We start from the raw sequence: 115343 nt of genomic DNA, 5'->3' as shown, positions 1-115343 counted from the left end.
GTAGCTAAAAGCGGTAAGGTATTAAGACAAGCTTTAACACCTCTATTAGCAGATGTCAAAGACGGTAGATTAGTCAGTCGATTAACAAAAACACTATCTTTAGTTAAAAATGCAGATACAACATCCACCAGAGGAAACAGAAATGTTGGTATAGGCATAGCAACTCCTGAAGGGCAAAATGCAATAAAAGCATTCGACTTCAATCAAAATGCACAACTAGATAGCATTCTGTTAACCGACTTAACACTTGACACTGCTACAGGTGGCGTTTTAATTAGTAACCTAAACCCGTTACAACAAATCAATGCACCGTCTGGAGCCACACATGTAAGTTTTACTGCTGCAGTACTAAACCTTGATTTCCAAACAGGAGAAAAAGAATTAGTTATGAGTACCGAGATTAACAATCCATTAAATAGCACAATAGTAGATATTAATCCAATACCTGCAAGTGTACCAACAGGCACAGGACAAACCTATTTCTTATTAAAACTAGCCTTTTATCAAGAAATCAATAGTATGCAATATGCCTTAAACAATGGAGCTTACAACGTCATGCAAATCTTAGAGATTCAGTAGTACAACAACTACACAGACAAAAAAGAGGAAGCAATACTTCCTCTTTTTTTTATTTCAACATTTTAAACCACTTGTCATTGCGAGGACGCAGAACGAAGCAATCTCATAATCCAACAATCCAACAATCCCTTTGTCATTTCGAAGAAGGCACGACTGAGAAATCTCATACGAGTAATGAGTAATGAGTAATGAGTAATGAGTAATGAGTAAAAAATATCAAATAATCCAACAATCTAACAATCGAGCAATCTAACAATCTAACAATCTACAGACCATCACTTCGAGTGATTTACGAAGCATGAGTAAATCGTATCGAGAAGCATCTCCAAGTCATTTCGAAGAAGGCACGACTGAGAAACCAAACAAGCAACTCATCAACAAATCCACCAATAAACACAACATGTCATTGCGAGGACGCAGGACGAAGCAATCCAACAATCTACAAACCGTCACTTCGAGTGATTTACGAAGCAAAAGTAAATTGTATCGAGAAGCATCTCCAAGTCATTTCGAAGAAGGCACGACTGAGAAACCAAACAAGCAACTCATCAACTAACCAACAAATCAACACAAAACATCATTCAAAACAAAGCAAACAATCTAAAATTCGAAGCATCGAGTAATCGAGCAATCTAACAATCGAATAATCTAAAAATCTACTTTCTAAAAATCCTTTTCATTCTATCCAGCAAAGATGCTTTCTTAGGTCCATTATCATGATACCCATTACCATAAGCACCATAACCGTAACCATAGCCATATCCGTATCCATAACCATAACCGTATGTCCCTTTTTGATTAAAGTAATTGTATAAGAAACTAATATTCTTCACCTCTCCTTTTTGGTGTTTATCTTTAATCAGTTGTAACATATCTTTTTTAGTGTAATCCTGACGCACAACATATAAGGTAGCATCTGCATATTCTATAAGTTCTAGCGCATCTGCAACTAGACCAACAGGAGGCGTGTCTAGTATAATATAATCATACTTAGATTTAAGTTCTTCGATAAGCGCATCCATTTTTTCACCAATCAATAACTCCGAAGGATTAGGTGGTATCGGTCCAGAGGTAATAACATCCAAATCTTCCATCATAGTCTTTTGGGTAACTTCCTCTAAAGACATCTGACCAATCAAGTAATTAACCGCACCAATGTTATTATCAATGTCAAAATCTCCAAATATTTTAGGCTTACGCAAATCTAAACCTACCAACACAGTTTTCTTACCACTAAGAGCAAATACAGAAGCAATATTAATAGAACAAAAAGTTTTACCTTCTCCGCTAATAGAAGAAGTAAGCATCACTGTTTTTGTACCTTCTACATCGTGTTTTTTGTACATAAACTGTAAGCTAGAACGTACAGCTCTAAACGCTTCAGCTATAGCAGATTTTGGTTTATTAAGTACAGCTAAGTTATTTTCACTTTCATTTTTACCAACTACACCTAGTAAAGGGATTTTAGTTAAGTCTTTTAAATCGTTTGGACTATGTAACTTATGATCAAAAAACGTCACTAAAAAAGCAATGATTAGTATAGGGATTAAAGCACCTAAAACAGCAAAAACATATCGTATGTTTAAGTTTCTAGTCACTCTACCCTGACCCGTATCTTTAGCTGGTTCTAGCAAGTTAATATCAGATACATTAGAAGCTTTAACCAATTCGGCTTCACCACGTTTTGCTAAGTACAAATTATAAGTATTTTGACTTAACAAATACTCGCGCTCTATGGCTTGTAGTTGCTGCTGACTTTTTGGTAAAGTAGAAAACTCGCGCTCTACATTATAAATCTTGTTATTTATTGATTGAATTTGATACCTGATATTAGTTTTTGCTGAAGAAATACTTTCAAACATCACCTTTTTTAAGCCATCAATTTGACGGTTCAAATCATCAAAAATGGACACATTATCTCGTACAGAATATTCTAATTTAGATTTTTCTGATGAAATTTGTATCATTTGAGAAATTAACCCTTGTATATTCCCATCACTAATACCTTCAATAACTGGCGCAGGAAAACTAGTAAAATCATCACTAGTTTCTAAATAGTTTTTCAGCAAGTCGTAAGACATTAGCTGCTTTTCGTAACTTTCCTTTTGCGTCTCATAATTAGTAATTTTACTAGATAGTTCACCCGTTTCGTTTTCTAGATTATATAGCTTATTATCACGTTTAAACTCATTTAAAGAGTCTGCCTTTTTTGTTAAATCACCTTTAACCCTAGCCAACTGTTTATCAATAAAATTAATAGTATTAACCGCATACTGATTTTTCTTTTCTAGCTGATCACGATCTAATATGTATATAGAGGTGTTTAAATAGTCAACTATTTTAGCCTTATTTTTATTGGTTAACCTAATACTAAGCAAAGGTGAACGCTCTTCATTAACGACAACATAAGATCTTAAAAAGCCTGAGACTGTACTATTAAAATTAGTATATTTAATAAAATAGGTTTTACCTGCAGGTACACTAAAATCTTCACGTAATTCAATACTTCCCTTTAAAAAAGGTAAATTAATATACTCGCCTATTTGATAGCGTTTTTTTAATGTTGGTTGAGTTACTGGCAAACGTTTCACTTCTTTACTCACAAAATTCTGAGTTGCAATAGTTTCTACTTCACCAAAATCGTAAGATAAATCAAAAGAAGTAGCATCAACAAACTCTACCTTAATAGAATGTCCTAAAACCTGATATGCGCTATCTAATCCAACAAATTTAAAAGGAACACTGCCGTACATATCCGTTTTATAAAAACGACCCTGAGTCAAATAACTTAAATATAAATCTAAACTATCTACGACCTTTTCATGATGTTCTCTAGATTTTAAGTTAAGAAGTACTTCTTGTACTTTACCAGAAATACCACCATAATTAAAAATTAAACTTGTATTAGAAGTAAATAACGGATTTTTATCATCTTGCACCGTAATTTTAGCGTCTAATGTATAAGGAAATTCTTCTCTTATATTTTGTTGATATACAATATAGACTCCAACAATTAAAGCCAACAAAAACCACTTCCAATAACTTAAAGCTCTAAAAACAAAAGCTTTAAAATCAAACATTTGCACATCTTGCTCTTGGACTTGATTTTCCATATTATAAATTTCTTGCTAAAAAGTAAGTACTAACTAATACCGAAAAGATACTTGCTACCGTAGTTATGGTTTGTGTTGCGGTTTGACCTGCTCCTAAAGCCTTTCGTTTTAAAGGTTTAACCATAATAATATCATTAGGCTGTATATAATAAAACTCAGATTCCATTGCAGCTATATCGGTCAAATCTATATGATGTATTTTTTGTCCATCAGGATACTGCCTAACAATTAGTACATCTTTACGATCTCCTGTTTGTGCAATATCACCTGCATTAGCAACCGCCTCAAGTATATTAACGCGTTCTCTATATAATACTTGTGTCCCTTTATTACCAATTTCACCAAGCGTGGTATATCTTAAACCTGCTAGTTTTACGGTCACAAAGATTTGCGCTGTTTCTTTAAAATACTTCTCTAGCAACAAATCCTTCACCTTATCTTCAATTTCTTCTACAGTGTATCCTAACACGTTAATCTCTCCTAATATTGGAAATTCGATATTACCATGTAAATCCACAGTAAAACCATTAAAGTAAAGACCTTGTTCAGACTGCCCAATATTACCTCCAGCATTAGTATTAGTTGGATTAAAAATCTTTACCAATTCTTCATCTAAAGCTTTTACGTTAATACTTAAAATATCATCTATCTGCACGCGGTAAGGTTGTGCTAACGCTTTAATCTGCAAAGAATCATTAGCTATTGTCCCTTTGTTTTGTAAGTAAACAACGTCTTTATTTGTGATACAAGAAGAACTAAAAAGAACTAAAACAAGCAGTAAACAAGCAATAAGTGGCTTCATATAGAGGCATTTGATAAGTGACAAATATAGTTTTTCAACCTGAAAAATAAAACTTTTACCGAAGATTTCAACCGCTTAACTGTTTTACTAAAATTACAAATTAACAATTGTAAATTAATTATTGATAAACATCTCAAACAATCCAATAATCAAACTATTGTCACTTCAAGTCATAACGAAACATAAGTAAACCATATCAAGAAGTAACTCCAAGTCATTTCGATGGAGGCACGACTGAGAAATCTCATATGAGTAATGAGTAAAAATTCTCAAATAATCTAACAATCCAATAATCGAGCTATCGTCACTTCGAGTGAGGCCGAAGCATAAGGCATTGTATCGAGAAGCAACAAAAAACCAAATCCACAAACTTTCGCCTTTCAACTTAAAACTAATATTCCCATCTTTGCAAAAAAGAACACTTTGAATTACTTAACTGTAGAAAATATTTCTAAATCCTATGGAGAGCGTACATTGTTTAAAGACCTCTCTTTTAGTGTACATAAGGATCAAAAAATTGCATTTGTAGCAAAAAATGGTACCGGAAAAACCTCCATTCTTAACATCCTAGCTGGTTTTGATGCTCCAGATACTGGTCAAATTATCTACCGTAAAGACATTAAAGTAGCATTTTTACCCCAAGAACCTAATCTAGATCCTAATTTAACTATAGAGCAAACTATATTTAATGCAGATAACCCTATATTAGACATTATTGCTAATTACGAAAAAGCTTTACAAAATCCAGAAGACACAGAAGCTTACCAAACAGCGTTTGAGCAAATGGAAAGGCATCAAGCTTGGGATTTTGAAACTCAATACAAGCAAATTCTTTTCTTGTTAAAACTAGACAACTTAGACCAAAAAGTAAATAACTTATCTGGTGGACAAAAAAAACGTCTAAGCTTAGCAAACGCATTAATTAATAAACCGGATTTATTAATCCTAGACGAGCCTACCAACCATCTTGATTTAGAAATGATTGAGTGGCTAGAAGGCTTCTTTGCTAAAGAAAACATCACCTTGTTTATGGTAACGCACGACCGTTATTTTTTAGAACGTGTCTGCAACGAAATAATAGAATTAGATCACGGAGAGCTTTACACCTATAAAGGCAACTATTCTTATTACTTAGAGAAAAAAGAAGAACGTATTTTAAGAGAACAAACCGAAGTTAATAAAGCAAAACAACTCTATAAAAAAGAGCTAGGTTGGATGCGTAGACAACCCAAAGCACGTACCACCAAATCTAAATCTAGAATAGACGACTTTGCCGAAATAAAACACAAAGCACACCAACGCCGTAAAGATCATGTTGTAGAGTTAGAGATAAACATGGAGCGCTTAGGTAGTAAGATTGTAGAGTTAGTAAAACTTTCAAAATCTTTTAAAGACAAGATCATTTTAGACCAATTTAGCTACAACTTTCAAAAAGGTGAGCGTGTTGGAATTATTGGTAAAAACGGAACAGGTAAATCCACATTTTTAAACATCCTTACGCAAACCGCACAACCCGATAGCGGTAAGATTATTATTGGAGAAACAGTTAAATTTGGATACTACACTCAAGCAGGAATTGATCCAAAAGAAGGACAAAAAGTAATTGATGTTGTTAGAGAATTTGGTGATTATATTCCACTAAAAAAAGGACGTCAAATTAGTGCGCAACAATTATTAGAACGTTTCTTGTTTGACCGTAAAAAACAATATGATTTTGTCGAAAAACTTAGTGGTGGCGAGCGTAAACGCCTATACTTATGTACCGTTTTAATTCAAAACCCTAACTTTTTAATCTTAGACGAGCCGACTAACGATTTAGATATAGTCACACTTAATGTCTTAGAAGACTTTCTATTAGATTTTCCTGGTTGTTTAATTGTAGTCTCTCACGACCGCTATTTTATGGATAAAATTGTAGACCATCTGTTAGTCTTTAAAGGTAAAGGTGAAATTGAAGATTTCCCTGGTAATTATACAGATTACCGCATTTATGAAGACAGTAAACCACCAGAAATAGCTTCTGAAGACAAAAAGGAAAAGAAAACTTGGAAAAAAGACAGCAATAGTAATCTGTCTTATAATGAACAAAAAGAATATAAAAACTTAGAAAGCAAGATTAAATCTTTAGAGTTTGATAAAAAAGAATTAGAACAACAATTCTTAAATCCTGACTTAACACAAGACCAAATCACAGAACTCTCTAACAAAATGCAAACGATTATAGATAGTATAGAAGAAAAAGAATTACGTTGGCTAGAACTTGCAGAAAAAATGGAAAACCAGTAAAACTAGTTATTAATAACTGATCACTGGTGATTGATAACTGATGACTATAAAAAAATCCTTTAGTCATTTCGAGCACCGCGAGAAATCACATAAAAAGCATAAAACTAGATGTACTCAGACCAAGGAAGAGTTAGCAGTTAGTAAACATCTTATAATCCAAAAATCTAATAGTCCAGTAATCTAAAAAATCGTCACTTCGAGTGATGCCGAAGCATGAGGCATTGTATCGAGAAGCTAAAGAATAAACTACTATATTTATCACGTCCAAATTACTCCTAATGAAAAAACTAATCATAGCCTATATAAAATTCTTATTACGCTCTAAAAATCAACATGGTGTCCACTCTCCTTTTGTCTATGACTTAGTGACCAAATGTTTTTATGATAGCACCAAATACCCTGCCTATAAACAATTAAAAGACTACCGGAAAGCCTTACTTAAAAGCAATAAAACTATTGAGGTTACCGATTTAGGAGCAGGCTCTCAAGTAGATAAATCTAACACAAGAAAAGTATCAGATATTACTAAAAATGCCGGCACAACAGTTAAAAGAGCAAAACTATTTTTCAGATTATCTCGTTATTTTAAATTCAACCAAGTTTTAGAATTAGGTACATCTATGGGTATTGCTACACATGCCATAAGTTTAGGTAACCCAAAAACACAAATTACTACTATCGAAGGTTGTCCAAATATTTCAAAATTTACTAAAGACAATTTTAATAAATTAGGCTTAAATAACATTACTTCATTAACAGGAGATTTTAAAGAAGTTATTCCAACATTGACATCAAACACATATGATTTAATCTATTTTGACGGCAACCATCAAAAAGAAGCAACTATAGAGTATTTCAATATGTTATTACCTACAATTAATAACAATACCATTTTTATTTTTGATGACATTTATTGGTCAAAAGGAATGACAGAAGCTTGGGAAACCATAAAAAAACATCCGCAAGTTACAGTTACTATAGACACATTTTTTTGGGGATTTGTAAGCTTTAGAAAAGAACAAGCCAAAGAACACTTCACTATTAGAATTTAAGTCCTATGCTTTTAATTTTAATTATTAGGTTTTATTTAAATCTCTCTATATAAAGGAAACACTACAAGAAAAAAAGAGATTTTAAAAGAGCTCCTTCAACAAGACAAACAGAAAAGATTCGAAGTTAGAAGATTAATAACTTGATAATTATATACCAAAAGCAATTTCCTTGTCATTCCGAAATGAGGTACGATTGAGGAATCTCATAAATCTTATATAATCTAACAATCCAAAAATCTATAAATCGAAACATCAAGCAATCCAACAATCGAAAAACCGTCAGTTTGAGTGATGCCGAAGCATGAGGCTTTGCATCGAGAAGTATCCCTTAGTCATTTCGAGCACAGCGAGAAATCACACAAGAGTAATTAGTAATTAGTAGTTAGTAGTTAGTAGTTAGTAAAAATCTCATATAATCTAATACTCGAAAAATCTAATCTTCTAAAAATCGAGTAATCGAGCAATCTAACTATCAAAACATCTAATCTTCTAAAAAACTTTCACTTTAAACTTTAAACTCCTAAATTTGATACTATGAAAATATACACAAAAACAGGAGACAAAGGTACAACCGCTTTATTTGGTGGTACACGCGTACCTAAACATCATATACGTATTGATAGCTACGGAACTGTCGACGAATTAAACAGCTATATTGGTTTAATAAGAGACCAAGACATAGACCAAAAATACAAAGACACCTTGATAAACATACAAGACAAACTGTTTACCGTTGGTGCTATATTAGCAACAGATCCAGAAAAAGCCACTTTAAAAAATGGTAAAGAACGCTTAAACATCCCTAAAATAAATGAAGCTGACATCAATTTTTTAGAACAAGAGATGGATAGCATGGATGCGCAATTACCACAAATGACGCATTTTGTATTACCTGGCGGACACCAAACCGTGTCATTCTGTCACATTGCACGTACAGTTTGCAGACGTGCAGAACGTTTAGCATCAGCACTTAACGATTTAGAACCATTTCAACCAGAAACACTAACCTATTTAAACCGTCTATCTGACTACCTTTTTGTATTGGCACGAAAGTTGTCACAAGACTTACAAGCAGATGAGGTAAAGTGGATTCCTAAAAAAACAGAATAAATTAACCTTTAAAGCATTTATTAATACTGCAAAAGACCTAAAAGTCAAGTAGTTTAAATAAAAACAAACGTTCCTATTTATACTGAAAAAATAATTCACTTTTTTCTTGACTATTTGAACTAAAAATTTATTTTTGCAAAAAATTAAAACGATAAAAGAATGTATTGGACATTAGAATTAGCATCTTATTTAAGTGATGCACCTTGGCCAGCAACCAAAGACGAACTTATCGATTACGCAATCCGTACAGGTGCGCCTTTAGAAGTTGTTGAAAACTTACAATCTATTGAAGACGAAGGAGATTCTTACGATTCTATCGAAGAAATTTGGCCAGATTATCCAACTGACGAAGATTACCTCTGGAATGAGGACGAATACTAAAATAAATCAAGCATAAAAAAGTCTCAAAATAGAGGCTTTTTTTGTGCTTAAAATTTAGCTTTACACAGCTAAAAACGTATATTTAAGCCCTTTTTTAAAAAGGCATAGTTCTGTATGCCCTTATTAGCACAGAACTAACATACTAAAAACCAAAAGCTAATGAAATCTTTGGCTCAGCACACTGCTGCTTCATTTTGATTTCAAATTAACACATATTAAATTATGAATTTTTTAAATTCAATACTAAAAGTATTTGTTGGTGATAAGTCTAAACAAGACGTAAAAGCCATCATGCCAATAGTTGAAAAAATTAAATCTTTTGAAAGTGCTTTAGAAGCCTTATCGCATGATCAACTTAGAGCAAAAACTGCAGAGTTTAAAGCAAAAATTGCCGAAGCACGCAAACCATTCTATTCTCAAATCGAAGCATTAGAACAAGAAGCAGAAGCATCTGACGATATAGACAGAAGAGAAGATATTTATCAAGAAATTGATAAAATTAAAGACGATGCTTACGCCGCTACAGAAGATGTCCTTAACAACATCCTTCCAGAAGCTTTTGCTGTTGTTAAAGAAACAGCAAAACGTTTTAAAGATAATACTTCAATTACCGTTGAAGCTAACGAATTTGACCGTTTAATTTCTGGAGAACATAACTACGTTACTCTAGAAGGAGATAAAGCAACTTGGGCAAATTCTTGGGATGCTGCAGGTAAAGAAGTAACATGGGATATGGTACATTACGATGTACAGTTAATTGGTGGTGTTGCAATGCACCAAGGTAAAATTGCCGAAATGCAAACTGGTGAAGGTAAAACGCTTGTAGCAACCTTACCTGTATACCTTAACGCTATTGCTGGTAAAGGTGTACACTTAGTAACAGTAAACGACTACTTAGCTAAACGTGATAGCGCTTGGATGGCTCCTATTTTCCAATTCCATGGATTAAGTGTAGACTGTATAGATTATCACCAACCAAATAGCGACGCACGTCGTAAAGCTTATAACGCAGATATTACTTATGGTACCAATAACGAGTTTGGTTTTGATTACCTACGTGATAATATGGCGCATGCACCTGGCGATTTAGTACAACGTCCGCACCACTTCGCTATTGTAGATGAGGTAGATTCGGTTTTAATTGACGATGCACGTACACCATTAATCATTTCTGGTCCAGTACCAAAAGGTGACGAACACGAGTTTACTTTATTAAAACCAAAAGTAGAAGATATTGTTAGCGTACAACGTAAATATTTGACTACGGTTTTAGCCAATGCTAAAAAACTTATCGCTGACGGAGACACTAAAGAAGGTGGTTTTCAATTATTACGTGTGTACCGTGGTATGCCAAAAAATAAAGCGTTAATTAAGTTTTTAAGTGAAGAAGGTGTAAAACAATTACTTCAAAAAACAGAAAACTACTTCATGCAAGATAATAACCGTGAAATGCCAAGAGTAGACTCGGAATTATACTATGTTATTGAAGAAAAAAATAATCAGATAGAATTAACAGACAAAGGTGTAGATTATCTTTCAGGTAAAGACAATCCGGACTTTTTTGTCATGCCAGAAATTGGTGTAGAAATTGCCAAAATAGAAAATCAAAATCTATCTAGCGAAGAAGAAGCTAATCTAAAAGAAGACTTATTCCGTGACTTTGCTGTTAAATCAGAACGTATCCACACCTTAAACCAGTTGTTAAAAGCTTACGCATTGTTTGAAAAAGACATTCAATACGTAGTCATGGACAACAAAGTAATGATTGTAGACGAGCAAACAGGTCGTATTATGGATGGTCGTCGTTATTCAGACGGTTTACATCAAGCTATCGAAGCTAAAGAAAATGTAAAGATTGAAGATGCTACACAAACCTTTGCAACAATTACTTTACAAAACTACTTCCGTATGTACCGCAAACTAGCTGGTATGACAGGAACTGCGGTAACAGAAGCTGGAGAATTCTGGGAAATCTACGAATTAGATGTTGTTGAAATACCAACTAACAGACCTATTGCAAGAGATGACCGTGAAGATTTAGTGTATAAAACAAAACGTGAAAAATATAACGCTGTTATTGATGAGGTTACCAAGTTATCTCAAGCAGGTCGACCAGTACTTATCGGTACAACCAGTGTAGAGATTTCTGAGTTATTAGGTAAAATGTTATCGATAAGAAAAGTACCTCATAACGTACTTAACGCAAAACTTCATAAAAAAGAGGCAGATATTGTTGCCGAAGCTGGTAAACCAGGACAAGTAACCATTGCAACAAACATGGCTGGTCGTGGTACAGATATTAAATTAAGTGACGAAGTTAAAGCTGCAGGTGGATTAGCTATTATTGGTACAGAACGTCATGACTCGCGTCGTGTAGACCGACAGTTACGTGGTCGTGCAGGTAGACAAGGAGATCCAGGAAGCTCGCAATTCTATGTGTCTTTAGAAGATAATTTAATGCGTTTATTTGGTAGTGAGCGTATTGCCAAAATGATGGATAGAATGGGATTACAAGAAGGTGAAGTAATTCAGCATTCTATGATTTCAAAATCTATTGAGCGTGCACAGAAAAAAGTAGAAGAAAACCAATTTGGTGTTCGTAAACGTCTTCTTGAATATGATGATGTAATGAACTCGCAACGTGAAGTAGTTTACAAACGTCGTTACCACGCATTATTTGGAGAGCGTTTACGTGTAGACTTAGCTAACATGATTTATGATACTTCTGAGTTAATTGCAGAGACCAATAAAGATGCTAACGATTTTAAAAACTTCGAGTTTGAATTAATCCGTTTCTTCTCTATGTCTTCACCAATTAGTGAAGCTGAGTTTAACAAAATGTCTGCTTTAGAGATTGCACAAAACATCTATAAAACAGCTTTTGATCACTATAAAAATAAAATGGAACGCAACGCCGAAATTGCTTTCCCAGTTATAGAAAACGTATACGAAAATCAACGTGATCGCTACAAACGTATTGTAGTACCTTTTACTGATGGCACTAAAACGTTACAAGTTGTAACTGACTTAGAAAAAGCTTACGAAAGTAAAGGGAAACAGTTAATCACTGACTTTGAAAAGAACATCACATTAGCCATCATTGATGATGCATGGAAGACTCATTTACGTAAAATGGACGAGTTAAAGCAATCGGTACAATTAGCTGTTCATGAGCAAAAAGATCCATTATTAATTTACAAGTTTGAAGCTTTTGAATTGTTTAAAAGCATGATCTCTCAAGTTAATAAAGATGTAATTTCATTCTTATTTAAAGGTGAATTACCAACAGAAACAACTAATGCTATTAGTGAAGCAAAACAAGTACGTCAAAAAGACAATCTAAAAACTGAAAAGGAAGAAATTCCTAATTTAGACGAACGTGCTGCCCAAAATAGAGCTGCTGGTAACACACAACAACAACCACAAGTTGTAGAAACTATTGTTAGAGAGCAACCAAAAATTGGTCGTAATGACAGAGTGACTATAAAAAATGTAATGAGTGGCGAGAACAAAACTCTTAAATACAAACAAGCAGAACCATTAATTGCTAAAGGCGAATGGGTTTTGGTAGATAAATAAATAATATATATTAAATTATATTAAAAATCCCAAAGTGTAATGCTTTGGGATTTTTTTGTATTTTTATTTAACTAACTAAAATCTTTAATTATGCTAAGAAAAATATTAGCCACAATTGCTGGTATTATAGCTGCAAGTCTATCTATTTATCTTATTGAAACCTTAGGTCATACTTTGTTCCCATATCCTGAAGGCGCTAAACCTATGGATATGGAATGGATAAAAAACAATATAGATCTTATTCCTCGTGGCTCTATGATAGCTGTTATCATTGCACATGGTGTTGGGATAGCTGTTGGTATGTTTATAGCAGGACTTATTGCTAAAACATCTATAATTCCTGCATATATTGTCGCTGGCTTTATGGTTGTAGCTACAATTGCTAATTGGTTTATGATTCCTTCTCCAACTTGGTTTTATATTGCAGATGGTATTAGTGTAATAGCTGGGTTTTTATTTGGCAAACCTTTAGCAAGACGTCACATTTATGGAAAAATAGAAACAATTAGATCATAAAAATATGGAGCAACAATTAAAGGTTTTTAAAATCATTCATCTAGCTTTAATTGCAGGATTAATTTTGGCGTATTACTTTTTAGGTGATTTAGGGAATTTAACAGAGCTAACTTTCCCAACAGTTAACAGTAAAAATTACATTTATTTATTTATCCCAATAGCTGCATTTATAGTTAGCAATCTATTATTTAAACATTTTGTTTCTAAAATAGATAACAACCTTTCTGTACAACAAAAATTGGTTAGTTATCAAACTGCATCAATTATAAGATGGGCAATTTTGGAAGGCGCAGCTTTTTTAATTTTATTAATCTATCCAGAATTTCTTCTTTTTGGAATATTATTAATTATTTATTTAGCTCTACTTATTCCTACAGAAGCAAGAATAAAAAGAGACTTAAAACAATTTGATTAAACCAATCCAAGTATTGGTTTTGGATCTATTGTATTTTGTTTATAAAACTCTAATTCTTTAACATTGCAAACACCTGGGTAATCTCCTACTTTACCTTGTAAATCTTTTATAATTTGAAAGTGAAGATGCGGCGCATAATCTCCATTTACCTTTGCATCTCCTAATTGCGCAATAATGTCTCCTTGTTTTACACTTTGACCAACTTTAATATTTTTAATTGAAGCACGCGATAAATGACCATAAAGTGTATAAAACATATCATTTCCTAAGCTGTGCTCTAAAATTATGGTTGGTCCGTAGTCTCCAAAATTAGTATTATCATTAAAGCTATGGATTACTCCATTAAAAGCAGCAAGTATATTTGTTCCAGCAGGACACCATAAATCTAAACCCAAATGAATATTACGTTGCGCTTCTTCGGTTTGAGAAGAAAAGTAATCACTACGGTCATAAAGATTTCTATGCTCTAAATAGCCACCATATGCTACTTTTTTATTAGCTTTTTTAAGATAATTATTAATATAAATCTCCCATGCTTTAGAAGAAGACACATCAAATAACTTTAAATCTTCATTCTGTTTTGACAAATCTATTGCAACATAATCATCAATTGAAATTGAATAATCAACAACAAAAATTTCTTCTTGATTTGAAGCATCTAAAATCTTATTTAAATCCATTACGCTATTCTTATTTTAGAGAATAAAGATAACATCTAAATTAATTTTTCGTTATACTTATATTCAATAAATTTGCTATACTTTTATATTCAATAAATCCTTAATTCTACAATGAATAATTTTTTAAAGTGGATAATATATGCCCTAATTGCAGTAGCTGTACTTGTTTTAGGCTATCAATTTTTTACTAAAACAGGTGTTTTTGAGCAACGTTTAAGTCCGCCAAAAACAGTTGCTTTTAAAGTAGACGATTTAAATTTAGAAGTGTTTTACAATCGTCCTTCAAAACGTGATCGTGAAGTTTTTGGCGCATTAGTACCATTTAACCAAGTTTGGCGTACTGGAGCAAACGAAGCTACTACTTTTGAAACTAATCAAGATTTAACCGTACAAGGCATGTATTTACCAAAAGGTAAATATACTATTTGGACAGTCCCTATGGAGGACACTTGGAAAGTAATGTTTAACTCTAAGCAATACGAATGGGGAGTAAATGAAAAAATGGAACCTATGTGGGATCCAAATTTTGATGTTATTGAGGCAGAAGTGCCTGTCAAGGATTTAGATAAACCTGTAGAACAATTTACGATTGCTTTTGACAACTCTACAGACGACTTAAAAATGACAATGGCTTGGGATGATGTAAAAATTGAAATTCCTTTAAATAGATAATTTCAACATAAATAAATTCACTTTTGGCTAAAAAAGAAATAAAAAAATCGGCGTTATCTGAACAAGAAGGTGTTACATCTTCTGAAATTACTAATGCCGAAGCTGTTTCTAAATTAAAAGCAAAACGCAAATCTAAAAGGGACACACAAGACTTAATTAACTCGCTTCTTGATGGAAATATTACAGCTTTAAGTCAAGCTATTACAATTATAGAAAGTAAACACACCAAACATCAAGAACAAGCACATCAAATTGTTAAAGCTTGCTTACCTCATGCTAACAAATCAGTTAGAATTGGTATTACCGGCGTACCTGGTGTTGGTAAAAGTACATTTATTGAAGCTTTTGGTAATTATCTAACTACACAAGACAAAAAGGTTGCAGTATTAGCTGTAGACCCAAGTAGTTCTTTAACTAAAGGAAGTATTTTAGGCGATAAAACGCGTATGGAATCTTTAGTTAAAAATGAAAATGCCTACATACGTCCTTCGGCTTCAGGAGAATCGCTTGGTGGCGTTGCCAGAAAAACCAGAGAAACTATTACGCTTTGTGAAGCTGCTGGTTTTGATACTATAATTATTGAGACTGTTGGTGTAGGACAAAGTGAAACCGCTGTACACAGCATGGTAGATTTCTTTCTACTTTTAAAATTAGCTGGTGCTGGAGATGAGCTACAAGGTATTAAACGTGGTATTATTGAAATGGCAGACGCTATTGCTATTAACAAAGCAGATGGCGACAATCTTAAAGCTGCTAAGCTAGCTAAAGTAGAATTTAACCGCGCATTACATCTTTATCCTGCAAAAGCTTCTAATTGGCAACCAAAAGTAACTTTATGCAGTGGTTTACAAAATGAAGGTATTGCCGATATCTGGAAAGTTATAGAAGAGTATTTAGAAATTACAAAATCTAATAATTACTTTAGCTCAAAACGTAATGAACAGAATAAATACTGGTTAATTCAAACTATTGAAGAACAATTAAAGAGCGACTTCTTTAATCATCCAACTATAAAAATAGAGTTACAAAAACAATTAGCTTTAATTGAAGCTAATAAAACTACTCCTTTTGTTGCAGCTGAATATTTATTAAACTTAAAAAATTAAAAGTTAGCTTTATACCATTCTACTTGTTTTTCTACTGATTCTAGTAGCGTAGTTTTCGGGTTATAATTAAGTAGTTTTCTAGCTTTATCAATATTAGCTTTTGTACGTAATTGGTCACCTGCACGTTTGGCAATAACATTAATTTTAATTGGCTTTCCTAAAACTTTTTCTACAGCATCAATACCGTCTTGTGTAGTATGTTCTACTTCTGTTCCAAGATTAATAATTTCGCCATTTACTTTGTCTTCATTTCCTATAACGCTTACTACTCCATCAACAATATCTCCTACATAAGTAAAACTTCTTAAGTGCTTATCACTACCTTCATATAAAGGAAAAGCTTCACCATTTAAACCACAAGCGATTAGTTTAGTATACATTTTTTCTGGACGTTCTCTTGGTCCTATTACAGAATATAGTCTTAAAGAACAGCTTTTAAACTGCTGTTCTCTACTTTTTTGAAGCACTAATTGCTCTGCAGTTAACTTAGTTACACCGTAATGCGATGCTGGTTTTGGTGCAACATCTTCAGGAAACGTAGCCTCTAAGCCATAAATTGAAGATGTCCCGATATTTACAAGCAATTTTAAATCCTCTAATTGCAAAGCATAATCAATTAAATTTTTTGTTGCTATAACATTATTTGTAAAATAATCTTCAAAAGTAGATGTTGAGGATATACCAGGTTGTGCCGCATAATGGAAGATATAATTTATGTCTTTTGGTAGCTTATTTATATCTGTAATTTCTCTTAAATCTAACTTTAAAACTGTAATTCCTTTTTCATTTAAAGCTTTTTCATTTAATTGCTTTAATTCTAAACTATAATAATCATTAAAGTTATCTACTCCAACAACCTCATGCCCCATTTTTTGGAGTCTTTCTGCTGTATGAGAACCTATAAAACCAACTGCTCCAGTGACTAATATCTTCATAAAAAATTTTGAAATGTTTTACAAAATAACAACTTTTAAGTGAAACATAAATTGCTATTGATAAAAAATAATACTTTTGCAAGACTAAGCAAAGCATAATGAGTTACGAATTTACGATTATTGTTCCTGTTTATAACGAAGAGGATAATTTAGCTAGAGTTGAAGAAGAGCTTTTAGCTTACACAAAAATAGCTAGTAAACCCACCAAAATATTATTTGTTAACGATGGATCTAAAGACAAAAGCCAGCAATTAATAGAAGACATTTGCACTCGTAATGATGCTTTTTTTTATATTCTTTTTAAAGAAAATAGAGGATTAAGCGCTGCGATTAAAGCTGGTTTTGATTATGCAGACACACCTTTGGTTGGCTATATAGATTCTGACTTACAAACGGCGCCATCAGACTTCAATCTACTTTTAGAACATATTAAAGACTATGCGTTAGTAACTGGCGTACGTGCCAACCGTAAGGATAGTTTTGTTAAAAATATGTCGTCTAAAATTGCTAACGGTATAAGACGTGCTTTTACAAAAGATGGTATGGATGACACAGGTTGCCCGTTAAAAGTAATACGAACAGATTACGCCAAACGCATTCCTATGTTTAAAGGTCTACATCGTTTTTTACCTGCTATGATTTTATTACAAAACGGAACTATAAAGCAAGTACCTGTTCAGCATTTCCCTCGTATTGCAGGTCAAGCTAAATTTGGACTTTGGAATAGGCTTTTAGGTCCTTTAATGGATTGTTTTGCTTATTTATGGATGAAGAAAAAGTACATTAATTACGAAGTTGCTAAGAAAAAATAAATGGGTAAATGGTTAATATATAGTATTGGCTTTTTAGCTCAAATCCTATTTTCGTCAAGGTTAGTTATACAATGGATAACTAGCGAAAAACAAAAAAAAGTCATTACACCTACTCTATTTTGGACACTTAGTTTAATCGCTTCCTTTTTACTTTTTATTTATGGTTACTTACGTAATGATTTTGCTATTATGCTTGGTCAAGGTCTTACATATTATATTTATATAAGAAATCTTCAGTTACAAAATCAATGGAGAAAATATCCAATATTTATGCGTTGGGTATTATTATTTATGCCTGTATTTGTAACTATTTTCTACTTTAACAATAACGAAATTGACACAGTTAAGCTTTTTAAAAATGAAGCTATTCCGTTATGGTTATTAATTTTAGGAATAGTGTCTCAAATAGTATTTACGTTAAGGTTTATATACCAATGGATGTATTCTGAAAAAAACAAAGAATCTTCACTTCCTTTTGGGTTTTGGGCACTAAGCTTAGTTGGATCTTTACTTATTTTGATTTATGCTATATTTAGAAAAGATCCTGTATTATTAGTTGGCCATTTACTAGGCGCAACTATTTATGTTAGAAATCTTTTAATTTTAAAAAAGCAAGATGCCTAAACTTTTAAAAAACTATCCATTAATTTTACTATGTCTTTTTATTGCAATTATGTTATTGCCTAACTTAGACAGTATGCAGGTAACTATTATGGAAGCGCGTAATTTTATTACTGCTAGAGAAATGGTTACAGATAACAATTGGTTATTAACTACTATGAATGGTGTACCACGTTATCAAAAACCACCATTACCAACTTGGATTACTGCATTGTCTGCATTAATATTTGGGATTAAAAGCGTATTTGGAATGCGTTTACCTGCTGTATTAATGGTTATGGTTTTAGGTATTTTCACTTATAAATTGTCAAAATTCATACTTAAAAGTAGAGCACATAGTTTAATAAATGCATTAATATTAATCACATCTTTTTACGTTATAGGTATTACTATAGAAGCGCCTTGGGATATTTTTACTCACGGATTTATGATGATTGCTATTTACTATTTATTTCTACTATTTAAAAGTGAAACAGTTAATTGGAAACACATTTTTTTAGCAAGTTTAGGTATTGCTGCTTCATTATTAAGCAAAGGTCCTGTGTCTTTTTACGCGTTATTATTACCCTTTATAATTGCTTTTAGTTTTTCTTTCAATTATAAAAACTTAAAAGCTAAAATTATTCCTTTTATAATCATATTAATTCTTGCTGTTATTTTAGGTGGTTGGTGGTATCTTTATGTAAGATTAGAAGATCCTCATACTTTTGAAGCTATAACAAGTAAAGAAACCGCTAATTGGACAAGCTACAATGTTAGACCTTTCTATTATTATTGGAGCTTTTTTACGCAAAGCGGAATTTGGACAATTCCAGCATTTATAGGATTATTGTATCCATATATGAAACGTAGAGCAATACATTACAGAGCTTATAAATTCACGTTTTTATGGACTATTGCTGCTGTAATTTTACTCTCAATAATTCCTGAAAAAAAGTCACGTTATTTAATGCCTGTCTTAATTCCGTTAGCATTAAACACAGGATTTTATATAGAGTATTTAATTAGAAAATTTAAGTACTTAAATAATAAGAAAGAAACTTTACCAGTATACTTCAATTTTACATTAATTGCTATTATCGGTATCGTTTCGCCTTTTGGATTAGCTTATTTATTTTATGAGCAATTTCATAGTAACATTATTGCATTTTCAATTTTTGGTCTAGTTTCTATAGTTATTTCATTTTTTATTTTAATACAACTATACAAAAAGAAAATTAAGCACGTATTCTTGTTAACAGTAGTCTTTTTTGCGAGTCTTTTTGTTTTTGGCTTACCTGTATTTAAAACATTTACTAGCAAAAATTATAAACCAGTGTCTAGGTTATTAAAACAAAATCAAAACAACGACATTAAAACTTATAGCTTAGGTGAAGCAACGCCAGAAACCATTTGGCAATATGGCGAAAAGATTCCGACAATTATTAATTTGAATACTATTGAAAATCTTCCAAAGGACTCAAAATTTGGATTATTAACTTATGGTCTTTCAGAAGAAAAAATTTCATTTTTAAGCTCCTATTTCAACGTTAAAAAGATAAATCATTATGATTTAAATGAAGCTGAGACAGATAGCAGGCAATATAGAGACAGATTAACTTTTGATTATTACGAACTAGAAAGGAAATAAAAATTACCTTAGCGTAAAGCGTTTATGTAAGTAGCTTTCAAATCTATAGAACATATAACCTGAAAATCCGCCAAAAATCATACCTGATAAAACATCTAACGGATAATGTACACCAATATATATACGGCTATAACCCATTGCTAAAGACCAAACAATTAATATATATATTAAATATTTAAATCGCTGTTTTAACATAAAACCTGAAAAAATAGCTACTGCCATACTATTACTGGCATGACCAGAAAAGTAACCATAAGCTCCGCCACACCAAGATTTAACTAAACGCATAACATCTATCAAATCTGCTTCGTGACAAGGTCTTGGTCGTTTTAAACCATATTTAAATAAGTTTGTAATTTGATCTGTAAACAGGATCATTAAAGCAATAACTACAGCGGTTAGAATAATGGATTTATCATTTCTTTTTTTATACATAAAGAAGAAAAGCACTGCATAAAAAGGAATCCAATGCAATTTATCAGTATAAAACATCCAAAATCCATCCCAAGAAGGATTACCTAGATTATTAAGGAATAAAAAAACTTGTTTATCTAATTCTAAAATTTGTTCTAACATGTAATTAGTCTTCGTATCGTGCTACTTCTCTGTCATAAAATGCAGTAGCTTCGTTGATTAAATTTTCCATTTCTAGCTCTAATTCTTTTTCATCATGTTGATCAAAATCTTCAAGCCATTCTACTTCATCGTCTTCTAAGTTTATAATAAACCGAGGAAAATCGGTATGTATTACAAATATAGCGTTTGGAAAATCTGTATTGTCGCCTAATATGTATTTTGGTAGTTCCATTTAATTAGTGTCTAAAGTTGAAAGTATTTAAAGTGGCTAAAGTTAAAAGTATTTAGAGTATATGAAATTTTTAATATGTTTATTTTTCAAAGTTAAAACTTATTTGCAATAGAAGTGAAAAGTGCGAGTAGTTCTTTTGCTTCATTTCTTATTTCTTTTAAATTTTTACTTTCAACAAAACCTAATTCTTCTATAATTTCTAACCAATAATCTGTTTCGCTAGCTTCTGCTAAAGATATTTTTAGTTTATTAGAAAAGTCTTTTGTGCTTCTACTTCTATTGGCTTCTCTATAATTTGCTCCAATGCTAGTTCCTGATTTTGATAATTGATTTCTCAATACAAGTGCTTCTGGCGTATTGGGTAAACTTCCTGATAATTTTAAGATTTTAATAGCAAATGTTATTGTTCTTTTTTCTAAAACTTTAGCAAATTCTTTATTGGTCATAATCACTTATTGTTTAAACAAATATAACCAACAGAAAAAAATTAATCTTGAGTATTATCCAATACTTTAAATACTTTAGAAACTTATAACTTTAGGCACTTTAAGAATGAGTAACTAAAAGTTTTTTTGTAAGATAATTAAACCTAATAAACAATAAAATTGCAGCACTAGTTAAGCCTGCTAATAAGCCAATCCAAATTCCAAAGCTTCCGTAAGCATCTTCTTTTCCTAAAATCCAGCTTATAGGGAAACCAATTAACCAATAGGCAATAAAGGTAATTAGTGTTGGTATTTTTACATCTTGTAAGCCACGTAAGGCGCCTAAAACAATGACTTGCAAACTATCACTAATCTGAAAAATAGCTGACGCAATAAGTAACTGTGATGCTATTGTGACAACTTCGGTATTGTCTTTAAAATTTATTACATCATCAAAATCTACGTACAGTTTTGGCAAAGCTTCACTAAAAATCAAGAATAAAACTCCGAAAACTACTGCAAAAATAAATCCTAATAAAAACAACGAGAATGCAATACGACGTAACTCAAAATATTTTTGAAGTCCTTTTTGGTTACCTACTCTAATCATAGACGCTACACTTAATCCCATTGCAACCATAAAGGTCATAGAACTTAAATTTAAGGCAATTTGATTTGCTGCTTGCGGATTTTTACCTAACAAGCCACTTAACCAGATTGCTGCTGTAAAAATGGCTACTTCAAAAAACATTTGCATTGCACTTGGCGCACCAAGACCAATAAGTTTATTAATCATTGTTTTGTCTAAAACCAATATTTTAATATTGGTAACAAAGTGTTTTGATTTTTCTCGCCCTTTTAATAACCACCAAATATGAGCTACCATTACAAAACGAGATATTAAAGTACCATAAGCTGCACCAACTATACCCATTTCTGGAAAACCAAACTTACCAAAGATAAGCACATAGTTAAAACCAACATTAACCACGTTGGCTACTATAGTGGCATACATTGGATATTTGGTTAAAGACAATCCATCACTAAATTGTTTAAATGCTTGAAAGACTACTAGTGGAATTAAAGAAAATGCTACCAAATCTAAATACGGAATAGCTAATTCTACAACCTCAACTGGTTGCTTCATTAAATACATTAATGGTTTGGCAAAAAACACTAATAGAAACAACAATACACCTAAAACAGTACATAAAAATAAACCGTGTTTAAAGGCAGATTTTCCTTTAGCAAAATCGTTTGCTCCATCTGCTTCGGCTACTAAAGGTGTAATAGCTGTACTAAAACCAATACCTAAAGACATAGCTATAAACATAAAACTATTACCTAAAGATACTGCTGCTAACTGCGCCGTACCTAATTGACCAACCATAATGTTGTCTATAAAACTAACAAAGGTATGTCCTAACATACCTAACATGACTGGTGCTGCTAGTTGCCAATTGTACTTAAATTCTTTTGTGTAATTGCTCAAAACCATTTTGCAAAAGTAGTGGTTTGAGAAAATTTATTTATAAGAAATCAACTTAAATTCACTTAAAAATTAGCCACTTCTTTTTTAGCCATTTCAAAGTCTTCAACCATCTCTTTTACAATCTCAGCAACTGGTTTTATGTCATGAATTAATCCTGAAATTTGTCCAATTTCAAGCTCACCTTCATCTAAATCGCCTTCAAACATTCCTTTTTTTGCTCGAGCACGACCTAATAATTCTTTAAGTTGTTCTGGTGTTGGTGCTGATTTATACAACGCTTCAACATCATTAAAAAACTTATTTTTTATTAATCTTACTGGCGCTAATTCTTTCAAAGTTAATTGCGTATCGCCTTCTTTAGCATCTACAACAACTTGTTTAAATGCTTGATGCGCACTACTTTCTGTACTGGCCACAAAACGACTACCAACTTGTACGCCATCTGCGCCTAAAACCATACATGCTAACATAGCTTTGCCTGTTGCGATACCACCAGCTGCCAATAAAGGAATTTTTAAATGTTCTTTTACCATTGGTATTAGCGTAAGTGTTGTTGTCTCGTCACGACCGTTATGTCCACCAGCTTCAAAACCTTCTGCAACTACAGCATCTACACCAGCTTCTTGAGCTTTTAATGCAAATTTTACACTACTAACTACGTGTACAACGGTTATTCCTTTGTCTTGCAACCATTTAGTCCAAGTTTTTGGATTTCCTGCTGAAGTAAATACAATCTTTACACCTTCTTCAACAATAATATTCATAATTTCCTCAATGTTAGGATATAACATTGGCACGTTTACTCCAAAAGGTTTATCGGTTGCTTTTTTACATTTTTGAATATGTTCTCTTAGCACATCTGGATACATGCTTCCTGCGCCTATTAAACCTAAAATTCCTGAATTACTTGCAGCAGAAGCTAATCGCCAACCGCTATTCCAAATCATTCCGCCTTGTACTATTGGATATTTAATATTGAATAAGTCTGTAATTCTATTTTGCATATTTATTATTGAGTTGTTGATTTATGACCTCTCGACTGCGCTCAAGGTGAATTGGATTTTACTTCTAATTTTTTATAATTTTTTTGGTGATACTTAATCCGTTAGCTTCAATTTTTGCTAAATAAACACCTTTAGATAGATTACTTACATTGATTTTTTTCTGTGTTGAAGACACTATTTTTTCAAGTACTTTTTTACCTAAAATATCATATAATTTTACGGTTGCAGTGTCATATTGGCTAGGAATTTCAACATACAATAAATTACTTACTGGATTAGGATATACTTTTAGTTTAGTAGTTTCATTCTGAAACTCGACCAAAGACAATCCATTGGCTAATGCTAATGATAAATCAGGAATACCATAACCTAAAAAATTATCAGGATTATTGTATTGCGAAGCAGACTCACGAACCAATTGCATAATTTGCTGATTGTTTAATGTTGGTAATGCTTGCCACAAACATACAACGCCGCCAGCTAATATTGGTGCACTAAACGATGTCCCGTTAAGTGTTATAAGATTATCATTAGTGTTGATTACAAAACTTGCTTGACCTTGCGCTACAACGTCTGGTTTTTGTGTTGGTTGTGCGCTACTACCTTGAGAACTAAACGATGCATAATTACCAGATGCATTGACAGCTCCAACACTTAATACGTTAGGCGAATCTGCTGGCGCACCAACAATTTGCCAAGAGGAATTACCAGAATTTCCTGCAGAATTAACCAATAACATTCCTTTTTGCGCTGCAAAATTAGCGCCACGAGTTATAAACGCGGTTTGTCCATCCATTTCGGCTGGTGTATAACTATAATTTGGATTATCAAAAGTCGTATAACCAAGCGATGTGTTAATCACATCTACACCTAAACTATCTGCACGTTCTGCAGCTTCAACCCAAAGCGTTTCTTCTATTGGTGTTTCTGTAGCTGCGTTTTCGGTTCTAAATAAATAATATTCTGCATCTGGTGCAGTACCAACAAATTGGTCTTGTACATAACCAGCCATATCACTTAAAACCCAAGTTCCGTGAGCATTTCCTGTGTAAGCATACACGTTTGGATTTCTATCTACAAAATCATATCCGCCCAAAATTCCGTTATTCGTATTTATACGATTAAATCCTGACATGGTTGGCACATTTGGGAAACCTGAATCTAAAACAGCTACTGTCATTCCTGTTCCTGTAAAATCTGCAAGATGCAAATCGTCGCCATTAAACATTTCTATTTGGTTGGTAGCGCTTCCGTAATTAAAAAATGTTTGGTTTGTTTCGATATCAAATTTGTTTTGATTTTGAGATTGTCTTGCATTAAGATTATTATCTGCAAATTCGATATGATCAACAAAGGTTAATCCTGTTAATGCATTAATATCGGTTTCGGTTCCTAACACATGAACCACGTTTAACCATTTGGATTTAGCAAGAACTGTAATTCCTGTTTGTGCTTTTATTTGAGTTATATATCCTTCGTCTACAGGAACATCATCGTAATCTACATTAATATTGTGTGCAGCTTTACGGTCTAACGCTTTTTGAGTTAAAATTGAAATTGGATTTGCTAACGCAGTTGCACTATTTGGTTTGTCATTAAGATAAACCCAAGCGTGTTCTTGAGCAAAAACTGAATAGCTTATTAGAAAAGCAATTATAAGTAAAGTCTGCTTCATTTCAGTAACCATTTATAGTTACTGCAATTTAAGAAATAACTCCGGAACCAACTAATTCTTCACCTAAATACCAAGCTACAAATTGACCTTCGGTAATTGCAGATTGCGCGTCTTTAAATTCGACATACAAACCAGAGTCTACTTTGTATAAAGTGGCATCTTGTAAGGGTTGTCTGTAACGTATTCTAGCTTTAACCTGCATGGTTTCACCTTCATTAATTGCTAAATCTTCTCGGATCCAGTGTAATTCGTCATTAGACACAAATAACACGTTACGTAATAATCCTGGATGGTTTTTACCTTGACCTGTATAAATCACGTTTTCATTTACGTCGGTTTCAATCACAAAAAGTGGTTCAACAGTTCCTCCAACCGCTAATCCTTTACGCTGTCCTTTTGTAAAATAATGCGCACCTTGATGCTTGCCTACTACTTTTCCGTCGGATAACGCGTAGCTTTTTTTCTGGCTTAAGTATTCTAATTCTTCTAATTTATTATTGAAGTTTGGCTGTGTTTGATGATAGATTTGATTAGATTTTTCAACTTCAACAATTACACCTTCTTTTGGTTTTAGTTGTTGTTGAAGAAATTCTGGTAATCTCACTTTACCTATAAAACACAACCCTTGCGAGTCTTTTTTATCTGCCGTAATTAAGTCTTGCTCTTTAGCAATTGCTCTAACTTCTGGTTTTAAAAGTTCGCCAACCGGGAATAATGCTTTTGCTAATTGGTCTTGAGATAATTGACATAAAAAATAAGATTGATCCTTATTATCGTCTTTACCTGCTAAAAGTTGATGAATTTCTTTTCCGTCTTTTTCAATCGTACTTTTTCTGCAATAATGACCAGTAGCTACGTAATCTGCACCTAGATCTAAAGCAATTTTCATAAAGACATCAAATTTGATTTCTCTATTACAAAGTACATCTGGATTTGGTGTACGACCTTTCTCGTATTCGTTAAACATATAGTCTACAATACGTTCTTTATACTGCTCACTTAAATCTACAGTTTGAAAAGGAATACCTAATTTATTGGCAACTAACATTGCATCATTACTATCTTCTAGCCAAGGACATTCATCTGATATTGTTACAGAATCGTCATGCCAGTTTTTCATAAAAAGACCTATAACCTCATAACCTTGCTCCTTTAATAAATAAGCAGCAACACTAGAATCTACACCTCCTGAAAGTCCTACAACAACTCTTTTTTTCATCTAAAATCTTTTTTTGGATTGCAAAGATACGTCATTTTTTAAACTCATATTAAATCAATAAGACCTTATTATCACTAATTCAAACACCTAAAAAACAGTAAGTTAAAAAGTTTAACAAAATATTAGACATATTCTGTTTAAACTTTCTTTAGATTTGTTAAACAAAATTTACAAACCAATAAAAATTGCTATGAAAAATTTAAAACTCTTATCGTTGTTATTATTAACAATTATCGTTTTCTGGTCATGTAGTGATGACGATGACGGAACTATTATTATTGATGAACAACCTCTAAACATTGTAGAATTAGCACAGTCTAATCCTAATTTATCAAGTTTAGTTGATGCTGTTGTTGAAGCTAATCTAGCTGCAACACTTAGTGGACCGGGACCTTTTACTGTTTTAGCACCTACAGACGAAGCTTTTGCAGAATTTTTGTCTGATAACGGTTGGACTACTGTACAAGACATACCTGACGAAGCGTTAACACAAACACTACTTAACCACGTTATTTCTGGAACTGTAACATCTACAGATTTAACTGGTATGGGTAGAGGTTATACTAATACTTTAGCTGATGGTCCTTCTAACAATAAAATTAGCCTTCTGTTTGATACAAATAACGGTGTTGTTTTTAATAATGGTGCAGAAGTTACAGTTGCAGATGTTGAAGCATCTAATGGAATTGTTCATGTTGTTGATAAAGTAATTACGTTACCTACAGTTGTTGATCATGCTGTTAATAACACAAATTATTCTAATCTTGTTGCTGCTTTAGGAGTTGCAGATGGAGACTTAGTTAATGTATTATCAGGGACAGGACCTTTTACTGTCTTAGCTCCAGATGATACAGCATTTGCAACATTTTTAGATGGTGCGGCTCTTGCCGATGTTGATACAGCTGTATTATCTCAAGTTTTATTAAATCATGTTATTAGCGGAGCAATCACTTCTACTGATTTAGTAGCTTTAGGAGAAGGTTATTCTAATACAAACGCTTCAGGACCTAACATGAATAACTTAAGCATCTACTTTAGCACTTCTAATGGTGTTATGTTTAATGGTGCGTCTACAGTAGAAACAGCAGATATTGTAGGTACAAACGGAATTATTCACACAGTAGACACTGTAATTGATTTACCTACTATAGCAACATTTGCTACTACTAACCCAGCTTTATCTAATCTAGTAGCAGCTTTACAATATGCAGATACAGGTATGCCAACCGTACCATACATAAACACTGTTTCTGATGCAGAAGCTGGTCCTTTTACAGTTTTTGCTCCTACAGATAATGCTTTTGGAAATTTATTAACCGAATTAAATGTGTCTGCTTTAACAGATATACAAACATCTACTGTTGATGCTGTTCTAACTTACCACATTGTAAATGGTAATATACAGTCTTCTATGTTAACTAGCGGAACTGTTACTACACTAGGAGGAAATATTACAGCAGACGCTACAAACTTTACTTTAACAGATGCTAATGGAAGAGTAAGTGATATAGTTACTAGCTTAGTTGACATACAAGCAGTAAATGGAGTTGTTCACGTAATTGACAATAACGTTATTTTACCGCCACAATAGTTTTTAGATGATTGATGTTAAGTTGAATAAATTGAAACAAACAGTTTATTCTTAAAAAAAAACGCCTTAATTAAGGCGTTTTTTTATTGTTCTTATATGGATTTTTACTGCGTCTAGTAAAATCGTTTTCTTCAATAAGCTTTCCGTCTTTGTAAGTTTTCCAGATACCATGTCTGTAATCATTTTGGTATTGTCCTTCTAATATTAAGCTTCCTTTTTCGTCATAAGATTTGTAAGCACCATGTAACATATTGTCCTTATAAGTATATTCTCTAATTAAAACGCCTTCTCCAGAAAACCATTGCGATAATCCATCTAGTTTTCCGTTTTTGTAGTTTGCTTTTTCTGCCACATTTCCGTTAAGGTAAAATGTTGTTCTTAAGCCTTCTAATTCTCCTTTATTATTATAAAATTCTGAAGTCATTAATTGATCACTATTTTTATGATAGTATAACCATTTACCTACATAAGTTTTTCCTCGCATTGCACCTTCACTAACCTTGTTTCCTGTAGATGTATAAAATACAACTTGAGCAATGTCTGAATCTTTTTTAAACGTACGTGTTGCTGCTAAAACAGCTTTATTCTCAAGATTTTGGTAAAATTTAAACACACCAACTTCTTTACCATGTTCAAATTGTCCTTCGTATCTTAATACTTCTGTACCTTCAAAGTTTTTTTTCCATTTTCCGTGACGTTTACCATTACTATCAAATTGATTAAGCTGTTGTGCAAACATTACTGTTGCAGATAATGTAAATATGAAAAAAGTTAATATGTATTTCATTTTTAATATTGTTTCGCTTTCGCTGAAATTGAATTAATCTTATTAGTTGTTAACGTACTATAGTCTGTTTTTGTTATAACAAAAAAGCTGCCAAATTTAATTTATTTTTTTGACAGCTTTTAGTTTTATAAGTTATCGATATTATTTAAAATTAGTTTTAGCCAACTGCTTAATTAATTTTAAATTACTCGAACTAACGTTTATTTACGTTTCTTCTTTTGTTGCTCTTGCATTTGTTTTTGCTTTTCAGCCTGCTCCATCATTTCTTTCATCTTTCTTTGAAATTTACTTTCCTTTTTAGGCTGAGCTTTTTTCACTTGGATATTAGCATGGATTTTGTCTTCATCTAAAATAAAATTCTTGATGACTAATAAAATACCAATACTAATTAAGTTAGAAATGAAGTAGTACAAACTTAAACCAGATGCATATTGGTTAAAGAAAATAAGCATCATAATTGGTGCAAAGTAAATCATGTACTTCATCATCTTTGTCATGTCTGGCATACCTTCTTGTTGTGGTGCAGACATTTGGTTTTGCCCAGTAGTTAACTTCATGTAGAAGAAAATAGCAATTGCCGCCAAAATCGGGAATAAACTTACGTGATCACCATATAATGGAATGTTAAAAGGTAATTCTGCTATTACATCATACGATGATAAATCGTCTGCCCATAAAAACTTTTTCTGTCTTAAAGCAAATGCTGTTGGGAAAAACATAAACAAGGCGTAAAACACTGGCATTTGGATTAATGCTGGTAAACAACCTGCTAATGGACTTGCTCCTGCTTTACTTTGAAGCGCCATAGTTTCTTGTTGCGCTTTTAACTTGTTGTCTTTGTACTTCTCTCGAATAGCTTCTAATTCTGGCTTTAAAATTTTCATTTTCATTTGTGATAAATACTGTTTGTATTGCACAAAAGACATGGCTAATTTGATTAAAACCGTCATTACAATAATTGCTATTCCGTAAGGTAAGAAGCTACTTAAACCACTAAATAATGGAATGAATAAAAACTTGTTAATCCATCCAAAAATTCCCCATCCAAATGGTATACTTTCTACAATATTCCCTTCGTATTGTTTAAGGATTTGACTATCTGTAGGACCGTAATATAATTTTAAATTACTGTTTAAGTTTGCTCCGCTTAACGGTAAATCTAATTTTGTTGAAAATTGCTTTGTGTAAATAGAATCTACTTCTTCGTCTTCTACTAGATTTTTAGAACGTAATGCAACATTATTAAAAGGTTGATCTGCTACTAGAATTGTGCTAAAAAAGTGCTGTCTGTAACTTAACCATTCTAGCTCGTCTACAGTTTCATCATCATCACTCATTTGTGATAATTTATCTACATCACCATCGTTTTGGTAAGTTAAACGTGTGTATCTGTTCTCGTAAGAAATACTTTGGTCGTGTCTGTATAATTTTTGAGACCAATCTAAAGTAATTGGGTTAGATGTATTAATATCTGTCTCTATACCTTGAGATTTTATGGTAAAATCTACCATGTACTCGTTTGGCTTAATAACGTAATTGTATTCTAAAAACTTATTTTGAGCAGTTTTTAACTTCATAGACACAATAGTGTTGGCTCCACTTTTTGTAACTGTTGGTTGAAAGTATAAATCTTTAGTATTTAAAGTACGGTTATCTGTTGTTTGAAATTGAAGATTAAATACCGAATTACCGTCTTTTACGATGTAAATTGGCACAGAATCAAAATCTACAAATTGTTTTAATCTTACTTCTGAAAGATGTCCTCCTTTTGTATTAAATTTTAAATCTAAAACTTCGTTTTGAACATTAATTTCTTTTTCTGAAGATGTTGCTGTTGCTACAGAATAAGCAAATGCACCTATTTTAGATTGTAATGCAGCTACTTGTGCAGAATCTTTTGCTTCTGTAAAATCTGTTTCTGTTACTACTTTTGTGTCTTCTTTTTCAGCTTCGGCTTTTTTCTGAGCCTCTATTTGCGCTTGCTTCTCTGCCTCTTGCGCTTTTAATTCTTCTTCAGATGGTGCATTTTGCCACATCATGAATAGTAAAATTCCGAAAATTAAAATAAATCCAATAATCGAATTAATGTCTAGTTTTTTTTCTTCCATTCTGTTCTTCAGTTTAAGACCTGCCAAATTTAATAAAATCTAGCAGGTCTAAAATTTTGGTCAAATATACGACCACTTTTTATTTTAATGTCAAAGTGACACTATTTTGTGTTATGATGTTTTAAGCTAGCTTTTACAAATGCCACAAATAATGGATGTGGATTTGCAACTGTACTTTTATATTCTGGATGATACTGTACAGCAACAAACCAAGGATGGCTTGGGTTTTCGACAATTTCGACCAACTTAGTTTCTGGATTATAACCTGTAGTTTTTAATCCAGCAGCTTCAATTTTTTCTTTATAATCGCTGTTAAACTCGTATCTATGTCTATGACGCTCTTTTATATCTTGAGATTGATACACATCGTATGCAATAGATTCTTTTTCTATGTGGCAATCCCAAGCACCAAGACGCATTGTTCCGCCCATATCGGTGATATTTTTTTGATCTTCCATAATGTCTATTACTGGATTAGATGTTTTAGGATCCATCTCTGTTGAGTTAGCATCTTTTAATCCTAGTACGTTACGACAAAACTCTATTACAGCCATTTGCATACCTAAACAAATCCCTAAAAACGGAATGTTATTTTCTCTTACAAATTTAATAGCGTCTATTTTTCCTTCTATACCACGTTCTCCAAAACCTGGAGCAACTAATACACCATCAAGATGAGATAATTTCATCTTAATATTGTCTTCGTTTAGATATTCTGAGTGTATAGATTCTACATTTACTTTAACTTCATTTTCTGCTCCTGCATGAATAAAAGCTTCTAAAATAGATTTATAAGAATCTTGTAACTCTACATACTTACCTATTAATCCTATTGTAATTTCTGATTTTGGATTTTTATGAAGTTGTAAAAACTTATTCCATTTTGTTAAATCTGGCACATCACTTTTTAAGGCTAGCTTTTTAAGAACAACCTTATCTAAACCTTGATCCAACATTAAATTAGGCACATCATATATTGTAGATGCATCTATAGATTGTATGATTGCTTCTTCACGAACGTTACAGAATAAAGCTAACTTTCGTCTTAAATCACTTGGTAATTCGTGCTCTGTACGACATACCAATATGTCTGCTTGTACACCGCTTTCCATTAAAGTCTTAACACTATGCTGTGTTGGCTTTGTTTTAAGCTCTCCTGCTGCAGATAAAAAAGGAACTAATGTTAAATGTATTACAATTGCATTGTTTTCGCCTAAATCCCATTTTAATTGTCTTACTGCTTCTACATAAGGTAAAGACTCTATGTCACCAACAGTTCCTCCTATTTCTGTAATTACTATATCGTAGTCTCCAGAATTACCTAAAATCTGAATTCGATGTTTAATCTCGTCTGTAATATGAGGTACTACTTGTACGGTTTTACCCAAAAATTCGCCACGACGTTCGCGTTCTATTACGTTTTGGTAAATACGACCAGTAGTTACATTATTAGCTTGGCTTGTTGGTACATTTAAAAAACGTTCGTAGTGACCAAGATCTAAATCGGTCTCTGCACCATCATCGGTTACATAGCATTCGCCATGCTCGTATGGGTTTAAAGTTCCTGGATCTACGTTAATGTAAGGATCTAATTTTTGAATTGTTGTCTTATAACCTTGCGCCTGAAGTAACTTGGCTAGAGATGCTGCGATTATACCTTTTCCTAATGAAGAAGTTACACCTCCGGTTACAAATATGTACTTAGTTTTAGTTGTCATGTTGCGTTGTTAACGCGGGCAAATTTACAATTTTTAGTTGAAAACTTAGGATGAATTTAGGATTTATTTTGAGTATCTTTTCTGAATCTCTCGTACCAAATATTCTAATCCATTTACTTTTAATGTATAAACAGTTTCTAGCATTTGTCCTAATTTATTTTTTGGAAAACCTTTATTATAATACCAAACTACATAATGTTCTGGCAGGTCTATTAAATACCTGTCTTTATACTTACCAAAAGGCATTTTAGTGTGTGCCAATTTTATAAGAAAGTCTTTGTCTGGCTCTAGCACTAAGATTTAGATTTAAATTTTTCTAAAGTTTTTAATTGTTTGGCAACACTTTCTTGCCATTTGATTTGTGCTTCGGTATTAATAGAATGGTTGGTTTCTTCATCATAAGAATTTTGCATTAAAGATAATTGCTTATTAATACTTTGATGTAGTTGGTTTAACTGATTATCTAAGTCTAAACTTGGCTTTAATTTGGCTATTTGTTGTCTAAATAATCTGGCATGTAATTCTGTAATATCAAAATGAAGTTGTTCATGTCTCAAAATATTATCATCTACCATTTCTTTTTTACACCACGAATGCTCTGGATAAAAATAAGCTTTAACCAATGTTTTAAAACTATGCACCTTATTTGATGTTTTCTTTATAGAATAGCTAAAAGTAATCCCTGAAGCTGTGATAGCTACAGCATCTGTTTGATTATTTGGTGCACCTTTAAAATCTGACCAAGTTAATTTGTAATTTTCATCCCAAGAAACTTCTTCTATAACATCGCTATGAAATAGAATAAACAAACTTAATATTGAAATAAATTTTAACATAACCAATTAACGCTAAGTTAATTAAAAAATTACTCGGTTACTTCTACTATTTTTAAATCACTGTATTTTACTAAGTAAACAGCATCATTGTAATAACCGCCAAATAACTTTTTCTTGTAAGCAAACTTATTTTCTACATAGGTTGTTAAAGGGTATTGGTTTACAGACATATATAAATCTTCTGATGTAACTAAACGTAACACTACATCCATAGTTATATCAAAGCCTCTTGTTGCATAACTATTTGGTAATTCATTATAAGTACTTTTGTAGCGTTTTGCGAAACTGTTGTTTTCGTCTTCGTTAAAAGATGTTTTAATATCTGAATACGTAAAGCTAAGATTAGATAAATGCGTGTTTCTTACTTCTTCATCCTCAAACGCTTTATCCATTTTTGTAGTAGTTAAAATTATATCTTTACCTGTTACAATTTTTGAATTTAAAAGACTTGAAACATTAGATACAAAACCTGGATTGTCTGTTTCTAAAAACACCACATTTTTCCCTGGTTTTAACACGTTAATTATATCTTGATCTAATACATAATACGCATCTTTTCCAGTTTTTCTTTCTGTTCTTGAAGATAAAACTGATGCTCTTATAAACTCTCTTTTTAATTTATCACTAATAGATTTATGTTTTTTATCTGAAATAATAATAACATGTGCTGTTGAGTCTTTTTTAAAGTAATTAATTATAGCGTCTTCTAACATATCTTCAGATGGTCTTGACTGAAAAACATTGTCTCCTAAATTTACCGTTTTTGTTAATGGTGAAACTACGGGTATTTTTTGATTGTTTAATTGTGAAGCTACTGTGTTAAAATTATCTTTCATCATTGGTCCAATGACTGCGCTAGTTTCTAAAAAATCATTTCTTCTTAAAATTGAAGCCACTTCGCTTTCTCTATTTTGCGTATCAAACACATCAACTTTTAGGTTTACTCCTAATTCTTGTAAAGAATCTAACGCTACTTTTACACCTGTATAAAAATCTAAAGACACACTTAAATATCTATCTGTTTCGATTTGTTTTTTGGTGTCGTAAATAGAATCTGTATTTACCTTATTTAAACCAAAAGGAAGCATGATTGCTATCTTTTTAGTTTCAGGATTTATATTACTTTTTGTTAAATCTACTTTTCCTGCATTTGTAGTCATGCTACTTACAACACCTTCTATTGTCGAGTTACTTCCTTTAAAAGGTATTTTTAAAACCATACCTTCTTTTAGTCCAGTTTCTTCTAGTTCAGGGTTTAATTTTTCAAGATCTTCTTGGGTTAACCCAGTTTTTAATTTAATACGATAAAAACCTTCTTTTGGCAAAACTGTATAGTAGCTATACTTTTCATCTACTTCTTTTATGGTTTCAGCTTCTTTGTTTGGTACATTTACAACATCACCTGGTTGTAAAACATCATTCATTTCAGGATTTAAATCTTCAAGTTCTTGTACCGTAATTCCGTATTTATAAGCAATACGCCATTTTCCTTCTTTTGGTTGGACGGTATATGTTGTTAAAGGCGATTTAGTCTCAACAACTTCTTTTACAATTTTATATTCTGGAATTTTTATACGGTCGCCTTTACGTAAATTGTTAGCATACAATTCTGGATTGTGCTTTTTAATGTCTTCTTGCGTTACATTATATTCTTTAGATAAACTGTAAAGCGTTTCTTTTCGTTTTACTTTATGAGTTTTAAACCCTAACAGCGTTTTTGTTTCTTTTGTTGTGGTTTTTGGTTCTTTTACAACTACACCTTGCTTTGGTATTATTAAAACAGAACTTACTTTTAACCCTTTTCTTGCATCAGGATTTAAGGCTAAAACAGAAGATTTTGAGACGTTGTATTGCTTTGCTATCTGCTCTAAAGTTTCTCCTGCTTGGACTTTATGGGTTTTGTAATTTTGCGCTTTCGCGGAAGCACAGCTAAAGACCATTAATAAGCCTAAAATATATAGTAATTTTCTCATATCTAATTATACGTTGTAAAAGTGCGTTAGGGATTGAACGGTTTGTTTGAGCTCTCCCAACTTTTGTTGGGAAGCGAGTAGTGAAAGCCCGACCCTTGTGGTAACGCCACTAATTTTATTAGATTTCTTTTTACAAAGAAATTTTATTCCCACTCTATTGTTGCTGGTGGTTTACTACTAATGTCGTAAACTACTCTATTAACGCCTTTTACTTTATTTATTATATCGTTACTTGTTTTTTGTAAAAACTCGTATGGTAAATTTACCCAATCTGCAGTCATACCGTCTGTACTTTCTACAGCACGTAATGCTACGCATTTTTCGTAAGTACGCTCATCTCCCATTACTCCTACACTGTTTACTGGAAGCAACATGGCGCCTGCTTGCCATACTTTGTCATACAATCCTGCTTGTTTTAATCCGTTGATAAAGATGGCATCTACTTCTTGTAAGATACGAACTTTTTCTGCTGTTACGTCTCCTAAAATTCTGATAGCTAAACCTGGACCTGGAAATGGATGACGACCTAAAAGGTTTTTATCCATACCCATTGATGCACCAACACGTCTTACTTCGTCTTTAAACAATTCTTTTAATGGTTCTACAACTTTAAGTTTCATAAAGTCTGGTAATCCTCCAACGTTATGATGACTTTTTATTGTTGCACTTGGTCCGCCTGTTGCACTAACACTTTCTATCACATCTGGATAAATTGTACCTTGTGCTAACCATTTTACGTCTTCTATTAAATGAGCTTCGTCATCAAAAACTTCGATAAATACACGTCCAATAGCCTTACGTTTTTTTTCTGGATCACTTTCATCTTTTAAGGCATCCAAAAAGCGTGCCGAAGCATCTACACCTTTTACGTTTAAGCCCATTCCTTTGTATTGTTCTAATACGTCTGAAAATTCGTTTTTACGTAATAATCCATTATTTACAAAGATGCAATATAGGTTTTTACCTATTGCTTTGTGTAAAAGCATTGCTGCTACAGATGAATCTACACCACCTGATAATCCTAAAACTACTTTATCGTTACCTAACTTTGTTTTTAAATCTTCTACAGTTTCTTCTATAAAAGCATTTGGTGTCCAATCTGGATTAACTTTAGCTATTTTTACTAAGAAATTTTCTAGCAGTAATTTTCCGTCTGTTGAGTGATATACTTCTGGATGAAATTGAATAGCATAAGTTGTTTCATTTTCTATTTTATAAGCTGCGTTTTGCACATCGTGTGTACTTGCTAAAAGCACACCATTTTCTGGCAAAATCTTGATTGTATCACTATGACTCATCCAAACTTGACTACCAATATGTATGCCTTCTAAAAATGTTTCGTTTTCTTCAACGTAACTTAAGTTTGCTCTACCGTATTCTCTGGTATTTGATTCTGCTACTTCGCCACCAGAAAAATGTGCTAAATACTGTGCACCGTAGCATACCGCTAACATTGGTTTTTTACCTCTTATATCTGATAAGTCAGGATGATATGCATCTTCTGATCTTACAGACATTGGGCTACCAGAAAGTATTACCGCTTTGTAGTCTTCTAAGTTGTTTGGAATCTTGTTAAATGGGTGTATTTCGGAATAGATGTTAAGCTCTCTAACTCTGCGCGCAATTAGTTGTGTGTATTGCGATCCGAAATCTAAAATAAGTACTTTGTCGTGTTGCATGCACAAAAATAATAATTGCGTTGAAAATTACTATTTATGTGATATTAAATTTCAACTTATTTTTTAACAAAACTATCAACTAAAGCATCGATTCTAATATTGCTTTTATATCTTGTTCTGTAGTATCTGGATTTATAAAGCAGAAACGTGAGACGGTTTCAAAAGTATCACCTGTTTTCCATTTTGTAGGAGTGACTAATGCAAAACCTTTATCGTGGTTTGTAAATGTCCAATTACGATAGTCTTCTGGTTGCCAACCTTTTCTTCTATACAATACACATGATAAACTTGGTTCTCTAACTAACTCTACATGATCATAATCTTCAATCATTTTACCTGCTATATTAGCTAATTCTATACCACGTTCTACAGCTTCTTTATATCTATCGGTACCATGTGTAGCCAAACTAAACCAAAGTGGCAAACCTCTAACACGACGCGTTAATTGTATTTGATAATCTGTTGGGTTGAATCCATGCGCACCTTCATCTTTAAAAATTTCCAAGTAAGAACCTTCTTGAGAATGTGCTTTTTTTGCTAATTCTGGTTGTTTGTAGATTACTGCTCCACAATCATACGGAGAAAACATCCATTTATGAGGATCTATTGTGATACTATCTGCATGTTCAATTCCGTTAAATAAGTGTCTTACAGAATCTGCCACCAAAGCGCCTCCACCATATGCAGCATCTACATGAAACCATAACTTTTCTTTTTGACAGATATCTGCAATTGCGCTTAAATTATCAATAATACCCGCATTTGTTGTACCACCAGTTGCAACAACTGCAAATAAGCGTTGACGTTGGTGCTGGGTTAAGCTGTTAATCGTATTTTGCAAAGCGTCTCCTTCTAAACGGTCTTCAGTATCTACCAATAATACATCTACATCCACAACTTTCGCCATAGCTTTTATTGAAGAATGCGCACCAATAGAGGTTATAATTAGTCCTTTTTCGTTTTTATTTTGCTCATTTAGGCTTCTCCAATATTCGCGTGCAGTTACTATTGCAGATAAATTCGCTGCAGTACCGCCACTTGTAAATACCCCAAACGCTCCTTCTGGTAAACCGGTTAAGGATACAATCCACTTCATAGCTTCATTTTCACAAAAAATACCTCCTGCACCTTCCATCCAATACGCACCATGAATGCTTGATGCTGATGTTACTAAATCAAACATTACTGCAGCTCTTGTTGGTGATGCTGGTACAAAAGCTAAATGACGTGGATGATCAATTTTTACATTAGCATGCATTAAATGTTTTTTCCACATGTTAAATGCGATTTCGCCTCCAATTCCTTTTTCTGTAATAGTTTCTCCTACTAAAGCTTTTAAAGTTTCAGCTTTTTGAGGTTTACCGATAACATCTTCTGTTTTAGAAATTCGGTCTATTGTGTATTTCATGACGTCTAGCGTCATTTCTACTAAATCTATATCTATCTTATGCATTATCTTGTAATTGAAGAACTAAAAATTCGCTTTTTAAAGGCTCTAAATTATTAATTAATTGTGGTATTAAACTATCTCCATACTCTAAATAAAATTGGGAAAAGTTTACGCTACGCTCTTGTAAACTTTGATTTGGAAATAGTCGATTTTGTAAATCTGTAATGCGCTGTACATGGTCTTTTAACTTTCTTTTTTGTGCGGTAAGCAGACGTTTTTCTAGATGTTCTAAACCTTTTATTTGCTTACGTCTTTGCGCGTCTACTGCGCCAATAAAGGATTTATCGGTTTGTTCAGCCAATGTATATAAATCTTCAAACTGCTGTTTTAAATGCTTTATTTGTGGTGAAAAATTGATATCTATATTTGAAATTTCGCGTACACGTTTGTTTATGAATGTATCACGCTTTAAAAATAATGAAGCATTATTAATATTCAGTTTGTCTAGTTTTTTGGCTTGCCTTTCGGTTTTTAACAGTACCGAATTACGCAATAGAAGCATTGGAAAAACGACATTGTTTGCCTTAAAATTTTCTTTTAATTGGAACCAATAGGCTAATTCTCCGCCACCACCAATGTAACACAGATTTGGTAAAATAACTTCTTGATATAACGGACGTAAAATTACATTTGGACTAAAACGTTCTGGGTGATTTTTAATTTCTTCTTTAATTTCAGGAGTTGTCCACGTAATATTTGTGTTTAATACGCTATAAGTTTCATCTTCAAAAACAATACGTTCTCTTAGGTTTTCGCCTATATAAAACAGGTTAATTTCTCTTGGATTTACTTGTATTTTATAGTTTTCTGACGTTTTTTCAATTTCAGCATTGGTCTGCATCACTTTATTAAAAGACGTTTGCTCTACAAGTTCTTTTTCTATATAAGGAACAAATAATTGCTTTAATTTTTTGTGATTGGCATCAACAATTACTAATCCATAATCTTTAAAAAGTTGATTTGCTAAAAACAAGGTTGCTTCGGCTAAATTACTGTGTTTTAAATAGGCTTTTTCAAACCATTGCTTTAGTTTATTTGCATTATTACCAAGTCCTAACTCTTGAGAGAATACCTCTAAAACATCTTGTAAACCTTCTGTAGATAATTCGCCAACTGCACCTGATGCCTTTTTATTCCATCTTATTTTTTTTCCGTTGAAATTAAAATAGTTAATTTCTTCAAAATCATGATCTTCGGTCGCCATCCAATAAACCGGAACAAAATTATACTCTGGATAGGTTGCTTTTAAATTTTTAGTAAGATTTATGGTTGAAATAATTTTATATAAAAAATATAAAGGACCTGTAAACAAGTTAAGTTGATGTCCTGTAGTTACCGTAAACGTGTTGTCTTTACGCAATGCTTCAATATTGTTTAAAGTTTGTAACGACGCATCAAAAGATTGATATTGTTCTATTAAAGTCTCTGCAAGAACCTTTCTATTTTCTAAAGGAAATGACGCTTTCTTTTCTTCAATTTGAAACTTAAAATTTTTAAGATTAGGAAAACGATTATAAAATGGTTTTAACTCTTCTTTTTCTGAAAGGTAATCGGTTATTAAAGTAGAAAAATATCCTGTGTCTTTAAATGGAATACAGTCTGTTGGCATAAGTAAAAAATTCTACTACAAATATAACACACAATGGACTATTACTTGTCTTAAAATTAACATAAATCCTTATAATTCATGTTGCTTTTTTACGTATATTTATAGATAGCACTTTAAATAAAAATATTATGAAAAAGATTGAATTTAACACCTCAAAAGCTCTATTTTTATTACTTGCTACGTTCTTTTTTTCGGTAAGTTATTCTCAAAATTTAATGGAGTATAAAGGTGTTGTTTTAGACCAAAACAACAAAAAAGAATTAGCTCTAGCAGATGTATCGCTTACAAACAGTAATATTAGTACTATTACTAATAAAGAAGGAGAATTTTCTATCAAAGTCCCAAAAAATCAACTAAATGAAAGTTTAATAATTTCATTTTTAGGTTATAAACAGCAAAAAGTAAAACTATCTGAAATTAATAATGATAATGCTAAAATATACCTAGAACCTGCAGCAACCATATTAGCTTCTGTTGATATTGTTAGACCTAAAGACGCTTATGATTTAGTAAAAAAAACACTATCCTTAAAAGGTGAAAATTATTTAACAGAGAACGCGTATATGACAGGTTTTTATCGCGAATCCATAAAAAAGAGAAACCGAAATGCTTCTCTAGCAGAAGCTATTGTAAGCATAGAAAAACAACCTTACACTAATTACAAATCTGATAAAATAACCTTAATAAAGTCCAGAAAGCAGACCAACTATAACAGATTAGATACTCTTGCTTTAAAGCTACAAGGTGGACCATTTGGATCTTTATATGCAGATATGATTAAATATCCAGATTATGTTTTTAATAATGAAACTATAAAATACTATGATTTTAGTTTTGAACAATCAACTGAAAAAAATGGCAGAATGGTTTACGTTGTTAACTTTAAACAAAATTCTAATTATACTATGCCGCTTTACTATGGGAAACTATATATAGATTCTCAAACTTACGCACTTACAAGTGCTGATTATAACTTAAATGTTGAAAACAAAGCTAAAGCATCTTCATTTTTTGTAAAGAAAAAACCTAATAGAGTCGAGATAACTCCTACAGAAGCTAATTATAAAGTAACTTACAGAGTTAAAAACGGAAAGTGGTATTACAGTTACAGCAATATGTTGTTAACTTTTATAGTAGATTGGAAGGGTAAACTTTTTAATAGCAAATACACGTTAAATAGTGAAATGGCTATTACAGATTGGAATTTAGATAACAACACTATAAGTTCTAATGAAAATAAAAGATTAAGACCATCTAGCATCCTTCAAGATGAAGTTTCTGGTTTTACAGACCCAGAATTTTGGGGCGAATATAATATTATTGAACCCGAAAAATCTATTGAAAGCGCCATTAGAAAAATTAGTAGGCACTTAGACAAGTCTTAAATTATTCTACAACTTGTGCATACAAGTCAAAATCTTCTGCTTCTACAACTTTTACATTATAAAAATCTCCTGTTTTAAGGTAAGTTGTAGTTGCGTCGATTAGCACTTCGTTATCCACATCTGGACTATCAAACTCGGTACGACCAACAAAATAGTTACCTTCTTTGCGGTCTATAACGACTTTAAAGGTCTGTCCTATTTTTTCTTGGTTTAATTCCCAAGAAATTTGCGACTGTATTTCCATAATTTGATTAGCACGATCTTGTTTTACATCTTCTGGTACATCATCTTCTAGATTATACGCGTGTGTATTTTCTTCGTGAGAATATGTAAAACAACCTAAACGTTCAAAACGCATATCTGTTACCCATTGTTTTAAGGTTTCAAAGTCTTCTTCTGTTTCACCAGGATAACCAACTATTAAAGTTGTACGTATAGTCATTTCTGGCACAGCAGCTCTAAATTCTTTTAACAACTTAGTTGTTTTTTCTTGTGTTGTACCACGACGCATGCTTTTTAAAATCTTATCAGAAATATGCTGTAAAGGAATATCTAAATAGTTACAAATTTTTGGCTCGCGATTCATAACATCTAAAACATCCATCGGGAAACCAGTTGGGAATGCATAGTGTAATCTTATCCATTCTATACCTTCAACTTTTACAAGGTTTTCAAGTAATTCGGCAAGATTTCTTTTCTTATATAAATCTAATCCGTAATAGGTTAAATCTTGAGCTATTAAAATTAATTCTTTAACACCATTTGCTGCTAACTTTTCAGCTTCAACTACTAAATCTTCAATTGGTGTAGACTTGTGTTTACCACGCATTAAAGGTATTGCGCAAAAACTACAAGGTCTATCACAACCTTCAGCAATTTTTAAATAGGCGTAGTTTTTTGGTGTTGTTGTCAAGCGTTCACCAATTAATTCGTGTTTATAATCTGCACCTAAAGCTTTTAGTAAACCAGGTAATTCTGTAGTCCCAAAATATTGATCAACATTAGGAATTTCTTTCTCTAAATCAGGTTTATAACGTTCACTTAAACAGCCAGTTACAAACACTTTATCAACTTCGCCATCTTCCTTTTTCTGCATATAATGTAAAATAGTATTTACACTTTCTTCTTTGGCGTTGTTAATAAATCCGCAGGTATTAATAACCACAACGTTACCTTCTTGCTCATGCACAACTTCTTTTCCATTTGCTTTAAGTTGCCCCATTAATACTTCACTATCGTACACATTTTTACTGCAACCTAAAGTAACAACGTTTATTTTATTTTTTTTAAGTGATTTAGTTCTCATACCTTAATTTTGGATGGCAAAGATACGTAATGATTTACGATTTTTAAGTGTCGAAATAATATTAAAAATCAGACATTAAACCTTTTTTGTATACTTTAGTCTAAAGTTGAAAAACAAACTGTTATGAAAAAACTGCTTTTTCTATTTTCATTTTCTTTTTTAATATTGAATTGCAGCAGTAATGACAATAATGAAATTGATGAAACACCAACTGCCAATGAAGAGAGTTTATATTTTCCACCTATAAATTCAGACACTTGGGAAACTAAAACTTTAGCAGAAGCAGGTTGGAATGAAAGCCAACTTCAACCTTTATTAGATTTTTTAGATGAAAAAAACACAAAAGGTTTTATTATGCTTCATAACGGTAAAATAGTGGTAGAATCTTATATGAATGGTCATAACGCCAATAGTATTTGGTATTGGGCAAGCGCAGGTAAAACATTAACCGCAACTGTTTCTGGTATTGCTCAAGACGAAGGTTTTTTAAATATTGAAAATAAAGTTTCTGATTATATTGGTACTGGTTGGACAAGCGCTACATTAAACAAAGAAAACCTAATTACTTGCAAACATTTATTATCAATGACTTCTGGTTTAGACGATGAAACTGGAGATGATGTTTCTCCTGAAAATCTTCAATATTTAGCAGATGCTGGTACACGTTGGGCTTATCACAATGTGTATGTAAAAATGCAAGATGTTGTTGCACAAGCTACTGGACAAGATTGGGATACCTATTTTAATGAAAAATTACGTGATAAAATAGGAATGACTGGTAGTTGGGTAAATTTAAATGCGTTAAGTGTGTATTGGAGTAACACACGAAGCATGGCTAGATTTGGTTTAATGACGTTAGCTAACGGTAAATGGGAAGACCAACAAATCATCAGCGAAAGTTATACTAACCAAGCCACTAACACATCTCAAGACATTAATTTAGCTTACGGATATTTATGGTGGTTAAATGGTAATTCAAGCTTTCACTTACCAACAACGCAAGTTGAATTTACAGGTGAATTAATACCAAATGCACCAGCAGATATGTTTGCTGGTTTAGGTAAAAACGATCAAAAAGTTTACGTTGTACCTAGCAAAAACATAGTAGTCATAAGAATGGGAGAAGTTGCTAATCCTGACAATTCTTCTTTTGGTTTATCTGGTTTTGATAATGAGCTTTGGGAAAAAATTAATGCGGTAATTAATTAAGTTCTTTTAGTGACTGACGATACTTTGTCTTGTTTTCAAAAGCAAAACCTATTTGTAATAACTGATTTTCTGTTAGTGGTTTTCCTATAAAAGTTATTCCTTTAGGCGCTCCATTTTCTTCATATCCCATAGGAACTGTTAATGCTGGATATTCTGCTACGGCAGCATGTGCAGCATGATAATTATTAATTGACAAAACCACATCTACATTACTTGCTTCCATTGGTTTGTCAAAAAATAGTTTACCATTGGCTTTTAATTTTTCTTTAATTGTCTCCAATTCATTAACCGAAGCTTTATCTGCAACTACACCTTCAAATAACTTCTGTCCGTAAGGCATACTATTTAATGAATCTTTTTTATTGAATTCGATAATATCATCTATAGTTTTAAAACCTAAAGATGTATCAGCATATGCATTAAAATATTCTGGTAAATCTTTTTGCATATCTAAATTTAGTAGTCTTATAAAGTCTGGCAATTCAACGTTATTCATTTCAATTTCTACAATTTCAAAACCAATAGTTTTTAAATCTTTTACAGCTCTTGAGTATAAAGAATCTTTCATAAGAGATTTAATTGCTCCTAAACGTTTTCCTTCTACAGAAAAATTTTTCAATTCATCATAATTTATAATACTTGAAGCTGTTTCAATAGATTTACTATCAGCATCATCAAAACCAACTAAAGCTTCTAAGAGAATAGCATTGTCTATTACATTTTTAGACATTGGTCCTGCTGTATCTAATGTGGAAGAAATAGGTACAACACCACTTCTACTTACCAATCCAATAGTAGGTTTTAAACCTACAACCGAATTTTGGCTTGCTGGGGATAAAATTGACCCTGCAGTTTCACTACCAACAGCTGCGACACAAAAATTAGCCGCTACCGCTACACCACTACCAGAACTTGATCCGCCTGTATCAATAACTCTTCTTCCGTATGGATTTAATGTTTGTCCACCAATTGCACTATAACCGCTAGGACAATCTCCGCAGAAAAAATATGCCCATTCGCTTAAATTAGCTTTACCTAAAATTAACGCACCTTTTTCTTTTAATCGTTTAACAATAGAAGCATCATTGGTTTTATTATTTTTTAAAGCAACAGCACCTGCAGTAGTTACCATATCTGAGGTATTAATATTATCTTTTAAAAGAATTGGCATACCATAAACAGACATCAATAAATCACGTACGTTAACATCCATATTTTTAAAAGATTCATCTCTATTTTTAGCTTCCATTATCACATTAGGATTGACAGCTATTACTGAATTTAATGCCAAATCATTTTCTCTGTCAAATTTTCTAATTCGATATAAATAGAATTTTGTAAGACTCTCATAAGTTAGTTTACCATCAATAATATACTGCTGAAGTGTTGGTATATTTTGATCTAAAATTAACGGCTTTAATTGCTGATAATTTTCTTCTGAAAAATCTTCTAATTGCGAATTTAATTGCTCCCAAATTGAAGCATTAGATATGTATTTTGAATCTAAAACTTTAAACTCTCTAAAGTCTTTTGTAGAAATAGAGCTTATTTCATTTTCAACTTCGGCTTCTTTTACAGTTTTATTATTTTCTTTACAACTATTAAATAAAAAAAGAAATACAATTAGGAGTTTAGCTAGTTTCATGATTTTTGTTTTCAATAAAAATACAAAAAAAAGCCTCTTTAAATAAGAGGCTTTTTTTGTAATAATTTATGTTGAAAAATTTCTATTTAAAGAAAGAATCTACAAATTCATATTTATTAAACACTTGTAAATCTTCTATACCTTCTCCAACACCTATATATTTTACTGGTATTTGAAATTGGTCACTTATACCAATAACTACACCACCTTTTGCTGTACCATCTAACTTGGTCACAGCTAGACTTGTTACTTCTGTAGCTGCTGTAAATTGTTTTGCTTGTTCAAAAGCGTTTTGACCAGTACTACCATCTAAAACTAGTAATACATCGTGTGGCGCGTCACCAACTACTTTTTGCATCACGCGTTTCACTTTAGTTAACTCGTTCATTAAGTTAATTTTGTTGTGTAAACGACCTGCAGTATCAATAATAATAACATCTGCATCTTGAGAGACACCAGATTGTAAAGCATCAAAAGCCACACTTGCTGGATCGGATCCCATTTCTTGTCTTACCATTGGCACATCTACTCGATCTGCCCAAACTTGTAATTGATCTATCGCTGCTGCTCTAAAGGTATCTGCTGCACCAAGAACAACTTTAAGTCCTTTCTTTTTAAACTGATAAGCTAATTTACCAATAGTTGTTGTTTTACCAACACCATTTACACCAACTACCATCAACACATATGGAGTCTTTTGTCCGTTTGCTTGTGCTGGTAAATTTGGTATTGTATATTCTGTTTCTTCTCCAGAATTGGTTTCGGATAGTAATCCTGCAATTTCTTCACGTAGGATTCGGTTTAATTCGTCTGTACCTAAATACTTATCTTTAGCTACTCGCTCTTCAATACGCTCTATAACTTTTAATGTCGTATTAACACCAACATCACTAGTTACTAAAACTTCTTCTAGGTTATCTAAAACATCATCATCTACTTTAGATTTTCCTGCAACTGCTTTACTTAGCTTACCTAAGAAGCTTGTACTAGACTTTTCTAATCCTTTGTCTAGTGTTTCTTTTTTTTCTGAAGAAAATATTCTTTTAAAAAAACTCATATAGTTTTAATATTTGTTTGTTAGCGATGCAATTACAATAATAGAGCCAAATAGTTTTACTGCTAAATTGTCATAATTACAGTGTAAAGAAACGCAATATTTTAAAATAAAAAAAGCCACCTTCGGGCAGAAAGTAGCTTAATAGGATTGCGAAAGCGCAATTCTTATTTTTTTAACCAGTCGTTTACTAAGTCTGGCGCCATAATAGACTCTACGAACATGTAAGCTCCTGTTTTAGGAGATTTTACCATCTTTATAGCTTTTGATAATCTTTTTGATCCTGTCTGTAACGATGCTACTGATTTCTTTGCCATCTTTTATCTTTTTTAAATTCTTTGCAATAAAGAATGTTACTTAATTTCTTTATGAACTGTCATACGCTTTAAGATTGGGTTAAATTTCTTTAACTCCATTCTGTCTGGCGTGTTCTTTTTATTTTTTGTTGTAATATAACGAGATGTTCCTGGTTTACCAGACTCTTTGTGCTCTGTGCACTCTAATATTACTTGTACTCTATTACCTTTCTTTGCCATAATTACTATTATTTACCTATTAGGCTAATATTATTTTACAAATCCGTTAGCTCTTGCTTTTTTTAATGCAGCAGAGATACCGATTTTATTAATTGTTTTTAACGCTGATGTAGATATTTTTAAAGTTATCCACTTATCTTCTTCAGGAATATAAAAACGTTTTTTAATTAAATTAGCTCCAAATGTACGCTTTGTCTTATTCATTGCGTGAGACACGTTGTTTCCAACCATTGCCTTCTTTCCTGTAAGTTCACAAACTCTTGACATTACTATATAACTTTAAAAGTGTTATTAAAAATCGAGGTGCAAATATACTAATTATTTACTATTTGACAATAGCTAAATAATTAATTTTCAAAAATTTCTTTTTGAAGTAGCTCTAACACCTTATTTACGGTTTTATTTATTACACGCTCACGATGGTTACCCATATTAAATTGAAAGGCTTTTGCGCCTTCTTTAGTGGCAAATCCAATAAAAACTGTTCCTACTTCTGCATCAGAATCGCCTTTTGTTGGTCCTGCATTACCTGTTGTTGATATCCCAATATCTGCATTCAACTTTTCTCTTACATTAATAGCCATAGCTTTTGCAACAGCTTCACTTACAACAGAATGTTTTTTTATAATAGCTTGATCTACACCTAAAATATCTACTTTACTTTGTGTAGCATAAGTGACTAATCCGCCTTTAAAATATGCCGATGCGCCAGAATGTTGTGTAAAGGTTTGGGTTAATTTTCCGCCTGTACAACTTTCGGCAATTGCCAATGTCTGATTAGTTTTTACTAATTGATTAGCAATAATTTGTTCTATACTATTATTATTGTCTTCAAAACCAACAAAAATATCTTTTATTAATGGTAAGATATTCTCAACTTGCGTTTGGATGTCTTTATTTAAAACATCTTCATCATTGCCTTTACCAGACAATCTTAAACGCACACGTCCTAAGCTAGGCAAATATGCTAGTTTAATATGTTTTGGTAATTGGTCTTCTATATGTTCTATACGTTGTGCAATTGCGCTTTCTCCTAAACCATAAGTTAAAATGGTTTTGTGTAAGATATAAGGTCTTTTGTATTTGTGCGCTAATTTTGGCAGTACTTCATCTTCTACTAGCGCTTTCATTTCGTAGGGAACACCTGGTAAGGATATAAAGACTTTATTCCCTTTTTCCATCCACATTCCAGGCGCTGTACCATACTTATTCATTAGCACTTTACTTTTTGAAGGTACTAATGCTTGTTTTCGATTTAAATCTGAAATTGGAGTCGTAATATATTTTTCAAAAAGTTGCTCTACGTGTGCTAATACTAAATCGTTTTGCACCAAAGTATCATTAAAATACTCAGCTAATGTATGCTTTGTAATATCGTCTTTAGTTGGTCCTAATCCGCCTGTAATAATAATGATATTGGCATTTTCTTCTGCTTCTTTAAAGGCTTTTATTAGATGATCTTTTTCGTCTTGAATAGACGTTATTTGGTATACAGATACACCTATAGAGTTTAACGCTTTACCTATAAAAGCTGAATTTGTGTCTATAATTTGACCAATGAGAATCTCGTCTCCAATGGTTATTATTTCGGCCTGCATTATAAATTAAAATCTTCTTTAATTTCTTTAACTGCGTTATCTATTGCTGTAAGCACAATAGTTAATTTATTTGAAATATCTTTATCGGTTTGTTCAAATTTACCCCAATCTTGCACTTCGATTAAATCGTTAAGTACGCCAAGCTCAAACATATCTACAGTTGGTTTCATTTTATGAGCTGTTTGGTAAGATAACTTGTAGTTTTTATTTTCTACAGCGGTTTTTAAAACAGCTGCATCTTCTGGGACTTCTTCTAAAAATGTTTGTGCTAATGCCATGATAAAATCTTGGTCATTATCTGCTAGCTCTTTTATTCTTTCTAATTTATAATGCTGTTCCATTTATTTAACTTTAATCGAAAACATTTCTTTGTCTTCTATATATCCTTTTAGTGCGTCATCAGCAACAACTTTGCCAACTCCTGCAGGCGTACCCGTAAATATAATGTCTCCTATTTTTAATGTAAAATATTTAGACACATATTCGATAATCTCGTCAATTTTATAGAGCATGTGACTAGTGTTACCTTTTTGTACGGTAATTTCATTTTTTTGCAGACTGAAATTCAAGTTGTTAATATCTGAAATTTCTGACTTATCCATCCAGTTACCAATTACTGCTGCTCCATCAAAAGATTTTGCTTTTTCCCATGGTAATCCCTTTTCTTTTAGCTTTTGCTGAAGATCTCTTGCAGTAAAATCTATACCTAATCCAACTTTATCATAATACTTGTGGGCAAATTTTTTATCAATGTGTTTACCTACACGATTTATTTTTACCAATACTTCAACTTCGTAGTGTACATCTTCTGAAAAATCTGGTATAAAAAACGGTTGTTTTTTCAATAATATAGCTGTATCTGGCTTGATAAAGACTACTGGTTCTGTTGGACGCTCGTTTTGTAATTCTTCTATATGTTTGGTGTAATTTCGACCTATGCAGATTAGTTTCATATTATTTAAGAATCAAGAGTAAAGACCGCTTCGCTGATAGAAAATAGATGCTTACTCGTTATTTTTTTGATTGAAATATAATTTTAAACTTTACATTTTTACTTCGTGCTTCGTGCTTCTCACTTAATTAGGTCTCGACTGCGCTCGACCTGACAACTGACAACTGTTTATTGTTAATTGTTTGTTGTTAATTGTTTATTGATCTAACCTAACTTATTATTAAACGCTCTTAACTTAATTGCTGTTAGCACTTTTTTAGTGTACAACGGAAAATCGGCATTCAACAACCATCCAAAATAACCTGGTTCGGTTTCTAAAACATCGGTTACTAATTTGCCTTTATGCTTTCCAAAACTAAACACTTCTTGTCCTTCTTTATTAAATGCAATAAAACCGGCAAAGTCGGCAAAACGCTTGCGTGAGCTAAACTCGGCTAAAAACTTTGCATTGTTTTCTAGATCTTCGTAACGCTCTACTTGCGCTTCTAAAACTTCATAAGTTGCCAATGTATCTGCTGCTGCTGTATGTGCGTTTTCTAATGTTTTATCGCAATAGAATTTGTACGCTGCACTAAGTGTACGTTGTTCCATTTTATGAAAAATAGTCTGTACATCTATCGCTAGGCGCGATTTCATATCAAAATCCATATCGGCACGTAACATTTCTTCGGCTAACAACGGAATATCAAAACGGTTTGAGTTAAAACCTGCCAAATCTGCATCTTTAATCATGTTGTTAATCTCTGTTGCTAGTTGCTTAAACGTTGGCTCGTTTGCTACTTTATCGTCAGTTATACCGTGTATTGCAGAGACTTCTGCTGGTATTGGCATTTCTGGATTTACTAGCCAAGTTTTGCTTTCTTTATTTCCGTTTGGATAGACTTTTAAAATTGAAATTTCGACAATTCTATCGGTTGTAATATTGATTCCGGTAGTTTCTAAATCGAAAAAACAAAGTGGTTTTGTTAAATTTAAAGGCATGAATTTTGCTTTGATTTATGCAAATATAATTGTAATCTGTTACTTTTACTTTGTAAAGCTTTTTAAATAATGAAAAACTACATACTTCTTTTACTTTTAACCCTTTTTACCATTGGCACTAACGCACAAAACGACCATAAATACGTTAAGCTAACCGAAAAAATTAAAGGCAAACGTTATGAGTTATATATAGAAAACACAGACTCTATCTCTTACGATATTTTTTTAAAAGTAGATACTGAAGATTTTAGACGCAGTAGCGAAAGACCAATTTTAAAAACCATACCGCCAAAGTCCAAACAACGTGTGCTAACTATGGTTATTTTAAACGGAAAAGAAGGTAAATACACCTACACGTTAATCATAAACGAAGTAGCTTACGCCTTACAATTTGATAAAGATTTTGAGCTGATAGATACCAAATTGGATGACGCATTAAAATCTAAAACTGTTGAAATTTATACTCAAAACGATTGCAGTATTTGTCCTGACGCCAAGCGTATTTTAACCAAAAACAAAATTGGTTACCAAGAGTATAATATAGACCAAGACACAACGCATTACAACAAATTAATTAAAGAATTTAAATCATTAAAACCCAATAGCGCTGTTAACCATATCCCTATTTTAAAAGTAGATCATAAAGTATATAACCAAATTGAAAGTTTGGAAGATTTTATTGAAGCTTTGCGTGATGGGTTTAATTAAACCTTTGGTCAATTGAATTTTTATTCTAAATTCGTTTAACAACTAATAACATAAATTGAAAAACTCGCTTTACCTTTTCATTGGTAGTAATTTGTGAAATGACCAACTTAACCAGAAGAAAATTTATTAAAAGAGGAATTTTAGCCTCACTTGGCTTAGTTCTTTTGGACTCACTTTGGTTTGAGAAATATGTAATTGAATGGAATTACTTTGACATCTCAAAATCAGAAAAAGATAAAATAAAAATTATCCAAATTTCGGATTTACATTTTAACCAATTAAGATACTTCCATAAATCTATTGCAAAAAAAATAAACTCAATAAAACCTGATTTAATATTTATTACTGGAGATTCTGTTGATAAAACAGAAAAAATAAAACCTCTGAATAAATTTCTTGAATTAATTGATAATTCGATTAAAAAATATGCGATAACAGGAAATTGGGAGTATTGGGGAAATGTAAACCTGACAAAACTTAAAAGTATTTATTCTAAAAATAATTGCGAATTACTGATAAACGAAAATAGAACAATTTTTATTAAAAACCGAGAAATCTCAATAATAGGAATTGATGATTTTGTTGGCGGCAGCGCAAATTTTAGAAAAGCAGTTGAGAATATAAAAGAAACTGAAACCAATATAATTTTATCACATTGTCCTGAATACAGAGATATTATTACAAAACAAAAAGGAAGCTTAAATATTGATTTAGTACTTTCTGGACATACTCACGGAGGACAAATAACATTTTTAGGAATTGTTCCTTTCAAACCTCAAGGAAGCGGAAAGTACTTAAAAGGTTGGTATAAAGAATCTGAACCGAAAATGTACATTTCAAAAGGAATTGGAACAAGTATTTTACCAATCCGATTGGGAGCAAGAGCAGAAATGGTGGAAATGGAAATATAAAAAAAGCACAACCTAAAAGTTGTGCTTTTTTATATTATTGAGATACCTGCCTGCGCAGGTTTTTTTTAAATCTCTCTATTAATATCCCAAGCTTCTAAATAATTTTTAACCGCTTGAACAAATTGTCCACCAAGTGCACCATTTACAACACGATGGTCGTAACTATGCGATAAGAACATTTTGTATCGTATACCTATAAAGTCGCCTTCTGGTGTTTCTATAACTGCAGGCACTTTACGTATAGCACCTAAAGCCAAGATACCAACTTGTGGCTGATTAATAATTGGCGTACCCATAACACTACCAAAAGTACCAACATTAGTTACGGTGTATGTTCCGCCTTGTATATCGTCTGGTTTTAATTGGTTTTGTCTTGCACGGTTAGCTAAGTCGTTGACTTGCTTAGTCATACCAACCAGATTTAATTGGTCAGCATTTTTTATAACTGGTACAATTAAATTACCATCTGGTAAAGCTGCTGCCATACCAAGGTTTATGTTTTTCTTTTTTATAATGGTATCACCTTGCACAGAGATATTCATTAATGGGAAATCGCGTAACGCTTTTGCTACCGCTTCCATAAAAATTGGTGTAAACGTTAAGTTTTCTCCTTCACGCTTCGCAAAGTCGTTTTTAACTTTTTTACGCCAGTTCCAGATGTTAGTCACATCGGCTTCTATAAAACTTTGTACGTGCGCACTTGTTTGTACCGACTCTACCATATGATGCGCAATTAACTTGCCCATTCTGGTCATCTCAATAATCTCATCACCACCATTTACACTAACTGGTGTAGCAGTTTTTGGTGCTGCTTTTGGCGCTTCTGTTTTTTGTGGTGTTGCTGGCGCAGCTTGTGTTGTTGCAGGTTGATTACCTCTATTATCAAGATAAGCCATCATATCGTTTTTAGTAACACGACCATCTTTACCTGTTCCTGGAATAGCGTCTAATTCTGATTGACTTATTCCTTCGGTTTTAGCCATATTTTTAACTAATGGAGAGTAAAAACGATCTCCGTTAGATGTAATTGGTTCTGCAGTTTCTTTAGCAACCTCAACCGTTTTTGCAACTTCTTGAGCTGCTTCTGGTTCTGGTGTGCTTTCTTCTTTTGGTGCAGCAGCAGTTTCTGGTGCGTCACCATCGGTTTCTATAATTGCAATGGTTTGCCCTACGTTTACAACATCGTCTACGTTAAACAGTTTTTCTACTAAAACACCGTCTACTTCACTTGGTACTTCGCTATCTACTTTGTCTGTTGCAATCTCTAAGACTGCTTCATCTGCTTCAATAGTATCGCCAACTTCTTTAAGCCAAGAGGTAATTGTTGCTTCTGCAACACTTTCTCCCATTTTTGGTAATTTTAGTTCAAATCTTGCCATATTAATAATTGAAATGTAGTTTTATTGTTTCGTTTTGCAAAATTAATAAAAAATAACCTAATTTACTGTTTATTATCTATCAATTTGAATTTTTAAAAATGAATAACTTCTCCTCTATTTTTTGAAGAATTACTTCCGAGCATAAAATTAGAGTTTTTTGGGATAATTTTAAATGATATGTTTCTGTTTTTTTCTGAAGTCGACATACATGTTATTATCTGCTTGAAACTTAAATAATTTGCATCTAAAACAACTTGCGTATTGGCTTCAAAAACTTCTGTTTTTGCTTGAACTCTGAATGGTTTTTTAAAAATTTCTGCCAATTTTGGATAATTTTTATCGCTAATTAACACATATCTATCTACAGGCATTTTTTCTACGGAAGTGTTATCATTAAAGAGTTTTACCAATTTTATACCCAAATTAACTATAGTCTTGGTTAGCACACTGCTTTTAAAGTGCTTTTGATAAAATATCTGCATAGCACCGTAAAAACGCTTAGCATAAATACGGTCTTTTAATGTACTTTCTCCCTTAAAATGTATGACTTGTATTGGTCCGTAATACATATTATCATAACCTGCTTTAGTGACTTTATATGATAAATCTATATCTTCTCCGTACATAAAATAGCCTTCATCAAAACCTTGTACTTGCTTATATACACTTGTTTTTACCATCATAAATGCACCAACAAGAATTGGTACAATACCCGTAGAATCTTCTTCAACGTCTGTTACATAATAGCTTTTAGTAAAGCCTAACATTTTTTTAATTGCCACTTTTGGTGTTGGAATGTGACGTTTACTTTCTGGTAAAAATGAGCCTGTTCCATCAATTAATCGACATGCAAATAAACCTAAGTCGTTTTTAATTTCGGAAAATTCAAATAACTCTGTAAAACAATCTTCTGGCACAACGGTATCTGGATTTAAAATACACAGATACTCGCCTTTTGCATGTTGTACGCCAATATTATTTCCTTTGGAAAAGCCTAGATTTTCAATGTTTTCAATGAGTTTTACCTTCGGAAAATTTTGCTTTACCATCGTACAACTTTCATCTGAAGAGTTGTTGTCTACCACAATAATTTCGGCATCTAAATTTTGGATTGCTGCTTCTACACTTTGTAGACAAAGCTCTAAAAAATAACGCACGTTATAGTTAAGTATGATAACGGATAGCTTCAAAAGTAGAATTTATAATTTTAAAGAATTTTCAAAAGGAATTCGGTTTAAAATACTTCTTCCAAGAGTTATTTCGTCTGCATATTCAAGCTCGTCACCAACCGAAATACCTCGTGCAATGGTAGAAGTCTCTACTTCAAACTCTTTAATTTGTTTGTAAATATAGAAGTTTGTGGTATCGCCTTCCATAGTTGGGCTTAGTGCAAAAATAAGCTCTTTTACGCTTCCGCTTTTTACTTTTTCTACTAAACTAGAAATGTTTAAATCATGTGGACCAACACCATCCATTGGCGATATTTTTCCGCCTAAAACATGATACAACCCTTTGTGAGATGCTGTATTTTCTATCGCCATAACATCTCTAATATCTTCGACTACGCAAATTACATCTGTTTTACGCATTGGGTTTGCACAAATATCACATAGCTCGGTATCACTAATATTGTGACATGATTTACACAACTTTAAATCGTCCACCATTTGGTTTAACGCTTTACTTAAACCATGGGTATTTTCTTTAGGTTGACGCAATAAATGTAGTGCCAAACGCAATGCGGTACGCTTGCCTATACCTGGTAATTGCGAGATTTCGTTAACTGCGTTTTCTAATAATTTTGAAGAAAATTCCATAGTTGCGAATTTACGACATTGCAAGATATTATTTTACATTTTTGGATAAATTAATAGTTAGACATGAGTTTCACGAATTGACACTAATTTTTTAAGTAAAGCGCAAAACCACTTGTTACTTACTACTAACTAATCACCACTAACTGAAGTCAAAACTTATTTCGTATTTTGGCAATCAGAAAATTTAATTTATGACATCTACTCAAATCATTTTATTAATCGCTGCCTATTTTGGTGTACTAATTTTAATTTCTTATTTCACCGGAAAAAAATCTGGCAACGATGCTTTTTTTAAAGGCAATAAGCAATCACCTTGGTATGTAGTGGCTTTTGGGATGATTGGTGCTTCCTTATCTGGTGTTACTTTTATATCGGTTCCTGGTTGGATTGAAGCCTCTAAATTTAGCTACATGCAAGTAGTTTTTGGGTATATGCTGGGCTATTTGGTTATTGGCACGGTGTTGCTTCCACTATATTATAAAATGAATTTAACTTCTATTTACACCTATTTAGAAGGACGTTTTGGTAATTATGCGTACAAAACTGGCTCTTCCTTTTTTTTGATATCTCGTATAGTAGGCGCAAGTTTTAGACTGTATTTAGTAGCTAATGTTTTACAACTTATTTTGTTTGATGATTTAGGTATTCAGTTTTGGCAAACAGTAAGTATAACAGTTGCTTTAATTTGGTTATATACTTTTAAATCTGGTATAAAAACAATTGTCTGGACAGATACCTTACAAACGCTTTTTATGCTTATTGCTGTTGGTGTCGCTATCTATTTTGTAAGTTCTGAAATGGATTTAAGCGGGAAAAGTATTTTTGCTTTTGTTAACGATAACGAACTTAGTAAAATATTTTTCTTTGAGGATATTAAATCCGGAGATTATTTTTGGAAACAATTTATTTCTGGTGCATTTATAGCTATTGTAATGACTGGATTAGATCAAGATATGATGCAAAAAAATCTAACTTGTAGATCTTTAAAAGATGCACAAAAAAACATGTTTTGGTTTACATTAGTTCTAACTGTAGTTAACTTTGTATTTTTAAGTTTAGGACTACTACTTACTGTTTACGCACAGCAAAACGGAATTGACGCTCATAAAGATGATTTGTTCCCTATTCTTGCTAAAAATCATTTAGGTTTTGGTGTTTTTGTGTTTTTCTTACTAGGATTAATTGCTGCTGCTTACAGCAGTGCAGATAGTGCTTTAACTTCTTTAACAACATCTTTTAGTATTGACATTTTAGACATCGAAAAAAAACATAACCAAAACAAGCAAGTAAAAATAAGAAAACGTATACATGTTTTAATTTCATTATTATTAATATTAGTTATTATAGCTTTTAAATACATTATTAAAGACGAAAGTGTAATCTCTAAACTGTTTGTCTTTGCTGGATACACCTATGGTCCTCTACTTGGTCTTTATGCTTTTGGCTTATTTACAAAATGGAATGTTAAGGATAAATTTATACCAATAATCGCCATTCTATCTCCTATCCTATCTTACATTATTAGTGTAAATAGCTTAAAATGGCTTGGATTTGAGTTTGGCTTTTTCATTTTAATACTTAATGGCTTTTTGACGTTTTTAGGTTTAATGCTTATTCTTAAAAAGAAGAATAATTAACATTTTATTAAACAAAACACAGTTGTTTTAGCTGCTTTTAGAATAATTTATTAAGTTTGTGTTAATAATTTAACATAAATTAACAGATTTTTAGCTTTGAAAAGATATATCTCAGTATTTATAGTGATTATTACATTATTCTCTTGTAATAAAAAAACAGATCAGAACAAACAAAACATCACAGCAGAAACATATTTATTAGAGAGATTACAACCAGAAAACACAGGTATTACCTTTAAAAATATTATTTCTGAAAACACCGATCACAGCATTATTAATTACATTTATTTTTATAACGGTAGCGGTGTAGCTGCTGGAGACATTAATAATGACGGATTGGTTGATCTATATTTTGCTTCTAACCAAAACAGAAATAAACTGTATTTAAATAAAGGCAACTTTAAATTTGAAGACATCTCTGAAAGCGCTAATATTAACAGTAATTCTAGCTGGAATACCGGCGTTACTATGGTAGATATTAATAATGATGGGTTTTTAGATATCTACCTATGTTCAGTTTCTGGATTATTAGATTTTACTGGTCGTAATGAATTATTTATTAATAACGGTGATGGAACTTTTACAGAAAAAGCTGAAGAATATGGATTAGACTTTACAGGTTATTCTACTCAAGCGTATTTTTTTGATTATGACAAAGACTTAGACTTAGACGTTTACATAGTTAATCACGCAATACACACATCAATTTCCCATGGTCCAGCAAGTATAAGATCTAATCGTACTCCGTTAGTTGGAGATGTTTTATTAAGAAATGACAACGGTAAATTTATAGATGTAAGTGAAGAGGCTAATATATATGGTGGTGCTAACAGTTACGGATTAAGCGCCTCTCTTGCAGATTTTAACAATGACGGTTGGGATGATTTATACGTTTGTAACGATTTTCATGAAGATGATTATTATTATATCAACCAAAAGGATGGTACTTTTAAAGAATCTTTAAAATCGGCTTTTACTGCTACAAGCAGATTTTCTATGGGTAGTGATGCTGCAGATATAAATGCAGATGGACTTCAAGATATAATAACATTAGATATGTTACCTAAAGACGAAAAGGTAATTAAAGAAACTGAAGGTGACGAAGCTATGCTTAATAAACAAAGTCAGCTTAAAAGACTAGGGTATTCAAATCAGTATTCAAGAAATATGCTTCAAATAAACAACCAAAATGGTGCTTATTTTTACGATGCAGCAATTGTTAATAATATAGAAAATACAGATTGGAGTTGGGGACCATTAATTGCAGACTTTAACAATGATAGTCATCAAGATATATTTATTGCAAACGGAATCTTAAGAAGACCTAACGGATTAGATTTTAGAAAATACGTAGCTAATGCTTTTAAAAGCAGATCAAGAAGCGATGGCTTAGAATGGCTTTTTAAATCTATAAATGAAATGCCAAGAGGTGAAGTTGCAAATGAAATTTACCAAGGAGATTCTGAAAAATTAACCATCAAAACAGGTCAATGGATAGACAAAACACCATCTCTTTCTAACGGCGCAATATATGCAGATTTAGATAACGACGGTGATCTAGATATTATTACAAACAACTTAAACGACTATCCATACATATACAAAAACAACACAGACCAATCAAAAAACTCTGTAAGCTTAGATTTAAAATTTTTAAAAGGGAATAAAGAAGCTATTGGTAGCAAAGCAATTGTATACACTAATAAAACAAGACAATTAAAACAGTTATTTAAATCTAGAGGATTTCTTTCTTCTACAGAAAAAAAACTTCATTTTGGTTTAAACGAAGAAAATAAAGTCGACTCTTTAGTAATAATTTGGCCAGACTTAAAAGTTCAAACTATTGAAAACCCTGAAATAAATACAGTTTTAAACATAAATTATTCTCCTAACCGTAATACATCACAAAATTATTACTTAAAAGGAAAAACCGAAAACACAGTCTTTAACAACAAAGACATAATTAACTATAAACATGAAGAAGATAATTTTAATGACTTTTTCAACCAAAAATTAATCCCATATAAAGTATCAACAGTAGGACCTGCAGTAGCTGTTGCAGACGTAGACAATAACAAATATGAAGATATTTTTATAGGAGGCGCTTCAGGAAAATCTTCAAAATTATATTTAAATAATGGATATAAACTAAACCCTAAAAACCATAACGTCTTTGAAGAAGATATTTATTGCGAAGACAACTCTGCATCTTTATTTGACGCTGACGGAGATGGCGATTTAGATTTATATGTAGGGTCTGGAATTAATACTAATAGAATAAAAAAATACGAAAACGACAGACTTTACATAAACGAAAACAACACATTTAAGAAATCTACTAACTTTCCAGACAATTATTTAAACACATCTACTGTTGTTACCTACGACTATGATAATGATGGCGATATAGATATTTTTATAGGCAATCTATCTAACCCAGATGTATTTGGAGAATCTACTGAATCTTACATACTTATTAATGACGGAAAAGGTAATTTTAAAAAAGATCTAAACTTTAAATTATCTTCTAAAGTTACAGATGCCATTTGGGAAGATTTCAATAACGATGGTGTTAAAGATTTAATCGTTACTTGCCAATGGGATACTCCTAAAATTTATTTAAATAATAACGGTTCTCTAGATTTAATAAAAATTCCAGAAAATCTAAACGGCTTATGGCAAACTGCTATAACTTACGATTATGACCATGACGGAGATAAAGATATACTTTTAGGTAATTGGGGGTTAAACACAAGGTTTGAGGCAACAAAAGAAAAACCATTACACATGTATTTTGGTGATTTTGACAATAACAATATTAAAGAAACTATAATAGCTTACAATATTGACGGACAATATTACCCTTTAAATACTAAAGATGAATTAGCTTCGCAAATGAATGTAATAAGCAAACGATTTGTTCAACATAGTGATTTTTCTTTAAAAACAGTAGAAGAAGTATTAACGCCAAAATCTGTAAAAAGCGCTCAACTGTTCTATGTTGATAATTTAAAATCTGGTATTTTACAAAATAATAATGGCTCTTTTGATCAATTTGTCCCTTTCCCAGTTCAATTACAGTTATCACCAATAACTTCTTTCGAAAATATTTCTATAGACACCAAAGAACAAATACTAATTGGAGGTAACAACCTAAATGTAACTACCTATCATGGACAATACAACTCGCTTCAAGGTTATACTTTTTATTCCTTAGATAACATAACACCTGTATCTAATTTAGGTATCAAGCCTTTTAAAAAACAAGTGAAATCTTTTGAGAAAATAAAAACTAAAAACAACAAATACCTTTTAACAATCTCAAACAATGACAAGGTAGACTGTTACGCGGTTAAGTAAATTTAATACTGATTAATAGACAACAAAACTAACGTACAAGCAACCTCATAAGCAATATTGTTTTTATCTAAAATTTTATAAAATTCAGGATTTTCAGTTCCTGGATTAAAAATCACACGATTAGGATTTAAACTTACTATGTAATCATAATACTCTTTTTGCCTGGTTGGATTTAAATATAATGTTACAGTATCTAAATCTGTATACATTTTTAAATCTGTATCAATTTTAACACCAGCCACTTCTCCTTCTCTTAATCCAAACGCTACAGTTGGTATATTATTAGCTACCAATTTGTTAATAGCTATATTAGAATAACGCACTGGATTTAATGACGCTCCTAGCACTAAAGTTTTTTTATTCATAAATGTTAAATATTCTTAAAATTAAATTTTATCCGTAACAATACAAGTAAAATTTAGTCTTAATAGCATAAACAATTTCATCAATCAAATAATCATTACAACCAAAAATGAAAAAACTATTCTCCATTGTTATGCTATTGGTAGCCTTTAGCATAAATGCCCAAGACAAAACTTTACCCAAAATCGGTACTGTTACCGGTAAAGTATTAGACGTAAACTTACAACAACCCTTACCATATGTAAATGTCGTTATAAAAGATGTAAATCAAAATATTATAACTGGCGGAATTACAAGTGAAGACGGAAGCTTTAATGTTAATCAAATACCATTAGGCAAAAGCATAGTAAGTATTGAATTTTTAGGTTATAAAACCGAAAGTAAAACTATCGAAATTACTAACAGCAATAAAAACATCAACCTAGGTACTATTAATTTAAGCGAATCTGCAGAAAGCTTAGAAGAAGTAACCGTTGTTGCAGAAACCTCAACCATTCAACAAAAAATAGATAGAAAAGTCATTACCATTGGTAAAGATTTACAAACCGCTGGTGCTAACGCAAGTGACATTATGAATAATATACCATCTGTTAACGTTGACCAACAAACAGGAAATATTAGCTTACGCGGAAACGAAAACGTACGTGTTATGGTAGATGGTAAATTATCTAACGTACCAATTGCTCAATTATTAAAACAAATACCATCTACAGCAATTAAAAGCATCGAGTTAATTACTAATCCTTCGGCAAAATATAACCCAGAAGGAATGAGCGGAATTATTAACATTAAACTTCATAAAAACACCAAATTAGGTTTTAATGGTAATTTAAACATTGGTCTTACTAATGAGGTTTATGCAAAATTTAATAGCTCTATAGACTTAAATTATCGTAACGGAAAATTCAACTTTTACGGTAGTTACGGTAATAACATTGGTAAATATGATAATTTTGGATATATCGACCAATCTAACGATAACTCTAGACAAGATTTTCAATTTTTCAACAATAATAAATCGCATTTATTTAAAGTTGGTGTAGATTATTATTTAAACGATAACAACACATTATCTTTCTTTACCAATCAAAATATTTTTGAAGGCAATGGTGTTGGTACTACTAATTTAAGTTTTCCTGACCAAAACTTATATCAAAGACAAATTTTTGGTAGTGACTCAGAGAACAATTCAGGTCAATACAACTTTGTCTACAAACACATTTTTAAAGATGAAAACGAAACTTTAGATATTGAAGTTGATTATAATGATTTTACTAATACAGAAGTAGCAGATTTTAATTATATCAACTTTAGTTTTCCGCCAGATTACAATGATTTTGTTGATACAGAAAGAGATCAAACCACAATAAACGTAGATTATGTAAAACCAATAAACGAAGACTCTAAATTAGAAATTGGTGCAGAAGCAAGACTTTTTAATACCGATTTAGGATACAGATCTACTGGTCAAACATTTTCTAGCACAGGTACAATTATACCTACACCAAGCACAGCGTTTGATTATAAAAGAGATATTTTTTCTGCTTACATAACTTTTGGAAAAACTATTAACGAAAAATGGAGCTATCAAGTTGGTGCACGTGCAGAACAAGTAAAAGTTGAAGCTGAAGCTTTAAACATGTTTACAGATGAGACAACACAAGTGTTACCTTTTACAAATGATTATTTTCAAATATATCCATCTGCATTTTTAACTTATGCTGCTTCAGATAAAAACTCATATCAATTTAGCCTAAGCAGACGTGTTGACAGACCAGGATTACAACAAGTAAACCCAATTAGAGAATGGAGCACACCAAGAGTTTCATCTTTTGGAAATACTGAATTACAACCTCAATTCACCAACTCTGCAGAAGCAAACTATACAAGACAATTAAAAAAAGGAAGCATTACTGCAGGCGTGTTTTACAGAATAATTGAAGATAACATAAACAGATTTGTAGCAATTGACAGAACAAATATTTCTGCCGGTAACTCTATTTTATCTTATGATAATTTTGATAATACATCTGCATACGGTATAGAACTTTCTAGCAACTATAGACCAACAAAATGGTGGAACTTTAACGCGAGTTTTGATTTATATTCTCAGTCTCAAACTGGTATTACAGAATTTATTGATGCTAACGATTTAAGTACAGCAACAGTTGATGATATTGAAACACGTAAAACTGAAGTCGAAAATTTAGTTTGGAACTTTAGAATGTTTAACAACTTTAAAGCCACTAAAAACCTAAGCTTGTCTTTATTTGCTATGTACCGTGGTGAAGAACAAGGCGTTCAGTTTTTAAGAAAACCGATGTATTTTGTTAACACTGGTATACGCTACTCTTTTATGGAAAATAATAGAGCTACTCTTAGCATTAATTACAACGACATATTTAATACAATGAGGTTTGAGTTTGATACCGACACACCTTATCCTTCTACTGGACAATTTAATTGGGAAAGTAACACTTGGAACGTTGCACTATCTTATAGATTTGGTGGTGGAAAATACCGAGCATTGCAACGTAAACAACGTGATGACAACGAATCGTCTGGTGGTGGCGGATTTATGTAAAATCTTCTAGAAGTTTAGCAGTTTACTTAATAGTTGATGGTTAGTGTTAAGGTAAATTTGCTAAATAAAGGAAAACCCAAAGCCTGATCGACTTTGGGTTTTCTATTTAAAAAAAAGATTTTTTAAGATATTTTTTTGTTTAACACATCTTCATTGTTAAATAATCGTTAAACATTGATAATCAATGTAATAAAAATAAGAATTAAGCGTCATGTAATAAACAAAGCAAACCAAAAGTTTTATATTTATTTGAATTAGTCCTCAACACTATAAAACATAAGTTTAGTTAGTTAAGTTTAGTTATAAAAAAATCCGAAACATAAGTTTCGGATTTTTCAGTTATAAAATTATTTTAACTACCATTTAATAATAGCGCTTCCCCAAGTAAATCCGCTTCCAAAAGCAGCTAAGACTACCGTATCACCTTCATTAATTTTTCCTTCTTCCCAAGCTTCACATAAAGCTAAAGGTATAGAAGCTGCGGTTGTATTACCATAACGCATAATGTTATTAAACACTTTATCATCTGTTAAGCCAAATTTCTTTTGTATAAATTGAGCTATTCTTAAATTAGCTTGATGCGGAATTAACATATCTATATTTTCCTTTTGAAGATTATTTTTTATTAAGCCTTCCATAATAACTTCGCTAAAACGTACAACTGCATTTTTAAATACAAATTGACCATTCATATACGGAAAATAACTAACGTCATTCTCATCATTATCTGCAATGATATCTGTAACCCAACGCGTACCCATACCTGGTGCTTTTACCACTAATTCTTCTGCATGTTCACCTTGACTATGTAAATGTGTAGATAATATTCCTTTGCTATTATCTTCTTCTCTACTCACCACAACTGCGCCTGCGCCGTCACCAAAAATAACAGAAACACCTCTTCCTCGTGTGGTTTTATCTAATCCGTGAGAATGTAACTCACTACCTATTACAAGTATGTTTTTATACATACCCGTTTTTATAAAATTATCTGCAACAGATAACGCATAAATAAATCCAGAACATTGATTACGTACATCTAATGCACCAACAGTTTTTATATCTAAAGCATGTTGTACTTGCACACCTGGACCAGGAAAATACATATCAGGACTTAAGGTTGCAAAAATGATAAAATCTATATCGTCTTTATCTAAACCAGAGCGTTCTATAGCTTGTTTTGCTGCTTTTACACCCATTGTAGCTGTAGTATCGTCGCTACCTTCTACGACCCAACGTCGCTCTTTAATACCTGTGCGCTCTGTAATCCACTCGTCGCTAGTATCCATTATTTTGGACAAATCCTGGTTAGTCACCACATTATCTGGCACATACTTACCAATTCCTATAATTTTTGAATTGTACATATACTTAATATTTATGGTACAAATTTAAAGTATTTCAATAAATTATAATTAAAATAATCTATAAACCTTTTTTACCAATAAGCCTTTCACACAAGTTTAACAAATCGTTTTAAGTCATAAATTTCATTTTTAGGTATCTTGAAGTCCTAATTAATTTCAAATAAAATGGCAAAATCATTAATTAAACTACTACTTATTTTTGTGTGTCTAAACGGATATGCACAACAAAACTTAACGTATCAAAAACCTTCTAAAGAAATTTTAGAACTAGCAGATGCAGATCTTGCTCCTGGTGTACAAATAGATAGCAAAGGAGAGCATATGGTATTGTTATATCGTAACCAATATAAATCTATTGAAGAACTCTCTGAAACCGAACTAAGATTAGCTGGTTTAAGAATTAATCCTGTTACTAACATTGGTAGTCGCACCAATTACTATACAAATTTAAAAGTTAAACAAGTTAAAGACAAAGAAGCTAAACAAGTTAAAGGCTTACCAGACAATGCGCGTTTATCTAATTTTAGTTGGTCTCCTGATGAAAGTCTTATAGCTTGCTTAAATACAACACCTAAAGGAGTTGAAGTTTGGATTGTAAATATAGAAAACGCTAATGCATATAAAATTTCTAACGCCAATGTTAACGCTAATATGAGAAGTACAATTAATTGGTTTAAAGATAATAAACACCTTCTTGTAAAAATGCTTCCAAACGACCGAAAAGAGCTTATAAATACTGCTACAGCTGTTCCTTCTGGTCCAACCGTTTCTGTTAGTGATGGTGCAAAAGCACAAAACAGAACTTATCAAGATCTACTAAAAACACCTAATGACGAGTTTAACTTTGAACAATTAGCGCGTTCTGAAATTAAAAAATTATCAATAAATGGAGAGGTTACAGATTTTTTAGATGCAGATATGTATCGTGGCATAAGCTTTTCTCCTGACGGTAATTATATAATGGTTACAAAAATTAAACGTCCATTCTCTTATTTAGTTACTTATTCTAGATTCCCAAGCGAAAGCAACATATACGATGTTAACGGTAACTTTGTAAAAACAGTAAACAATGTTCCGTTAGACGAAGTAAGACCAAAAGGTTTTATGGCTACAAGAACAGGTAAACGCAGTATGCAATGGAGAAGCGACAAGCCTGCAACTATAGTTTGGGCAGAAGCATTAGACAAAGGTGATCCTGAAGTAAAAGTAGACTACAGGGATGTAGTGTATCAATTAGATGCGCCTTTTAATGGTCAACCAAAAGAAATACTTAAAACAAAACAACGCTTTTCTGGTATTAGATGGGGAAATGACAACGTAGCAATTGCTTTTGACTACTGGTGGAACACCAGAAACTTAAAAACATACTTATTTAATCCTACTACAGCTGAAGCTAAAATAATTTCTGATAGAAATTATCAAGATGTATATAGTGATCCTGGCGATTTTGTGTCTTCAAAAAACAAATATGGAAGCTACACATTAACCATTTACGGAGACAATCTTTATCTAATGGGCGATGGTTATTCTAAAGAAGGACAATTTCCTTTTATAGACGAGTACAATATTAAGACTGGTAAAACAAAACGCTTATATAAATCTAAATACACAGATAAACTAGAAAGTTTAAACTTTGCAATTGATATGAAAAAAGGAGACATCCTTGTTCGTATAGAATCTAAAACAGATTACCCTAATTATTACATTAGAAATATTAAAAAGAATAAACTTACAGCAATTACAGATTTTGATAATCCTTTTAAAAGTTTAGAAAGCGTAGATAAGCGCGTTATTAATTATAAGCGTAATGATGGCTTAGATTTAGAAGGTACATTATACCTGCCATTAGATTACAAAGAAGGAGAAAAATATCCAATGATTTTATGGGCTTATCCAAGAGAGTATAAAGATAAAGCAAGTGCATCCCAAAGCACAGCAAATCCTAACGAGTTTGTTTACCCATATTGGGGATCACCTATTTATTGGGTTACTAAAGGTTATGTCGTATTAGACGATGCTGCTTTCCCAATTGTTGGAGAAGGCAACAAAGAACCAAACGACACATTTATAACACAACTTGTAGCTAACGCAAAAGCAGCAATAGATGCAGTAGATAATCTTGGTTATATAGACCCTAACAAAGTTGCTGTTGGCGGACATAGTTATGGTGCGTTTATGACAGCAAATTTACTATCTCATTCTAATCTTTTTGCTGCAGGAATTGCAAGAAGCGGTGCTTATAACAGAACATTAACGCCTTTTGGTTTTCAAAGTGAAGAGCGTAGCTATTGGGAAGCACCAGAAATATACAACACAATGTCGCCTTTTATGAATGCCGATAAAATGAAAACACCATTATTACTAATTCATGGTGTTGCAGATAATAATTCTGGTACCTATCCTTTACAAAGCGAACGTTACTTTAATGCCTTAAAAGGATTAGGCGCGCCTGTAAGATTAGTAATGTTACCTAAAGAAAGTCATGGTTATAGAGCTAAAGAATCTATTATGCACATGCTTTGGGAACAAGATCAATGGTTAGAAAAACATGTAAAAAACAAAAAATAACATTACAACATAATTACAAAAAACCGTTTAATTAAATTAAACGGTTTTTTTATGTCATATTGTCACACAACCTTAATTGGCATTTTTGTTGTCTAAAGCAACACGTATAATTAATAATATTTTTTCGCTTTCGCGGAAACTAAACATAAAACAAAATATTATGGCAAAAGGAAATATTAACGTTTCGGTAGAAAACATTTTCCCTTTAATTAAAAAATTCTTGTACAGCGATCACGAAATCTTTTTACGTGAGCTTATTAGTAACGCAACAGATGCTACGCTTAAATTAAAACATTTAACAAGCATTGGTGAAGCAAAAACCGAATATGGTAATCCTATTATCGAAGTAAAAATTGATAAAGAAGGAAAAAAATTACACATCATTGATCAAGGTTTAGGTATGACTGCCGAAGAGGTAGAAAAATACATCAACCAAGTTGCTTTTTCTGGTGCCGAAGAGTTTTTAGACAAATACAAAGACAGCGCTAAGGATAGCGGAATTATCGGTCACTTCGGACTAGGTTTTTACTCAGCGTTTATGGTGGCAGATAAAGTTGAAATTATTACAAAATCTTTTAAAGACGAGCCTGCTGCACATTGGATTTGCGATGGTAGCCCAGAATTTACTTTAGAAGAAGCCGATAAAACTGAAAGAGGTACAGAGATTATTCTTCATATTTCTGAAGGTGAAGAAGAATTTTTAGAAGACAGTAAAATTAGAGAGCTTTTAGTGAAGTATAACAAGTTTATGCCAATACCAATTAAATTTGGTACTAAAACTGAAACTTTACCAAAACCAGAAGACGCTAAAGAAGACGATCCTGCTCCTACTAAAGAAGTAGACAACATTATAAACAACCCAAATCCTGCTTGGACCAAACAACCAACCGAGTTAGAAGAAGACGACTATAAAAACTTCTATCGTGAGTTGTATCCAATGCAGTTTGAAGAGCCTCTTTTCAACATTCATCTTAATGTAGATTATCCATTTAACTTAACAGGAATCTTGTATTTCCCTAAGTTATCTAATGATATGCAAATTCAAAAGGATAAAATTCAACTATATCAAAATCAAGTATTTGTAACAGATAATGTAGAAGGTATTGTTCCTGAATTTTTAACCATGCTACGTGGTGTTATAGATAGTCCAGACATTCCTTTAAATGTGTCTCGTTCTTACTTACAAGCAGATGGTGCAGTTAAAAAAATTAGCTCTTACATTACACGTAAAGTTGCCGATAAATTAAAGTCGCTATTTAACAGTAACCGCGAAGATTTTGAAGCAAAATGGAATGACATTAAAATTGTTATTGAATACGGAATGCTGTCTGAAGAAAAATTCTTCGAAAAAGCAGAAGCATTTGCTTTATACCCAACTGTAGATGGTAAGTATTATACTTACGACGAGCTTTACAATGCAATAAAAGCAAAACAAACTGACAAAGACGATAAGTTAATTATCCTTTACGCAAGTAATCAAGATGAGCAACACAGTTATATAGAAGCTGCTAAGGACAAAGGTTACGAAGTCCTTTTATTAGATAGTCCTATTGTTTCGCATTTAATGCAAAAATTAGAAGGTTCTAAAGAAAACATATCATTTGCTCGTGTAGATGCAGATCATATTGATAAGTTAATTCAGAAAGAAGAAAACACAATTTCTAAATTAGACGAAGACCAACAAAAACAGTTGGATGAGTTGTTGAAAGAAGTGATTCCTTCAGAAAAATTTATGGTGCAATTAGAAGCTATGGATAGTAACGCAACACCATTTATGATCACACAACCAGAGTTTATTCGTCGTATGAAAGAGATGCAACAAACTGGTGGCGGCGGTATGTTTGGTATGGGCAATATGCCAGAAATGTATAATTTAATTGTAAACACTAATCACAATTTAATTAGCGACATTTTAAATACCGAAACAAAAGAGGATAAAGAACGCTTAATAAATCAAAGTTTAGATTTAGCACGTTTATCGCAAGGACTTTTAAAAGGAAAAGAACTTAGCGACTTTATAAAACGTAGCTACGACATGATAAAATAATTATTTCTGCTTTTGCAGAAGATTTTAAACCACTTCTTAACCGAAGTGGTTTTTTTATTTTTAAAATTTAAATACATTTTATTAAAATGTATTTAAAAAATATGTATATTAGCAACATGTATAGCAAAGAACTCACAAAAGGAACACTTAAACCTATCATTTTAAAGCTTTTAAGTCAAAGCGATAAAATGTACGGTTACGAGATTACACAAAAGGTAAAAGACATTACCAAGGGAAAAATAGATATTTCGGAAGGCGCATTATACCCTATTTTACACAAATTAGAAAAGGATAATGTATTAACTACAGAAAAGGTATTTATTGGCAAACGTGTAAGAAAATATTATTCGGTAACCAATAGCGGTAAACAAGTTATTGCCGAGCAAACCAATCAAATCAATGATTTTATAAACACATTATCATTAATTTTTAATCCTAAACCAACATTAAAATGATACTTACTGAACAACAAATTAACTATATAGATAAAAATTTACAGTTGTATGGATTAAAAAACCAAACACTTAAAGAAGATATTTTAGACCATATCTGTACGTATATAGAAAACACAGAAGAAACCAACTTTGATATTGCCTATCAAAATGCAATTAATCAATTTGGTGGTTATCTAAATATCAATCAATTACAAAAAGAAACCAATGCACAATTATATTTTAAATCGGCTAAAAACCGAACAAAGTTTTTGTTTATCATTGGGTTTATTACAGCAGTATTAGTTTCAGTAGGAAGTATTTTCAAAATTATGCATTTTCCGTTTGCAGGTATCATTATGGTATCGGGCTTTGCTGTTCTAATTTTCATCACATTACCTTTATTTTTCTACACAAAATATAAAGACACCATTTTAAAATATCAATCTTAATATTAATTATAAATCAATCAAAAAATGAAAAAATCAGTTTATGTTTTAGGCTTTATCGCCTTGTTTATTTTAAGTACAGGACTTATGTTTAAAAGTATGCATTGGCCTTTTGCTGGTATTATTACTGTAATTGGATTTGTCCTTTTCAACTTTATGTTCTTACCAACACTTTTTTATAGATTATATAAAAGCAATTAAAATAAAAGCCACTTTAAAACAAGTGGTTTTTTCATTTAATAAATTTCTAACACAATATCATTTAAAATAATGTAATTTAGAGGACAAACCAACCTATTTCATGTTAGAAAAACTCTACAAGTTTTTAAATAACGAAAAAGAAAAACGAACCTGTAAAGATATTACTGAGGACGCTTGCAAACACGTCCCAAAAAATTACTTCATTATTTTACTTAGTAATGTATTTACCAAGCTTGGTGATACACTTAGTAATCCTAAAACTGTACTTACTTGGTTAATGAGTTATGTTAACGCTCCTGTTTTTTTAATAAGCCTAATTGTACCTATTAGAGAATCTGGATCTATGGTACCGCAAATATTTATTGCTTCTTATATTAACAAACATTCTACAAGAAAATGGTTTTGGGTTGTTGGTGCTTTAATCCAGTTTTTAGCAATCGCATCTATTGGATTTATCGTATTAAATTTTAAAAATGAAACTGCTGGATATTTAATTATACTTGCTGTAATTGTTTTTAGTTTGGCTAGAAGTTTAAGCTCTTTAACCTCTAAAGATATTATTGGTAAAACCATACCCAAAACAAGAAGAGGACGACTAAAAGGTTACACTGTTTCTGTTTCCGGTGTTTTAGTTTTAGCTGCTGGTTTACTAATTATGTACAAATCCAAAAGCAATGCAACCATAGATTTTTACAGTTATTTAATCTTTTTTGCGGCTCTAACTTGGTTGATTTCTGCTATTATTTATTCTAGAATTAAAGAATTTCCTAATGATGTAGACGAAGATTCTAAAGACAAATCTAATTCTATATCAAAACTAAAACTTTTAAAAACAGACACTAATTTTAGAAATTTTGTGATTGCTAGATCACTACTTCTCTGCTCTGCTTTAACAGCACCATATTACGTAATTTTAGCACAAAAGTACGTTGGTAAAGAAAGTTATTTATTAGGCTTATTTATTATCGCAAAAGGTGTTGCATCAATAATCAGCTCGCCTTTTTGGGGGAAATTAGCCGATAAATCAAGTAAAAATGTAATGGCTATTGCTGTTTTAATTGCTTCAGTTTTAGGAATAATGATATTTATAATTATTAGTTATTTTGAAACTATTAGAACAATAAACTGGATTTATCCTCTATCCTTTTTTATATTAGGTATTGCCCATGGCGGCGTTAGATTGGGCAGAAAAACATATATTGTAGATATGGCTAAAGGCAACCAAAGAACAGATTATGTTTCGGTTAGTAATACTATAATTGGCTTAATCTTGTTAGTAACTGGCGGATTAAGTGCACTTGTGTCTTTACTTTCTGTAGAAATTGTGATTCTAATTCTCTCTATTTTTGGGTTAATTGGCGCATACAGAAGTTACTTACTTCCTAACGTAGAAAAATAAACCGCTAAACAAAATACATAGCATAATTTACTTTTAAAATGAATTGCTTCAACCACATTTAAACACAAAGGGTTTTACGACGTACATTTAGCTATTGGTGATGATGTTGTTGCAACCTATACTGTAAAGGTCACTAAATAATCGTAAATAATTTAGCTACCTTTGTATAAATAAATTAGCTAAATGTCATTTAAAGACTTACAATTAAACAAACCTTTACGTCGTGCTGTTGCAGAAGCTGGTTACGACAACCCAACTTTGGTGCAAGAAAAAGCAATACCTGCTATTTTAGATAAAAAAGACGTTATTGTTTCTGCGCAAACAGGTACTGGTAAAACAGCTGCATTTGCATTACCAATTTTACAATTACTTTTTGATCAACAAGACGCACCAAAACGCGGTAAAAAAATTAAAGCACTTATTGTAAGTCCTACACGCGAATTAGCGGTACAAATCGCAAAAAACTTCAAAACCTACTCTACTTATACCAACCTAAGAACAACTGTGGTTTTTGGTGGCACATCTGTAGAGCCACAAAAAGATATACTAAAAAAAGGCGTTGATATTTTAATTGCTACACCTGGTAGGTTGCTAGATTTACACAAGCAAACAGCTTTACATTTAGATCAAGTTGAAGTATTAGTTTTAGATGAAGCCGATTTAATGCTAGACATGGGATTTATTGATGATGTAAGAAAAATTGAACGCCTATGTCCTTCCGAAAAACAAACACTTTTATTTTCAGCAACAATACCTCATAAAGTTGAAGATTTAGCAAAAACCATTTTAAATAATCCAGAACGTATACTTGTTGCACCTAACGCTTCAACTTCAAAAAAGTTAGAACAATTATTATACTACGTACCAAAACGCAACAAAATAGAACTGTGTTTACACTTACTGCGTAACACTATAAAAGGACATATTATCATATTTAGACGTACCAAATTTGGTGTTAGTAAATTAGAGCAAACGCTAATAAAAAACGGTTATAAAGTAGATAGTATACATGGTGACAAAAGTCAAAGTGCAAGACAAGAAGCGCTAAATAAATTCACAAAAAAAGAAGTTAACATTTTAATAGCTACAGATGTTGCTGCACGTGGTATAGATATAGACAGTTTGGATGCGGTAATCAATTTTGATTTACCAAATATACCAGAAACTTATGTACATAGAATTGGTCGTACAGCACGTGCTGGTCAAACTGGTGTTGCGCATTCGTTTTGTAGTGCAGACGAAAAAAATTATATTAAAACCATCCAACAATTAATTGGTTTACAATTAGATATTATTGAGGATCATCCATATCCTTTAGACCCAAAAGCAAAACCTATTGTGCATACCTCAAATAAAAAGAGTAAACACAAAAAAGGCAGAAAAGGAAAAGGAAGTAAACAAAAGAAAAAACGTTGGTATTAAAAAGAGGACTTTTTAGATGAAATACATATCATTTTTAATTTTCATAATTTCAATACAATTAGGCTTTAGCCAAACCTTTGTAAAAGACAGTTTAAACAATCAACCTGTATCTTTTGCAACCATAGATTTTGGTAATGGTTACGGGACTTTTGCAGACGAAGAAGGCAAATTTTATTACAGCGAAAAACTTTATAAAGGTATTGACACTTTAATAATTTCGGCTTTAGGATATAAGAAGAAAAAAATTGCTACTAACAAACTAACAGGCACCATCAAATTGCCTCACGAAGCTTCTATGTTAGAAGAAGTTATAGTCACAGCAAAACCCAAAGGGAAATTTAAAATAATGACTATAAAGCCTAACGGACATGAAGATTATTTTAAATGCTGGTTACCAACAATAGAAAGTGAAATTGCTGTATATTTCCCAAATAATTCACCAAACACAAAACGAATTTCAAAACTTTTACTTCCTATAAAAACCGAAGCTAAAAATTGGGACAAACGCCATAAAGACAAACACGAAAAAAGACCATTTTCAACACTTTTTAGAGTTCATTTTTATGAAAATAATGAAGGTTTGCCAGGCGATGTCTTAACTTACGAAAAGATTTTATTCATAGCCAATCAAGATACAGATCCTATATTTGAATTAGACGTTACCGAAAGCAACATAATAATTCCCAAAAATGGTGTTTTCGTATCTATCCAAGTATTAGGATATACCGATAAAGACGGAAAATTATTACCTAACAAAAAATATAAAGAAGTCGAAACAAAACGAGGTATTGTTAGAGTTTCTACAACATTTAGACCTTTATTACCATTTACAGACAAGATTGCTAGAAAACAAACCTTTGTAAAACGAATTTTTCATAATAACGGAAAATGGGTGTTATTCGACTTAAAAAATATTAACAACTCTAACCTTTTAAAAGCTGGTTTAAACAACTACGGAATGGGATTAGAAGCAGAAGTTTATAAAGAAAAATAAAACTTCAATTTTTTAACTTGGATAAAGCTATTTAGTTTCAATTAAAATTACACGATTACAGCTTGTACATTAACAATTTTGTAGTATTTTTAATATTCATTCATTATAATAATATAAGGCTATAGTTATATGACAGAGGTTGATATTGAAAAAGAAAATGCAGCAATTGCCAAAGCCTACAAAGAGCTTTTAAAAGTTAGCTACCGCACACTTTCTAAAGAAGACAAACAACTAATTAGAAAAGCTTTTAACGTTGCTGTAGAAGCACATAGCGATCAACGCCGTAAAAGTGGAGAAGCTTACATCTTCCACCCTATTGCTGTTGCAAAAATTGTAGCGCAAGAAATTGGTTTAGACGCTACATCTATCGCCGCAGCTTTACTTCATGATGTCGTAGAAGATAACGAAAACTATAGCATAAAAGATATAGAAGATCTGTTTGGAGAAACAGTAGCTAGAATTGTTGACGGATTAACCAAAATTTCGTCTTTAAAAAAAGACATGAATGTTTCTTTGCAAGCAGAAAACTTCAGAAAAATGTTACTTACTCTTAATGATGATGTTAGGGTAATTATCATAAAAATTGCAGACCGTTTGCATAATATGCAAACTATGGACTCTATGCGTCCAGACAAGCAAGAAAAAATTGCTAGCGAGACACTTTACATTTACGCACCTCTAGCACATAGAATTGGACTTTATAACATCAAAACAGAACTTGAAGACCTTGGCTTAAAGTATACAGAACCAGAAGTATACAACAGCATCTTATTAAAGATGAAAGAAAGCAAAGAAGAGCAAGATGCATACATAAACGAATTTAGTGATCTATTAAAAAAATCTTTAGATAAAGAAGGTCTAAACTATATTATAAAAGGTCGACCTAAATCTATTTTTTCAATAAAGAAAAAAATGGATAAACAAGGTGTTTCTTTTGACGAGGTTTATGACAAATTTGCCATAAGAATAATCTATAAATCAGACCGTGATAACGAAAAATTCTTAGCTTGGAAAATATATTCGATTGTAACAGATCACTTTAGACCAAACCCAACGCGCTTACGCGATTGGATATCTTCACCAAAATCCACAGGATACGAAGCCTTACACATAACCGTTGTTGGACCAAAAAGCAGATGGGTAGAAGTACAAATTCGTAGTGAACGTATGAACGAAATAGCCGAAAAAGGTTACGCCGCTCATTACAAATACAAAAACGTAGATGATAACGACGATAATCTTGATATGTGGATTAACCGTCTACAAGATGCTTTAGAAAACGCGTCTACAAACGCTGTAGACTTTGTAGAGCAATTCAAACTAAACCTATACTCTAAAGAAATATTTGTTTTTACACCTAAAGGCGAATTAAAATCACTTCCTAAAGGCGCAACACCTTTAGACTTTGCTTTTAGCATTCACACAGAAGTAGGTAGCAAAACAAGAGGCGCAAAAGTTAACGGAAAATTAGTCCCATTAAGCCACGTTTTAAGCAGTGGTGATCGTGTAGAAATTATTACTTCAGAAAATGCTAAACCAAATCCAAACTGGCTAGATTACGCTACTACAGGTAAAGCAAGAAGTAAAATTAAATCACTTCTAAAAGAAGACACTAAGATAATTGGTGAAGAAGGTAAAGAAATTTTAAGAAGAAAATTAAAACAACTTAAAATTGAGCTAAACGAAAAATCGGTTAACGAAATGGTTAATCATTTTAAACTAAAAACAAGTTTAGACCTTTTTTATCGCGTTGGTACAGGAAACATAGATAGTAAAGCATTAAAAGAATATGCTGCATCACGTAGTAATGCTTTAGTTAGTTTTATAAAAAATAAAATAAACAGAAAGCAAACCGTTAATCAAGAAGACATTAATAAAGACGAAATCACACACAAATACGATTTATTAGTCTTTGGTAAAGAAGAAGAAAAACTTGATTACAAATTTGCAAACTGCTGCAATCCTATTCCTGGCGATCCTGTTTTTGGTTTTGTAACCATAAACGATGGTATTAAAGTACACAAAAAATCATGCCCTAACGCAGTTAGTCTTCAAGCTAATTATGCGTATAGAATTATGCAAGCCAAGTGGATAGACTCTTCTCAACGCGAGTTTGCAGCTCAAATAAAGCTTTCAGGAATCGATAATTTAGGATTAGTTAACGAGATTACTAAAGTCATTTCATCAAACATGCACGTTAATATGAAAAGCATTAACTTTAGTAGTGATGATGGCGTTTTTTCAGGAAAAATAAATGTAGTGGTTCGTAACAATACACTACTAAAAAAGTTAATGGAAAACCTAAAAAAAATTAACGGTATAGATAAGGTATCAAGAATTTAATCTTCAAGTTGTTAATAACTATTAATAACACATCTTTTAATCCAATAAAAAATAGCATTTAACCACAAAAAAAAATGTAAATTTGTCGGATAATTATGAGTGCAAATACGGACATAAAAAATCAAGAAATCGTTAAAAATGTGTTTACAGCTTTTTTAGAAGAAAAAGGACACCGTAAAACACCAGAACGTTATGCTATACTTCAAGAAATATATTCTAGTAATGAGCATTTTGATATCGAATCTTTATATCTAAATATGAAGAACAAAAAATATCGTGTTAGTCGTGCAACACTTTACAACACTATAGATCTTTTGTTAGATTGTGGTTTGGTTAGAAAACATCAGTTTGGAAAAAATCAAGCACACTACGAAAAATCATATTTTGATAAACAACACGACCACGTTATTTTACAAGACACAGGAGAAGTTATAGAATTTTGCGATCCACGCATTCAAGCAATCAAAAAAACCATAGAAGAAGTGTTTGATATAGAAATTAATAAACACTCTTTATACTTTTACGGTAACCGAAAAAAATCACAAAACAACTAAATATAATGGCAGTAGATTTACTACTTGGTTTACAATGGGGCGACGAAGGCAAAGGAAAAATTGTTGACGTTTTAACCTCTAAATATAATATTATTGCGCGTTTTCAAGGAGGACCAAACGCTGGTCACACATTAGTATTTAATGGTAAAAAGCACGTATTACACACAATCCCTTCAGGTATATTTCATGAAAACGCAACTAACCTAGTTGGTAACGGTGTTGTAATAGATCCTGTTATCTTTAAAAAAGAATTAGACAAGTTAGCAGAACAAGACGTAGATTATAAAAAGTCATTATTAATTTCGCGTAAAGCGCACATCATTTTACCTACGCATCGCTTACTAGATGCCGCTAGTGAAGCCTCTAAAGGAAAAGCAAAAATAGGTTCTACTTTAAAAGGAATTGGACCAACTTACATGGACAAAACAGGTCGTAATGGTTTACGTGTAGGAGATTTAGAATTAGATAATTGGCAAGAAAAGTACCGTAGTTTAGCAGACAAGCACGAATCTATGATAGATTTTTATGACGCTAAGATAGAATACGATTTAAAAGAATTAGAAAACGAGTTTTTTGAAGCTGTAAACGTTTTAAAAAGCTTAACATTTATAGATTCTGAAGAGTACGTTTTTCAAGCTCAAAAATCAGGAAAAAGTATTTTAGCAGAAGGTGCTCAAGGTTCATTATTAGATATCGATTTTGGAACATATCCTTTTGTAACATCTAGTAACACCACTGCTGCAGGTGCTTGTACTGGTTTAGGAGTAGCACCAAACAAAATAAAAGAAGTGTTTGGTATATTTAAAGCTTACACAACACGTGTTGGCTCTGGACCTTTCCCAACAGAATTATTTAACGAAGACGGCGCAACTATGGCTCGCGTTGGACATGAGTTTGGAGCAACAACAGGTAGACCAAGACGTTGTGGTTGGTTAGACCTAGTAGCATTAAAATACGCTTGTCAAGTTAATGGCGTTACACAATTAATGATGATGAAAGCAGATGTTTTATCTGGTTTTAAAACTTTAAAAGTAGCTACAGCATATAAATATAAAGGTGAAGAGATTAAGCATTTACCATACAATATCGAACCTGAAAATGTAGAACCAGTTTACACAGAGTTTAAAGGTTGGGCAGAAGATTTAACTGAGATGTCTGAAGCCTCTACATTACCAAAAGAACTTAATGAATACATCGCATTTTTAGAAAAAGAATTAGAAATTCCTATTACAATAGTTTCTGTTGGACCAGACAGAAAACAAACTATTTTTAGATAAAAATTTCTTTTAAAAAAGATTTAAAAACCTGCTAACAATTTAATTAGCAGGTTTTTCAGTCTTAAATAAATACTAATTGATAATACTAAGTAAGTTAAATCGTTATTTTTGCATCAAACACATTAAAATTGAAGTCAATAAAAACAAAATATCTCCTACTCTTTCTAATAGTTTTTATATCTTATTTTGCATCTGCACAACGCAAAACTATCGAGATTAAATACGCTGGTTTTGGAGAAAAAGACGAAGAAAAATTTCCTGGCGCACAAATATTAACCAGAAATGATGCACAACAAATTCATATTTTTCATGATGGTATAGACATGTATTGTGACAAAGCCATTTTTTACGGAAAAGAAGATTTTGTTGAAGCCTACGGAAATGTAAAAATGGTTCAAGGCGACACCATAAACCTGAATTCAAAATACGCAGAATATTCAGGAAAAACCCAATTAGCATTTGCTTCTGGAGATGTTATTTTAACCGAGCCACAATCTATTCTAACTACAGATACTTTATACTTTAACCGTGCTAAACAAGAAGCTTATTATAAAACAGGCGGTAAAGTTGTAAGAGATTCTTCTGGAACAATTACCAGTAAAATTGGACGCTATTTTATGCCAAGAAAAAAGTATAGATTTCAAGATAGCGTTAGGCTTGTTAATCCAGAATACACTTTAAAAACAAAAATTTTAGATTACTATACAGATACAGGTCATGCATATATGTACGGACCATCAACTATTGAAGATGCTGCAAGTAAAATTTATTGCGAACGCGGTTTTTACGACACCGAATCTGATACTGGTTACTTTGTAAAGAAATCAAGAATAGATTACGACAACCGTGTTTTTGAAGGCGATAGCATGTATTTTGACCGTAATAAAAACTTCGCTTCTGCAACAAACAATATTAAAGTCACAGATACATTAAACAATAGTATTGTTAAAGGTCACTATGCCGAAGTCTACCGTGCAAAAGACTCTGTTTTTATTACAAAGCGCGCATTAGCCATTACACTTCAAGAAAAGGATAGCATATTTATGCATGCAGATACGTTAATGGTAACAGGTAAACCAGAACACCGTATTACCAGAGCTTATTATAATGCCAAGATTTACAAATCAGATATTAGCGGTAAAGCAGATTCGGTACACGTAGATCAAAAAACAGGATTAACACAGCTAATCAATTTAGCAAGAATGAATAAAGGCGATGCATTTTCAGCTGCAAGAAAGCCTATTCTTTGGAATGTAAAAAACCAAATGACTGGAGATACCATTCATCTTAAATCCAACCCAAAAACCGAAAAACTAGACTCTTTAATTGTATTTTATAATGCATTTGTCATCAGTAAAGACACATTAAGTGACGATGGTTACAACCAAATTTCAGGAAAACAATTAATTGGTCTTTTTGATGATGAAAATAATCTGAAGCAAGTTGATATTCTTAAAAATGCAGAATCTATTAATTATAGTAGAAATGAAAATGGCGAATTAATAGGTATTGAAAAGTCAAAATCTGCAGATATTGAAATGTATTTTGAGAATAAAGAATTGACAGAACTAAGAAAACTTCGTCAATTTGACGGAAAACTTTACACCGAAGAAGATTTTCCTGCAAACGCCAGAAAACTTAGAGGTTTTGATTGGCGTGAAGACGAGCGACCTGCATCTGTAGAAGACCTTTTTGTAGATGATCCACCATTAAATTTACCTGTAATAAAAGGTTTAGAGCCTTACAATGACGAAGAAGAATTTTTTAACGACGATTTAATTGGTCGTGTAAAAAAAGCAGACCAAGAAGCCGAAGATAAAAACTTGATTAAAAAAGACGAAAAACCAAAAGCGTCAAGAAACGTACCTAATAAGTTTTTAAACAAAAAAGACACTTCAAAAGAAAAAATGGGCAAAAAACTAAATAAAATACCTGAACTAAAAAAGGATTAAACTATTGAAAGATTTATTCTTTAAATATCAAGCGCAAACGTCGCCTTTTCCTTTAGGTATGGAAGTTTCTCACGCCAAAGGAAGTTATATTTTTGACACTAACAACAATGCTCATCTAGACTTTGTAGCAGGTGTATCTGCGTGTACTTTGGGGCATTGTCATCCTAAAGTTATTGAAGCGATAAAACAGCAAGCAGACCGATATTTACACGTCATGGTTTATGGTGAATATGCACAAGGTCCTGCAGTAGATTTATGTCAATTTATAGCAGACCATTTACCTGATCCGTTAGAACAAACTTATTTAGTAAATTCTGGTACAGAAGCTATTGAAGGTGCATTAAAACTAGCACGTCGCGTTACTGGAAGAAGTCAAATTATTGCTACGAAAAATGCATATCATGGTAATACAATGGGTTCTTTAAGTTTGATGAATTATGAAGAAAGAAAAGCACCTTTTAGACCATTAATTCCTGATGTGCATCATATAAACTTTAATAGTGAAACGGACTTAGATTTTATTACTAAAAAAACGGCTGCTGTTATAGCAGAAACTATTCAAGGTGGTGCAGGTTTTATAGAACCAACTAATAATTACTTAGCTAAATTAAAAGCAAAATGCCAAAGCGTTGGCGCTTTATTAATTTTAGACGAAATACAACCAGGTATTGGTAGAACAGGTAAACTTTTTGGTTTCGAAAACTATAATGTTATCCCAGATATTGTCGTTACCGGTAAAGGTCTTGGTGGTGGTTTACCAATTGGTGCTTTTACAGCTTCAAAAAAGCATATGTCACTATTACAAGACAACCCAAAAATGGGACACATCACTACTTTTGGTGGTAATCCTTTAATTGCTGCTTCTGCTTTAGCAACATTAAAAGAAGTAGTTAACAGCAATTTAATGCAAGAAACTTTAGAAAAAGAAAAACTGGTAAAAGACCTTCTTTTACAACATCCTTTAATTAAAGAAGTGCGTGGTCGTGGTTTAATGTTAGCTGCAATTACAAAGTCTGCAGAGGTTACTAACCATGTAGTTTTAGAAGCTCAAAAACAAGGTCTAATTCTATTTTGGTTACTATTTGAACCAAAAGCCATACGTATAACACCGCCACTAACAATCAGTAAAGACGAGCTTAAAAAAGGCTGTGGCATTATTATTGACATCCTTAATAAATTACTGTAATAAAGTTATCTTCTAACCGACTAAAGCTCAACTAAAAAACAATTAAAATAGTAATTGTTCATTACTTTGTTAAAAACAAATCATCTAAAAGATTAAAAAAAGCAGATTAGAACATTACATTTATTACGAGGAAATTAAAAACGCCTATGGAATTCAGTCAAGATAGACCTAACAATAATGTTTCTTTAAACAGATTCGAATCAATGCTAAAAACAAACAATGTATTGTTTTTTGATTCAGAAGAATTTGAAAACATTATACATCATTACCTTAATCAAGGTAAAGTTGCTCTTGCAAAAAAAGCAATAAAATTAGGTTTAGAACAACATCCATCTTCAACTAATTTAAAATTATTTAAAGTTGAAGTTTATGTTTTTGAAAACAAATTAAAAGAGGCTAATCAACTACTAGATGCGCTTTATGTATTAGAACCATCTAATGAAGAAGTGTACATTCAAAAAGCTAATATTCTTTCTAAAGAAGACAATCATGAAGACGCAATCAAAGTATTAAAAATAGCATTAAACTTTTCTGAAGAAGTTTCAGAAATACACGCTTTAATAGGCATGGAATACTTGCTCTTAGACGACTTTGAAAAAGCTAAGCAAAGCTTTATGAGTTGTTTAGAAGAACAACCAGAAGACTATTCTTCATTATATAATATTATATACTGCTTTGATTTTTTAAATGAAAATGAAGAAGCAATTACATTTTTAAATAAATACTTAAATTCTAATCCTTATTGTGAAGTTGCATGGCATCAATTAGGCAAACAATACTTCTCTGTTAAAGATTATAAAAAGGCGCTTAGTGCATTTGACTTTGCAATAATTTCTGATGACCGTTTTATAGGTGCTTACTTAGAAAAAGGTAAGGTTTTAGAAAAATTAAAACGCTACAAAGAAGCGATAGAAAACTATTTACTTACACTAGAACTTGATGATCCAACTAGCTTTGCTTTATTAAGAATGGGTTGTTGTTATGAAAAGTTAGGTAAATTAGATTTAGCAAAACAATACTATTACAAAACAGTAAAAGAAGATCCATTACTAGATAAAGGTTGGATTGCAATTACTAAATTTTATTTAAAGCAACATAATTATCAAAAAGCATTATATTACATCAATAAAGCAATAAATATTGATGCAGAAAATGTAATCTATTGGAAACTTTATGCCCAAATAAATCAAAGACTTAACTTTTTAGAAGAAGCAGAAAGAGGTTATAAAAAAGCAATAGAATTAGGTAATTACGAACTAAACACCTGGTTGTCTAGAACAGATATACTTATTCAAATAGGAGAATTAGATGCTGCTAGTTTAAATTTAATACAAGCAACAGAATTTTATCCAGAAAATGCCGAAATAGAATTTAGACTAACCGGTATATACTATAAAGTTTTAGAAACCGAAAAAGGTAGTTATCATCTTAAAAACGCTATGACTTTTAATAAAGAATTCTTGTTTATTGTAGAAGAGCTATTTCCTGAAGTATATCACTCTATTACTTTTCAAAAGGCGTTAAAAAAGGTACAATAAAGTAATCTTGTTTCTAATTTTACATACCTTTGAAGCTTTAAAACAAAAAAGATGCAAAGACGTTTAAAAGACTATCTTTTTATCAGCTTAAAAGGTGTTGCAATGGGCGCAGCAGATGCTGTTCCTGGTGTTTCTGGAGGAACTATAGCATTTATTTCTGGTATTTATGAAGAACTTGTAACAACTATAAGTAATGTAGACTTTTCTTTATTTAAAACCTTAAAAAAAGAGGGCATTCTTCCTTTCTGGAAACAGTTAAACGGTAATTTTTTATTAGCGCTTTTAACAGGTATTATAATTAGCTTTATTTCCTTTATGAGGTTGGCTAAATTTCTTTTAGAAGAACATCCCGTACTTATTTGGTCTTTCTTTTTTGGATTAATTATTGCAAGCATTTACTTTGTTGGCAAACAAATAAAAAAGTGGTCATCATCTACTATTATTGCTCTTATTGCTGGTGCTATAATAGCTTTTTACATTACAGGTTTACCGTCCTTAGCTAGTAATACTAATTCTTATTTTCTTTTTATTGCTGGTGCTATAGCTATTTGTGCTATGATTTTACCAGGGATTTCTGGTAGTTTTATTTTAGTTATTCTAGGTGCTTACAAGACATTAAGTGATGCATTTCATGATTTTGATATCAAAAAAATAGCCCTTTTTGCATCTGGTGCAGTAGTTGGTCTTTTATCTTTTAGTCGTGTTCTTAAATGGCTATTTAAAAATTATCATAATCTAACATTGGCATTATTAACTGGTTTTATTTTAGGCTCTTTAAACAAAGTTTGGCCTTACAAAAAAACCTTAAAGGTTATGGAAGATACGACAGGAAATATTATTGATTTTGAGACGGTATCAAACTTTGGAACATTAGGTATCTATCAAAAATCTATTCAGAATTTTGACAGTTACAAAATGGTAATAGAGCAAAGTATTTCTCCTTCATATTACGCCGAAATAAATCAAGTCAATGCGCAACTACCGCTAGCAATTGGCTTAATGGTTGTAGGATTTTTAACTATTTTTATACTTGAAAAAGTAGGAAACAAACCAGAATAATGCAAAGTACCAGAACATTAAAAGATCGTATTTTTTTAGTTCTTAAAGGTTTAGGAATGGGCGCAGCAAACAAAGTGCCTGGTGTTTCTGGTGGTGTGGTTGCTTTTGTTGCAGGGTTTTATGAAGAGTTTATTTATTCTCTTCAAAAAGTAAATATAAAAGCGTTTAAACTACTATTTAATGGTCGTTTTAAATCATTTTACAATTATATAAATGGTAGATTTTTAAGTCTCTTATTTTTAGGAATGGTAATTAGTTACTTTAGCGTTTCTAAAATATTAGACTATCTAATAACCCACTATCAGCTTTATGTATGGAGTGTGTTTTTCGGGATGATTATTGGATCTATTTATTATATAAGTAAAGATTTTAAAGACTGGAAACCTACAACATACTTAGCATTAACTATTGGTATTGCTATTGGCTTAAGTATTAGCTTTTTAGATCCTGCAACACAAAATGACAATTTATTATTTGTGTTTTTTTGCGGAATAATTAGTGTATCAGGTATGACTTTACCTGGTTTTTCAGGTTCCTTTATTTTAATACTTTTAGGTAATTACGTGTTACTTTTAGTAGACTCTGTTAATGCTTTGTATGATACTGTAACCGAAATTATAACTGGAGACTTTAGCTTTACATCTAATTTAGAGCGCATAAGAATGCTTAAGGTTTTAGCTGTTTTTACACTTGGTTCTGTAGTTGGATTAGTCACATTTTCTCACGCATTAAATTATATTTTAAAACATTATAAAAGTGTAACTATCGCATCAATAATTGGCTTTATCGTTGGCTCTTTAGGCGTCGTTTGGCCATTTAAAGAAACCATTTATAAAACCAATAATAATACTTTTGTACTAGACTCAAGAGGAGAAAAAATCATCGAAAATTACAAACGTTATTTACCAGAACTAACACCTGAAACCTACTATGCTATTGCTTTTACGATAATTGGTATAGCTATAGTTTTAGCTTTAGAGTTTTACGGACAAAAAACAAGGCAAGCCAATGCGTAGATTTGGATTAATCGGTAGAGATATCTCCTATTCATTTTCTCAAAATTATTTTTCAATAAAATTTAAAGATGAAGATATTAAAAATGCATCTTACGAAAATTTTGATATAGAAAACATAAATCAATTTAAAACTGAAGTATTAAATCAAGATATAAAAGGTTTAAATGTTACAATTCCTTATAAAGAAGAAATTATTCCAAAATTGGATAGCTTAGATAAAAAAGCAAAAAAAATTGGAGCTGTAAACACTATAAAAATTTCAAAAAAAGGAAAAACAAAGGGTTATAATACCGATTGTTATGGTTTTAAAAAATCACTTAAACCACATCTAAAAAAAAGACACAAAAAAGCACTTATTTTAGGAACTGGTGGCGCAAGTAAAGCTATAGCATTTGTTCTTAAAAAATTAGGGATTAAATACAAATTTGTTTCAAGAACATCTTCAACAAAAGCAGATTATACGTATTTAGATTTAACAGAAGACATCATAAACGATCATAAAATAATCATTAATTGTACACCAGTAGGCACCTATCCCAATATAGATAACGCTCCGGACATACCTTATAATTTCATTTCTAAAAAACATATTTTGTTCGATTTAATTTATAATCCTTCGGAAACTACGTTCCTAAAAAACGGAAAACTAAAAGGCGCAAAAATCATTAATGGTTACGATATGTTGGTATTTCAAGCAGAAAAAGCTTGGAAAATATGGAATAAATAGCGCATAGCTTAGAATTTTGTTTGTAGTTTTTCAACTTGTTACTATCTTTAAAATCTAAATTTTAAAACATTTTAAAGATGTCAGAGCTAGATAACCTGCAAAACGCAGACGGAACGGAAGAACAAAATAAAACTGTACAACCTACAACAGAAGACAATCCAAACAACGACGATGATAAAGTCTTAAATGAAATTGAAGACTCTAACGCAGAAGATGCAGAAGATGAAGGCAATAAAGACAGACATAATATTGAAGAAAAAGATTATGAGTCTTTAAACATGGAACAATTGGTTATAGAACTTGAACGTTTGGTAAAAAACGAAAAAGTACAAGCTATAAACAAACATGTCAATGCCTTAAAACAAGAGTTTGATAAACAATTTAATGACTTACTTGAAGAAAAGAAAGAAGAGTTTTTAAGTAATGGCGGTGTAGAGATGGACTTTAGATACAACTCTCCGTTACAACGTAGCTTTAGAGACACTTATAAAGACTACAAACAACGTCTAACTGCACACTACAAAAATTTAGAAAAAAACTTAAAGCAAAATTTAAATAATAGGCTAGAAATTATTGAGCAAATAAAAGCACTTACAGAAGATGCAGAAGACTCAATGAGTTCTAAATATAAAACATTTAAAGATTTACAAGACCAATGGAGAAATGCTGGTCCAATACCAAGAGATAAATATAATAACGCTTGGAACAGCTACCATTTTAATGTTGAACGTTTCTATGATTTATTACACTTAGATCGAGATTTACGCGACAAAGATTTTGAGCATAACTTAGAGCAAAAAACAAAAATCATAGAACAAGCAGAAGCACTAGCTAAAGACGATAATATAAACAGAGCCTTTAGAGAACTTCAAAATCTTCATAAAATCTGGAAAGAAGAGCTTGGTCCTGTAGCAAGAGAACACAGAGAACCAATCTGGGATCGATTTAAAGAAGCTACAAAAAAAATTAATGAAAACAGACAAGAATACTTTAAAAGCTTAGATAAACTATACGAGCAAAACCTTATTAACAAACAAGCTATTATAGATAAGATTGCTCAAATTTCTTCAGAAAATATAAACACACATAAAGGTTGGCAAAATAAAATTAAAGAGGTAGAAGCTTTAAGAGAAGAGTTTTTTAAAGCAGGAAAAGTACCTATTAAAGTTAACGAAGCTACATGGGCAAAATTTAAAGAAGCCGTTCGCACCTTTAACAGAAAGAAAAATCAGTTCTACAAAGACTTAAAAAAGGAACAATACGTTAACCTAGAGAAAAAACAAGAACTTGTTAAAATTGCAGAAGAAAACAAAGACAACGAAGATTTTGAAGTAACGACACCTTTAATGAAAAAAATCCAAGCAGATTGGAAAAAAATTGGACATGTACCAAGAAAGGACAGCGACAAAATCTGGAAACAATTTAAGACTGCATGTAACCACTATTTTAATAGAATAAAAGACCAACGTAATGCAGCATCTGCAGAAGAAGAGCAAGCTTTTAAAGAAAAAGAAGCATTACTAGCCAAAGTTAAAGAGTTAAAATTAACCGGAGACCAAAAGGAAGACTTAGCTACTATAAAAGAACAAATTAATAATTGGAAAAATATAGGTCGCGTACCTAGAAATAAAAAACATATTGAAGGTGACTTTAATAATGTATTAGATGGTTTGTTTAAAAACTTAGATTTAAACAAATCTGAAGCTGAAATGATTAAGTTTGAAAATAAACTTCAAGGTTTATCATCTACAGACAACCAAAAAGTAATTGATAACGAACGTTTTTACATTCAGAAAAAAGTAGATGAAATAAAAGGAGAAATTAACCAACTAGAAAACAATTTACAGTTTTTTACTAATGTTAAATCTGATAATCCTCTTGTTAAAGAAGTACATAAAAACATAAAAAAGCATAAAGAGGAATTAGACATTTGGCTAACTAAACTTAAAAAAATTAAGTCTCTATATTAATTAAAAATAACGATTATGATATAGTATTTAATTAATCTATTACTCATAATCATTAAAATTATTAATAGGAAACATTACTTAATAAAAAAACCAAACCCTATTTCTGAGAGGAAATAGGGTTTTGGCTCCTAACTAAACTAACCAATTATTTCTCTTCGTTTACAAGAAATAATTTTATTTTCTATGACACCTAATATGATGTATGCTATTAATCAACTTTATTCTATAATAAGGTAAGATTAAATGTCATATGCCTTATATACGACACATTTATTGTTTTGGATTTTTATAGATTATAAAAAAGTTGATTTTAACATATTTTTAAGTAAATCAAATAGTTAAAACCCTAATCAGGTATTAATTGACTTTTTATAAATTATTTTTTTGAAAAATTATAGCAGATTTTGGGCTTCTTCCCAAATTGTAATATTTGAAAAAATCTGTAGATTTTTCCAATTACAGTTTTTTGGCTTCTTCCCAAATTGTAATATTTGAAAAAATCAATAGATTTTTTCAATTACAGTTTTTTGGCTTCTTCCCAAAAAACATCCATTTCAGTAAGAGTCATGTCTTTTAATTCTTTATTTAAAGATTTTGCTTTTTCTTCCAAATAAACAAAACGCTTTGAGAACTTTTTATTTGTCCTTTCTAATGCATTTTCTGGGTTAATTTTTAAAAATCGTGCATAATTTACCATAGAAAAAAGTACATCTCCAAACTCGGCTTCCATAGCGTCTTGATTACCGTTTTGTACTTCTTCTTTAAATTCAGATAACTCCTCTTCTACTTTTTCCCAAACTTGCTCTGGTTGTTCCCAATCAAAACCAACACCTGCAACTTTATCTTGTATTCTACTAGCTTTAACAAGCGCTGGTAAACTTTTTGGTACACCTTCTAAAACACTTTTTTTTCCTTCTTTTAGTTTAAGGTTTTCCCAATTACGTTTTACGTCTTCTTCATTTTCAACTTTTACATCTCCATAAATATGCGGATGCCTATGTATTAGTTTATCGCAAACAGTATTTAGTACATCGGCTATATCAAAATCATTGGTTTCACTACCTATTTTTGCATAGAAAACTAAGTGAAGCATTAGGTCTCCTAGTTCTTTTTTTACTTCTTCCAAATCGTTATCCAAAATAGCATCGCCTAACTCGTAAGTTTCTTCTATAGTAAGATGACGCAATGTTTGCATGGTTTGTTTTTTATCCCATGGACATTGTTCTCTTAACTCATCCATAATGGTTAATAAACGGTCAAATGCTTTTAATTGATCAGGTCTACTATTCATAAAAAAGGGTTTTGGTAAAAGTACAATGATTTATTATTGCGTAAAACATTGGTACAAAAAAATCCAGCTTTAAGGCTGGATTTTTTTATATTTTAATATACAAGTTTATTATTCTTCTTCGTCACTTGCTGTTACTTCTTCTTCTAAGTTTAAAAGATCATTTTTAACAAGTAAATTATACCACTGAATTACTTTTTTTATATCACTAACATATACTCTATCTTCATCATAATCTGGTAATACTTCAAAGAAGTATTCTTCTAACTTATCTTTAGAGTCTTTATGGCTAATAGCTGTTTCTTGTCCGTTTTCTTTATCGCTTATTTTTCTAAAAACATCTGCTAAAGGTACTTCTTCGGTTAAAGTATATATTGCTATCTCGCTTAATACACTTACATTTTGTTGTATACCAATAGCTAATCTTTTTTGATCTATTAAAGATTCTGCTATAAAGCCTGTTCTTGTTTGAGTTACTAATTTGTATAATCCAGGTTTACCTGAAATTGCTAAAACTTTTTCTAAAGCCATAAATTTATTTTTAAGGGTCGCAAATATCTAATGTTACTTTGGGTTTTCCAAACGTTTAACGTTTCTTTTTCATTAACGGAAACTTCATTCGGTAATCTACGTTTATTTTTCCTTTAGAAATATTGGTTAGCTTTCCTTTAATTAAGCGTTTTTTAAATGCAGATAATTTATCTGTAAATAACACGCCTTCTATATGGTCATACTCATGTTGAAATACTCGTGCTGCAAGACCTGACAACTCTTCTGTATGTGTATTAAAATCTTGATCTTGATATTGTATTTTTATATTTGGTTGTCTAAACACGTCTTCTCTAACATCTGGTATACTAAGACAGCCTTCGTTAAATGCCCATTCGTCTCCAGTTTCTTCTAGTATAATTGGGTTAATAAAAACACGTTTAAAATCTTTTAATTGTTCTTGCTCTTCCTTAGACAAATCATCATCTTCTGCAAAAGGTGATGCATCTACTATAAAAAGTCTAATCGATAACCCAATTTGTGGTGCTGCAAGACCAACACCGTATGCACCATACATAGTTTCAAACATGTTATCTATTAATGTGTCAAGATTTGGGTAATCTTCTGTTATTTCTTTGGCTTGCTTTTTTAAAACGGGATCGCCGTAAGCAACTATAGGTAATATCATAAATTATTATTTATTATAAAGGTAACTTTGTAAGATGATAGTTGCACTAACCTCATCTAACAAAGCTTTGTTTTGTCTTTGTTTTTTCTTTAATCCACTATCAATTAAGGTTTGCGCTGCCATTTTTGAGGTAAAACGCTCGTCTACTCTTTCAATAGGAATGTGCGGAAATGTAGATCTTAGTTTAGAAATAAATGGTTTAATTAAAGCTTCGCTTTCGCTAGCTGTATTATCCATTTGTTTTGGCTCTCCAACTAAAAAAAGTTCTACATTCTCTTTTTCTGTATATGTCTTTAAGTAATCTAAAAGCTCTTTTGTAGCTACAGTAGCTAGTCCTGATGCTATAATTTGCATATCGTCTGTAACTGCTAATCCTGTTCTTACTTTACCGTAATCTATTGCTAATATTTGAGCCATCTTAAAATTTTATGCAAATTTATGGTTTTATAGATTAACACCTTAAATATTATGCCATATTTTAATTTATAGGAATTATATTTGCGTGAAGGATTGAAGCGACATCCTTTTTTTGCTGCCATATATGGCAAAAAAAGATATAGCGTAAAGCCTGACCTTTAGGGCACGCCAAAAAATTGAAATTACAAAAAATGAAAGATTTACAACAAATTATTGAAACTGCTTGGGATAACCGAGAGCTTTTAACCGAGACATCAACTATTGAAGCAATTAGAAAAGTGATAGCGCTTTTAGATGAAGGTACACTTCGTGTTGCTGAACCTACTACAGATGGTTGGCAAGTTAACGAATGGGTAAAAAAAGCAGTTGTTTTATACTTCCCGATACAAAAAATGGAAACTTTAGAAGTTGGTATTTTTGAATATCACGATAAAATCCCATTAAAAACTGGTTATAAAGAAAAAGGAATTAGAGTTGTACCTCATGCTGTGGCACGTCATGGTGCATACATTTCTGCAGGTACTATTTTAATGCCTAGTTATGTAAATATTGGTGCTTATGTAGACGAAGGTACTATGGTAGATACTTGGGCTACTGTTGGTAGTTGTGCGCAAATTGGTAAAAACGTACATCTTTCTGGTGGTGTTGGTATTGGTGGTGTTTTAGAACCTTTACAAGCTGCTCCTGTGATTATTGAAGATGGTGCTTTTATTGGTAGTAGATGTATTGTTGTAGAAGGTGTTAGAGTTGGCAAAGAAGCTGTATTAGGTGCTAATGTTGTTTTAACTATGAGTACAAAAATTATTGATGTTACTGGTGACAAACCTGTTGAAATGAAAGGTTATGTACCAGAACGCTCTGTAGTAATACCTGGAAGTTATACTAAAGAGTTTGCTGCTGGAAGTTACAACGTACCTTGCGCTTTAATTATTGGTAAGCGTAAAGAAAGTACTAACAAAAAAACATCGCTTAACGATGCGTTACGCGAATATGATGTGGCTGTTTAAATGAAAGTTACATAGCAAAATGAATATATAAAATCCTAAACTTTAAAGTTTAGGATTTTTTATTTTATGACTTAAATTGCATTTTACGTCCAGATCTACGCAATTTTTTTCGGTTTATTTTATGTTGAAACGCCATACTATGCTTTAACATTAAATCATGGGTTTCTTGGTATGGTCTTTTATATAATTCTGAATACTTTTCTGCAATTACTTTGATCATCGTTTTAGATAGCCACAAGCGTCTAAAATTATGCATACGCTTATCAAAGGTCATGTTTTCAAAACGCATTCGGTTTAAATCTATAAGGTAGAATTTATAACCTTGCCCTGTTTTAACAACCAAAGTGTTTCCAGGAGAATGATCTAAAAAATTAATATTATTTTCATGCAATTTGAAGGTAAATCGAGCAAATTGCTTTAATATTTCTTCTCTTTTAGGGAATTTTGGATTGTGTATTAATGCTCTAAATTCAAAATCATAATCAATATGTTCACTCACATAATAACTGTTTTTAAGTCCAAAACCTGAAGTTTCTTCTAGATATGCTACTGGAAAAGGTGTTGATATTTCACAATCTATTAACCTGCTTGCATATTCAAAAGACCGTTTAGCTTTACTTGGTCGTATCCACTTGTAAATAAAACTATTAAAAGCATTTGGTTTTTTAAAGGACTTTATATTTAGCTTTAAACCATCAATCTGAAAAGATTTTATAACGTTACGTTGACCAATAGTTACAGCCTCTCCTTTGTTATCAAAATCCTTAATTAAATTTTCAATTTCAGATTTTAAATGTTGATATTTTGGATGACAGTGTATGATTTTAATTAATTTTAAGTTGCTTCAAAGATATGTTAAACTAAATTTTAATAAAAGCCGATAAAATTATATTTTGCACTTAGGCAAAAGCCAATTTAGATGAAGAAGATTTTAATCATTCAAAATAAAAGAATTGGAGATGTGCTATTAGCCTCTTTAATTGCTACAAATTTAAAAAAAGTATTTCCTGATTCTGTAATAGATTACATGGTTTACGATTACACAACTGGTGTTATCGAACAAAACCCAGCAATTGATAATATTATTGAAATCAAGGAAAAAGAACTTAAAAAAATACCAGTACTACTTAAAACAGCTTTTAATGTACGACGCAAAAAGTATGATATTGTTGTAGATCCTTACGCAAAATTTCAAAGTCGTGTAATTACTTTATTATCGGGAGCAAATACTAGAATAGGATTTAAAAAACGAGAAAAAAATCCACCTTTACCGTTTTACACACACAATATTTCGTTTTTAAAAGAAAAGTCTAAACCTTGCGGAAAATCTATTGAAGACAGAGTACATTTGGTAACTTCGGTTTATGATATTAAAAACCCTGTTTATGAACCCAAAATATATTTAACCGAAGCTGAAGCGCAATACAACAAGCTTGATAAGTACAATAAGCCTGTTATCATGTTTGGTATTTTGGGTAGCACGCCACAAAAATCTATGCCTTATGATTATATCGTAAAGCTGATAGATTTTGTAACCGAAAATTATGATGTATATGCTTTATTTAACTATGCACCACATCAAAAAGAAGATGCGCAAACTATCTACAATCAGTGTAAACACAAAGAACAAATTATTTTTGATATTTATGAAGAAAGTATCCGTGGATTTGTGTTACTTATGAATAAATGCAATCTATTAATTGCAAATGAAGGCGGTACAGTACACATTGCAAAAGCTTTAAACAAACCAACATTTACTATTTTTTCTCCTTATGTATTAAAAGAACATTGGGCAAGTTTTGAAGACGGTAAAAAACATACATCTATTCACCTTTTAGATGAAAAACCAGATTTATTTTCTACAGATAGAGAACAACGTAAAAAAATTGAAGAAGATCCTACATTTCTTTACAAACAATTAACACCAGATATTATAATCCCAAAATTAGATGCTTTTTTAAAGCAACATTTTAATTAATTAAACTCTACAGATAATGAGTAAACTAAGCTTAATAGATCGATTTCATCACTGGAGAAGAAAAAACAGATGGAATAGACAATATAAAAAGGGAAAATGGGATTATCTTAATAATGATCGTGAGGATTTAAGATATCAAAAAATTGTTGAATTTATTTCTAAGTACGCTTCTAAAAATCCTACTATTCTGGACCTAGGTGCTGGAGAAGCTGTTTTAAACGGAAAGTTTGATAAAAATAGTTATTCTCACTTTTACAATGTAGACTTCTCTAAGAACTCTATAGACAAAGCAAAACAAAAGCAACTTCCAAATTCTACTAGTTTAGTTGCAGATATCCATAATTACAATCCAAATAAGACTTATGATGTAATTGTTTTTAATGAAGCTTATTATTACGTACATCATAACTTAAAAAAAGAAGTCCTAAATAGATTTATAAGTAAACTTAAACCTAATGGATTACTAGTAGTTTCTATTTACAAAGAAGGATTAGATTGTTGGGAAATTATTGATGCAAATACAAGTATAGAAAAACTTGACTTTGGCAAAGTTGATACAGACAGAGAACAAACTTATTGGAAAGTTGGTGCTTACCGTGTTAACTAGTTTGTTTTATACCAAACTCTGTCCATGTTGTTTTTTTAGTTTTTGTCTCTTTTCTAATGGCTAAGTTTTTAGCTATAGCTTTATCATTTTTATAACCTCTTTCATGATAAAGATGTACGCATATAGCACTATATCTTATCTGTATGGGTTTTACGCCTTTATTAACTAAACGTTCTCCTAACTCTCTATCTTCGCCTCCATATTCCATTCTCTGATCAAATCCATTAACAGCTAATATATCTTTTTTCCAACCAGATGCATTCATACCATCCCAAGTAGCTTTGGTTGGTGTTAACTTATTTAACAGAAACTGTTTTGTTCCTTTTGCAGTTAATTTATTTAGCTTAAATGAAGATTTTAAACCATGATCTAATAACCAATTTTTATCAAAACATGATTGCTTGATGATATCTTTTTCAGTAATAATTTTAGAGATGTGTTTTGGTAATTTAAAGTAACCTCCAGATAAAAAGCAATTATCTTTTTTTAAATCATAATGTGTTTGCACAAAGTCTTTTCTAGGAATACAATCGCCATCCGTAAATAGCAAATAATCTGTATTTGACTTTAAAATGGCTTTATTTAAAATTGTAGTTTTTCTAAAGCCTTTATCCTCTTGCCAAACGTGCTTAATTTTTAAATTTGATTTACTAATAAAATTGTCTACTACAGTTTTTGTATTATCTGTAGATCCATCATCTGCTATAATAATTTCAAAATCTGTAAAGGTTTGCTGGTTATATCCTACTAAGACATTATACAGCCATTTAGGCTGATTATAAGTACTTATAATTACAGAGATTTTTGGCATACTATTTTTTAACTATACCGTAATCTGTCCAAGTACGATTTTCGTCTTTAACTGCTTTTCTAATTTTTAAATTTCGCTCTAAAGATTCTTTTGTTTTGTAGCCTCTTGGATGATCTAAATGTAAAACAATTGCTTTATGTCTTATTTGTTTAGATTTAATTCCATAATTAAATAAACGTTCTCCTAGTTCTCTATCTGGTCCACCATATTGCATACGTTCATCATAACCATTTATAGCAATCAAATCGTCTTTCCAGGCGCTTGAGTTACAGTTGTTAAATGTTGCTCCTGTTGGTGTTGTAGCATCTAAAAAATCTGCCCAAAGTCCGTTAGCATTTAATTTTAAAGCTTGCTTAAAACTTACACTTCCGTTTTCTTTTAGCCATTTAGTATCAAAACAATTTTCGTTTTCAATATCTTTCAACTCAATGGTTTCACTTGTTGGCATATCTAATTTTAAATAACCACCAGAAAGAAAGTAGCCTTTCTCTGCATATTTTGCATGAGTTGACACAAAATCTTTACGAGCAATACAATCTCCATCTGTCATTAAAATATAATCATACTCTGTTTGCATGATACACTTATTTAATAACTCTTGGCGTCTATAACCTTTATCTTCATGCCAAATATGACGTAAATTTACAGGGTAATCTGCTTTAAAACGATCTATTAACTGCTTAGTTGTTTCACGCGAGCCATCATCTGCTATAATAACTTCAAAATTATCATAGTCTTGATATTTATAGCTTTCTAAAACTTTTTCTAACCAAGCTTCAGCGTTATAAGTACTAATTATTACAGATATAGGTAAACCACTCATTAATGTATTGTTTCAAATTGAATTGCAAAGATAGACATATTTAAAATATTGCATGCTTTAGTTTTGTTTAAGAAGAATATAAAAACGTAAATTTGTCTTTTATTTATTGCTTTAAATGAAGAAATTATCCGTCATCATTCCAACCTTTAACGAGGAAAATTATATAGAAAAAGCTTTGCGTTCTGTACGTTTTGCTGATGAGATTATTGTTGTAGATTCTTTTAGCTCTGATAAAACAGTAGATATAGCTAAGAAAAATAATTGCACCGTTGTACAACGAGAATTTGATAATTTTTCTAATCAAAAAAACTTTGCCTTACAATATGCAACTGGTGAATGGGTACTGTTTATTGATGCTGACGAGCGTATTCCCTTTGCTTTAAAACAAGAAATATTAGATGTAATAAACAATCCTAAACATGCTGGATACAAGCTAAACTTTCCGCATTTTTATATGAATCGTTTTCTGTATCATCATTACGATTCTGTACTACGATTAGTTAAACGTGCTAATTGTAAATTTGAAGGTTTAGTACACGAAAAATTGATTATTGATGGCAGTATTGGTCAACTTAAAAATCCTGTACTTCATTTTACTTACAAAGGTCTAGAACACTACATTAGTAAAAAAGATAGCTATGCTTGGTTTCAGGCAGAACAAATGCTTAAAAAAGGTAAGAAAGCAACTTATTTTCATTTAGCATTTAAACCGTTTTACCGTTTTTTTAGTAGCTATATTTTAAGACGCGGTTTTATGGATGGTATTCCTGGACTTGCTGTTGCTAGCATTAACGCTTACGGTGTATTTTCTAGATATGCCAAATTAATGTTATTAAAAAAAGGAATTAAGTAAGGTTGAAGATTGAAGTTCGGAGTTAGAAGTCTGAAGTTGGAAGTTGGAAGTTGGAAGTTGGAAGTAATCTTTAAAATTCTAATTTAAAAACTTTAGACACTTTAAATACTTTAGGCACTTTTGACACATACAACCTTATTTTTTTAAAACAACTTACCTACTTTAAGTTTCCAAATAAATTTAAGCAAAGTATCTTCTCCTTTTATATCTAAGCGTTGTACTTGATATTTATTTTTAAAAGGAAATTTATTAATTCTATTACCTATGCGTAAACCGTAATCTAAATGGTTTGCTTTTAACAAGGTTTCAAATTGCTTATTTATTGGATTTTTTCTAGGGAATTTTCCGTAAGGATAAGCAATAGTGTTGGACAACTCTAACTGATTGTTTTTAATAAATTCTTGACATGATTTTAAGTCTAACGCTATCGTATCTATAGAAGATAATTGGTAATTAATATGACCGTAACTATGCCAACCAAGCTCGATATTAGATGGATCCAGTTGCTTTAATTGTGCTACAGACATTATTGTTTTTTTACCTTCATCCCAATTATTTTTATCACCAACATATTTAAAAGGCACATAAAAACAAGCTTTAAGATTATGTTTTTTAAACAATGGATATGCTAATTCTAATTGATTAACATACACATCGTCAAACGTAATAATTACAGTTTTTTTTGGTAAATCTTTTGCTGTTTTAAAACGCTCTAAATCTTTAAAATGAAGCGTTTTATAACCGTTATTTATTAGATACAGCAACTGTTTTTCCAACTTATCCACATGTATAGTCAAACCTTTAGCTTCATCTATTTTAGAAGTTACAGAATGATACATTAATACCGGTAATTTTGCCATACCAAAAATGATTTTTAACTACTCACAAATATATAAAGCCTATTGGTTATATTTGCCTAAAATCTTATTTTCTATAACATGATAAGCGCTTTAGCTATAACTTATAATGAAGAAAAAAATGTAGAACGCTACATTAAAAGCTTATCTTTTGCAGACGAAATTATCATAGTAGATACTTTTAGTACAGATAATACTGTAAATCTTGCTAAACAACTTGGTGCAAAAGTAATACAACGTAAATTTGATAATTTTTCGGCACAAAAAAACTACGCACTAAGTTTGGCTAATAACGATTGGATTACTTTTTTTGATTTAGATGAAATTGTGACTCCTGAATTGGCTGAAGAAATTACAAACACCATAAAAACAAACCCTAAAAGTGAAGCTTTTAAAGTAAAACGAAACTTTTATTTTATGGGTAAACGATTGAAATATAGCGGATTTCAAACGGATTATGTTGTTAGACTATTTAATAAAAACAACTGCAAATACAATGGTAAATTAGTACACGAAGCAATAGAAACAGCTTCAACTATTAAAAAATTAAAACATAAAGTAGATCATTACACGTATAAATCTTTTGACGATTATAATTTAAAACTTACCAAATACAGTAAATTAAAAGCAGAAGAATTATATAATAAAAATGTACGACCAAATCTATATCATTTTTTATTTAGACCTTGGTACAGATTTATGCACCAATATTTTTTAAGACTTGGTTTTTTAGATGGAAAAGAAGGTTTTATAGTATCTTATCTTAGTGGTTTTATGGTATTTAAGCGTTATATTCAGCTTTGGACTATGTACAGAAATATTGAATAGATGAAACACGTTTTTTTAGAATCTCATAACATAAAAAATCAGTTTAACGGATTTGGACAATTTAATTATCATCTAATTAATGGGCTTTATAATGCGCAAATTGAGGATTTTAAAATGACACTTCATGCAAAAAACACAACGCCATTAAAAGATCAATACGGTACTTATTTTAACTATAAAACTTATAAATCTTTAAGCCGAAAACCTTTATTCAGAATAAAAAAAAAGTACGATGTTTGGCATAGCTTAAATCAAAATATAAAAGTAGAACCATTTTTTAATATTCCGTATGTATTAACAATTCATGACGTAAATTTTGTAGATGAAGTTTCTAACGATATGGATCATAAAGTTAATCTTAGGTTTAAAGAAAAATTAAAAAGAAGCAATGCCATTACTTACATATCTGAATTTGCTAAACAATCTACTCACAAATATTTTGATGTTCCAAACGTTCCTGAATATGTAATTTACAACGGTAATCCTATAAGCAAACTCCAAACCGATTTTAAAGCGGTTACACCAGTAACCCAACGACCATTTTTATTTTTTATTGGTGGATTAACAGCACGTAAAAATCCGCATGCTTTAGTGCAAATGTTAGAGCATTTACCAGATTTTGATTTGGTACTTGCAGGATCAAAAAAAGACGATTACACAACCAATGTTTTAGAAACAGCAATTGCAAAAACTAATACAAAAAGCCAAATCTATATTTTAGGTAAAATTAGTTCAACCGAGAAACATTATTACTATAAACATTGTGAAGCGTTGGTGTTTCCTTCATTATTAGAAGGTTTTGGGTTACCACCAATAGAAGCGATGTCTTATGGTAAACCTGTATTTTTATCCAACCTTACATCGTTACCTGAAATAGGCGGTAAAGATGCATTTTACTGGGATAATTTTGATTCAAAATACATGGCTAACGTCTTGATAGAAGGATTACATAAGTATGAAACCAACAAAGACTTTTATATAAATGCATATCAAAACCGTGCTAAAAGTTTTAATTGGAATACTGCTGCATTACACTATGCAGACGTCTACAGAAGCTTATTTTAAAACAATTTGTTGTTTCTGCTTTAAAGAATATTTTAAAGGCGCACCTTGAAAAACTATCCAAAATAATTTTGCTCTATTTTTACTGGTCAACGCTTTTAAAGCTAACTTTAGTAAAATAATACATTGTAAACATTTATATTTTAAATAAGAATAATTTTTACGGTATATGTAAAGCCTAGAAATCATTAACTCTTGCTTAATTAAAGGATTAGCTTTTACGGTTGCACTTTCTAAATGTTTAAAAGTAGATGTTGGTACTAAAACACTTTTATAACCCAATTGCTTTAACCTAAAACACAAATCCATTTCTTCAAAATATAAAAACAAATTAGTGTCAAAACCTCCAATTTTTGCGAAAATTTCAGCTTTAAAAAACATAAAACAACCTTGTAAAGCCGGTACTTCAAAAGGTGTTTTGTATGGTAAATCTTTTCGTTTTGGATGATTTTTTATAAATTTTTCTATAAAACTTCTTCCAAATAATTCTTTTCTAAACCCTTGAAAATAATCAAACCCAATTACAGGTTTATTATCAATATTTAATTGTTGTGGTGAACAGACTGCAACATCATCGTTTGCTTTTAAATAGTCTATTAAAGGAGAAAAACAATCTTCTGTAATTACTACATCGTTATTTATAAAAGCCAAATAATTACCTTTTGCAAACTGAACGCCTAACATATTTCCTGCTCCAAATCCTAAATTAATAGCACTTTTATGAAATATTACAGGATAATCTACAGCTTTAAAAGTAGTGTCTAATTGTAAACTTAAAGGTTCTGTAGAGGCATTATCAATTACAATAACTTCATAAGTATACTGTTTAGGAAACTTAGCTACCAATGAGTTTACAAAATCAAAAGTCAATTTTGCATTATTATAATTTACTGTAATTATAGATACATCTACCGTAGTCATTAAAAAATATTAAGCGTTATACATGGTTTTAAAATAAGCTTCAAAATGCTCTTGAAAATAAAAGTCTGCTCCATTAGTTGTTGTTGGAAACATTACAGGATAATCTGGATACGCTTCTAATAGTCTTGGCACTTTTAATCCTTCGGCAATTGCATAAGCAAAAGTTTGATTACTTAAATAAAACTTACATGATTTTATTATTTGTGCTAGTTCTAGAAAGTCTTTAACATCATAAAATTCTAAATTTGGTACGCTTTGCTTTAAATCTTCATATTCATCTTTTGTACCTAAAAACAATAAGTTATCGTAATGTTTTAAAAATGAATAATCTATAAACACATTACGTGCTCTAAAGGTACGTACAATTACAATTTTATCTTTAATAGTGTTATGTGGCTTTACATCTAAATAAGGTAAAGTCATATCGGCTTGTTTTCCTACAAGATGATAATACCATCTAAATGAATGAAATTGATTTGAAATAGGTAAATCTCTAAAAAAATCTAAATCAACATCTATACTTTGATTGGTGTAAACTGTCACGCTATTTAAGTACGATTGTTCTTTTAATAATGGTAAAAGCATATTAAAAGACCTTTCGGAAATCATAATATTTCCTGATGGATGTTTAAAATATTGTCCGTTATAAGGCTGATTAACTTTAACTATTAAATTGCAAATTTTTGTTTTTGACAACTCTTTTATAATGGGTAAAGCATATATTAAATCTCCTAAATGACCAGAATGTGATAAATTAATTTCGGTTTTAGAATCGATATTATCTTTAAACTGTTTTAAAGTTTTTAAAACTTCAGGATTTAAAGTAGCACGTTTTTTCTGCTCGCGTTTAGCATGCTTAACTTCTAAATATTTGCTTTTATTGTTGGTAATTTTATACCAGAATTTTAATAATTCAGAGTTCATAAAACAGTCGATTAATTTAAAATTTGGTCTAACGTACTATACACAGCTTTTTCACTTAAATATTCTTCGTAAAATAGATTTGCCTTTTGCTTGTTGGCTTCATAAAAACTAGAATCATTAAGTAATTGCATTATGTAAGCCGCAAATTTAGTTGCATTATCTGTTACTAAACAACCATTATCTACTTTATTAATTAATCCATCTACGCCTCTTGTATTACATACAACTGGTAAATTAAAGGATAACGCTTCTACAACTTTAATTTTTAATCCTGTACCACTTAACATTGGACAAATTACAACTTTTGAAGCATTGTAAGTTGCAGATAAATCTTCAACATAATTAATTTTATTTACGTTTGGATAATCCTTAATATGTTTATTTATTTTTCCAACTACGGTTATAGAAATGTTAGTCTCTAATAATGGATAAACTTTATTAAAGAACCATTGTGCTGCTGCTATATTATGTTCGTTTTCACTAGCTACGTATAAAACATCTATAGTTTTTGTTGTGCTTTGTATTTTACTAGTTGTTAAGTGTGGCACTAAATGCACTGGTGTTTTTATAAATTGCTCAAAAAGGTATTTTTCTTCTACTGAAATTGCCCAAACTTGATCAACACTGTTTAAAAGTTTCATTTCGCCTTCAAAAAATTCACCTAACTTAAAATCTTTTCGGCTTTTAAATTGCGAGGTTAAAAAATCGTGTGTATCTACTATTGTCGTTGCTCCTTTTAAGTATGGATTATCTAAAACCAAAGGTATCCAACAAGAATAACTAACAATTATTTTATCGTAAGTATTGGCTTGCAACACCTTATTAAAAGCTTGTTGTTGATTTAATTGTCTACGATCAAAAGGTTTGGGTATTTTACTAAGCAATTTGGGTATAGATACCTTTAAAAAATAACTTAAACCTCCTTTTTTATGCTTTGGTAAAAAATGTACTTGATTAACTAATTTTTCAGATTTAAGTGCTTCTACATCTTGTTCTGTAAAGTGTTTATCGTCTTCTGCTACTAAATCTAAGGTTATATTTTTAGCCTTAAAATACTGTAAAAGCGTATAAGCTCTTACGTGGTTACCTTGTGAACGTACCAACGGATTACCTGGAAAAAAATATAATACTTTCATTAAACTACTTACAGAAACAGCTCCAAAAATAGCATTTTATAATTTATTAGCCATTATATTTTATTTTTGAAGATTTGCAACTTAATTTTACAATCTATTTTAATTTTCATGCAAGAAACGCCTTTAATTTCAGTAATAATTCCGTGTTATAACGGAGAACAATATATTGAAAAAACTCTTCAACATGTAATAAATCAAACATTTACAAATTGGGAATGTATTGTTGTTGATGATGGTAGCTCGGATAATTCTAAAGAAATTATCAACGCTTTTGAAAATCTAGACAATAGAATCATTTACTATTATCAAGATAACCAAGGACTTTCTGGTTCCAGAAACTCTGGAACAAAAATTAGCAAAGGAAAATACATCTATTATTTGGATGCAGACGATTTGATTGATAAAAACACGCTTCAAAATTTTGTTAATTTAATACCTCACAATACAGATATTATCTTTGGCAAGACTGCATTAACAGATGGACATAACAAAAACATTATAGGCTATTTAGAACATTTTTTACCTGTAAACAAAAAGTTATCAAATACCAATTACAAATTAATCCCAATGGTATTAAATGATAAAGTAAGTTGTGTTGCCCATAATAGATTATACAAAAAAGCCTTTATTACTAAGCATAACCTTGCTTTTAAAGACCGATTATTACATGAAGACGAATTATGGTTTTTTGAAACATTAATTAACTGCCAATCTATTATATTAAGTGATCAAACTACATATTATTACAATACTGGAAATCAAAACTCTATTACCAATAATTTTAGCATTAAAAACACCAAAGCATATTTAGATATTTTAGATACTATCTATCAAAAATATTATCTAAACGCAGAATCACCTGAAGCAAAAAACGTCACAAATCTATATCTTAATTATTTTAAAATGACCATAATAACACATTGTTATTTTAACACACCAAACCAAGATAAAGAAGACGTTAATAAGTTAATTACAAATGCTTTTAAAGCTGTAAAACTACCAGAAGCTAGTTACAATAATATAAGTAACAGCTTAAAAAAATTACACCAAAATTTTAAAACAGTATTACCTTTAGGCTTAGATAAAACGCTTAACTATTTGCGTTGGTATAGATCTAAAAGTCTAAAAAAAATAATAAAACGACAATTAATCTTAATACAAGCTAAGATGGCTTAAAGATATTTTCTTTTAAGTTGTTCTATTAAAGATTGCGAATCAAAATCTGCATTTTTATCAAAATTAGGCTCGCGTCTAGTCATTTCATTCCAAAGATGAATTGCGTAAGTATCTTTAAATAAATCTGCACTATTTTTAAAAGTGCTATCGTAAACTGTATGCCAGTTAGAAAAATGTATTGGAAAAAAATAGGTAAATGGTTTGGCTTTATCTCTTATTTTAAAATAATCTAAAGCTTTAGTAAGACCTTCTGGTCCGCCAGATTCGCCCCATTCTATATGCTCTCTACCTTTACCCCAAAATTTACGTTTACGCTTTACCTTTTTTTGGTGTTTACTATCGTAAGGCAAAATAGTATTAGGGAATTCGCAGTTATGACTTAAAAATTTACACATCTCATGTCCTGGTTTAAATCCTAAAACAGCAGGACAAACAAGATCTATAGATTCTGCCCCATATACTTCATCTTCATCAAAATCAAAAGGTTTAATGCAAATTACATCAGTATCTACCCAAAAACCACCTTTTTTATATAACAATTCCCATCTAAACCAATCGGCAAAACCGGCGTAACTTCCGCCATTATAGGTAAAGATTTCAGATGAATTAATAATTTCATTTGCATCTTTTACTGTTGTTCCTTCAGGAATATTTTGCACTTCTCCATAAGTATATAAGTGAAACTCATGATTGTTTTTTAAAAAAGAATTAATGCAAAGCTGTTCTATTTTTGATAAAGAACCGCCAATCCATAAAGATTGAATAATAGGTAAAGCCATATAAAATTTTAAAGTTCAAAATTACAATTTTTAAACTTTAAGATTAAAATTTAAAGAATTGTTTTTTAAGATTATTGGCGTTTAAGCTTTATTACCATAATTTTACACCAAAATAAATAGGTTAATGAAATACGCACTATTAAAATATAGAGATCAAGAAACAAACATTGGCGATTACATACAAAGTCTAGCTGCAAAGCGTTTTTTACCACAAGTAGATGCGTTGATTAGTCGTGAAGCATTGGATGAAACCACTGAAAATGCTAAAATCATTTTAAACGGATGGTTTATGCATCACCCAGAACATTGGCCACCAAGTGAGACTTTACTTCCTAAATTTGTTTCGTTTCACATCAACGATTTTGCTAAAAAACCATTAACAAGTCCTAAAGCCTTAGCCTATTACAAGAAGCATCAACCAATTGGTTGTCGTGATAAATTTACACTTCAAAAATTAGAAGAAAATGGAGTCAAAGCCTACTTTTCTGGTTGTTTAACACTTACTTTAGAGAAAGAGAAATATCAAAACACTACAACACCAAATGCAATTGTGTTATGCGATATTTTATCACATAAAAACGACGTGTCCGATACTAATAAAAAAAGTCTTTGGAAAACCATTAGAAATCCACACAAGCCTATAATAAATGCAACTAAGTCTTTTTTAAAAGAATACAAAGAAAAAAAAGAGGCTAAAAAAATTATAGAAAAATTAATTCCTAAATCTATTTTAGAGCAAAGTATAACCGTTTCTAATCAAGATTTTAATGCAACAACCCATGAAGAAAAATTTAAAAAAGCAGAGCAGCTTTTAAGTCTTTATGCATCTGCAAAACTTGTAGTTACTTCTAGAATTCATGTTGCATTACCATGTTTAGCTTTTGGCACACCTGTTATTTTTGTTAGACCAGATAGAGATACCAGTAGATTTGAAGGTATTACAGACTTTTTTAACACCTTTACTATAGATCAAATCTTAAATACCGAAAAAACAGAATTACAACAACAGTTTACAAATTCAAGTAAAATAGTAAAAACAGAACATTTAAAATACAGAGAACAACTTATAAAAGACGTTAGTCAATTTATTAATTCTTAAAATGGAGGAGCAAATAGCTACTACAACACAACACCTTAAAAAAGGTAACATCATACTTTACCCAACAGACACTGTCTGGGGAATTGGTTGCGACGCTACAAATTTTGAAGCAGTAAAAAAAGTGTATCAAATTAAACAACGTGAAGCCTCTAAAGCATTAATATGCTTGGTTAGTGATTTGAAAATGCTAGAAAAGTACATTGAAAAAGTACCAGAAGTTGCTTACCAAATAATAGAATTTAGTGACAAACCAACAACTATTATTTATGATAATCCAATTGGTTTAGCTACTAATTTGATTGCAGAAGACAACACGTTAGCTATTAGAATTCCTAAAGACGAATTCTGTCAAAAACTTATCCAACAATTTAGAAAACCCATCGTTTCTACCTCAGCAAATATTGCTGGAGAACCAACACCAAATTCCTTTAAAGAAATAACTCAAGCGGTTTTAAAAGGTGTGGATTATGTTGTAAATTTGCAAAACGAAAAAATTAACACCAAACCATCTACAATTATAAAATTGTCAAATAATGGTGAAGTAAAGATTATTCGTGAGTAAATTTACCCGATGAATTACAAACAAGCATTACAAAACCCAATATTTAAAACAATCTCTCAAGCCTCTAAAAACCTTAACTTAGACAGTTATGTAATAGGTGGTTTTGTAAGAGATTTTATTTTAAAACGTGGTAATGCCAAAGACATAGATGTAGTTGCAATTGGTAGTGGTATTGCACTTGCAAAAGAACTTTCAAATCTGTTACCCAACAAACCAAAAGTACAAGTATTTAAAACTTACGGAACTGCAATGCTACGCTATGAAGATATCGAAATAGAATTTGTTGGTGCACGTAAAGAATCCTACAATGAAGATAGTCGTAATCCTGTTGTAGAAAACGGTACGTTAGAAGACGATCAAAACCGTCGTGATTTTACAATTAATGCTTTAGCTTTAAATCTTTCTGAAGCTAATTTTGGAGACTTACTAGATCCATTTAAGGGTGTTGAAGATTTAGAAAACAAAATAATACGTACGCCATTAGATCCAGATATCACGTATAGTGACGATCCACTACGTATGATGCGCGCCATACGATTTGCTACACAATTAGATTTCAAAATCGAAAACCAATCGTTAAGAGCCATTTCTAAAAACAGTGAGCGCATTAAAATCATAACTAAAGAACGCATTGTAGTAGAACTAAATAAAATTTTAGAAAGTCCAACGCCTTCAATAGGGTTTTTACTTCTTGAAAAAACTGGACTTTTACAAATAATTTTGCCAGAGTTAACCGCTTTAAAAGGTATTGACGAAAAAGAAGGTCAACGTCACAAAGATAATTTTTATCACACTTTAGAAGTTGTTGATAATATCGCAAAACATACCGAAAATGTTTGGTTACGTTGGGCTGCATTATTGCACGATATTGGTAAAGCACCAACAAAAAAGTTTAGTAAAAAAGTAGGTTGGACGTTTCATGGTCATGAATTTGAAGGTTCTAAAATGGTATATCACTTATTTAAACGCTTAAAAATGCCTTTAAATGACAAGATGAAATACGTCCAAAAACTAGTCTTTATGAGCTCTAGACCAATTGTTTTAGCTCAAGACATCGTAACAGATTCGGCTGTTAGACGTTTGCTATTTGATGCTGGAGATTATGTTGATGATTTAATGACGCTTTGTGAAGCAGACATCACGACAAAAAATCCTAAAAAATTTAAAAAATATCATAACAACTTTAAAATTGTAAGAGAAAAATTAGTTGAAGTTGAAGAAAAAGACTCTGTAAGAAACTTTCAGCCACCAGTTTCTGGAGAAGAAATCATGGAGACTTTCAACTTAAAACCTTCAAAAGAAGTTGGTTTAATTAAAGAAGCAATAAAGGAAGCAATTTTAGAAGGCGATATCCCAAACGATCACGAAGCAGCTTTCAAATTAATGCTTGAAAAAGGTAAAGCTTTAGGTTTAAAAACTGAATAGTTATGAAAAAGAAAGATAACAAAAAAGTAATTTATTGGCTACTAACAGGCTGTATTTTAATTTTTATAATGGTAATTGTTGGCGGTATCACACGCTTGACACATTCTGGTTTATCAATTTCTAATTACAAATTAATTTCTGGTACAATTCCACCAATGAATGACGCCGAATGGAATGCCGCTTTTGACCTTTACAAGCAATATCCAGAATATCAAAAACTTAATAACCATTTCACTTTAGAAGATTTTAAAGACATCTACTTTTGGGAATGGATCCATCGTGTTATTGGTCGTCTTATTGGGTTAGTGTTTTTCTTTCCTTTTGTATACTTTTTAATTACAAAACAACTAACCAGACCAACTATAAAAAAAGCAATTGGTTTGATGTGTCTTGGTGCTTTTCAAGGATTTTTGGGTTGGTATATGGTAAAAAGCGGTTTGGTAGATCGACCAGATGTTAGTCATTTTAGATTGGCTGCACATCTAACCACTGCTTTTATCACTTTTGCATTAACGTTTTGGGTTGCATTAGATTTAATATTTCCTTTTAATAAGGTTACAGATACAGGATTTAAAAACTTGTTGCGCGTAACTACATTTGTGCTATTAGTGCAGATAATATATGGCGCTTTTGTTGCTGGTTTAGATGCAGGCTGGATACATAACCATTGGCCAATGATGAGTGAAGGTAAATTTATTCATGAAACTGTGTATACCGAACAAAACTCGCTTTTATTAAACCTAACCGAAGGTAAAAGTGGCGTACAATTTGTACATCGTACACTTGCATATTTTGTAGTTGCATTAATACTAATCGTATTTTTTAAAGGACAAAAATTTGTAGAAACCAAGTATCAAAAACTAGCTTTAAATAGTCTTGTAGGCTTAGTATTTTTACAATTTGTTTTAGGTGTATTGACCCTATTATTACAAGTTCCGGTTTGGTTAGGCGTTGCACATCAAGTTGGTGCGTTTTTCTTATTAACAGCAATGACATTTACTTTACATAGATTTAGCAAATAAGGATTAAAACCTTATCTTTGTAAACTTATTTTTTTAATTATGATTTACCGTTTTAGAGCTATTTTAGACAACGATACAGAAGAAGATATCTTTAGAGATTTTGAAATTCGTGAAAACGACACTATGGAAGATCTACACAATGTTATCACTCAATCTTTTGGGTTTGATGGTACAGAAATGGCGTCTTTTTATATTAGTGATGACGAATGGAATCAAGGTGAAGAAATTAGCCTTTTTGACATGAGCGATGGTTTAAATCAAGTTAAATTAATGAATGAAACCACCATTGCAGACATCGTACACGAAGCACAAACTAAACTTATTTATGTTTACGACTTTTTAAGTATGTGGACATTTTTTGTTGAATTAGCTGAAATTGTTGAAGAAGCACAAGGTACAGATTATCCTAATCTAATGTATGTGCAAGGTCAAGTTCCTACAGAAGCGCCAGAAAAAGTTTTTGAAGCCGATAGTGACGACGATTTTAATGAATTTGACGACGACTATGATGTTGATGATTATGAAAGTTTAGATTTTGATGAAAACTGGAATTAATACATTTTTGTATTAACATCTTGATAGTTTCTTTTTACAAAATCTAAAGCATTTTTTAAGATTTCGCCCATATTTTTACTGCGCTTAAACTCTAAATCCAAAGTATAATCATAGATTTTAGATTTAAGCATTTCGATATGTTTTTCAATAGAAATAGTATCGCTAGTCATACAATCTAACAACTCTCCTATTCTATCTTGATAACTAATCATACGCTTTGCTATGGTAGATCGTTCTTCTATTTTATATTGATCAATAGAGTCTTGTGTTAGTTTTTCTGCAACTAATGCCACCATTTTATTATTCTCTTTAAAAAATTGTGGTCGATAAACATTAAACTTACCTTCATAACATTGCTGGTCAAAATCTATAGCTCTAATTTTAAACACCACATGATCAAAATCGTGCGTTGGTACAATTACATAATTGTATGCGCGCATATCGCCCAGTAATCTAATCATGCAACGCTCGTTAAACTTTACAAATTCTTTAGCGATTTGAGATTTTTCTGAAGGTAAACACTCTGATAATTTATTTTGAATAAACTCGTCTCCTGGTATACCTGCAATATGTTCTTCTATTAAGGTATTTTTATAGACTAAAAAATTTAGATTGTAAGGCGAAAGCATATGCTCTAATTCTAAACCATAAATTCTAGAAGCATCTGCTTTTTTAACATAAAAATAGGTGTAATTGTCGTTTAAAATATTTCTAACTTTTACTCTAAACGGTTTACTATTACCAAAGGTGCAGTAATCTACAGCATCTACATTTAAAAACGGAATGGTTTTTTCGTTTCCGTCAGAGTGTAATTGTGTATAGACTTTTTTAAGATTAAGATCAATTTCTGCGCGATCAAATTCGTTATAATACACGCGTATCCAAAGCGTATCATTATCGTCTTTATCATAAACCGTTACAGAACCTTGAAAGCGTAATAAATCTTCATATAAAATCGAAATTTTTAAATTTCTGTTATATTCATTTAAATACTTGTGTAATTTTTGATTTACAGGATATGACGGCTTCTTTTTAGAAATTTTTAAATCTTGCATAGACCCTAATTTACTCAAATTTAGTAACAAATTTTATAAATTGTAACAAAACCAGCCGACAATCGTCTTACTTATATCAATCAAAAACCAAAAATATTTTGAGCACAATTTTAACCATCTCAAACCTTACAAAAAAGTACGGATATTTAACCGCAGTTAACAATCTTTCTTTCACTATTGAAAAAGGAAATGTTTACGGAATTTTAGGACCTAACGGAAGTGGTAAATCTACTACTTTAGGTATTACACTTAATGTTGTAAATAAAACTTCAGGAAATTTTCAATGGTTTAACGGAGATTTATCTACACATGATGCATTAAAAAAAGTTGGAGCTATTATAGAGCGACCAAATTTTTATCCTTATATGTCTGCTTACAAAAACCTTAAACTAGTTTGTAAAATTAAAGACATTGCTGAAGAAAAAATAGACGAAAAATTAGAACTTGTTGGTCTTATTGAAAGAAAACATAGTAAGTTTAAAACATTTTCTTTAGGGATGAAACAACGTCTTGCTATAGCTAGTGCGCTGCTTAATGATCCTGAAATTTTAATCTTAGACGAGCCTACAAATGGGCTTGATCCACAAGGTATACATCAAATTAGATCTTTAATCAAAGAGATTGCAAGTAAAGGTACAACTATACTTTTAGCATCTCATTTATTAGACGAAGTTGAAAAAGTGTGTACCCACGTTGTCGTTTTAAGAAAAGGCGAAAAACTTTATGAAGGTCCTGTAGACCAAATGATTACTAGTAATGGTTTTTTTGAATTAAAAGCTGAAAACACAGATGCATTAATTAACTTTTTAAATAACAATCCAAACATTAAAGATGTAAAAGTTAATGGCAATCTAGTAACTGCATTTTTAGATCAACCTATGTTATCTAGCTCTTTAAACAAGCTGTGTTTTGATAATGGCATCAACCTATCTCATTTAGTTTTACGTAAAGAAAGTTTAGAAGAGCAATTTTTACAACTTACAGACCAATTATCCTAAACTAACCCAACCAAAAAACCGACAATAATGTTACGACTTTTAAATATAGAATTAATCAAACTTTGGAATAACCGATCAAGTAAAGTACTTATTTTAGCATACTTTATTTTATTAACATCAATAGCACTAATAGCTTCAATAAAATTTGATATTGGACCAGTAAAGTTTCATCTAGCAGAACAAGGTATTTTTGATTTTCCATACATCTGGCACTTTAATACTTATGTAGCTGCTTCCTTAAAATTTTTCTTAGCTATTGTTATTGTATCTATGATGGCAAACGAGTATAGCAATAAAACCATTAAACAAAACTTAATTGATGGCTTAAGTAAAAAAGAATTTATTGCTTCTAAGTTTATAACCGTTTCTGTTTTTGCATTATTCTCAACGCTTTTTGTTTTTATAATTACGTTGATTTTAGGATTTGCTTTTTCTGATATTACAGAGCTTTACCATGTGTTTTCTGACACAGAATACCTTTTAGCCTTCTTTGTAAAATTAATAGGCTTCTTTTCTTTCTGCTTATTTTTAGGTATTTTAATTAAACGATCTGCATTTGCATTAGGCTTTTTATTTGTTTGGTTTATTATAGAAAAAATAGCATACGGATTATTACGTTGGGAAATAGAGCTTACCGAAAACTCATGGAGATCAATTACACAATTCTTTCCTTTAGAAAGTATGTCAAATCTAATCGTAGAACCAGGATCAAGACTTGGCGCAGCTAAAGAACTAGCCAAACAGGTAGGAGAAGATTTTAATTTTGATTACTCTGTACATTGGTATCAAATTGTTATTGTTTTAGCATGGACAGCTTTATTTATTTACGGTTCATACAAACTGCTACAAAAAAGAGATTTATAGGTATTTAACATTTTATATCTTTTCGTTTTTCATTTTTGTAATATCTTTACAAATCTGGCTATACTAGATTATGAAAAAGATATTATTACTAACATTTTTGCTGTTAGTGTCATTTGTTCATTCTCAAAATGAAGCTTCCAACTGGTACTTTGGTAACAATGCAGGAATCAATTTTGATCTTTCAACAAATACTGTAACAGCACTTACCAATGGGCAATTAGCTACAGATGAAGGTTGTACAAGTATTTCTGATGGAAATGGTGATTTGCTTTTTTACACAGATGGAATAACTGTTTATAATAAAAACCATCAAGTAATGGCTAATGGTAATGGTTTAAAAGGAAATCCTTCTAGTACGCAATCTGCTATTATAATACCAAAACCTCAAGATGCTGATATCTATTATATTTTTACTGTAGATACAGAGTTTCAAGGCAATCCTGACGAAGGTTTTCATTATTCCGAAGTAGACATGACAGCTAATAGTGGATTAGGCACTGTTACTACAAATAAAAATATTAATCTTTTAAACAATACTTCAGAAAAATTAAGCGCTGTATTAAAAGACTGTCAAACAGAAAATATTTGGGTAATTACATTTGCAGACACTAATGGAGGTGACTTAAACAACTCAATATTCGCCTACGAAGTAACTGCTACTGGTGTAAATACTACTCCCGTAATTTCAGACCTTAATATAGTTGTTCCAGAAAGAAGAGGTTATCTTAAAATCTCTCCAGATGGGACAAAAATAGCATGTGCTAATATTGCTTCTGGATTATATCTTTTTGATTTTGACACTAACACTGGTCAAGCTTCTAATGCTCAACAAATAAACATTAATTTAAATCCAGATGGAAAAACGCAAAGACCTTACGGTGTAGAGTTTTCCCCGAATAGTCAAATCTTATATGTTTCAACCTATTTTGAAACTCCTCAAGATGACTTTAATAATGCTAATGCACAATATGGAGCCTTGCTTCAATATAACTTAAACGCCAACAACATTAGTGCTTCAGAAGAAATATTGGACCAAAGAATTATGTATAGAAGTGCATTGCAACTTGGACCTGATGGTAAAATTTATAGATCATTAAGTGCTACTTATAATCAAGGCACGCCTTTTTTAAGTACAATAAATTCTCCTAACAGCTTAGGGCAAGCAGCAGATTATCAACACCAATCTGTAGATCTAAATGGACTAGTGTCTAGACAAGGTTTACCACCATTTATAGCCTCTTTTTTTGTTGAAAAAATTGATATTATCCCAACCGACAATGCTAATACTGTAGATTTACCATTATGTATTGGAGATGACTATACACTAATTGCAGAAGATATTCCTGGTGCAACATATACTTGGACTCAAGATGGTAATGCGATAGCAACACCAGCAATTCCTAATGAATTATTAGTGACACAAAACGGAAATTACGAAGTTATAATAGACTTAAATAACGGTGATTGTGATACAAAAGAAGGACAAGCAATTGTAACCTATTATGATATTCCTACTGCAACAACGCCAAATAACATTGTAATTTGTGATGATAATAACGACAATATTTGGGACTTTAATCTGACTGATCTAAACACAGAAATATTAAACGGTCAAGATGCTGCAATTTACGAAGTTAAATACTTTAAAAACCAAGCAGATGCAGATAATAACCAAAACGAAATTACCGGTAATTACCAAAACACATTACCTCAAGAAACAATTATTGCTCGCGTAGAAAACATTAATAATCCTAATTGTTATGCGACAACTAGTTTTGGTATTTCTGTTTTTCAAACACCGGTAATAGATAACTTAAATGACTTTGAAGTTTGTGATGATCTATCTGATGGAGACGATACAAACGGTCAAACAACAATTGACTTATCTAATTTTAATAACCAAATTTACAACGGACAAAGCACTGCTTTATTCAATATTAGTTATCACGCTAATTTAAATGACGCAGAAAATAATTTAAGTCCATTAAACCTAAACTACTATAACAACACACCTTTTCAAGAAGATGTTTATGTAAGACTAGAAAACAGTAATAACACAGACTGCTATGCCGTTAATAGCTTTAATTTAATTATCAATCCAACACCAGCATCTTTTGACCATACGTTATTACAATGTGACGAAGATGGTATACCTGATGGGTACACTATTTTTAATTTAGATGAAGCTATAACTAATATAACTAACAACAACGCTAATTTATCTGTTGTTTTTTATGACACATTAAACGATGCTAATAATGAAGTTACACCAATTACTAACCCAACATCTTATAACAATTTAAGTAATCCACAAATAGTTTATGCGGTTTCAAAAGACAATAATACTGATTGTGTAAACATTACAGAACTAACACTAGAAGTTAGTACCACTCAAATTAATAATTATGAATTTGAAGTATGCGACGAGTTAGGCTCTGAAGATGGTCTTAACACTTTCGATTTAAACGAAATAAGCACTAACATGACATCGTCATTACCAGGAAATATTACAATTAATTTTTACGAAAACT

At 31.4% G+C, this 115343-nt stretch carries 102 protein-coding genes (2 of these 102 cut by a window edge); 54 read left to right on the top strand and 48 right to left on the bottom strand.

Features of this window, described 5'->3' with window-relative positions:
• A protein-coding gene (locus INR78_RS09870; RefSeq protein ID WP_223076381.1) for a hypothetical protein crosses the window boundary here: on the top strand, positions 1-579 show its 3' portion. The gene continues 171 nt to the left of window position 1, outside the view; the window shows 579 of its 750 coding nt (coding positions 172-750); the start codon falls outside the window, past its left edge; its stop codon occupies positions 577-579.
• 656 nt (positions 580-1235) lie between these two features.
• Here the strand turns inward: INR78_RS09870 and INR78_RS09865 are convergent.
• Together INR78_RS09865 and INR78_RS09860 are read right to left on the bottom strand one after the other, a co-directional pair.
• Positions 1236-3692: an exopolysaccharide transport family protein gene (locus tag INR78_RS09865; protein ID WP_223076380.1), complete on the bottom strand. Its 2457-nt coding sequence runs from the start codon at positions 3690-3692 to the stop codon at positions 1236-1238.
• 1 nt (position 3693) lies between these two features.
• A complete protein-coding gene (locus tag INR78_RS09860) occupies positions 3694-4494 on the bottom strand; it encodes a polysaccharide biosynthesis/export family protein (RefSeq protein ID WP_106679473.1) in 801 nt (266 codons plus the stop codon).
• Positions 4495-4917: 423 nt separating this feature from the next.
• Here INR78_RS09860 and INR78_RS09855 point away from each other — a divergent pair, with 423 nt between their 5' ends.
• The 7 genes from INR78_RS09855 to INR78_RS09825 all read left to right on the top strand — a co-directional run bounded on the left by INR78_RS09855 (position 4918) and on the right by INR78_RS09825 (position 13833).
• Positions 4918-6780 carry an ABC-F family ATP-binding cassette domain-containing protein gene (locus INR78_RS09855; protein WP_223076379.1) on the top strand — a complete coding sequence of 621 codons (1863 nt, stop codon included), beginning with the start codon at positions 4918-4920 and terminating at the stop codon, positions 6778-6780.
• Between the two features lie 278 nt (positions 6781-7058).
• The gene (locus INR78_RS09850) at positions 7059-7832 is read left to right on the top strand and encodes an O-methyltransferase (protein WP_223076378.1); all 774 of its coding nucleotides are present in this window, start codon (positions 7059-7061) and stop codon (positions 7830-7832) included.
• Between the two features lie 534 nt (positions 7833-8366).
• Positions 8367-8942: a cob(I)yrinic acid a,c-diamide adenosyltransferase gene (locus INR78_RS09845; protein ID WP_223076377.1), complete on the top strand. Its 576-nt coding sequence runs from the start codon at positions 8367-8369 to the stop codon at positions 8940-8942.
• Positions 8943-9101: 159 nt separating this feature from the next.
• On the top strand, positions 9102-9323 hold the full coding sequence (locus tag INR78_RS09840) for a DUF2795 domain-containing protein (RefSeq protein ID WP_006989959.1): 222 nt from the start codon (positions 9102-9104) through the stop codon (positions 9321-9323).
• Positions 9324-9545: 222 nt separating this feature from the next.
• Positions 9546-12902: a preprotein translocase subunit SecA gene (gene secA, locus INR78_RS09835; protein WP_223076376.1), complete on the top strand. Its 3357-nt coding sequence runs from the start codon at positions 9546-9548 to the stop codon at positions 12900-12902.
• A gap of 90 nt (positions 12903-12992) precedes the next feature.
• A complete protein-coding gene (locus INR78_RS09830; RefSeq protein ID WP_106679462.1) occupies positions 12993-13418 on the top strand; it encodes a hypothetical protein in 426 nt (141 codons plus the stop codon).
• A 4-nt stretch (positions 13419-13422) separates the two neighbouring features.
• The gene (locus INR78_RS09825) at positions 13423-13833 is read left to right on the top strand and encodes an MFS transporter (RefSeq protein WP_106679460.1); all 411 of its coding nucleotides are present in this window, start codon (positions 13423-13425) and stop codon (positions 13831-13833) included.
• Here INR78_RS09825 and INR78_RS09820 read toward each other — a convergent pair.
• Positions 13830-14513, bottom strand: a complete 684-nt coding sequence (locus INR78_RS09820) for a peptidoglycan DD-metalloendopeptidase family protein (protein ID WP_106679458.1) — start codon at positions 14511-14513, stop codon at positions 13830-13832. The two genes, INR78_RS09825 and INR78_RS09820, sit on opposite strands and share 4 nt — an antisense overlap.
• Positions 14514-14624: 111 nt before the next feature.
• Here INR78_RS09820 and INR78_RS09815 point away from each other — a divergent pair, with 111 nt between their 5' ends.
• Together INR78_RS09815 and meaB are read left to right on the top strand one after the other, a co-directional pair.
• Complete coding sequence (locus tag INR78_RS09815) at positions 14625-15185, top strand: DUF2911 domain-containing protein (RefSeq protein WP_106679456.1); 561 nt, start codon at positions 14625-14627, stop codon at positions 15183-15185.
• A gap of 23 nt (positions 15186-15208) precedes the next feature.
• Entirely contained in the window at positions 15209-16291 is a 1083-nt protein-coding gene (meaB, locus tag INR78_RS09810) for a methylmalonyl Co-A mutase-associated GTPase MeaB (protein ID WP_223076375.1), read from the top strand.
• On the opposite strand, the gene INR78_RS09805 is transcribed toward meaB, so the two are convergent.
• Positions 16288-17226: an NAD(P)-dependent oxidoreductase gene (locus tag INR78_RS09805; protein ID WP_223076374.1), complete on the bottom strand. Its 939-nt coding sequence runs from the start codon at positions 17224-17226 to the stop codon at positions 16288-16290. The genes meaB and INR78_RS09805 overlap by 4 nt on opposite strands.
• 98 nt (positions 17227-17324) lie before the next feature.
• On the opposite strand from INR78_RS09805, the gene INR78_RS09800 reads away from it, so the two are divergent.
• From INR78_RS09800 to INR78_RS09790, 3 genes are read left to right on the top strand one after another with little or no spacing between them, the layout of a single operon-like run.
• On the top strand, positions 17325-18038 hold the full coding sequence (locus tag INR78_RS09800; RefSeq protein ID WP_223076373.1) for a glycosyltransferase family 2 protein: 714 nt from the start codon (positions 17325-17327) through the stop codon (positions 18036-18038).
• Positions 18039-18662: a lipid-A-disaccharide synthase N-terminal domain-containing protein gene (locus tag INR78_RS09795; RefSeq protein ID WP_223076372.1), complete on the top strand. Its 624-nt coding sequence runs from the start codon at positions 18039-18041 to the stop codon at positions 18660-18662.
• Positions 18655-20289, top strand: coding sequence for a glycosyltransferase family 39 protein (locus tag INR78_RS09790; RefSeq protein ID WP_223076371.1), 1635 nt, complete (start codon positions 18655-18657; stop codon positions 20287-20289). The genes INR78_RS09795 and INR78_RS09790 overlap by 8 nt, the downstream gene beginning before the upstream one ends.
• 3 nt (positions 20290-20292) lie before the next feature.
• On the opposite strand, the gene INR78_RS09785 is transcribed toward INR78_RS09790, so the two are convergent.
• The 7 genes from INR78_RS09785 to mnmA form a co-directional block, all read right to left on the bottom strand.
• Positions 20293-20865: a phosphatase PAP2 family protein gene (locus tag INR78_RS09785; protein ID WP_106679443.1), complete on the bottom strand. Its 573-nt coding sequence runs from the start codon at positions 20863-20865 to the stop codon at positions 20293-20295.
• Positions 20866-20869: 4 nt separating this feature from the next.
• Positions 20870-21097, bottom strand: coding sequence for a hypothetical protein (locus tag INR78_RS09780; RefSeq protein ID WP_027880073.1), 228 nt, complete (start codon positions 21095-21097; stop codon positions 20870-20872).
• 92 nt (positions 21098-21189) lie between these two features.
• Entirely contained in the window at positions 21190-21543 is a 354-nt protein-coding gene (locus tag INR78_RS09775) for a four helix bundle protein (RefSeq protein WP_223076370.1), read from the bottom strand.
• 100 nt (positions 21544-21643) lie between these two features.
• Positions 21644-23020, bottom strand: a complete 1377-nt coding sequence (locus tag INR78_RS09770) for an MATE family efflux transporter (protein WP_223076369.1) — start codon at positions 23018-23020, stop codon at positions 21644-21646.
• A 56-nt stretch (positions 23021-23076) separates the two neighbouring features.
• Positions 23077-24018 carry a nitronate monooxygenase family protein gene (locus INR78_RS09765; RefSeq protein ID WP_223076368.1) on the bottom strand — a complete coding sequence of 314 codons (942 nt, stop codon included), beginning with the start codon at positions 24016-24018 and terminating at the stop codon, positions 23077-23079.
• 64 nt (positions 24019-24082) lie between these two features.
• Positions 24083-25693 (bottom strand): S8 family serine peptidase, encoded by a 1611-nt coding sequence (locus INR78_RS09760; RefSeq protein ID WP_223076367.1) that lies wholly within the window; start codon positions 25691-25693, stop codon positions 24083-24085.
• 28 nt (positions 25694-25721) lie between these two features.
• Positions 25722-26912, bottom strand: coding sequence for a tRNA 2-thiouridine(34) synthase MnmA (gene mnmA, locus INR78_RS09755; protein WP_223076366.1), 1191 nt, complete (start codon positions 26910-26912; stop codon positions 25722-25724).
• Between the two features lie 190 nt (positions 26913-27102).
• Here mnmA and INR78_RS09750 point away from each other — a divergent pair, with 190 nt between their 5' ends.
• Entirely contained in the window at positions 27103-28503 is a 1401-nt protein-coding gene (locus INR78_RS09750; protein WP_223076365.1) for a fasciclin domain-containing protein, read from the top strand.
• 70 nt (positions 28504-28573) lie between these two features.
• Here the strand turns inward: INR78_RS09750 and INR78_RS09745 are convergent, their stop codons facing one another.
• The 9 genes from INR78_RS09745 to bshC all read right to left on the bottom strand — a co-directional run bounded on the left by INR78_RS09745 (position 28574) and on the right by bshC (position 40663).
• Positions 28574-29290 carry a toxin-antitoxin system YwqK family antitoxin gene (locus tag INR78_RS09745; protein WP_223076364.1) on the bottom strand — a complete coding sequence of 239 codons (717 nt, stop codon included), beginning with the start codon at positions 29288-29290 and terminating at the stop codon, positions 28574-28576.
• A 200-nt stretch (positions 29291-29490) separates the two neighbouring features.
• Positions 29491-31398, bottom strand: coding sequence for a membrane protein insertase YidC (gene yidC / locus INR78_RS09740; RefSeq protein WP_223076363.1), 1908 nt, complete (start codon positions 31396-31398; stop codon positions 29491-29493).
• Positions 31399-31499: 101 nt separating this feature from the next.
• On the bottom strand, positions 31500-33116 hold the full coding sequence (locus INR78_RS09735) for a CTP synthase (protein ID WP_223076362.1): 1617 nt from the start codon (positions 33114-33116) through the stop codon (positions 31500-31502).
• Between the two features lie 63 nt (positions 33117-33179).
• Positions 33180-33410: a DUF3820 family protein gene (locus INR78_RS09730; RefSeq protein ID WP_027880082.1), complete on the bottom strand. Its 231-nt coding sequence runs from the start codon at positions 33408-33410 to the stop codon at positions 33180-33182.
• Positions 33410-33952, bottom strand: coding sequence for a DUF922 domain-containing protein (locus INR78_RS09725; protein WP_223076361.1), 543 nt, complete (start codon positions 33950-33952; stop codon positions 33410-33412). Before INR78_RS09725 ends, INR78_RS09730 begins: the two co-directional genes overlap by 1 nt.
• Before the next feature lie 29 nt (positions 33953-33981).
• Positions 33982-35925 carry a LysM peptidoglycan-binding domain-containing protein gene (locus tag INR78_RS09720; RefSeq protein ID WP_223076360.1) on the bottom strand — a complete coding sequence of 648 codons (1944 nt, stop codon included), beginning with the start codon at positions 35923-35925 and terminating at the stop codon, positions 33982-33984.
• A 143-nt stretch (positions 35926-36068) separates the two neighbouring features.
• Positions 36069-37604 carry a glutamine-hydrolyzing GMP synthase gene (guaA, locus tag INR78_RS09715; protein WP_223076359.1) on the bottom strand — a complete coding sequence of 512 codons (1536 nt, stop codon included), beginning with the start codon at positions 37602-37604 and terminating at the stop codon, positions 36069-36071.
• 79 nt (positions 37605-37683) lie between these two features.
• Positions 37684-39057 (bottom strand): aminotransferase class V-fold PLP-dependent enzyme, encoded by a 1374-nt coding sequence (locus tag INR78_RS09710; RefSeq protein ID WP_223076358.1) that lies wholly within the window; start codon positions 39055-39057, stop codon positions 37684-37686.
• Positions 39050-40663: a bacillithiol biosynthesis cysteine-adding enzyme BshC gene (gene bshC, locus INR78_RS09705; protein ID WP_223076357.1), complete on the bottom strand. Its 1614-nt coding sequence runs from the start codon at positions 40661-40663 to the stop codon at positions 39050-39052. The genes INR78_RS09710 and bshC overlap by 8 nt, the downstream gene beginning before the upstream one ends.
• Positions 40664-40791: 128 nt before the next feature.
• On the opposite strand from bshC, the gene INR78_RS09700 reads away from it, so the two are divergent.
• Positions 40792-42048, top strand: coding sequence for a carboxypeptidase-like regulatory domain-containing protein (locus tag INR78_RS09700; RefSeq protein ID WP_223076356.1), 1257 nt, complete (start codon positions 40792-40794; stop codon positions 42046-42048).
• A gap of 1 nt (position 42049) precedes the next feature.
• On the opposite strand, the gene rimO is transcribed toward INR78_RS09700, so the two are convergent.
• Positions 42050-43354: a 30S ribosomal protein S12 methylthiotransferase RimO gene (gene rimO / locus INR78_RS09695; RefSeq protein WP_027880089.1), complete on the bottom strand. Its 1305-nt coding sequence runs from the start codon at positions 43352-43354 to the stop codon at positions 42050-42052.
• A 123-nt stretch (positions 43355-43477) separates the two neighbouring features.
• On the opposite strand from rimO, the gene INR78_RS09690 reads away from it, so the two are divergent.
• Complete coding sequence (locus INR78_RS09690; RefSeq protein WP_223076355.1) at positions 43478-44563, top strand: serine hydrolase; 1086 nt, start codon at positions 43478-43480, stop codon at positions 44561-44563.
• On the opposite strand, the gene INR78_RS09685 is transcribed toward INR78_RS09690, so the two are convergent.
• The 9 genes from INR78_RS09685 to INR78_RS09645 all read right to left on the bottom strand — a co-directional run bounded on the left by INR78_RS09685 (position 44556) and on the right by INR78_RS09645 (position 51329).
• Complete coding sequence (locus INR78_RS09685; RefSeq protein WP_223076354.1) at positions 44556-46208, bottom strand: amidase family protein; 1653 nt, start codon at positions 46206-46208, stop codon at positions 44556-44558. The genes INR78_RS09690 and INR78_RS09685 overlap by 8 nt on opposite strands.
• Before the next feature lie 82 nt (positions 46209-46290).
• Positions 46291-47265 carry a signal recognition particle-docking protein FtsY gene (ftsY, locus tag INR78_RS09680; protein WP_223076353.1) on the bottom strand — a complete coding sequence of 325 codons (975 nt, stop codon included), beginning with the start codon at positions 47263-47265 and terminating at the stop codon, positions 46291-46293.
• Between the two features lie 164 nt (positions 47266-47429).
• Positions 47430-47579 (bottom strand): DUF4295 domain-containing protein, encoded by a 150-nt coding sequence (locus INR78_RS09675; protein ID WP_081653195.1) that lies wholly within the window; start codon positions 47577-47579, stop codon positions 47430-47432.
• Positions 47580-47615: 36 nt separating this feature from the next.
• Positions 47616-47798, bottom strand: a complete 183-nt coding sequence (gene rpmG / locus INR78_RS09670) for a 50S ribosomal protein L33 (RefSeq protein WP_027880093.1) — start codon at positions 47796-47798, stop codon at positions 47616-47618.
• A 30-nt stretch (positions 47799-47828) separates the two neighbouring features.
• Complete coding sequence (gene rpmB, locus INR78_RS09665) at positions 47829-48065, bottom strand: 50S ribosomal protein L28 (RefSeq protein WP_027880094.1); 237 nt, start codon at positions 48063-48065, stop codon at positions 47829-47831.
• Positions 48066-48145: 80 nt separating this feature from the next.
• Positions 48146-49396, bottom strand: a complete 1251-nt coding sequence (locus INR78_RS09660) for a competence/damage-inducible protein A (RefSeq protein ID WP_223076352.1) — start codon at positions 49394-49396, stop codon at positions 48146-48148.
• Positions 49396-49737, bottom strand: a complete 342-nt coding sequence (locus tag INR78_RS09655; RefSeq protein WP_223076351.1) for an Hpt domain-containing protein — start codon at positions 49735-49737, stop codon at positions 49396-49398. Before INR78_RS09655 ends, INR78_RS09660 begins: the two co-directional genes overlap by 1 nt.
• Positions 49738-50349, bottom strand: coding sequence for a fumarylacetoacetate hydrolase family protein (locus INR78_RS09650; protein ID WP_223076350.1), 612 nt, complete (start codon positions 50347-50349; stop codon positions 49738-49740).
• A 203-nt stretch (positions 50350-50552) separates the two neighbouring features.
• On the bottom strand, positions 50553-51329 hold the full coding sequence (locus INR78_RS09645; RefSeq protein WP_223076349.1) for a 3'-5' exonuclease: 777 nt from the start codon (positions 51327-51329) through the stop codon (positions 50553-50555).
• A 69-nt stretch (positions 51330-51398) separates the two neighbouring features.
• On the opposite strand from INR78_RS09645, the gene INR78_RS09640 reads away from it, so the two are divergent.
• Positions 51399-52037 (top strand): glutaredoxin domain-containing protein, encoded by a 639-nt coding sequence (locus tag INR78_RS09640; protein ID WP_223076348.1) that lies wholly within the window; start codon positions 51399-51401, stop codon positions 52035-52037.
• 98 nt (positions 52038-52135) lie between these two features.
• A complete protein-coding gene (locus INR78_RS09635) occupies positions 52136-52948 on the top strand; it encodes a metallophosphoesterase (protein WP_106687195.1) in 813 nt (270 codons plus the stop codon).
• Between the two features lie 65 nt (positions 52949-53013).
• Here the strand turns inward: INR78_RS09635 and INR78_RS09630 are convergent, their stop codons facing one another.
• From INR78_RS09630 to recR, 3 genes are all read right to left on the bottom strand, one after another.
• Positions 53014-54327 (bottom strand): dihydrolipoamide acetyltransferase family protein, encoded by a 1314-nt coding sequence (locus INR78_RS09630; RefSeq protein WP_223076347.1) that lies wholly within the window; start codon positions 54325-54327, stop codon positions 53014-53016.
• A 92-nt stretch (positions 54328-54419) separates the two neighbouring features.
• Positions 54420-55517: a glycosyltransferase family 2 protein gene (locus tag INR78_RS09625; RefSeq protein ID WP_223076346.1), complete on the bottom strand. Its 1098-nt coding sequence runs from the start codon at positions 55515-55517 to the stop codon at positions 54420-54422.
• 9 nt (positions 55518-55526) lie between these two features.
• A complete protein-coding gene (gene recR / locus INR78_RS09620; protein ID WP_027880102.1) occupies positions 55527-56144 on the bottom strand; it encodes a recombination mediator RecR in 618 nt (205 codons plus the stop codon).
• A gap of 191 nt (positions 56145-56335) precedes the next feature.
• Between recR and INR78_RS09615 the strand changes: the two genes are divergently transcribed.
• A complete protein-coding gene (locus INR78_RS09615) occupies positions 56336-57781 on the top strand; it encodes a sodium:solute symporter (protein ID WP_223076345.1) in 1446 nt (481 codons plus the stop codon).
• Between the two features lie 96 nt (positions 57782-57877).
• Positions 57878-61141: a VCBS repeat-containing protein gene (locus tag INR78_RS09610; RefSeq protein WP_255593054.1), complete on the top strand. Its 3264-nt coding sequence runs from the start codon at positions 57878-57880 to the stop codon at positions 61139-61141.
• Positions 61142-61143: 2 nt separating this feature from the next.
• Here the strand turns inward: INR78_RS09610 and INR78_RS09605 are convergent, their stop codons facing one another.
• Positions 61144-61506, bottom strand: a complete 363-nt coding sequence (locus tag INR78_RS09605; protein ID WP_223076344.1) for a CoA-binding protein — start codon at positions 61504-61506, stop codon at positions 61144-61146.
• 107 nt (positions 61507-61613) lie between these two features.
• On the opposite strand from INR78_RS09605, the gene INR78_RS09600 reads away from it, so the two are divergent.
• On the top strand, positions 61614-64088 hold the full coding sequence (locus tag INR78_RS09600; protein ID WP_223076343.1) for an outer membrane beta-barrel family protein: 2475 nt from the start codon (positions 61614-61616) through the stop codon (positions 64086-64088).
• A gap of 356 nt (positions 64089-64444) precedes the next feature.
• Here the strand turns inward: INR78_RS09600 and INR78_RS09595 are convergent, their stop codons facing one another.
• Positions 64445-65455, bottom strand: coding sequence for a 3-oxoacyl-ACP synthase III family protein (locus INR78_RS09595; protein WP_223076342.1), 1011 nt, complete (start codon positions 65453-65455; stop codon positions 64445-64447).
• A 165-nt stretch (positions 65456-65620) separates the two neighbouring features.
• On the opposite strand from INR78_RS09595, the gene INR78_RS09590 reads away from it, so the two are divergent.
• From INR78_RS09590 to INR78_RS09505, 18 genes are all read left to right on the top strand, one after another.
• The gene (locus INR78_RS09590) at positions 65621-68023 is read left to right on the top strand and encodes a S9 family peptidase (protein WP_223076341.1); all 2403 of its coding nucleotides are present in this window, start codon (positions 65621-65623) and stop codon (positions 68021-68023) included.
• 160 nt (positions 68024-68183) lie between these two features.
• Positions 68184-70070: a molecular chaperone HtpG gene (gene htpG / locus INR78_RS09585; RefSeq protein ID WP_223076340.1), complete on the top strand. Its 1887-nt coding sequence runs from the start codon at positions 68184-68186 to the stop codon at positions 70068-70070.
• 101 nt (positions 70071-70171) lie between these two features.
• Positions 70172-70525 (top strand): PadR family transcriptional regulator, encoded by a 354-nt coding sequence (locus INR78_RS09580; RefSeq protein ID WP_317044628.1) that lies wholly within the window; start codon positions 70172-70174, stop codon positions 70523-70525.
• Positions 70522-70953 (top strand): hypothetical protein, encoded by a 432-nt coding sequence (locus tag INR78_RS09575; RefSeq protein ID WP_223076339.1) that lies wholly within the window; start codon positions 70522-70524, stop codon positions 70951-70953. The genes INR78_RS09580 and INR78_RS09575 overlap by 4 nt, the downstream gene beginning before the upstream one ends.
• Positions 70954-70977: 24 nt before the next feature.
• Complete coding sequence (locus INR78_RS09570) at positions 70978-71151, top strand: hypothetical protein (RefSeq protein WP_181256120.1); 174 nt, start codon at positions 70978-70980, stop codon at positions 71149-71151.
• A 100-nt stretch (positions 71152-71251) separates the two neighbouring features.
• Positions 71252-72550 (top strand): MFS transporter, encoded by a 1299-nt coding sequence (locus INR78_RS09565; protein ID WP_223076338.1) that lies wholly within the window; start codon positions 71252-71254, stop codon positions 72548-72550.
• Between the two features lie 183 nt (positions 72551-72733).
• The gene (locus tag INR78_RS09560; RefSeq protein WP_223076337.1) at positions 72734-73972 is read left to right on the top strand and encodes a DEAD/DEAH box helicase; all 1239 of its coding nucleotides are present in this window, start codon (positions 72734-72736) and stop codon (positions 73970-73972) included.
• Between the two features lie 16 nt (positions 73973-73988).
• Entirely contained in the window at positions 73989-74966 is a 978-nt protein-coding gene (locus INR78_RS09555) for a carboxypeptidase-like regulatory domain-containing protein (protein WP_223076336.1), read from the top strand.
• A 129-nt stretch (positions 74967-75095) separates the two neighbouring features.
• Entirely contained in the window at positions 75096-77309 is a 2214-nt protein-coding gene (locus INR78_RS09550; protein WP_106679367.1) for a bifunctional (p)ppGpp synthetase/guanosine-3',5'-bis(diphosphate) 3'-pyrophosphohydrolase, read from the top strand.
• 95 nt (positions 77310-77404) lie between these two features.
• The gene (locus INR78_RS09545; RefSeq protein ID WP_027880118.1) at positions 77405-77863 is read left to right on the top strand and encodes a Fur family transcriptional regulator; all 459 of its coding nucleotides are present in this window, start codon (positions 77405-77407) and stop codon (positions 77861-77863) included.
• 5 nt (positions 77864-77868) lie between these two features.
• A complete protein-coding gene (locus INR78_RS09540) occupies positions 77869-79140 on the top strand; it encodes an adenylosuccinate synthase (RefSeq protein ID WP_223076335.1) in 1272 nt (423 codons plus the stop codon).
• Positions 79141-79268: 128 nt separating this feature from the next.
• A complete protein-coding gene (locus INR78_RS09535) occupies positions 79269-81092 on the top strand; it encodes an OstA-like protein (RefSeq protein ID WP_223076334.1) in 1824 nt (607 codons plus the stop codon).
• Positions 81093-81096: 4 nt separating this feature from the next.
• Entirely contained in the window at positions 81097-82278 is a 1182-nt protein-coding gene (locus INR78_RS09530) for an aspartate aminotransferase family protein (protein WP_223076333.1), read from the top strand.
• Between the two features lie 146 nt (positions 82279-82424).
• Positions 82425-83816 (top strand): lipopolysaccharide assembly protein LapB, encoded by a 1392-nt coding sequence (locus INR78_RS09525; protein ID WP_223076332.1) that lies wholly within the window; start codon positions 82425-82427, stop codon positions 83814-83816.
• 51 nt (positions 83817-83867) lie between these two features.
• The gene (locus INR78_RS09520; RefSeq protein WP_223076331.1) at positions 83868-84875 is read left to right on the top strand and encodes a DUF368 domain-containing protein; all 1008 of its coding nucleotides are present in this window, start codon (positions 83868-83870) and stop codon (positions 84873-84875) included.
• Positions 84875-85891 (top strand): DUF368 domain-containing protein, encoded by a 1017-nt coding sequence (locus INR78_RS09515; RefSeq protein ID WP_027880123.1) that lies wholly within the window; start codon positions 84875-84877, stop codon positions 85889-85891. The genes INR78_RS09520 and INR78_RS09515 overlap by 1 nt, the downstream gene beginning before the upstream one ends.
• Entirely contained in the window at positions 85884-86618 is a 735-nt protein-coding gene (locus tag INR78_RS09510) for a shikimate dehydrogenase (protein ID WP_223076330.1), read from the top strand. Before INR78_RS09515 ends, INR78_RS09510 begins: the two co-directional genes overlap by 8 nt.
• A gap of 77 nt (positions 86619-86695) precedes the next feature.
• Entirely contained in the window at positions 86696-88588 is a 1893-nt protein-coding gene (locus INR78_RS09505) for a DUF349 domain-containing protein (protein ID WP_223076329.1), read from the top strand.
• Positions 88589-89105: 517 nt separating this feature from the next.
• Here the strand turns inward: INR78_RS09505 and mazG are convergent.
• The 4 genes from mazG to ruvX form a co-directional block, all read right to left on the bottom strand.
• A complete protein-coding gene (gene mazG, locus INR78_RS09500; protein WP_223076328.1) occupies positions 89106-89879 on the bottom strand; it encodes a nucleoside triphosphate pyrophosphohydrolase in 774 nt (257 codons plus the stop codon).
• Positions 89880-89987: 108 nt separating this feature from the next.
• The gene (locus INR78_RS09495; RefSeq protein WP_223076327.1) at positions 89988-90407 is read right to left on the bottom strand and encodes a DUF5606 domain-containing protein; all 420 of its coding nucleotides are present in this window, start codon (positions 90405-90407) and stop codon (positions 89988-89990) included.
• A gap of 55 nt (positions 90408-90462) precedes the next feature.
• Complete coding sequence (gene def, locus INR78_RS09490; protein WP_223076326.1) at positions 90463-91053, bottom strand: peptide deformylase; 591 nt, start codon at positions 91051-91053, stop codon at positions 90463-90465.
• Positions 91054-91059: 6 nt separating this feature from the next.
• Positions 91060-91470 carry a Holliday junction resolvase RuvX gene (gene ruvX / locus INR78_RS09485; protein ID WP_106679339.1) on the bottom strand — a complete coding sequence of 137 codons (411 nt, stop codon included), beginning with the start codon at positions 91468-91470 and terminating at the stop codon, positions 91060-91062.
• A 191-nt stretch (positions 91471-91661) separates the two neighbouring features.
• Between ruvX and INR78_RS09480 the strand changes: the two genes are divergently transcribed.
• Positions 91662-92477, top strand: a complete 816-nt coding sequence (locus INR78_RS09480; RefSeq protein WP_027880130.1) for a 2,3,4,5-tetrahydropyridine-2,6-dicarboxylate N-succinyltransferase — start codon at positions 91662-91664, stop codon at positions 92475-92477.
• Between the two features lie 64 nt (positions 92478-92541).
• On the opposite strand, the gene INR78_RS09475 is transcribed toward INR78_RS09480, so the two are convergent.
• Positions 92542-93105: a lipopolysaccharide kinase InaA family protein gene (locus INR78_RS09475; protein WP_255593146.1), complete on the bottom strand. Its 564-nt coding sequence runs from the start codon at positions 93103-93105 to the stop codon at positions 92542-92544.
• A 291-nt stretch (positions 93106-93396) separates the two neighbouring features.
• Here INR78_RS09475 and INR78_RS09470 point away from each other — a divergent pair, with 291 nt between their 5' ends.
• Both INR78_RS09470 and INR78_RS09465 read left to right on the top strand, forming a co-directional pair.
• Positions 93397-94455, top strand: a complete 1059-nt coding sequence (locus INR78_RS09470) for a glycosyltransferase family 9 protein (RefSeq protein WP_223076325.1) — start codon at positions 93397-93399, stop codon at positions 94453-94455.
• A gap of 16 nt (positions 94456-94471) precedes the next feature.
• The gene (locus INR78_RS09465) at positions 94472-95062 is read left to right on the top strand and encodes a trans-aconitate 2-methyltransferase (RefSeq protein WP_223076324.1); all 591 of its coding nucleotides are present in this window, start codon (positions 94472-94474) and stop codon (positions 95060-95062) included.
• On the opposite strand, the gene INR78_RS09460 is transcribed toward INR78_RS09465, so the two are convergent.
• Positions 95055-95873, bottom strand: a complete 819-nt coding sequence (locus INR78_RS09460) for a glycosyltransferase family 2 protein (RefSeq protein WP_223076323.1) — start codon at positions 95871-95873, stop codon at positions 95055-95057. The genes INR78_RS09465 and INR78_RS09460 overlap by 8 nt on opposite strands.
• A gap of 1 nt (position 95874) precedes the next feature.
• Positions 95875-96696 (bottom strand): glycosyltransferase family 2 protein, encoded by an 822-nt coding sequence (locus INR78_RS09455; RefSeq protein WP_223076322.1) that lies wholly within the window; start codon positions 96694-96696, stop codon positions 95875-95877.
• A 115-nt stretch (positions 96697-96811) separates the two neighbouring features.
• Here INR78_RS09455 and INR78_RS09450 point away from each other — a divergent pair, with 115 nt between their 5' ends.
• Complete coding sequence (locus INR78_RS09450) at positions 96812-97549, top strand: glycosyltransferase family 2 protein (RefSeq protein WP_223076321.1); 738 nt, start codon at positions 96812-96814, stop codon at positions 97547-97549.
• Positions 97550-97692: 143 nt separating this feature from the next.
• Here the strand turns inward: INR78_RS09450 and INR78_RS09445 are convergent, their stop codons facing one another.
• Positions 97693-98409 (bottom strand): polysaccharide deacetylase family protein, encoded by a 717-nt coding sequence (locus INR78_RS09445; RefSeq protein ID WP_223076320.1) that lies wholly within the window; start codon positions 98407-98409, stop codon positions 97693-97695.
• 78 nt (positions 98410-98487) lie between these two features.
• Between INR78_RS09445 and INR78_RS09440 the strand changes: the two genes are divergently transcribed.
• Positions 98488-99234: a glycosyltransferase family 2 protein gene (locus tag INR78_RS09440; protein WP_223076319.1), complete on the top strand. Its 747-nt coding sequence runs from the start codon at positions 98488-98490 to the stop codon at positions 99232-99234.
• Positions 99235-100299 carry a glycosyltransferase family 1 protein gene (locus INR78_RS09435; protein WP_223076318.1) on the top strand — a complete coding sequence of 355 codons (1065 nt, stop codon included), beginning with the start codon at positions 99235-99237 and terminating at the stop codon, positions 100297-100299.
• Here INR78_RS09435 and INR78_RS09430 read toward each other — a convergent pair.
• The 3 genes from INR78_RS09430 to INR78_RS09420 are packed head-to-tail and all read right to left on the bottom strand — an operon-like array spanning position 100291 to position 103277.
• Positions 100291-101217 carry a glycosyltransferase family 2 protein gene (locus tag INR78_RS09430; RefSeq protein WP_223076317.1) on the bottom strand — a complete coding sequence of 309 codons (927 nt, stop codon included), beginning with the start codon at positions 101215-101217 and terminating at the stop codon, positions 100291-100293. The two genes, INR78_RS09435 and INR78_RS09430, sit on opposite strands and share 9 nt — an antisense overlap.
• Positions 101218-101226: 9 nt before the next feature.
• The gene (locus INR78_RS09425; RefSeq protein WP_223076316.1) at positions 101227-102141 is read right to left on the bottom strand and encodes a hypothetical protein; all 915 of its coding nucleotides are present in this window, start codon (positions 102139-102141) and stop codon (positions 101227-101229) included.
• 11 nt (positions 102142-102152) lie between these two features.
• Positions 102153-103277, bottom strand: a complete 1125-nt coding sequence (locus tag INR78_RS09420) for a glycosyltransferase (RefSeq protein WP_223076315.1) — start codon at positions 103275-103277, stop codon at positions 102153-102155.
• Positions 103278-103385: 108 nt separating this feature from the next.
• On the opposite strand from INR78_RS09420, the gene INR78_RS09415 reads away from it, so the two are divergent.
• The gene (locus INR78_RS09415) at positions 103386-104453 is read left to right on the top strand and encodes a glycosyltransferase family 2 protein (protein ID WP_223076314.1); all 1068 of its coding nucleotides are present in this window, start codon (positions 103386-103388) and stop codon (positions 104451-104453) included.
• Here INR78_RS09415 and INR78_RS09410 read toward each other — a convergent pair.
• Positions 104450-105232 (bottom strand): glycosyltransferase, encoded by a 783-nt coding sequence (locus INR78_RS09410; RefSeq protein ID WP_223076313.1) that lies wholly within the window; start codon positions 105230-105232, stop codon positions 104450-104452. The two genes, INR78_RS09415 and INR78_RS09410, sit on opposite strands and share 4 nt — an antisense overlap.
• Before the next feature lie 124 nt (positions 105233-105356).
• Here INR78_RS09410 and INR78_RS09405 point away from each other — a divergent pair, with 124 nt between their 5' ends.
• The 5 genes from INR78_RS09405 to INR78_RS09385 are packed head-to-tail and all read left to right on the top strand — an operon-like array spanning position 105357 to position 109895.
• The gene (locus tag INR78_RS09405; protein WP_223076312.1) at positions 105357-106331 is read left to right on the top strand and encodes a polysaccharide pyruvyl transferase family protein; all 975 of its coding nucleotides are present in this window, start codon (positions 105357-105359) and stop codon (positions 106329-106331) included.
• 1 nt (position 106332) lies between these two features.
• Positions 106333-106893: an L-threonylcarbamoyladenylate synthase gene (locus tag INR78_RS09400; RefSeq protein WP_223076311.1), complete on the top strand. Its 561-nt coding sequence runs from the start codon at positions 106333-106335 to the stop codon at positions 106891-106893.
• A gap of 9 nt (positions 106894-106902) precedes the next feature.
• Entirely contained in the window at positions 106903-108318 is a 1416-nt protein-coding gene (locus INR78_RS09395; RefSeq protein WP_223076310.1) for a CCA tRNA nucleotidyltransferase, read from the top strand.
• A gap of 2 nt (positions 108319-108320) precedes the next feature.
• Positions 108321-109340: a COX15/CtaA family protein gene (locus INR78_RS09390; protein ID WP_223076309.1), complete on the top strand. Its 1020-nt coding sequence runs from the start codon at positions 108321-108323 to the stop codon at positions 109338-109340.
• 39 nt (positions 109341-109379) lie between these two features.
• The gene (locus tag INR78_RS09385; RefSeq protein ID WP_106679302.1) at positions 109380-109895 is read left to right on the top strand and encodes a hypothetical protein; all 516 of its coding nucleotides are present in this window, start codon (positions 109380-109382) and stop codon (positions 109893-109895) included.
• Here INR78_RS09385 and INR78_RS09380 read toward each other — a convergent pair.
• Positions 109892-110950, bottom strand: a complete 1059-nt coding sequence (locus INR78_RS09380; protein ID WP_223076308.1) for a hypothetical protein — start codon at positions 110948-110950, stop codon at positions 109892-109894. The two genes, INR78_RS09385 and INR78_RS09380, sit on opposite strands and share 4 nt — an antisense overlap.
• 98 nt (positions 110951-111048) lie before the next feature.
• Here INR78_RS09380 and INR78_RS09375 point away from each other — a divergent pair, with 98 nt between their 5' ends.
• The 3 genes from INR78_RS09375 to INR78_RS09365 form a co-directional block, all read left to right on the top strand.
• Positions 111049-111948 (top strand): ABC transporter ATP-binding protein, encoded by a 900-nt coding sequence (locus tag INR78_RS09375; RefSeq protein ID WP_223076307.1) that lies wholly within the window; start codon positions 111049-111051, stop codon positions 111946-111948.
• Between the two features lie 27 nt (positions 111949-111975).
• The gene (locus INR78_RS09370) at positions 111976-112812 is read left to right on the top strand and encodes an ABC transporter permease (protein ID WP_223076306.1); all 837 of its coding nucleotides are present in this window, start codon (positions 111976-111978) and stop codon (positions 112810-112812) included.
• Positions 112813-112882: 70 nt separating this feature from the next.
• On the top strand, positions 112883-115343 hold the 5' portion of the coding sequence (locus INR78_RS09365) for a T9SS type B sorting domain-containing protein (RefSeq protein ID WP_223076305.1). 863 nt of this gene lie beyond the right edge of the window; the window shows 2461 of its 3324 coding nt (coding positions 1-2461); its start codon is at positions 112883-112885; its stop codon lies beyond the right edge, outside the window.

It is taken from the genome of Mesoflavibacter sp. SCSIO 43206, assembly GCF_019904215.1.
Taxonomy (GTDB): domain Bacteria; phylum Bacteroidota; class Bacteroidia; order Flavobacteriales; family Flavobacteriaceae; genus Mesoflavibacter; species Mesoflavibacter zeaxanthinifaciens.
The sequence above is the reverse complement of the archived record's forward strand: the minus strand, read 5'-3'. Positions and strand labels throughout refer to the sequence as shown.

Excerpts from the sequence above, each read along its gene's own strand:
- INR78_RS09865 (WP_223076380.1), bottom strand. The coding sequence starts at position 3,692 with ATGGAAAATCAAGTCCAAGAGCAAGATGTGCAAATGTTTGATTTTAAA.
- INR78_RS09860 (WP_106679473.1), bottom strand. The coding sequence starts at position 4,494 with ATGAAGCCACTTATTGCTTGTTTACTGCTTGTTTTAGTTCTTTTTAGT.
- INR78_RS09850 (WP_223076378.1), top strand. The coding sequence starts at position 7,059 with ATGAAAAAACTAATCATAGCCTATATAAAATTCTTATTACGCTCTAAA.
- INR78_RS09845 (WP_223076377.1), top strand. The coding sequence starts at position 8,367 with ATGAAAATATACACAAAAACAGGAGACAAAGGTACAACCGCTTTATTT.
- INR78_RS09840 (WP_006989959.1), top strand. The coding sequence starts at position 9,102 with ATGTATTGGACATTAGAATTAGCATCTTATTTAAGTGATGCACCTTGG.
- secA (WP_223076376.1), top strand. The coding sequence starts at position 9,546 with ATGAATTTTTTAAATTCAATACTAAAAGTATTTGTTGGTGATAAGTCT.
- INR78_RS09830 (WP_106679462.1), top strand. The coding sequence starts at position 12,993 with ATGCTAAGAAAAATATTAGCCACAATTGCTGGTATTATAGCTGCAAGT.
- INR78_RS09825 (WP_106679460.1), top strand. The coding sequence starts at position 13,423 with ATGGAGCAACAATTAAAGGTTTTTAAAATCATTCATCTAGCTTTAATT.
- INR78_RS09820 (WP_106679458.1), bottom strand. The coding sequence starts at position 14,513 with ATGGATTTAAATAAGATTTTAGATGCTTCAAATCAAGAAGAAATTTTT.
- INR78_RS09815 (WP_106679456.1), top strand. The coding sequence starts at position 14,625 with ATGAATAATTTTTTAAAGTGGATAATATATGCCCTAATTGCAGTAGCT.
- INR78_RS09805 (WP_223076374.1), bottom strand. The coding sequence starts at position 17,226 with ATGAAGATATTAGTCACTGGAGCAGTTGGTTTTATAGGTTCTCATACA.
- INR78_RS09800 (WP_223076373.1), top strand. The coding sequence starts at position 17,325 with ATGAGTTACGAATTTACGATTATTGTTCCTGTTTATAACGAAGAGGAT.
- INR78_RS09795 (WP_223076372.1), top strand. The coding sequence starts at position 18,039 with ATGGGTAAATGGTTAATATATAGTATTGGCTTTTTAGCTCAAATCCTA.
- INR78_RS09790 (WP_223076371.1), top strand. The coding sequence starts at position 18,655 with ATGCCTAAACTTTTAAAAAACTATCCATTAATTTTACTATGTCTTTTT.
- INR78_RS09785 (WP_106679443.1), bottom strand. The coding sequence starts at position 20,865 with ATGTTAGAACAAATTTTAGAATTAGATAAACAAGTTTTTTTATTCCTT.
- INR78_RS09780 (WP_027880073.1), bottom strand. The coding sequence starts at position 21,097 with ATGGAACTACCAAAATACATATTAGGCGACAATACAGATTTTCCAAAC.
- INR78_RS09775 (WP_223076370.1), bottom strand. The coding sequence starts at position 21,543 with ATGACCAATAAAGAATTTGCTAAAGTTTTAGAAAAAAGAACAATAACA.
- INR78_RS09770 (WP_223076369.1), bottom strand. The coding sequence starts at position 23,020 with ATGGTTTTGAGCAATTACACAAAAGAATTTAAGTACAATTGGCAACTA.
- INR78_RS09765 (WP_223076368.1), bottom strand. The coding sequence starts at position 24,018 with ATGCAAAATAGAATTACAGACTTATTCAATATTAAATATCCAATAGTA.
- INR78_RS09760 (WP_223076367.1), bottom strand. The coding sequence starts at position 25,693 with ATGAAGCAGACTTTACTTATAATTGCTTTTCTAATAAGCTATTCAGTT.
- mnmA (WP_223076366.1), bottom strand. The coding sequence starts at position 26,912 with ATGAAAAAAAGAGTTGTTGTAGGACTTTCAGGAGGTGTAGATTCTAGT.
- INR78_RS09750 (WP_223076365.1), top strand. The coding sequence starts at position 27,103 with ATGAAAAATTTAAAACTCTTATCGTTGTTATTATTAACAATTATCGTT.
- INR78_RS09745 (WP_223076364.1), bottom strand. The coding sequence starts at position 29,290 with ATGAAATACATATTAACTTTTTTCATATTTACATTATCTGCAACAGTA.
- yidC (WP_223076363.1), bottom strand. The coding sequence starts at position 31,398 with ATGGAAGAAAAAAAACTAGACATTAATTCGATTATTGGATTTATTTTA.
- INR78_RS09735 (WP_223076362.1), bottom strand. The coding sequence starts at position 33,116 with ATGACAACTAAAACTAAGTACATATTTGTAACCGGAGGTGTAACTTCT.
- INR78_RS09725 (WP_223076361.1), bottom strand. The coding sequence starts at position 33,952 with ATGTTAAAATTTATTTCAATATTAAGTTTGTTTATTCTATTTCATAGC.
- INR78_RS09720 (WP_223076360.1), bottom strand. The coding sequence starts at position 35,925 with ATGAGAAAATTACTATATATTTTAGGCTTATTAATGGTCTTTAGCTGT.
- guaA (WP_223076359.1), bottom strand. The coding sequence starts at position 37,604 with ATGCAACACGACAAAGTACTTATTTTAGATTTCGGATCGCAATACACA.
- INR78_RS09710 (WP_223076358.1), bottom strand. The coding sequence starts at position 39,057 with ATGCATAAGATAGATATAGATTTAGTAGAAATGACGCTAGACGTCATG.
- bshC (WP_223076357.1), bottom strand. The coding sequence starts at position 40,663 with ATGCCAACAGACTGTATTCCATTTAAAGACACAGGATATTTTTCTACT.
- INR78_RS09700 (WP_223076356.1), top strand. The coding sequence starts at position 40,792 with ATGAAAAAGATTGAATTTAACACCTCAAAAGCTCTATTTTTATTACTT.
- rimO (WP_027880089.1), bottom strand. The coding sequence starts at position 43,354 with ATGAGAACTAAATCACTTAAAAAAAATAAAATAAACGTTGTTACTTTA.
- INR78_RS09690 (WP_223076355.1), top strand. The coding sequence starts at position 43,478 with ATGAAAAAACTGCTTTTTCTATTTTCATTTTCTTTTTTAATATTGAAT.
- INR78_RS09685 (WP_223076354.1), bottom strand. The coding sequence starts at position 46,208 with ATGAAACTAGCTAAACTCCTAATTGTATTTCTTTTTTTATTTAATAGT.
- ftsY (WP_223076353.1), bottom strand. The coding sequence starts at position 47,265 with ATGAGTTTTTTTAAAAGAATATTTTCTTCAGAAAAAAAAGAAACACTA.
- INR78_RS09675 (WP_081653195.1), bottom strand. The coding sequence starts at position 47,579 with ATGGCAAAGAAATCAGTAGCATCGTTACAGACAGGATCAAAAAGATTA.
- rpmG (WP_027880093.1), bottom strand. The coding sequence starts at position 47,798 with ATGGCAAAGAAAGGTAATAGAGTACAAGTAATATTAGAGTGCACAGAG.
- rpmB (WP_027880094.1), bottom strand. The coding sequence starts at position 48,065 with ATGTCAAGAGTTTGTGAACTTACAGGAAAGAAGGCAATGGTTGGAAAC.
- INR78_RS09660 (WP_223076352.1), bottom strand. The coding sequence starts at position 49,396 with ATGCAGGCCGAAATAATAACCATTGGAGACGAGATTCTCATTGGTCAA.
- INR78_RS09655 (WP_223076351.1), bottom strand. The coding sequence starts at position 49,737 with ATGGAACAGCATTATAAATTAGAAAGAATAAAAGAGCTAGCAGATAAT.
- INR78_RS09650 (WP_223076350.1), bottom strand. The coding sequence starts at position 50,349 with ATGAAACTAATCTGCATAGGTCGAAATTACACCAAACATATAGAAGAA.
- INR78_RS09645 (WP_223076349.1), bottom strand. The coding sequence starts at position 51,329 with ATGCCTTTAAATTTAACAAAACCACTTTGTTTTTTCGATTTAGAAACT.
- INR78_RS09640 (WP_223076348.1), top strand. The coding sequence starts at position 51,399 with ATGAAAAACTACATACTTCTTTTACTTTTAACCCTTTTTACCATTGGC.
- INR78_RS09635 (WP_106687195.1), top strand. The coding sequence starts at position 52,136 with ATGACCAACTTAACCAGAAGAAAATTTATTAAAAGAGGAATTTTAGCC.
- INR78_RS09630 (WP_223076347.1), bottom strand. The coding sequence starts at position 54,327 with ATGGCAAGATTTGAACTAAAATTACCAAAAATGGGAGAAAGTGTTGCA.
- recR (WP_027880102.1), bottom strand. The coding sequence starts at position 56,144 with ATGGAATTTTCTTCAAAATTATTAGAAAACGCAGTTAACGAAATCTCG.
- INR78_RS09615 (WP_223076345.1), top strand. The coding sequence starts at position 56,336 with ATGACATCTACTCAAATCATTTTATTAATCGCTGCCTATTTTGGTGTA.
- INR78_RS09605 (WP_223076344.1), bottom strand. The coding sequence starts at position 61,506 with ATGAATAAAAAAACTTTAGTGCTAGGAGCGTCATTAAATCCAGTGCGT.
- INR78_RS09600 (WP_223076343.1), top strand. The coding sequence starts at position 61,614 with ATGAAAAAACTATTCTCCATTGTTATGCTATTGGTAGCCTTTAGCATA.
- INR78_RS09595 (WP_223076342.1), bottom strand. The coding sequence starts at position 65,455 with ATGTACAATTCAAAAATTATAGGAATTGGTAAGTATGTGCCAGATAAT.
- INR78_RS09590 (WP_223076341.1), top strand. The coding sequence starts at position 65,621 with ATGGCAAAATCATTAATTAAACTACTACTTATTTTTGTGTGTCTAAAC.
- htpG (WP_223076340.1), top strand. The coding sequence starts at position 68,184 with ATGGCAAAAGGAAATATTAACGTTTCGGTAGAAAACATTTTCCCTTTA.
- INR78_RS09580 (WP_317044628.1), top strand. The coding sequence starts at position 70,172 with ATGTATATTAGCAACATGTATAGCAAAGAACTCACAAAAGGAACACTT.
- INR78_RS09575 (WP_223076339.1), top strand. The coding sequence starts at position 70,522 with ATGATACTTACTGAACAACAAATTAACTATATAGATAAAAATTTACAG.
- INR78_RS09570 (WP_181256120.1), top strand. The coding sequence starts at position 70,978 with ATGAAAAAATCAGTTTATGTTTTAGGCTTTATCGCCTTGTTTATTTTA.
- INR78_RS09565 (WP_223076338.1), top strand. The coding sequence starts at position 71,252 with ATGTTAGAAAAACTCTACAAGTTTTTAAATAACGAAAAAGAAAAACGA.
- INR78_RS09560 (WP_223076337.1), top strand. The coding sequence starts at position 72,734 with ATGTCATTTAAAGACTTACAATTAAACAAACCTTTACGTCGTGCTGTT.
- INR78_RS09555 (WP_223076336.1), top strand. The coding sequence starts at position 73,989 with ATGAAATACATATCATTTTTAATTTTCATAATTTCAATACAATTAGGC.
- INR78_RS09550 (WP_106679367.1), top strand. The coding sequence starts at position 75,096 with ATGACAGAGGTTGATATTGAAAAAGAAAATGCAGCAATTGCCAAAGCC.
- INR78_RS09545 (WP_027880118.1), top strand. The coding sequence starts at position 77,405 with ATGAGTGCAAATACGGACATAAAAAATCAAGAAATCGTTAAAAATGTG.
- INR78_RS09540 (WP_223076335.1), top strand. The coding sequence starts at position 77,869 with ATGGCAGTAGATTTACTACTTGGTTTACAATGGGGCGACGAAGGCAAA.
- INR78_RS09525 (WP_223076332.1), top strand. The coding sequence starts at position 82,425 with ATGGAATTCAGTCAAGATAGACCTAACAATAATGTTTCTTTAAACAGA.
- INR78_RS09520 (WP_223076331.1), top strand. The coding sequence starts at position 83,868 with ATGCAAAGACGTTTAAAAGACTATCTTTTTATCAGCTTAAAAGGTGTT.
- INR78_RS09515 (WP_027880123.1), top strand. The coding sequence starts at position 84,875 with ATGCAAAGTACCAGAACATTAAAAGATCGTATTTTTTTAGTTCTTAAA.
- INR78_RS09510 (WP_223076330.1), top strand. The coding sequence starts at position 85,884 with ATGCGTAGATTTGGATTAATCGGTAGAGATATCTCCTATTCATTTTCT.
- INR78_RS09505 (WP_223076329.1), top strand. The coding sequence starts at position 86,696 with ATGTCAGAGCTAGATAACCTGCAAAACGCAGACGGAACGGAAGAACAA.
- mazG (WP_223076328.1), bottom strand. The coding sequence starts at position 89,879 with ATGAATAGTAGACCTGATCAATTAAAAGCATTTGACCGTTTATTAACC.
- INR78_RS09495 (WP_223076327.1), bottom strand. The coding sequence starts at position 90,407 with ATGGCTTTAGAAAAAGTTTTAGCAATTTCAGGTAAACCTGGATTATAC.
- def (WP_223076326.1), bottom strand. The coding sequence starts at position 91,053 with ATGATATTACCTATAGTTGCTTACGGCGATCCCGTTTTAAAAAAGCAA.
- ruvX (WP_106679339.1), bottom strand. The coding sequence starts at position 91,470 with ATGGCTCAAATATTAGCAATAGATTACGGTAAAGTAAGAACAGGATTA.
- INR78_RS09480 (WP_027880130.1), top strand. The coding sequence starts at position 91,662 with ATGAAAGATTTACAACAAATTATTGAAACTGCTTGGGATAACCGAGAG.
- INR78_RS09470 (WP_223076325.1), top strand. The coding sequence starts at position 93,397 with ATGAAGAAGATTTTAATCATTCAAAATAAAAGAATTGGAGATGTGCTA.
- INR78_RS09465 (WP_223076324.1), top strand. The coding sequence starts at position 94,472 with ATGAGTAAACTAAGCTTAATAGATCGATTTCATCACTGGAGAAGAAAA.
- INR78_RS09460 (WP_223076323.1), bottom strand. The coding sequence starts at position 95,873 with ATGCCAAAAATCTCTGTAATTATAAGTACTTATAATCAGCCTAAATGG.
- INR78_RS09455 (WP_223076322.1), bottom strand. The coding sequence starts at position 96,696 with ATGAGTGGTTTACCTATATCTGTAATAATTAGTACTTATAACGCTGAA.
- INR78_RS09450 (WP_223076321.1), top strand. The coding sequence starts at position 96,812 with ATGAAGAAATTATCCGTCATCATTCCAACCTTTAACGAGGAAAATTAT.
- INR78_RS09445 (WP_223076320.1), bottom strand. The coding sequence starts at position 98,409 with ATGGCAAAATTACCGGTATTAATGTATCATTCTGTAACTTCTAAAATA.
- INR78_RS09440 (WP_223076319.1), top strand. The coding sequence starts at position 98,488 with ATGATAAGCGCTTTAGCTATAACTTATAATGAAGAAAAAAATGTAGAA.
- INR78_RS09435 (WP_223076318.1), top strand. The coding sequence starts at position 99,235 with ATGAAACACGTTTTTTTAGAATCTCATAACATAAAAAATCAGTTTAAC.
- INR78_RS09430 (WP_223076317.1), bottom strand. The coding sequence starts at position 101,217 with ATGACTACGGTAGATGTATCTATAATTACAGTAAATTATAATAATGCA.
- INR78_RS09425 (WP_223076316.1), bottom strand. The coding sequence starts at position 102,141 with ATGAACTCTGAATTATTAAAATTCTGGTATAAAATTACCAACAATAAA.
- INR78_RS09420 (WP_223076315.1), bottom strand. The coding sequence starts at position 103,277 with ATGAAAGTATTATATTTTTTTCCAGGTAATCCGTTGGTACGTTCACAA.
- INR78_RS09415 (WP_223076314.1), top strand. The coding sequence starts at position 103,386 with ATGCAAGAAACGCCTTTAATTTCAGTAATAATTCCGTGTTATAACGGA.
- INR78_RS09410 (WP_223076313.1), bottom strand. The coding sequence starts at position 105,232 with ATGGCTTTACCTATTATTCAATCTTTATGGATTGGCGGTTCTTTATCA.
- INR78_RS09405 (WP_223076312.1), top strand. The coding sequence starts at position 105,357 with ATGAAATACGCACTATTAAAATATAGAGATCAAGAAACAAACATTGGC.
- INR78_RS09400 (WP_223076311.1), top strand. The coding sequence starts at position 106,333 with ATGGAGGAGCAAATAGCTACTACAACACAACACCTTAAAAAAGGTAAC.
- INR78_RS09395 (WP_223076310.1), top strand. The coding sequence starts at position 106,903 with ATGAATTACAAACAAGCATTACAAAACCCAATATTTAAAACAATCTCT.
- INR78_RS09390 (WP_223076309.1), top strand. The coding sequence starts at position 108,321 with ATGAAAAAGAAAGATAACAAAAAAGTAATTTATTGGCTACTAACAGGC.
- INR78_RS09385 (WP_106679302.1), top strand. The coding sequence starts at position 109,380 with ATGATTTACCGTTTTAGAGCTATTTTAGACAACGATACAGAAGAAGAT.
- INR78_RS09380 (WP_223076308.1), bottom strand. The coding sequence starts at position 110,950 with ATGCAAGATTTAAAAATTTCTAAAAAGAAGCCGTCATATCCTGTAAAT.
- INR78_RS09370 (WP_223076306.1), top strand. The coding sequence starts at position 111,976 with ATGTTACGACTTTTAAATATAGAATTAATCAAACTTTGGAATAACCGA.